Raw genomic sequence first — 96,768 nt, 5'->3', positions numbered from 1 at the left:
ATTTCAACCTGACCCTTGCCACCGTCGATCAACACGATAGTCGGCAGGATGCCGCCGGCCGCAGCCGGTTCCGCGGCATCCGCTGCGAGTAACGGATCCGCGGCTGCGTCGCTTTGCAATTCGGCGGCTTCGTCCGCGGCGTTCGCAGCCGCCTGCGCAACCATCTTCTCGTAGCGGCGCGTCAGCACCTGGCGCATCGCCGCGTAGTCGTCACCGGGCGTAATGCCGGTGATGTTGTAGCGCCGGTATTCGGACGACTGCATCTTGTGATGGTGATACACCACGCACGATGCCTGCGTCGCCTCGCCCATTGTGTGGCTGATGTCGAAGCACTCGATACGCAGATGCGCGAGATCGTCGTACTCCATGCCGAGCGTGTCCGTGAGCGCGCGCGTACGGGCCTGCTGCGAGCCTTGTTCCGAGAGCAGGCGTGCGAGCGCGAGCCGCGCGTTCTGCTCGGCCATCGCGAGCCATGCGCGCCGTTGACCTTGCGGCTGGCGCAGCACCGTCACTTTATGGCCGGCCTGCTCGATCAGCACGTCGACCAGCTCGCGTGTGGACGGCGCATGGCTGACCACGAGCACCGGCGGGACGCGATTGCCGATGTAGTGCTGCGCGATGAACGCCTCCAGCACTTCAGATTCGATGCCGCCGACGGTTGCACGGCCTTTGCGTGGCGCCGAAGGCTCGACTTCGGACTCGACCGCATCACCCTCTTCATCTTCGGCCTCGACAGCAGCATCTGCCTCGTCATCATCCTCTTCGGACGGCATCTCCCCGGCGATTGCGAGCGCGTCGGTTGCATCGGACGATGCGCTCACGCTGTTTGCAGCCTCGTCAGACACCAGACCCGCACCGCTCGCGACATCGACCAGCAGTTCATCGTCGCCGCCTTGTTCAAGCCCGCCCTCGCCGACCGTCAACGCACTTTCCACGTGCGACGGAAAATACGCCTTGTCGCCCAGATGACGTCCGCCGCGCACCATCGCGAGATTCACGCACACGCGCCCGCCGAGGGCAACCACCGCGAGAATATCCACATCGCTATCGCCGCCGACTTCGATCGCCTGCTGATGCAGCACCGTCGACAGCGAGCTCATCTGATTGCGCACCGCCGCGGCCTGCTCGAACTTCAGTTCGCTCGCGAACGCGTGCATTTTCTGCTCGAGCTCCTTCATCACTTCGCCCTGGCGGCCGAGCAGAAAGCGCGACGCGTTGGCGACATCGCGCGCGTAATCTTCTTCGCTAATCGCCGCGACGCACGGGGCCGTGCAACGGCCGATCTGATGCAGCAGACACGGCCGTGTGCGGTTGTTGAACACGGAATCCTCACACGTACGCAACTGGAAGACGCGTTGCAGGATCTGGATGCTTTCGCGCACCGCCCACGCACTCGGGAACGGCCCGAAGTACTGGTTCTTGCGATCCACCGAGCCGCGGTAGTACGCCATGCGCGGAAACTTGTGACCGGTCAGCTTGAGATAGGGATACGACTTGTCGTCGCGAAACAGGATGTTGTAACGCGGCGCCAGCGCCTTGATCAGGTTGTTTTCGAGCAGCAGCGCTTCGGCCTCGGAGCGCGTGACGGTCGTCTCGATGCGCGCAATGCGCGTCACCATCATCGCGATGCGCGGCGACAGTTGCGTCTTCGTGAAGTAGCTCGAGACGCGCTTCTTGAGATCGCGCGCCTTGCCCACGTAAAGCACCGTGCCCTGCGTATCATAATAGCGATAGACGCCGGGCAGATGCGGCAATTGGGCGAGCACTTTTTTCGGCTCAAAAAGGTCGGTTGCTTCAGGTTCGGTCATGCAGAATCGGTTGGCTGGGACAGTGTCGCGAAGCCTCTGCTCACGCGCTGCGCGCTGAATGTTCACTGAGGCGCGGAACCGCGGGCGAGTGCTTTAGAATCGCCAGTTTAGAGCATTCCGCGTGCGTTCGAACCCTGCTGCATCGAATGGCGTGATGCACCGGTAGAAGGCGGCGACCGAAGCCGATTGCGGCACCCGCCAGCAAGACCCTGCAGAACCCGACCACGCCACCTGTTCCACTCTGCGACCACGCCACCATGTCCTCCGCTTCCTCCGTTAGGCCCGTTTCCGAACAATCCGCGGCCGCGCCCACAGGGATTGCCTGCGACATCTTCTGCGCGGTGATCGACAATTTCGGCGACATCGGCGTGTGCTGGCGTCTCGCGCGCCAGTTGGCAAGCGAGCGCGGCTGGCAGGTGCGTGTGTTCGTCGACGATCTGCATGCGTTCCAGAAACTGTGCCCGTCGCTGGCGCTGGATCGCGCGCGCCAGGCAGTCGGTAGCATCATCGTCGAGCACTGGCACGAGCCGGCCCACGCGGGCGATACGCTCGAAGTGGCTGACGTCGTGATCGAAGCATTCGCCTGCGAGTTGCCGCCGATCTACGTCGCTGCAATGGCGCGGCGCGAGCGCGCGCCGGTCTGGTTCAACCTCGAATATCTGAGCGCCGAGGACTGGGTCGCGGATTTCCATCTGCGGCCGTCGCCGCATCCGCGCTACCCGCTGACCAAGACCTTCTTTTTCCCGGGACTCGGTCCCGGCACCGGCGGCGTACTGAAGGAACGGCCTCTAGACGCCGCACGCGCGGCCTTCGAGGCCTCGCAACCGGAGCGCGCAGCGTGGTGGCTAAAGACCACCGGCCGTGCGCCGCCACCGGCCACGGCCACGGTCGTCTCGCTGTTCGCCTACGAAAACCCCGCCGTCGACAGCCTGCTCGAACAATGGCGCGACAGCGTTGAACCGGTCGTGCTGCTGGTACCGGAAGGCCGTATTTCGGGCGCGGTCGCGCGCTTTTTCGGGCTGCCGGCGTTCGCTGCCGGTTCACACGCCGAGCGCGGCGGCCTCAGCGTTCACGCGCTCGCTTTCACCGAGCAACCGGGTTACGACACGCTGCTGTGGGCCAGCGACGTCAATTTCGTGCGCGGCGAAGATTCGTTCGTGCGCGCCCAATGGGCCGCCAAACCCTTCGTCTGGCACATCTACCCCCAGGCCGACGACGCCCATCTGCCAAAGCTCGATGCCGCGCTCGCCCACTACGCCCGCACCCTGCCCGCCGACGCGCGGGACGCCCTCGCACGCTTCTGGCACGCATGGAACGGCGCGGGCCGGCCGGACTGGGCGGAATTCCAGCGCCACCGCGCGGCGCTCAAGCAGCGCGCGGCCGAATGGGCCGGCGAACTGGCCCAGGTAGGCGACCTCGCCGGAAATCTGGCCTTGTTCGCAAAAAGTCAGCTAAAATAAGCGGTTATCCAACGGCCGACGACGCAAGCGCGGCCCGACCGTGGCGAGGTTTGGCAAACTCGTTTGACCAATTCATCTGGCAGACTCGTCTTGCAAATTCGTCTGGCAAATTCGCCCGGATAACGGGGCCAGACTCAGAGGGCAGACTCAGGGGCTAGACCCACGGGCCAGACCAATTCGCAAGGCAAACCCGGCAGGCCAATCCGCTTGCGCCGTATGCCGTTGAGCAAAAGTTGAAGCTACTAATTTCGTACAGGACAGTTTTATGAAGACCGCACAGGAACTCCGCACCGGCAACGTCGTAATGATCGGCAGCGACGCGATGGTCGTGCAGAAGGCCGAATACAACAAGTCGGGCCGTAACTCCGCCGTCGTGAAGATGAAGTTCAAGAATCTGCTGACCGGCGCAGGCATGGAAAGCGTGTACAAGGCAGACGACAAGTTCGACGTCGTCGTGCTGGAGCGCAAGGAAGTCACGTACTCGTACTTCGCTGACCCGATGTACGTGTTCATGGACGCCGACTACAACCAGTTCGAAGTCGAAGGCGAAATGATGGGCGACGCCCTCCATTACCTCGAAGACGGCATGGCTTGCGAAGTCGTGTTCTACAACGAGAAAGCCATTTCGGTCGAACTGCCGACCACGCTGGTCCGTGAAATCATCTACACGGAACCGGCAGTCAAGGGCGATACGTCGTCGGGCAAGGTGCTGAAAAACGCCAAGCTGACCACCGGTTTTGAACTGCAAGTGCCGCTCTTCTGCAACATCGGCGACAAGATCGAAATCGACACGCGTACGCACGAGTACCGCAGCCGCGCCTAAGCGCCTGCAGCCCGCGCTGGAGCAAGTCCGGCGCGGCGAAAAATAATTGGCAAAAAAAGCGCCCGCTTTGGGCGCTTTTTCTTTTTTGCGCCGCCGTGTATGGTTGTGGAAATCTTTACCGGCCCTTTCTCAAAAATGCCTGTCCGTTGCTCTTCTCTTCCTGCCTTGCGTCAAACAAACCATTGATAAGCTTAAGTAATTGGCCGTGGCACAGTCCATGCTTCTCTCCGATACAGGCTGGTTAGGCTTGATTTCCTCAACTCCGGAGATGCGACATGAATCACGACATCGCTGAAGGCAAGTGGAAGCAAATGGTCGGTAAGGCCAAAACAGCATGGGGTGAATTGACGGACGACGAACTGACCAAGGCAGAAGGCCGCGTCGACAAACTGACCGGGCTGATCCAGCAACGCTACGCCAAGACCCGCCAGCAGGCGGAGCTTGAGGTACGGCATTCGACCGGCAGTACCGGCCAGCCATCGCGCCCGTGTCGCGCGCCAGAGTACCGGCGCGGCGTATCGGGTATTCCGTCCATCTAAAAAATAGCGCTCGCCATGCCACACGCCCTGATTGTTGAAGACGATCCCAATAGCCTGTCAGGCCTGTCCGCCATCCTCGCCGCCGACGGCTTCTCCGTCGACACCGCGACCACCATCGCCGAGGCCCGGGCGGCACTGACGCGCTTCATCCCCGATGTCGTGCTGGTCGACCTGAATCTGCCGGACGGCAGCGGGCTCGACGTGTTGCAGCACCTGCCCGCGCATCCACCCGGCGGCGCCCTGCCCGTGATCGTGATGACCGGCAACGCGACTGTCGAGAGCGCGATCGAGGGTCTGCGGCACGGCATCTGGGACTATCTGCTCAAACCGGTCAATATCCCGCGTCTGCGCAGCCTGCTAGCCAGGATTCCGCGTCCGTACGAGCTGACCGAAGAAGTTCAGACGTTGCGCGCGTCGTTGCGCCGGCTCGGTCGTTTCGGCTCGTTACTCGGCCGCAGCGGTGCAATCCAGCATGTCTACGACACGATCGAACATATCGCGCCGACCGAAGCCGCCGTGCTGATTTCCGGTGAAGCCGGCACGGGCAAGCAGATTGCCGCACGCACGCTGCACGACATGAGCCGGCGCCGCAAAGGACCGTTCATCACATTCGACTGCCGGACGGCGGGCAGCGTCGCGGCGCACCGCTCGCTCGAGAGCCTGCTGTTCGGCCACGAGCGCGGTGCGTTCAGCGGTGCCGAGCAGCGCGAGCCGGGCCTGTTCGAGCAGGCCAGTGGCGGCACGCTGTTCATCGACGAAATCGCCGAACTGCCGCGCGCCCAGCAGGAAGCGCTGCTGCGCGCACTCGATTCGCAGACCTTCATGCGTGTCGGTGGCACGAATCAGGTGACGACCGACTTCCGGCTGATCGCCTCGACGCGCAAAAACCCGCGCGCGGCGGTCGCAGACGGCAGCCTGCACGAAGATCTCGCGCTGCGTCTCGAAGCGGCCGCGATATCACTGCCGCCGTTGCGCGAGCGCGGTGACGATCCAACGCTGATCGCGCAAGCTGTCGTCGACGAGTTAAATCACGAAGCGATCGCGCGCGGCACCTCGGAAACGGCCAAGCAGGTCGGACCGAACTTCCTGCGCGAGTGCCTCTCGTACGAGTGGCCAGGTAATGTGCGTGAGTTGCAGGATCGCGTGCGCCGCGCGTATCACGCATCGGGCGACGTCCTGGAAACGTTGCGCGCCGATGAAGCGGGTTCGGTAAACGGGCGCGATCTGAACGGTAGCCGCGTGCAGGTCACTGTCGGCACCCCCCTCGCGGACGTCGAGGAAATGCTGATTCGCGCAACGCTCGACGCGGTCGGCGGCACGCGCCATCGCGCCGCATCGCTGCTGGGGATCAGTCCGAAGACGCTATACAACAAGCTGCAGCGGATGCGCTTGAACTGACTCTCACGCAAATGCACTGCGCAATAAAGTTTGCGCTTGCAGATACTGTGGCTCGGCGACCAGCTTGCTCCACTTGAGCGCCTTGCCGCGCGGCCGCATGCGCTTGAGCCGCTGCTGCGACTCCTTCGACGGTGTGAAGTGCAGCGCGTCCAGCACCTTCTCCGCTTCGTCCGGCTGATTGCAGATCAGCACCATGTCGCAGCCGGCCTGCAACGCGGCGGCCGCGCCTTCCGTCAGCGTGCCTCCCTGGCGCGCGGCTTCCATCGAAAGATCGTCGCTGAAGACCGCGCCTTCGAAACGCAATTTCTTGCGCAGGATGTCCTGCAGCCAGACACGCGAGAAACCCGCCGGCTTCGAGTCGACCTGCGGATAAACCACATGGGCGGGCAGCACGGCCCCGAGCGACACATCGAGCCAGTCGTACGGCGCCGCGTCCTCGCGCAGGATCTCATCGAGCGAACGTTCGTCGACCGGCATCGCGACGTGCGAGTCCGCGTGCGCGAAGCCGTGTCCTGGAAAATGTTTGCCGCAATTGCTCATGCCGGCCAACGCAAGGCCGTGACTGAGGCTCTTCGCCAGCAAGGTCACGACGCGCGGATCGCGATGGAACGAGCGATCGCCGATCACCTGCGACTGACCGTAGTTCAGATCGAGTACCGGCGTAAAACTCATATCGATGCCGCACGCGCGCAACTCAGACGCGAGGATGTAGCCGACCGCAGTCGTCACCTTCGTGGCGTGCAGCACGTCGCTGTCCCACAGCGTGCCGAGCTTGCCCATGGCCGGCAGCACCGTGAAGCCGTCGGTGCGAAAGCGCTGCACGCGGCCGCCTTCGTGGTCGACGGCAATCAGCAGATCGTCTCGAATCGCGCGGATCGAATCGGTCAGCGCGATCAATTGTGCGCGGCTCTCGTAATGCCGGGTGAACAGGATCACGCCGCCGGTCATCGGATGGGCAAGGCGGCGTTTGTCGTCGTGGTTCAGCGTTGTGCCGACCACGTCGAGCATTACCGGTCCGGGAGTGAGTTTCATCGAATTCCGCTAGAAAAAGCTTGAAGCAAAGAGAGACACGGCCGACGTGCGCCGCGTTCAGAATATTTTTATTCGTCGCTGGCGGGTGCGTGCGGAGAGTCCGGCCCTCGCGCCACCTCCCCTGTTTCGGCAATCACGAACGACACGGCGTAATCGCGTTCGTCGCTGACCGTCACACGTGCTGTAATGCCGCGCGCGTCGAGCCATTCGGCCAGCTCACCTGATGCAACCACCATCGGCTCGCCGCTCGGCTTGTTGAGCGTTTGCAGCGCGCGCCAGGTCATCGGCCAGCGCATGCCGAGGCCGATCGCTTTCGAGAATGCTTCTTTGGCCGAGAACCGCGTGGCGAGAAATGCGATCCCACGCGCCGCCGAACGCGCGTGGCGCGCGTGATAAACGCGCAGCTCGTCCGGGCCGAGCACCTTATCGGCGAAGCGGCCGTTGGTGCGTGTCATCACCGCGGCCACGCGGCTGACCTGAACGATATCCGTGCCGATGCCGTAGATCGTCATGTTCGGCGCCGCGGCGTTAAGCGCTTGCGCCGAGACGGGCGGCGACCATGATCGCCTTCATCTCGCGCACGGCGTTTTCCCAGCCGGCGAAGATCGCGTGTGCGACGATCGCGTGGCCGATATTGAGCTCGACGATGCCTTCGATCGCGGCGATCTGCTGAACGTTGGTGTAGTGCAGGCCGTGACCCGCATTGACCTTGATGCCGAGCGTCGCGCCGAATTCGACGGCACGCACCACGCGCTCATATTCGCGCTGCTGTTCGGCGGGATCGTGTGCCTCGGCATAGCGACCCGTGTGCAGCTCGATCACCGGTGCGCCGGCTTCGTGCGCGGCGCGGATTTGCGTTTCGTCCGGATCGATGAAGAGCGACACGCGCGAGTTCGCTGCGGCGAGTTGCTTGCATGCGGCGCGCACTGCTTCGAACTGGCCGGCGACGTCGAGGCCGCCTTCAGTCGTCAATTCCTGACGCTTTTCCGGCACGAGGCAAACATCGTGCGGTTGCACTTCACAGGCGATGTCGAGCATCTCCTGCGTAACCGCGCATTCCAGATTCATGCGCGTTTTCAAGAGCGGCCGCAGCTTGCGCACGTCGGCGTCGACGATATGGCGGCGGTCTTCACGCAGATGCAGCGTGATCACATCGGCGCCCGCCTCTTCGGCCATCAACGCGGCGCGGATCGGATCGGGGTAAGACGTGCCGCGCGCGTTGCGCAGCGTGGCGACGTGATCGATGTTCACGCCCAGGTCAATCACATTCGGCGACGTAAGAAAGAAGCTCATAAGTTCTGCAAGTCGATCAGTATCTGGCGCGTCGCGAGCGGCGTGCCGCCAAGGTAGGTGTTGAGCAGAAAGCGCATCAGCGTTTTGCTTTGCGCCACCGTCTGCGCTCGATGGTAATCGTCCTTTTCCATATCGAGCAAGGTCTGTCCGGCGATCACCGGCCATTGCGCGGGTAGATCGTCGGACGCTTCGCGCACGCCGCGCTCCGGGTCGAACACGTAGCGGCCTTCGGCCTGCACCGCTTTGCGCGCGACGGTGCGATCGAGCGCCATCGCATAGCCGGTTTCGCGCAGCAGCACGCGTTCGAACGAACGCAGCACCTGCACGGGCGGCTCGTCATGCGCGAGGCGCGTCATCGTGACGACGTAGTGATGGAACAGTTGCGGATGCGGGTCTTCGCGTGCGCAGAACTTGACCAGCAGTTCGTTGACATAGAAACCGCAGAGCAGCGCGTCGCCCGCCAAAGGCAACATGCCGCCGACCCATTCGGCGCCGGTCAGCGTGCGCACTTCGGATTTGCCGGACCACGACAAGGCGAGCGGCTGGAACGTCTGCAGCACGCCGCGCAAAGCGGAGTGCGGACGTTTCGCGCCCTTTGCGACGAGCGCAAGACGGCCGTGATCGCGCGACAGTACGTCGATGATCAGACTGGTCTCACGATACGGATAGCTGTGCAGGACAAAAGCGGGTTGCTCAGCGATCCGGTAATCGGACGCGGAGGTGCGAGGCGCGCGGCGCGCCGGCGCTTTGCGCGGCTCGCCTTCGGCGCCTTGAGCACCGCTTTGAGCACCCTGAGCGCCTTTGGCACTCGATGAGGATTTTTTGGTACTGCGAGCCGGTTTGGACGGCTCGCGTGCCGGCGCGGCCGGCGCCGAGTCGTCCGGGTCAGCGTCGGAATTCAGTGTCATCCACGCGTCATTCGTACCCATACGCACGGAGTCCGGCTTCGTTATCGGCCCAGCCGCTCTTCACCTTGATGAAGGTTTCCAGATACACAGGGCCGTCGAACAGTTTCTCCATGTCAAGGCGCGCTTCGGTGCTGATCTGCTTCAGCTTGGCGCCCTTCTGGCCGATGATCATCGCTTTTTGCGTATCGCGCTCCACGAGGATGGTCGCGAAAATGCGGCGCAGACGCCCTTCGGTTTCGAACTTGTCGATCAGCACGGTGCTCGTGTACGGCAGTTCGTCGCCGGTCCAGCGGAACACTTTTTCGCGCAGGATTTCGGCGGCAAGAAAGCGCTCGCTACGATCGGTCAGATCGTCTTCGCCGTAGATCGGCGCGCCTTCGGGCAGGAACGGCTTGATCGTCGCCAGCAAACGCTTGATGTCGTCCGGATTTTTCGCCGACAGCGGCACGATCTCGTTGAACTGACGCAGCGCACTCACCTGCTGCATGAACGGATACAGCGAGTCCTTATCCGACACGCGATCGAGCTTGTTCGCGATCAGCAGCGTGGGCACCGACGGCGGAATCAGGTCAAGCACCTTCTGGTCGTCCGGGCCGAAGCGGCCGGCTTCGATCACGAACAGAATCGCGTCGACCGAACTCAGCGTGGACGTGACCGCGCGGTTGAGCGAACGGTTCAGCGCGCCGCTGTGTTTGGTCTGGAAACCCGGCGTGTCGACGAAGATGTACTGCGCGTCTTCAAACGTGTGAATGCCGGTGATGCGGTGGCGCGTGGTCTGCGCCTTGCGCGACGTGATACTGACTTTCTGGCCGACCAGCGCATTCATCAGCGTGGACTTGCCAACGTTCGGGCGGCCGACGATCGCGACCATGCCGCAGCGAAAACCAGTGGGAGTGGGAGCGTTCATATTCGGGCTACGGCAGGTTCAGATCGACGCGCGAGGAATGGCGCGCCGATGGCAATCAATGGCCCGCATCGGCGACGCGGGTTTGCACCGCGTCGGCTACGCCGGGTTCGTGTTCGATAGGTGCCGGCACGCCAGGCGCGGGCACGGCTGCGCCGGGTGTGGCTTCACGGCTGCGATGTTTGTCGGCGCTGCGGACGGCGGCTTCTGGCTTGGCTTCGGCGGGCTTTGCTTCAGCGGGCTTTGCTTCAGCAGCCTTCGCGTCTACGGGCTTCGCTTCTACCGGTTTTGGGTCCGCGGGCTTCGCGGCTTCCGATTTGATCTCAGCAGATTTGGCGTCCAGCTTGTCGGCCGGCTTATCCGTCGCTACTTTGTCAGCAGACCTGTCGGACCTCTCAGCGCGCTCCGACTTGTCCTGTCCGCTGTACTCCACGTGCGCGGCGCGAATCACAGCCAGCGGCGCGGACGTCGCCGTCAGGGTCGGCCGTTCGGCTGCCGACTCCGTCGCTGGCGGGGTGCGTGTTTCACCCCGCCCAGCCCCGCGTTCGCTCTTGCGATCCGGACTGCGCAAGTCGAGCGCGGCCTGTACACCCGTCACGCCGGGCACGATCTCCTGCTCGGCATTCTTCGCCGCACGGGCGCCCTTTGAACGCTTTGGCTTGGCGACCACGGCGGGCGCGGCGGCCATGACTTCGTCAAGCGCCTTCTTGGCCGCGGCCTGCTCGGCCGCACGGCGGCTTGCGCCGGAGCCGGACACCTTGACGTCCAGCTTCGGCACCGTGCATTCGACTTCAAACTGTTGATTGTGCGCCGCACCATGCGTCGCGACGACCGTGTAAGTAGGCAACGCGATCTTGTGGCCCTGCAGATACTCCTGCAGCAGCGTCTTGGCGTCCTTGCCGAGCGTGCGCGGGTCGATGTGATCGAGAATCGGCACGTAAAGGCGCTTGATGACCGTCTGGGCGGCATCGAACCCGCCGTCGAGGAACACCGCGCCCAGCACGGCTTCGAGCGTGTCGGCCAGGATCGACGGACGGCGGAAGCCGCCGCTGCGCAGTTCGCCCTCACCGAGACGCAGGCCTTCCGAGATATTGAGGGCCTGAGCGATTTCGTAAAGCGACTGCTGTTTGACCAGATTGGCACGGACGCGCGACAGGTCGCCTTCGTCCAATTTGCCGAAACGTTGGAACAAAAGCGCAGCCACCGCGCAATTTAGAACGGAATCGCCGAGAAACTCGAGCCGTTCGTTGTGCGTGGAGCTATGACTGCGGTGCGTTAAAGCCTGGCGCAACAATTCCGCATTGCGAAATTCGTAGCGCAGACGGCTTTCCAACGGAGATAGGGGCATGGGCAGAGTATAACGCGGGCGCCTGCCCCGGCGAAAACGCGGGACGGCCAGCGGAAAAAGCGTGGTGAAGCAACGTTACCGCGGATTCTTAAAGTAGCGTGATAACACGCCGCGACTGATGTGACCTACGTGTGGGCCACCCGCGCGGCGTGTTGTGCGATCAAGGCATGCGTGCTCAGTGGAATGAGCCGATGCGTTTCAGATCGCTGAAGTTCATCCAGATGAAAAACGCGCGGCCGACGATATTCTTATCCGGCGCGAAACCCCAATAACGGCTGTCCGCGCTGTTATCGCGGTTGTCGCCCATCATGAAGTAATTGCCAGGCGGCACTTTGCAGATCACGCCGCGTGCGTTGTACGTGCAGTTATCGCGATACGGATAATCTTCCGCGCCGACGATGAACGGAGGCACGGCCGGATTGTTCAGAATCGCGTTCTTGCGGCCACCGAGATTTTCTTCGAATTGCTTCGCGTAGCCGAGGCGCTCTTCGTCAAGGTAGTCAGGCAGCGGCGTTTCCGGCACGGGCTTGCCGTTGATCGTCAGTTGCTTGTCCTGATAAGCAACGGTGTCGCCCGGCAGACCGATCACGCGCTTGATGTAGTCGACCGATTCGTCTTTCGGGTAGCGGAACACCACCACGTCGCCGCGTTCGAGCGGACGGCCTTCGGTGACCTTCGTGTTGGTGATTGGCAGACGGATACCGTAGTCGAATTTGTTGACGAGGATGAAGTCGCCCACCAGCAACGTCGGCACCATCGAACCCGACGGAATCTTGAACGGCTCGACCACGAACGAGCGCACCACGAACACCACCAGAATCACCGGGAAAAAGCTCGCCGAATACTCGAGCCACCACGGTTGACGCAGCTTGTCGTCACGCAGACGGGCACGCGTTTGCGCCGCGTTTTCGTCGGCGAAACGCTCGCCGACGCGCGCCTGCTGGCGGTCGAACTCAGCGACCACGGCCTCCGCCGCGCGCCGCCGTTGCGGCATGAAAACCAGTTTGTCTGCGACCCATGCGACGCCCGTCAAAATGACGAGCACAAAAAGAATCAGCGCAAAATTCATAGGGTTCCGTTGTTCGTCTTATTTGTCTTCGACACGCAGAATTGCGAGGAAAGCCTCTTGCGGAATCTCGACGGACCCGACCTGCTTCATTCGCTTCTTGCCTGCCTTTTGTTTCTCGAGCAGTTTCTTCTTACGGGAAATGTCGCCGCCGTAGCATTTTGCCAGCACGTTCTTACGCAAGGCTTTAATGTTCTCGCGCGCAATAATGTTCGAACCGATGGTGGCCTGAATCGCCACGTCGTACATCTGACGCGGAATCAGTTCGCGCATTTTCGCCGCGACTTCACGGCCGCGATACTGGCTCTGCGAACGGTGCACGATCACAGACAAGGCATCCACCTTGTCGCCGTTGATCAGCATGTCGACCTTCACAACGTCTGCCGCGCGATATTCCTTGAACTCGTAATCCATCGATGCGTAGCCGCGCGAGATCGACTTCAGACGATCGAAGAAATCGAGCACGACTTCACCCATCGGGATTTCGTAGGTCAACTGCACCTGACGGCCGTGGTACTGCATGTTGATCTGGTTGCCGCGCTTTTGCGTGCACAGCGTGATCACCGCGCCGACATAGTCTTGCGGCATGTACAGGTTCACGGTGACGATCGGCTCGCGCACCTCTTCGATCTTCGAGGGCTCCGGCATCTTGGCCGGGTTTTCGACCATGAGGATCGTGCCGTCGCGCTGCAGAACTTCGTACACCACGGTCGGCGCCGTGGTGATCAGGTCCATGTCGAACTCGCGCTCCAGACGTTCCTGCACGATCTCCATGTGCAGCAGACCGAGGAAGCCGCAACGGAAACCGAAACCGAGTGCCTGCGACACTTCCGGCTCGTACATCAGCGAGGCGTCGTTCAGCTTCAGCTTTTCCAGCGAGTCGCGCAGCGCGTCGTACTGGTTCGCTTCGACCGGATAGAGACCGGCGAACACCTGCGGCTTCACTTCCTTGAAGCCCGGCAGCGGTTCGGCAGCAGGACGATTCACCAGCGTGACGGTGTCGCCCACTTTCGCGGCAGCCAGTTCCTTGATGCCGGCGATGATGAAGCCAACCTGCCCCGCGGACAGCGATTCGAGGTTCTTCGACTTCGGCGTGAACACGCCGATATGCTCGACCGGATACTGCGCGCCGGTCGCCATCATGCGGATCTTGTCTTTCGGACGCAGCGTGCCGTTGACGATACGCACCAGCATCACGACGCCAACGTAGTTGTCGAACCACGAGTCGATGATCAGCGCCTGCAGCGGTGCTTCCGGATCGCCCTTGGGCGGCGGCACTTTAGCGACCAGCGCTTCGAGCACATCTTCCACGCCGAGGCCGGTCTTCGCGCTGCAACGTGTCGCGTCGGTCGCGTCGATACCGATCACGTCTTCAATTTCTTCGATCGCGTTCTCGGGATTCGCGGCCGGCAGGTCAATCTTGTTGAGCACCGGAATGACGTCGACGCCAAGCTCGATCGCCGTGTAGCAATTGGCGACGGTTTGCGCTTCCACGCCCTGGCTTGCGTCGACGACCAGCAACGCGCCTTCACATGCGGACAGCGAGCGACTGACTTCGTACGAGAAGTCGACGTGGCCCGGCGTGTCGATCATGTTCAGGTTGTAGATCTGCCCGTCACGGGCCTTATACGTCAGTGCGGCGGTTTGTGCCTTGATGGTGATACCGCGCTCGCGCTCGAGATCCATCGAGTCGAGCACTTGGGATTCCATCTCGCGGTCGGACAAGCCACCGCAGATCTGGATGATGCGATCGGCGAGCGTCGACTTGCCATGGTCGATGTGCGCAATGATCGAAAAGTTACGAATATGATCCATTCAGTACCGATCAAGCGAAAAAGGCGCGCTCGGACAATAGCGGAGCACGCCTTGTAAGTAGGTGAAAAACCTATCTATTTTAGCCGAAAAGGCTATCGCCCGGCGCATCTTGCAAGGCTCGGGCGGAAAAGACGGCTCATGAGAGACGTGAAACGGGGTGTGAACAGCGCACGTTCGCGCCTGTTTCGAACCCTTAACTGGATCCCGAATGGGTCACTGCAACGCGTGCAGCAAGCGCGGCACGAACCCGCGCCACGTCAAGGTGATAGTGACACAGTTCGACGCCGTCACAGACCAGAACCGGAACCAGCTCGTTATAACGGGCTTCCAGCAAAGAATCCGTGTCGACGTCGATCACGACGACATGCGCAGCGAATTCGGCGAGCAACGGCTCCAGCGCGGCGCGCATGTCGTCGCATAAGTGGCACCACGCGCGCCCGTAGAGCGTGAGCGGCGCCGTTGACTTCATTTCTGCGCGCTGCGCGGGCGAATCGGCACGAACTGCGTGTTCTCGCCGCGACGGACCAGCAACGCAACCATCTTCTGCGAGTCGAGGTGCGCGGTCAGCTCGTCGAACTGCTTCGCGCTCGTGATATCCGTATCACCCACACGCAGGACGATGTCGCCCTTTTGCAATCCAACGCGCACGGCCGGTCCGTCTACCGCGTCGATCTGCACACCGTTGTGCAGCTTCAGCGCCTTCATCTGGTCGGCAGGGATATCGCTAACGGCAAGACCCAACACGTTCGTGGCGCGCTGCTTCGGCACCGGCGGCTTTTTATCATCCGCCTTGGTGGCCTTGTCCGGCTGCATCTCGGTAATCGTGACCGGCAGATCGCGCGTCTGACCCTTGCGCCAGATCGTGATGGTCGACTTGGTGCCCGGCTTCGTATCGCCAACCATACGCGGCAAGTCCGTTGCCGTGTCCACCGAATGGCCATTGAACTTCAGGATGATGTCACCCGGCTGCACGCCGGCTTTGTCTGCCGGGCCACCCGGTTCGACGCTGCTGACCAGCGCGCCCTGCGCCTTCGGCAGACCGAGCGAATCGGCAACATCTTTCGTCACTTCACCGATCGCCACCGCGATCCGGCCGCGCACGACCTTGCCCGATGCCTTCAACTGATCGGCCACGCGCATGGCCTCGTCGATCGGAATCGCGAACGAGATGCCCATGAAGCCGCCGGTACGGCTGTAAATCTGCGAATTGATACCGATCACTTCGCCCTGCATATTGATCAGCGGACCGCCCGAATTACCTGGATTGACGGCCACGTCGGTCTGGATGAACGGCAGATAATCGCCCGTATCGCGCCCCTTGGCGCTAACGATACCGGCCGTCACCGTGTTCTCGAGACCGAACGGCGAACCGATCGCGACCACCCACTCGCCCACCCGCACCTTGTTCGAGTCACCAATCGTGATGGTCGGCAAGTTGGCCGCACTGATCTTCACGACGGCAACATCGGTCCGATCGTCCACGCCAATGAGTTTGGCCTTGAACTCGCGTTTGTCGGTGAGGGTGACGTAAATGGTGTCCGCGTCGTCCACGACGTGTGCGTTGGTCATCACGTAGCCGTCCGCCGACAGAATGAAGCCTGAGCCGACGCCGCTGTTCTGTTCGGGATCGCTGTTATCCGGCGAGTCCTGGTTGCCGCCACTGCCGCTCCCACCGTTATCGCCACCGCGTGGCGAACCAGGCGATTGCGGCGACTGCGGCAACGGAATGCCGAAGAAGCGCCGGAAAAACTCCGACATGTCTCCGTCGTCCATGCCTGGCGGCAAGCCGCCGCGGGCACCGCTGCTCGACACGCGCGTGGTCGTGCGAATATTGACGACTGCCGGGCCGACCTTGTCGACGAGGTCAGTGAAGTCGGGCAGATTGGCTGCGGGAGCGGCCGATGCCGTGTGCGGCACGAGCGGCAAACACGCCGCTACCACCGCGGCCGCGAGGAATTTGCGCACCGAGAAAGTCGTCATATCGTAGCAAGCCGAGGGATTCGAGTGATTCGGAGGATTACTTCGGAGCTTTATATTCTATGGCAGACGCAAATTGCTGCAATGTGGTCTGGGGCACTTCACCAAGCAGAGTAATCCAGAAGTCGCCGCGCCGCTTGACCAGTACGTGCGTGGCGCCGCTACTGCCCGCGCCTTCCTTGCGGGTATTGTTCTCGACCGGCTCGACGAATACCGAAATGGCCGCAAGGCCATCGGAGAATACAGCCTGATCAACCGGAATGGTGGGCTGGCCCGCGTCACGCGCGGCCATGGGGCGGCGAAGCTCGCGAATCTTGCGGAAGCCCGGTACCGTCGGTGCGATCTGCCAGCCTTGCGCAGCCATATCGACCGGCTCGACCGGCGGACGCACTACCGTCCAACCTGTTGTATTACGAATGCCGTTGACGATAGCGGTCTTGTCGACCGGCACGCCGATGCGAATCTGCGAAAACGACAACTGCTCAAGCACCTGGCCATTCGGGTCAAGCGTCTGCGCACGCAGCAGCAGGCCAGTCTTCTTATCGGCCCACAGCTTGTAGGCAAAGCGATACGCGTCTTTCGGGTCGAGCTCGATCACCTGGCTGTCGATACCCGCGACGCGGTCGTCGCCGAGCAGCTTCGGCTCGTACACAGACAGCACCTGCTCGCCGCTTACAGCCAGCAGCGCAGGAAACGAATCTTTGTTCTGGCGCTTCTCGACCACGCACAGATGCCGCTCAGGCACGAACGTGTAGAGATCTTCGTTGTGGCGAAGCATTTTGCGCGGCTTGCCGTCGAGACTTTCGAGTTGCTCGAATTCGCCGTCAGTACGGGTCGCGTAGTGCGCGATCCGCGACGTCTGAACGAAATTACCGCGCTGATAGACGAACGCGCCCTCGTAGTTCTGCTGCTGGGCGGCCTGATGGATTCGATCGAGCAGCTCCGCGGCCGTGCGACGGGCGACGAGTGGATCGTCGGTTTGCGCAAAGACCTGCGGCGTGGCGGACAACAATACGGCTGCGCAGAACAGAAATACCGGCAGCCGCCCCCAGATAGTCGTTTTATTCAACCGCGGAGTCTGCATCAAACTATTGGCCTTGCGTAGAAACGGCGGCAGCGCGAATCAGCGGCATCGAGCCCGGTATGACCGGTTGTTGCGCGAATTGCTGGTGAGCTTCCAGGTACTGGTCGAGACTGGCGTCGCGAATGATGTTGGCGTCTTGCGCGACCGGCTGGAGCGTAGCGGCCGGCACCGATGCCATGGCCACCCGTTGCAGCGAATCGCCATGCGACTGGGTCGACGCGACTTGCGCCACACCCGGGCCGCCCGGCACGCCTTGCAGTTGCGGCACGACGATCCACGTCAGCGTGGCAGCGGCGGCGGCGACAGCAAAGGCCGGCACAACGCGGCGGCGCAGCGCCAACAAACGGCGCGCGACCGGCATTGCGGCAGGCGCGAGCACGTGCGGCTCATTGTCGAAACGCGCCGCAAAACCGTTCAGGAACGCGCTGCTCGCCGCCGGGCTGACCGCCAGATCGTCGGAACGCAGAGCGTCGCCGATCAGGTGATAGCACGACCAGGCGGCACGATCTTCGCCGTCCAGTTCGGAAACAAACGTGTTCAGATGCTCTTCGCCGAACAGCTCACCGTCGACAAAAGCGGACAGACGCTCGCCGCGCGAGCTGGCTTGCGATTGCATCGAGACCGACCCCATGATGCTCCCCATCTTACAAATACCCCGTAGTGACACCACTAATCCAGATATTGCACCCGCGCCCCGTCCGGCGGGCTGGTGTTTACCAGCGCTTGCCTTCAGGTGTGTCAAGCAACGGACGCAATTTTGCCGCAATGGCTTCGCGAGCGCGGAAAATTCGTGATCTGACTGTGCCAATTGGGCAACCCATCATCTCAGCGATTTCCTCGTAACTCAAACCTTCAATTTCACGAAGAGTAATGGCGGTACGCAACTCTTCCGGTAAAACCGCCATCGCAGCATTGACCGTCTCAGCGATCTGCTTGCTCATCAACATCGACTCAGGCGTGTTGATATCCCTTAGTTGGTCGGCGTCCGAGAAAGTTTCAGCTTCTTCAGCATCTGCTTCGGTCGAAGTCGGTGCGCGCCGCCCTTGGGTCGCAAGGTAGTTCTTTGCCGTATTGACCGCAATCCGGTACAACCACGTATAAAAGGCCGATTCGCCGCGAAATTGCGGCAACGCCCGGTACGCCTTGATAAAGGCGTCCTGAGCGACGTCTTCCACTTCGGCCGGGTCCCGCACGAGACGGGAGATCAGCCGGAGAATCTTGCGGTGGTATTTGGAGACCAGAAGCTCGAACGCGGCCTTGTCGCCCTTCTGGACGCGCTCGACCAGCACCTGATCAATTTCTTTTTCGCTCACCTGATAAATCCGTTAACTATAGGGCGCATGGCGGGGGACCATTGTAGCGTCCCCATCATCGCGGCACGTTACTCCGGTAACACGGTTACAGTCGTTACAGTCACGCACCGGCGCCACGCCGGCCCAGCACGGCCAGCTCCCGGAAAACGGACGCAGGAAGCGCGTCAGCAGCAAGAAGCAGCGTGCGGGAGCGTCCATGATCCGGCGCCAGCGCCAAAACGAGCGGGCGACCGCTCCATTGCGCACAGCCGGCAATGCGGCCTTGCGCCAGCAAATTGCCGGCCCGGTTCCAGGCGGACAATCCGTCCGGGCCGATTTTCAGCGCGACCGGCTGCGCATGCTCATGTTTTACCGCACAGAGCGTCAGCAGCGTCCACACGGCAAGCGTCAAGGGAACCGCCTGCCAGGCGCCCAGATGCGACGCGAAGCAGGTATAGACAGCGCCAGTCGCCATCAGGACGAACACCCCCAAAGCGGCGCACATGGCAACGGAGCGCCGCAACGTAATCCGCTGCGGCGCTCCGTCGGGCGTTGCCGATTCGAGGGAAACCGCCGGGCAAGCCGGCGTTTTCGACTGGTGTGTCACCAAACGATCGGGCGATCAGGCGCGCTTGAAGACCAGCGTGCCGTTTGTGCCGCCGAACCCGAACGAGTTCTTCAGCGCAACGTCGATCTTCATCTCCCGCGCAGTGTTGGCGCAGTAATCGAGATCGCAGGCCGGATCCTGATTGAAGATGTTGATCGTCGGCGGCGACACCTGATGATGCACGGCAAGCACGGTGAACACGGATTCCAGACCGCCGGCGCCGCCCAACAGGTGACCGGTCATCGACTTGGTCGAATTCACGACCATGTCTTTTGCGTGGTCGCCGAAAGCGCGTTTGATGCCGGTGGTTTCAGCCAGGTCGCCCAGCGGCGTGGACGTGCCGTGCGCGTTCAGGTAATTCACCTGATCCGAATTGATGCCCGCGTTCTTCAAGGCGGCCAGCATGCAGCGGCGCGCACCGTCACCATCTTCCAGCGGAGCGGTCATGTGATAGGCGTCGCCGCTCATCCCGTAGCCGCTGATTTCGGCGTAAATCTTCGCGCCGCGCGCCTTCGCGTGTTCGTACTCTTCGAGCACCATCACGCCAGCGCCTTCGCCCAGCACGAAACCGTCGCGATCCTTGTCCCACGGACGGCTCGCCGTTGCCGGATCGTCGTTGCGCTGCGACAGCGCCCGCGCCGCCGCAAAACCGCCGACGCCGAGCGGCGACACTGTCGATTCGGCACCGCCTGCGATCATCACGTCGGCGTCGCCGTATTCGATCAGGCGCGAAGCCTCGCCGATACAGTGCAGACCCGTCGTACACGCGGTAACGATGGCGAGATTCGGACCCTTGATGCCGAACTTGATCGACAGGTGGCCGGAGATCATGTTGATGATCGATGCCGGCACAAAGAACGGCGAAATACGGCGCGGGCCGCGATTGAGCAGCTCGGTTTGCGTCGCTTCGATCATCGGCAGGCCGCCGATGCCCGAACCGACCACCACGCCGATGCGCTCCGAATTCTCGTCGGTGACTTCGAGGCCGCTGTCCTGCATCGCCTGGATGCCGGCCGCGACGCCGTAATGGATGAACGTATCCATGTGGCGCGCTTCCTTACCGGGGATGTAGTCCTCGATATTGAAGCCCTTCACCTCGCCGGCGAAACGAGTCGAAAAGTTCGACGCATCGAACTTCGTGATATTGGCAATACCCGACTTGCCGGCGACCAGATTGGCCCAGCCGTCGGCAACATTATTGCCAACAGGCGAAATCAGCCCCAGGCCTGTAACAACAACACGACGGCGGCTCACGGTAACCCCTTTTTCATAGATGACAAAAGCACAAAAGCCACAGCGGCCACAGGAACCTGCCCTGTGTGCCCTGTGGCTGTTAGCCGCCCCTACCCCTGGCGCTTCGCACCAGGTGCCCCCGAGGGGGGCAATCCCCCAAGGGGACTTCCTTCGGGGCGGAAAACGCAGGGCGGCCCGGCGTTTTCTTGAAAGTCGGCAATCGCGCGAAAAGTTGCGCTGTCAACATCGCTGCCTCCTGCACGGCAAAAAGCGCCAGCCCTGCTGGCGTCGGAAACCGACACGGCAGGGCGTCATACGCCGCCAACGCAGGAACGCAGGCGCGGATGACTTTAGGCCTTGACGTTCGCGCGAGCGTAGTCGATCGCTTGCTGAACGGTAGTGATCTTCTCGGCTTCTTCATCCGGAATTTCCATGCCGAATTCGTCTTCGAGGGCCATCACGAGTTCAACGGTGTCGAGCGAGTCGGCACCGAGGTCGTTCACGAACGAAGCTTCGTTCTTGATCTCAGCTTCTGCAACGCCCAGTTGTTCTGCGACGATCTTCTTGACGCGCTGTTCGATATTGTCCATTACCCCTCCAAGGGAAAAGAAGTTCAAAAATACAGGTGCGCGCATTTTATCAGGTTTGACCCGGCAAAAAAGCGGCGCATCGGGTTCCTGTCAAGGCATGCGCCTTACGCTTTTGCAAACGCATCAAGGCGCGGATAGTAACCGAATTTGGTTACGACATGTACATTCCGCCGTTCACATGCAATGTCGTGCCGGTGATATAGCCCGCTTGCGGCGACGCGAGGAACGCCACGGCATGCGCGATATCGTCCGGGCTGCCAAGGCGGCCGAGCGGAATCTGCGTCTTCAGCGCGGTTTGCTGCTCTTCCGGCAGGGTCTTGGTCATGTCGGTGTCAATGAAGCCCGGCGCGACGCAATTCACCGTGATGCCGCGGCTGCCGATCTCGCGTGCCAGTGCGCGCGTCATGCCTGCTACGCCCGCTTTCGCGGCTGCATAGTTGACCTGCCCGGGGTTGCCTGCCGAGCCGACCACCGACGTGATGTTGATGATGCGGCCGCCCTTGGCCTTCATCATCGGACGCAGCACTGCGCGCGACAGGCGGAAGACCGACTTGAGATTGGTGTCGATCACCGCATCCCAGTCGTCGTCCTTCATGCGCATGGCGAGCTGATCCTGCGTGATGCCGGCGTTGTTCACCAGCACGTGCAGCGCGCCGAATTCCTTCACGGTGCCGTCGATCAGCGCTTCGGCTGCGGCGGCGTCGTTCACGTTGAGCACCGCGCCGCGGCCGCTCAAGCCAGCCGCGTTAAAGGCTTCGCTGATCGCTGCCGCGCCGCTTTCGCTGGTTGCCGTGCCGATCACTGTCGCGCCCTGGCGCGCCAGTTCCATCGCGATTGCACGGCCAATGCCGCGCGACGCGCCCGTCACGATTGCGATCTGCTTGTCGAGAGTCTTTTCCATCTGTCAGTCCGGATGCCCTTTCGGAGGGCTGATTGATTCTTGATGTCGAGCCTGGCGCCTTGCTTGCGCCCTATGAAGCGGCGTTCAGCCTGCCGTCACCAGCTTGAGCGTTTCTTCGAGCGAAGCCGGGTCGAACACCGAGGCGCCGACCAGATTGCCGTCGATACGCTTCGTCAAGCCCGCGAGGACCTTGCCGGGGCCGCATTCGATCACATGCGTGACGCCTTGCGCCGCCATTGCCTGCACGCTTTCGACCCAACGCACCGGGCCTGCTGCCTGACGCACCAGTGCGTCCTTGATCTTTGCCGGCTCGTTGACTACGGCGACGTCGACATTGTTGATCACCGGAATCGACGGCACCTGCACGTCGACGCTGGCCAGATACTCGCGCAATTGATCCGACGCGGGCTTGAGCAGCGACGAGTGGAACGGCGCAGACACCGGCAGCGGCAACGCGCGCTTTGCGCCCTTCGCCTTCGCGACTTCGCAGGCCTTTTCGACAGCGGCCTTGTGACCGGCGATCACGACTTGCGCCGGCGCGTTGAAATTCACTGCTTCGACGACACCCGCGACCGACGCTTCGGTGCAAACCGCGCGGACTGTGTCGTCATCGAGGCCGAGAATCGCGGCCATGCCGCCAACGCCGACCGGCACGGCCGTTTGCATAGCCTGCGCGCGAAACCGCACGAGCGGCACAGCATCGCGAAACGCGATCGCGCCCGCCGCGACCAGCGCGGTGTATTCGCCGAGGCTATGGCCGGCGACGATAGCCGGCTTCGGGCCGCCCGCCTGCTGCCACGCGCGATAAATCGCGTACGCGGCGGTCAGCATGACCGGCTGGGTATTGGTGGTGAGGTTCAGATCTTCGGCGGGGCCTTCGGCGATCAGCTTGCCGAGGTCCTGATTGAGCGCGTCGGACGCTTCCTGAACCGTCTCACGCACGACCGCGTGATCAGCGAATGCGTTGAGCATGCCGACCGACTGCGAACCTTGCCCAGGAAAAACGAACGCAAATTTCATATCGTCCCCAAAATCGGTGTTGTCAGATGTGGGTGGCGCGCCCGGTTGATGGCAAGCGCGCTCAAGCGTAGCCGAGCGCCGCAAGGAGCGCTCGCCATAACGTCGCCGCTATCAGTAGCGGATAACCGACGCGCCCCAGGTGAAGCCGCCGCCAACGCCTTCGATCAGCACGTTCTGGCCGCGCTTGATGCGGCCGTCGCGCACCGCGACGTCGAATGCGAGCGGAATGGACGCAGCCGACGTATTGCCGTGCTCGCCCACCGTGACGACCATGCGTTCCTGCGGCAAGCCAAGCTTGCGGCAGGTGCTTTGCATGATGCGGATATTGGCCTGATGCGGAATCAGCCAGTCGATCTGCTCGGCCGACAGATTCGCTTTTGCGAGTGCCTCGACTGCAACCTTTTCGAGCACATTGACCGCGAGCTTGAACACAGCCTGGCCGTCCATATGCAGGAACGCGCTGCCCTCGATCACGCCGCCGTTCACATTGCCCGGCGTGCAGAGAATGTTCGAATGGCTGCCGTCGGCATGCAAAGCGCTCGCCAGCACGCCCGGTTCTTCGGACGCCTGCAGGATCACCGCGCCGGCGCCGTCACCGAACAGCACGCAGGTGGTGCGATCCTTGAAATCGAGAATGCGCGAGAAGGTTTCCGCGCCGATTACGAGCGCCGTGCGATGCTGGCCGCCGCGAATCAGGCTATCCGCCATTGCCACCGCGTAAGCAAAGCCGGAACAAACGGCCTGCACGTCGAATGCCGCGCCGTGGTTCTTGATGCCGAGCTTGTTCTGCAACAGGCACGCCGTACTCGGAAACACGAAGTCAGGCGTGGAGGTTGCAACGATGATCAGATCGATGGATTGCGGATCGATATCGGCCGCTTCGATCGCGCGCTGCGAGGCGAAGAGCGCCAGATCGCTGGTGGTGACATCGGGTTCGGCGAAGTGGCGTGCATGGATGCCCGTGCGGGCAACGATCCACTCGTCGCTCGTCTCGACACCTTGCTTGGCGAGACGTTCGGCCAGATCCTGATTGGTGACGCGCCCGGGCGGCAGGTAGCTGCCGGTGCCCAGCACGCGGGAATAAATTGTCGATTGAGCCATTATGCCTTCGAGGATTGCGCAGCGTAGGGCTCGGCTGGCTGGCCTGCGATCGGGCTTGCGTGACCCGCACCGCTTGCATCGCGCGCTGCCTGTTCGAGAGAACCTGCATTCTCTTCCATTGCTCGCGCAAGGCGTTCCAGCACGCCGTTTTTGACGGCATCATACCCGCGTTTGATAGCCCACTCAAACGCGTAGGCATCCGCCGAACCGTGGCTTTTGATCACCAGCCCACGCAGGCCCAGCAACGCGGCGCCGTTGTATTGCCGATGATCGACGCGTTTCTTGAAACGCATCAATACCGGCAAGGCGAGCACCGCCATCACCTTGGTGAGCCACGAGCGGCCGAACTCTTCCTTGATGATGTTGGAGAGCATCTGCGCGAGGCCTTCCGACGTCTTCAGCGCGACATTGCCGACAAAACCGTCGCAGACGATCACGTCGACCGTGCCCTTGAAGATGTCGTTGCCTTCAACGTTACCGTGAAAGTTAAGTGTACTCGCGCGCAGCAGTTCGCCGGCACGTTTGATGGTGTCGTTGCCCTTGATGACTTCTTCGCCGATGTTGAGCAGGCCGATGGTGGGCCGCTCCTTGCCTTCGAGCGCGGACACGAGCGCGTGCCCCATCTCCGCGAACTGCAGCAGATGCTGCGGCTCGCAATCGACGTTGGCGCCCAGGTCGAGCATCATCGTGTAGCCATTGGGATTGGGCAGTGCTGACGCAATGGCCGGGCGCTCGATGCCCGACAGCGTTTTCAGCACATAGCGCGAGACCGCCATCAGCGCGCCGGTATTGCCGGCGGAAATGCAGGCTTGCGCCTCGCCTTCCTTGACGCGATTCAGCGCTACGCGCATGGATGAGTCTTTTTTCTTGCGCAGCGCGACTTCGACCGGATCGTCCATGGCGACGATTTCGGAAGCAGGTACGACGGTCAGCGCCGGCAGGTCTTGAGCCTTCAACTTCTTTAGCTGCGCACGAATCGCACTTTCAATGCCGACGAGCAGCAGCTCAGCATCGGGATGCGAACGAACGAAGTTGACGGCTGCGGGAACGGTCACGGACGGGCCGTGGTCGCCTCCCATGCAATCTATCGTGAGCTTTACTGTCATGGAGTGCGACGAATTTCAGGCGCCCTGCATGGGACCACAGTAAGCGCTACAGCGCCAACTGCGATCGACACAAAAAAGCGGCAGATGAATGCCGCCTTTTTGCCGAGCCGGGAAAATGTCAAGCGAGCCGATCGCCACGCGAAACGCCAAGGGGCGCAACGCAGTGAAACGATTAGTCGTTCTTCGTCTTGACGACTTTCTTGCCGCGATAGTAGCCGTTCGGGCTAACGTGGTGACGCAGATGCACTTCGCCCGTGCTCGGTTCCACGGCCAGCGGCGCTGCCGTCAGGAAATCGTGCGAACGGTGCATGCCGCGCTTCGACGGCGACTTCTTATTTTGTTGAACTGCCATGACTAACTCCTAAAAATTTTTCGAATTCTAACACAGCCCGACCCGGTGTCCGCCATTGACCGAATGGCCAATGCGCCCGCTTCGCGCTCCCATGCAACTGTTCAGTGCTTCTTGTCGCCCGGCTCACCGCGCTTGAGACTTTCGAGCGCCGCAAACGGATTAGGCCGTTCGGGCTCACCGCCCTCACCAGCTTCGTCCGGCGCAGCCTCGTCGCCCTCGCCTTCTGCTCCAGCCACACCAGAGACGAGGCTCTCGTGCACTTCGGGACACACCTCGTGCTTGGGCACGAGCGGCAAGGAAAGCAGCAACTCTTCTTCGATCAAGTCGATGAGATCGAACTGGCGCGAGCCCACGATCACTTCGACTTCATCCTCATCGAGCGGAAACTCTTCGGCTTCCGCCTCAGTGCTGACGATCCGGTAAGTTGCATCGACATTGAACGCCTGCAGATACGGTGTCATGCACCGCTGACATTCGAGCCATGCAGCACCGTGAATCGCCAGCCTCAGATAAGGCTGCGGACCCTCGGTGCCGTCGTCCTGCAATTCCGGCTGCGTCGCCCCTTCGGCTTGCCAGGTGAACGCGGTATCGCGGTCTGGCGCTTCAACCGGGACTTCGTTTAACATGCGCGGCAGTTGCGAGACGCGCACGACACCCGCGGCCTGACGCCCACTCCGCGCAAATTCGAACAGATCGATATCGTGCGGGTCGGACAGACCAGCAGGGTTGCCAGGATGTTGAGTCATGTGCGCTCCTGCGTCGGCAAGGATTTCGCCGGGGGTAAATCGGTTTGCAAAGCAGTCCGCGGAACTCATGCGCTGCCCGGCGTTGCTCAGTATGCCCAAGCGCGTTACCTAAGCAGCGGCCCGCCTGTGCAATAGCATACCGATGAAAAGCCCGAAATCATATCCGTTTTGTCTTTTCGAGTCAAACACTTAAGCCCGTACACGTGCGCTACCCGCACAACCCCGTACGACCCGCCTCTCTAGCCGTTGGTTGCACATGCCAGATTCCCTCAATCGCCCGCCACGCCTGATCCTGGCGTCGAGTTCACCCTATCGCCGCGAGCTGCTTGAGCGCCTGCGGATTCCGTTCGAAGTCGTCGTGCCGGCGATCGACGAAACGCCGCTCACCGGCGAAACGCCCGAAGTGACGGCCCTGCGCCTCGCCGAGGCAAAAGCCCGTGCGGTGGCAAACAACCTCGGCGCCGGTGAAGCCGCACTCGTCATCGGCTCGGATCAGGTCGCCACCTACGACGGCCTGCAGATCGGCAAGCCCGGCACGCACGACAAGGCACTCGCCCAACTGCAGGCAATGCGCGGCCGCGAAGTGCTGTTTCATAGTGCGCTGTGCCTGTTCGACAGCCGTTCGGGGGCGGCACAAGCCGTCGACGTCATCACTCGCGTGCAATTCCGCGACCTGCCGGACGCCGCGCTGGACGCCTATCTGCGTGCCGAAACGCCCTACGACGTGGCGGGCAGCGCCAAATCCGAGGGCCTCGGCATCGCCGTGCTCGAAGCAATTCACTCGGACGACCCGACCGCACTGGTCGGACTGCCGCTGATCGCACTGTCGCGCATGCTGCTCGCAGTGGGCTATCCACTCCTGGGGGCGCAATGAGCGGCACCTTATATCTGATCCCGAACACACTAGGCGAAGGCGATGCCGACGCGCTCGACGCCGTCCTGCCCGCGCCGGTGCGCGCCCGCGCGGCGTCGCTCAGCTATTACATCGGCGAAAACGCGAAAACCACTCGCGCCTTCCTGAAAAAAGTCGGCACCGAAAAGCCGATCCAGGAAATCGAGATTCGCGAACTGAACGTCAACACGCCGGCCGGCGAGATCGACAAACTGCTCGCGCCTTTGCTTGCGGGGACGGATGCGGGTCTCGTGTCCGAAGCCGGCTGTCCGGCGGTCGCCGATCCGGGCGCCCTGCTGGTGCGCCGTGCGCATGAGCGCGGCGTGAAGGTCGTGCCGTTTGTCGGACCGAGTTCGATTCTGCTGGCGTTGATGGCTTCCGGTCTGAATGGCCAGAGTTTTGCGTTCCACGGCTATCTGCCGGTCGACGCCACCGAACGGGCCAAGCGCTTGCGCGACCTGGAACAGCAGTCGCGCAAAGCCAAACAAACGCAGATCTTTATCGAGACGCCCTATCGGAATAAGCCACTGCTCGACACGTTGCTGGCGACGTGCGCGCCGTCCACGTTGGTCTGCGTCGCCGTCGATCTGACGCTGGAAACGGAAACCATCGCCAGCCGCACTGTGGCCGACTGGAAAAAGAAACCGGCTCTCGATCTCCACAAGCGGCCGGCAATTTTCCTGATCCTCGCCGTCTGACCGCTGCTGCGGCTCAAGCAGATCAGCTTGCCGATCGGTCGCGGTTTAACTAGCGGCAAAAACAAAAAAGCCCCGCGCGGTCGACACTCAACCGCACGGGGCTTTTTCCGCATTAGATCACCGCAAATTCATCTTCCCGCCAAGCGCCATCGCATGAACGGCGCCACTGCCGACTGCCGCACCGAACTTGCGCGCTACGCGGTCCGTAATGCTCTCCTTGACCGTGTAGTCGACGATATCCGGCGCCTTGAAAAGGTCGCGCGCGACGTAGTCCGCGTCGCCGAAACCATCTGCAAGCCCCAGTTCGACGCTCTTCTGCCCCGTCCAGAAAAGGCCCGAGAACATGTCCGGCGTTTCGTGCAGGCGCTTGCCGCGACCTTCACGCACGGCGTCGATGAACTGCGCGTGGATCTGATCGAGCATGTCCTGCGCATGTTCGTCCATCTTCGGGGTTTCCGGCGAGAACGGGTCGAAAAAGCCCTTGTTCTCACCCGAAGTGTGCAGGCGGCGCTGGATCCCCAGCTTATCCATCAAGCCCGTGAAGCCGAAGCTATCCATCAGCACGCCAATCGAACCAACGATGCTCGCCTTGTCCACGTAAATCTTGTCCGCCGCCGCGGCCGCGTAATAGCCACCCGACGCGCACATGTCGCCGACCACGACATACAACGGGATCGACGGATACTTGGCGCGTAGCCGGCGGATCTCGTTGTAGATAATGCCGGCCTGCACCGGGCTGCCGCCCGGGCTGTTACAGCGCAGGATCACGCCTGCCGTACCGGCGTCGCCGAACGCACTTTCAAGCGCAGTGTTGACATCTTCCGCGTTCGCGTTCGTATCAGCAGAGATTTCGCCGTCAAGCGTGATCATGGCCGTATGCCGGCCTGTGGCCGTCACCTTGTCGCCCGAGAATTCGAACGCGCCCCATACCGCCAGCAGCAGGACGATCAGGAACACAAATCGGAAGAAAATCTTCCAGCGGCGTGCCGCGCGCTGCTCGGTGATTGCCGCAAGCGCGATGCGCTCGAGCGCGGCGCGCTCCCACCCCGGCTCATCGGCAGGCGTGCGGGGACGGCCTGTCAGGGACGGTTCCTTCGGTTCGGGAGTCAAATTGTCGGACATGCGGTGCAGTGGAAAGGTCGAAGAGGAGAAAAATCAGGGCGTGGCCGGACGCAGTTCACCGTCCGGCAGCCAGAACACGGCACGGCCTTCAGGTGTGTCCCGCTCGTCAACCTGGACGGGACGCAACCGGCCGCCTCGGCACGGGCCGCCGACGCATTTGCCCGTATCTGGCGCGTAAATCGCGCCATGTGTGGCGCACATCAAGTATAAACCGGACGATTCGAAGAACTGCCCTTCGGCCCAGTCGAGTTCCATCGGCACGTGCGCGCAGCGATTCAAATAGCCGTATGCACGGCCATCATAGCGAACAAAAAATATCACGACGTCGCCACCGCCGAGCCTGGCCGCGCGCCGCACGCCGGCGCCGCCATCGACCAGTTCTTCGGACGCGCAAATGCGAACCGCTTCCGTCGCCGTCTCGGTCATACCCGTACTCACGCGTTCTCTCGCAGCCAGCCGGACAGGTCGGTCACGCTGGAGGCGACGAATTTCGGCGACAAAGCCGTCAACGAGCCGGCAGGATGCGCGCCGTATGTGACACCAATGCCCGCGACGCCCGCATTGATCGCCATTTGCAGATCGTGCGTCGTATCCCCCACCATCACCGTGCGCGCCGGATCCTGCCCCAGTTCACGCGTAAGCTCGTGCAGCATCGCGGGATGCGGCTTCGAGAAGGTTTCGTCCGCACAACGGGTGCCGTCGAACAGGCTCGTCAGACGCGACTGGTCGAGCGCGCGGTTCAGCCCGACGCGGCTCTTGCCGGTCGCCACCGCCAGCAGATAACCCTGATCGCGCAATTCCTGCAGCATCTCGCGCACGCCGACGAACAGCTCGGTGGTCTGGTCCTTCACTAAATAGTGGAAGCGATAGCGCTCCGCCAGACGCGGGTAGTCGGACGGAGCGAGCGTAGGCGCGGCGATTTGCAGCGCGTCGCGCAGGCCGAGGCCGATCACGTAGCTGGCGGCCTCATCGGCGGGAACCGGCAGACCGAGATCGCGGCATGCCGACTGGATGCTGCGCGTGATGTGCGCGGTCGAATCCATCAGCGTTCCGTCCCAGTCGAAGACGATCAGATCAAATTGCTCTCTAGCCATGCGGTGTCGTCTCCGGGTTTGACCCATTTCGTAATTCACGTAATTCATTGAGCTGCGCCACGAAACTGCGGCATTCGGCCGGCAGCGGCGCCTCGAACTGCACGGGCGCGCCGGTTGCCGGATGCGTCAGCTTAAGGCGGTATGCGTGCAGGAACATGCGTTTCAGGCTAGGCTTCGCATTGGCGCGGGCCAGCGCCTTGTTCAGCGCGAAGTCGCCGTATTTGGCATCGCCGACGATCGGCAGTTCCAGATGCTGCAAATGGACGCGAATCTGATGCGTGCGGCCGGTCTTCAGTTCCGCCTCGAGCAGCGCGTACTCCGGCCAGCGGTCAATCAGATTGAAAACCGTGTGCGACGCGAGGCCGTCGGCCTGGACGCGCACGCGCCTCTCGCCGTCCGCAGTCAAATACTTATGCAGCGGCTCCTTGACCGCGCGGCGGCGGCCCCAGTCACTCGCCCATTCGCCGTGGACGCACGCATAGTAGCGCTTATCCATCTTGTTCTCGCGAATCTGCTCGTGCAGATTGACGAGCGCGGAGCGCTTTTTGGCGAGCATCAGGATGCCGGACGTTTCACGGTCCAGCCGATGCACCAATTCGAGGAATTTCGCCTGGGGCCGGGCTTCGCGCATCTGTTCGATCACGCCGAACGCGACGCCGCTCCCACCGTGAACCGCCACACCGGCCGGTTTGTCGATCACGAGCATATGCTCGTCTTCAAAAATAATTTTAAAATCGGCGCTCGGCACCGGCGCCTGGGCGATCGCCTCGTTCGGTTGAGCGACGCGGATGGGCGGCACGCGCACCAGATCGCCCAGTTCGAGGCGGTACTGCGCGTCTATCCGACCCTTATTCACACGCACCTCGCCGCTACGCAGGATGCGGTAAATATGGCTTTTTGGCACGCCCTTACAGACGCGCAAAAGGAAGTTATCAATGCGCTGTCCGGCCGCACTGTCGTCGATCTCGATCATCGAGACCTGGTCGCTTGCGACCGATTTCTGGGATATTTTGCCTAACTCTTTCATTATGAATATAATTTGCCCAGCAGTCTGCGGCGGCCGGCGCAGTGTCCGGAATTCGGGCGGATTGCGCAGGCGCAAGCGATAAACCGTTATTTTACTTGCGCCGGGGTCTGGTTGCTCACCCTGAAAATGAGATGCAACATGTTGCACGCACGAAGTCAGTGCCCGGCAGGGACGGCGCCCACAGGCGCGTTCGGTCAAGGTCGGCTTCGACGGTAACGGAATTTTGGTAAAAAAGAATTTAACTTTCAGCTTCGGTATCGGGCGGTCTGACGCCTTGCTGTAGGAAGCTGCGAGTTGCGAAAATACGGCGTGCGCCCGAGGCGTCTTGTAGAAAATACAAGACATGGCGACGTCAAAATGAGGCGAGACACCCCCAGCGAGAAAAGACGCGCCGACTGCGCGAACTTCCCGCTGCGGCATGACCGCAGCCTCCGGCCCTCCGGTCACGCGCCCAGTTGGCGCACCGGCGCGAGTGGACGAAAGGCTTATGAAGGTCTGCTGGCAGAACCCGCGGCGTGTCGGGTCGTTATTTGAAGCCGTGTTCGCATGTGCCCTGCGGCACCGTGCCCATTTTTCAATGGGGCCGGGCCCTCTCAGGCAATTCTCCCGCCATTTTTCCCGCTCCAGCGTGCTTGTGAAAACACAATAAGGCGCGGCATGCCGCTGCCCTCGTGGCTCTCGCGACTGACAACCGCGCAGCTGAGGGCTAGCTAAGCCGCCTGGAGCCGTTCAATGAAACGAATGTTGTTCAACGCGACGCAGCAGGAAGAACTGCGCGTCGCCATCGTCGATGGGCAAAAACTCATCGATATCGACATCGAAACCGCCGGGCGCGAACAACGCAAAGGCAATATTTACAAGGGCATCATCACCCGCATCGAGCCGTCGCTCGAAGCCTGTTTCGTCAACTACGGCGAAGACCGCCACGGCTTTTTGCCGTTCAAGGAAGTCGCCCGCCAGTATTTCCGTGACGGCGTCGACATGCGCTCCGCGCGCATTCAGGACGCCCTCCGTGAAGGCCAGGAACTGATCGTTCAGGTCGAAAAGGAAGAACGCGGCAACAAGGGCGCGGCCCTCACCACCTTCATCTCGCTCGCCGGCCGGTATCTGGTTCTGATGCCGAACAACCCGCGCGGCGGTGGCGTATCGCGCCGGATCGAAGGCGACGACCGCCAGGAACTGCGCGAAACCATGGCGCAACTGCAATTGCCGGAAGGCATGAGCATCATCGCGCGCACGGCCGGGATTGGCCGCTCCGCCGAAGAACTGCAGTGGGACCTGAACTACCTGATGCAACTGTGGCGCGCCATCGAAGCTGCGTCGCAAAGCGGTTCGAGCGGCCAGCCGATGCTGATTTATCTCGAATCGAGCCTCGTTATTCGCGCGATTCGTGACTATTTCCAGCCGGATATCGGCGAAATCCTGATCGACACCACCGAAATCCATGACCAGGCTCGCGCCTTCATGGATATCGTGATGCCGGATAATGTCAGCAAGGTGAAGCGGTATCACGACGACGTGCCGCTTTTCTCGCGCTTCCAGATCGAACACCAGATCGAAACCGCGTACTCGCGCACGGTCCCACTGCCTTCGGGCGGCGCTATCGTGATCGACCACACGGAAGCGCTGGTCGCGATCGACGTGAACTCGGCACGCGCCACCAAGGGCGCCGACATCGAGGAAACGGCTGCACGCACCAACCTCGAAGCCGCCGACGAAGTGGCCCGCCAGTTGCGCCTGCGCGACCTGGGCGGCCTGATCGTGATCGACTTCATCGACATGGAATCGGCCAAGAGCCAGCGCGAAGTCGAGCAACGCCTGAAAGACGCGTTGAAGCACGACCGTGCACGCGTCCAGATGGGCAAGATCTCGCGCTTCGGCCTGATGGAACTGTCGCGTCAACGTCTGCGCCCGGCTCTGTCGGAAGGCAGCCATGTGACCTGCCCGCGCTGTAACGGCACGGGCCACATCCGCGATACCGAATCGTCCGCGCTGCAAGTGCTGCGGATCATTCAAGAAGAAGCGATGAAGGAAAACACCGCGGCGATCCATTGCCAGGTGCCGGTCGAAGTGACCGCCTTCCTGTTGAACGAAAAGCGCGCCGAAATCAACAAGATCGAATCGCGTTTCAAGGTCAACGTCGTTCTGATCCCGAACAAGCATCTCGACACGCCGCATTACAAGCTCGAGCGCCTGCGTCACGACGATGCACGCCTCGACGAGCCGCGCGCTTCGTGGAAGATGGCCGAAGAAGCAGCCCGCGAACTGGAATCGGAAACCGGTTACAGCAAGCGCGCCGAGGAAGTGAAGCCGAAGCAGGAAGCCGCGGTCAAGGGCATTACGCCCGAGAAGCCGGCCCCGAGCGCGCCGGTCCGTCCGGCGGTAACTCCGGCACCGGTGGCCGTCACTCCGGCCGGCGGCGGCTTTATCGGCTGGTTGAAGAATCTGTTCGGCATGCAGCCGGCCGCGCCAGCGCCTGTCGCACCGGCTACGACCGAAAAGCAGACGCGTCCGCAACGCGGCGAACGCACGGAGCGCGGTGAGCGCACCGGCGAACGCGGCGGCGATCGCAACCGCAACCGCCGTAGCGGCGCAGGCGGCCGCGATGCAGCAGGCCGTGGCGAAGGCACGACCGGCGGCCGTCAGGCTCAGGGGCCGCAGCCGTCGCAGCGTCGCGAGGAACGCGAACCGCGTGAAGCACGCGAAGGTCGTGAGCCGCGTGAAGCACGTGAATCGCGCGAGCCGCGTGCTAATCGTGAGCAGCGTGAACCGCGTGAGGCCCGTGAAGGCCGCGAACCGCGCGAGGCTCGTGAGCCGCGTGAAGGTCGCGAGGGCCGCGAAAACCGTGACCGCGACAATCGCGGCACCGATCGTGCGGAAACCGTCGAGGGCGCACCGCGCGCCGAACGTGGCGAGCGTCAGGAACGCGGTGAACGCCGTGAGCGTGGCGAGCGCGCTGAACGTGGCGAACGCCGCAAGCAGCAGCCGGAAGCCGCAGATGCATTGACGCAGAACGACACGCAAACGGCTGAAGAACTGGCGCAAAACCAGACCGCCTTGGGCGAAAACGGTATGCCGGTCGATCAGGAAGCGGTGGCGCGTGAAGGTGAAGAGCGTCGTCGTCGCCGTCGCGGCCGTCGTGGTGGTCGTCGTGAGCGTGAAGAAGACGTGAACGGCAACCTGGCTGCGGACGTTGCGGAAGGTGAAGGCGACAACACCAATGTGACCGATGACGCACCGGTGCGCACCGCGCATCAAGCGGTCGAGCACAAGGCTGAAGTCAACGAAGCGACTGCTGTCAAGCCGGTGGAAGTGGTTGTCGCTGCTGTCGCGACGGAAACCGTTGTCGTCAGCGAATTGCACGCTGTAACCGAAACGCCGGCTCCGGCCGTCGAGCAGGCTGCGAAGGCGGAAACGGTTGTGCCGGTCGCAGAAGCGCCGGTGGTGCCGGTTGCGTTCGAGCAGGCAGTGGAAGCGCCGGTGGCGCAAGCCGTTGCCGCGCCGGTCGAAGCCGCGCAAGTTGCGCCGGCCGTCAGCGAGACGGTTTCGTTCGCCGAACCGGTCGCTCGCTTTGAAGCTCAGGTTGAAGCCCCGGTTGAAGCTCGGGTCGAAACGCCGGCAGTTGCTCCGGTAGTTGAGGCGCAAGCCGCACCGGCTCCAGTGGAAACCGTCGCTCCGGCAGCAGTGGTCGAAGCACCGGCCGCCCAGCCGGCACGGCAAGCCGATATCTTCGAAGCACAACCGGTCGTTGCAGCGGTCGTTGAACCGGCAGCAGTCGAGACGGCGCCCGTTGCCATTGCTGTGCCGCAAGCGCCGCAAGCGCCGCAAGCGCCACGTTATACCGGTGTGTCGGCTGAAGCCCTGAAGCCGGCGCTGGAACAAGCCGGTCTCGTCTGGGTGAACACCGACGCCGACAAGCTGCGGGCCGCGCAGGAAGCTGCTGCGCAAGCGGCCAAGCCGGTTCGCGTGGGTCGCGAGCGTAAGGCATTGCCGCCGGTCGAAACTGCGCCGATGCAAATGGTGGAAACCGGTAAGCATCCGCAGTAAGCGAACCGCCACCATGCAAAAAGCCCGCCCTCACCGGCGGGCTTTTTGTTTTATGGGCGCCGCGCACCCGTCCGCTTGCGGGCTTTATTCCACTCCCCGTATACCCGGACGGCGTCTGGAGGCCGGCAGCCGCTGGATGCATTTCCGCTAGAATGAAGATCTAGGTTCCAATCGCAGCAGCACTTGAGCAGCCCGAAACGAAGCATCAAGCGAAGCAATTCATGTCCCGACGCATCATCCCTGTTGCCGATCTCAGTGCGGTGCCGGTCATTACCGGCCCCGTGCAGGCGCCTAGCGGCGCGCTGCACGACACGCTGGCGCGCCCGCTGCGCGATCTGCGCATCTCGGTGACGGACCGCTGCAATTTCCGCTGCGTCTACTGCATGCCGCGCGCGGTGTTCGACAAGGATTACGCGTTCTTGCCGCATAGCGCATTACTCAGCTTCGAAGAAATCGAACGGCTGGCGCGGCTCTTCGTCGCACATGGCGTCGAGAAAATCCGTCTTACGGGTGGCGAGCCGCTCCTGCGCAAAAATCTGGAATTCCTGATCGAACGGCTCGCGCAACTCGCCACGCCGGAAGGCCGCCCACTCGATCTGACGCTGACCACCAACGGCTCGCTGCTGGAGCGCAAGGCGCGCAGCCTGAAAGACGCCGGCCTGACCCGCGTGACGGTGAGTCTCGACGCGCTCGACGACACCCTGTTTCGCCGCATGAACGACGCCGACTTCGCGGTCGCCGACGTGCTGGACGGGATCGCCGCGGCGCAAGCGGTGGGGCTCGCGCCGGTGAAAGTCAACATGGTCGTCAAACGTGGCACCAACGACGGCGAAATCGTGCCAATGGCGCGTCATTTTAAGGACTCGGGCACGGTACTGCGCTTTATCGAGTACATGGACGTGGGCACGTCGAACGGCTGGAACATGACCGAGGTGCTGCCTTCCGCCGACGTCGTGACGCGCATCGCCGAGCATTTCCCGCTCATGCCGCTCGAAGCGCACAGTGCGGCAGAAACCGCCCAGCGCTGGGGTTACGTGGATGGCGGTGGCGAAATCGGCGTGATTTCGAGTGTGACACGCGCGTTTTGCGGGAGTTGTACGCGAGCGCGTCTGTCGACCGAGGGCAAGCTGTATCTGTGCCTGTTCGCCTCGTCCGGTCACGATCTGCGCGCGTTGCTTCGCAGCGGCGCGAGCGACGCCGATATCGCCACCGCCGTCGCCGAAATCTGGCAAGGCCGCAGCGACCGTTATTCGCAATTGCGCGGCAGCAATGCAGCCGCACCCCGCGCGCAGGACGCCCGCCGCGTGGAAATGTCGTACATCGGCGGCTAAGCGGCCGCGCCCATGAACCCGGCTCGCGAACACATCACCGGTCTGGTCCTGGCGGGCGGACGCGGCATGCGTATGGGCGGCGTCGATAAGGGACTGCAAACGCTGCACGGCGAGCCGCTCGCCGCTCACGTGCTGAAGCGACTCGCACCGCAAACCGGCGCCCTCCTGATCAGCGCCAATCGTCACCCTGAGGCCTACACGGCGCTGGGCGCGCCGTTCGGCGCCAGGGTGCTTGCCGATACCCTACCCGGCTTTCCTGGACCGTTGGCGGGCCTGCTCGCCGGGCTGCGCGCGGCCGGCACCGCGTACGTACTAAGCGCACCCTGCGACACGCCTGGACTGCCCGCCGAACTCGCCGCCCGCCTCACGCAAGCACTCGACTCGAATCAGGCCGACATCGCCACCGTCACGACCACCGACGCCGAAGGCCACGTCTCGCTCCATCCCGTGTTCGCGTTGCTGCGCACGAGCCTCGCCGACGACCTGGCGGCCTTTCTCGAAGCCGGCGAGCGTAAGGTTCGCGCGTGGTACGCGCGCCACAAGACGGTCGAAGTCGCCTTTACCGACGAGCGCGCGTTTTACAATATCAATTCGTTACAAGAACTCGCCGACCTCGAGCGTTGTTGAGGCCCCGGTTGAAATCCCGCTCCGGCCGCACGGCAACAGCCGCTTCCGCCGCCGATCGCGACGTCCAGCCCTTCATGACCACGCTTAACGAATTTTCCCGCTGCGTCGCGCAGTACGATCCTCATGCGCTACCTGTTTCGGCCGCCCAGGCGATCGTCCGTCAGTGGGCCACGCCCGTCACGGCGGTCGAACGCGTGCCCTTGCGCGATGCGCTCGGCCGCGTGCTGGCCGCCGATATCGTCTCGCCGATCGACGTCCCGTCGCACGACAATTCGGCCATGGACGGCTACGCGTTCAACGGCGCGGCATTGGCAACCAGTGAATCCACGATCGATTTGACGATCGTCGGCAAAGCGCTGGCCGGTCATCCGTTCCCGGGCCTCGTGGACACGACGCAATGCGTACGCGTCATGACGGGCGCCTCTATGCCGGCTGACTGCGACACCGTCGTGCCGCAGGAGCTTGTCGAGCGCAGCGCCGATTCCATCTCGATCCGTTTTGCGGCCAACGCCTTGCGGGGCGGCGCCAATCGGCGCCTCGCCGGCGAAGACCTCGCCCGCGGCCATGCCGCGCTACGCGCCGGCCGCATCATACGCGCGTCGGACCTCGGGTTGCTGGCTTCGCTCGGCATTGGCGAAGTCAACGTGCGGCGGCGCTTGCGCGTCGCGTTTTTCTCAACCGGCGACGAATTGCGCTCGCTCGGCGAGCCGCTCGACGCGGGTTCGGTGTACGACAGCAACCGCTACACGCTGTTTGCGATGCTTCGGCGCCTGAACATGGATACGCTCGATCTGGGCGTGGTGCGCGACGAACCCGCGGCGCTCGAGGCCGCATTGCGCAGCGCCGCAGCCAGCGCCGACGTGGTGTTGACGTCGGGCGGCGTCTCGGTGGGCGAGGCGGATTTCACCAAACAATTGCCCCAGACGTTCGGCGACGTCGCCTTCTGGAGTCTCGCGATGCGTCCGGGCCGGCCGCTCGCTTTTGGCCGCGTCTGGTCCGGCGAACATCCGGGTCTCGGGCTACCCGCGTTATTCTTCGGCTTGCCGGGCAACCCCGTGGCCGTGATGGTGACGTTCTACCAGATCGTGCGCGAAGCGTTGCTACTGATGTCCGGCGCGACGCCGCAGGCGCTGCCGGTTTTGCGCGCCGCCAGCCGCCAGGCCATCCGCAAGCGCGCCGGCCGCACCGAATACCAGCGCGGCGTCGCCGAGCAGGATGCGCAGGGCCAATGGCGTGTCACGCCGACCGGCTCGCAAAGCTCCGGCGTCTTGAGTTCTATGAGCGAAGCAAATTGTTTCATCGTTCTCGGGCACGATGAAGCCGATATTGGCGAGGGCGAGCACGTCGATATCATGTTGTTCGACGGCCTGATCTGACGCCTGACTGCACGCTTTCACGGCGGCGTTTTACGGCCGCGCCGGCAGCCTCATTTTCAGCCGCATTTGCAGCTTTACCCATTACCACTACGACACACGGGTTTGACTTACATGAAAAAACAGATCTCGTTCATTGCACCGGGACAGACGGCCAAAGCGCTTATCCTCGTGTACCTGACATTCTCGGTGCCGATCGTGCTGCTCGGCGTGCTGGTGGCGTTCATCCGCTATGGCTCGGTCGAACTGAGCACCGTGTTCAGCGCGCTGCTGCTGAACGCGATTCTCGGCTTCATCCTGCTGTGGATTGCGTGCCACGCCTACAACTGGGTGGCCTCGCGCTTTGGCGGCATCGAAATCCAGTTGACCGACGCGCCGGAAGAAGCGTAATGCCCGCGACGATCCGCACCGCGACACCCGCGGATACGAGCGCTATCTTCGCGCTGACGTACGAGCTGGCCGAATTCGAAAGCCTCACGCACGTATTTGTCGCGACCGAAGACGGATTGCGCGACGCCCTGTTCGGCGCGCGGCCCTCGATCGAAGCGCTCGTCGCGGAAAACGAAGGACGCATCGTCGGCTATGCGCTGTTCTTCCACAATTACTCGAGCTTCGCCGGCAAGCGCGGGCTGTATCTCGAAGATGTCTACGTGCAACCGAGTCAACGCGGCAGTGGTCTAGGCGCCGCGATGCTGGCTAGGCTGGCGGCACTGGCAGTAGAGCGACAGTGCGGACGCTTTGAATGGACCGTGCTCGACTGGAACAAGCAGGCCATTAGCTTCTACGAAAAATTGGGCGCGACAGTGATGCCGGATTGGCGCGTCGTGCGTCTGACGGGCGACGCGCTGGAACAGTTGGCCGCAGCAGCCGCCTCCTGAGTTTGAGTTTGGGCCAACCGTCAGACTCTACTGTTCGTCGGGATCCACGCCCGTCAGCGCATCGCCGAGCAACCCGCTCGCCTCTTCCCCCGGCAACGCCTCGACGTCACGCAGCTTACGGTTCATGACGCGGGTGCGCGTTTCCGCGGCTTCGATCGAACGCGTAACGGTTTCAAGCTGCGCCTTGGTCCTGGCCAGCACGTCACCGAATTTTCCGAACTCTGTTTTCACCGCGCCGAGCACTTGCCACACTTCGCTCGACCGCTTCTCGATCGCTAGCGTTCGGAAACCCATTTGCAGACTATTGAGCAAAGCGGTCAGCGTGGTCGGGCCGGCAATCGTCACGCGATAGTCGCGCTGCAGCAGGTCCGTCAGGCCCGGCCGACGCAGGACTTCTGCGTACAGGCCTTCGGTCGGCAGAAATAGCAGCGCGAAATCGGTGGTGTGCGGCGGCGACACGTACTTTTCTGCGATCGTGCGCGCCTCGGCGCGAATCCGCGCTTCAAGCGCGCGCGACGCCTCCTCCACCGCAACCGGATCGGCACGTTCCTGAGCCTCGATCAGCCGCTCGTAGTCTTCGCGCGGGAACTTGGCGTCGATCGGCAGCCAGACCGGCGTAGCTGGACCACCCACCTCCGCGCGGCCCGGCAGTTTGATTGCGAACTCGACGCGATCGGCGCTCTTCGGTACCGTCGCGACGTTCTTTGCGTATTGATCCGCCGTGAGCAGTTGTTCGAGCAATGCTTCGAGCTGCACTTCTCCCCACGTGCCACGCGTTTTGACGTTAGTGAGCACTTTCTTCAGATCGCCGACACCCGCAGCCAGCGTCTGCATTTCACCGAGACCGCGATGCACCTGTTCCAGCCGGTCCGACACCAGCTTGAACGATTCGCCCAGGCGTTGTTCGAGCGTGGCGTGCAATTTTTCGTCGACGGTGCGGCGCATCTCGTCGAGCTTGGTCGAGTTGTTGGCCTCGATGTCTTTCAGCCGCTGCTCGATCGTCGCACGCACTTCGGCGAAGCGGCGATCGTTCGCCTCGGTGAGTTGACCCAGTTGCAGGGTCAGCGTGTCGCCGAACTGCTTGAGCGTGCGCCCTTGCTCATCGCGTGCCTGCTGGGCCTGCTGCTGCAGGCTGTGGCGCACTGCGTCGAGTTGCTGCGCGAAGCCATCGATCTTGCCGCCCTGCACCGTCGTCATACTGCTGAATTGCGATGCCAGCGTTTGCTGAAAGTGTGCGAATCCGCTGCTCTGCTCGGTACGCGAGACGCGCGCCGTTTCGGTGATGTCATTGCGCAGTTGCCGCTCGAGCCGCTCATAAGCATGCGACTGCGCATCCGCCGCTGTGTCGATACGTTCGCTGAGATTCTCGAATTGCTCGCTTCCGTCAGCGCGACTAAGGCCGCGCATCAGCAATGCCAACGCGATGACCAAGGCGACCGCCAGCACGGCAACGGCCGCCACCAGAATCATTGTCATGAACGCGCCCTGCCGATGACCTCGGGGTTGATCGGATTCGGTGGCCGGCCGGCGCGCGGGCCTTCACCCAGCGCTGCGATCAGATTGTCCGCGGCGAGGTTTGCCATGGCGCGGCGCGTTGCCTCGGTCGCGCTGGCGATGTGCGGCGTCAGTACGACATTCGGCACGGTCAGCAGATCCGGATTCAGATTCGGCTCGCCTTCGTAGACATCGAGACCGGCGGCGGCGATCTGCTTCGTACGCAGTGCTTCGACCAGCGCCGCATCGTCAACGATGCCGCCGCGTGCGATGTTGGTAAGCGTTGCGGTCGGCTTCATCTGCGCGAGTTCGGCAGCGCCGATCGTATGGTGGTTTTCCTTCGTGTACGGCAAGACGAGCACCACGTGATCGGCGCGCTGCAGCAGGTCCTGTTTGGACGCGTATTCCGCGTTCAACTCCGCCTCGATCTCCGGCGCGACTCGCGAACGGTTGTGATAGATCACCTGCATGTTGAAACCCTTCGCGCGACGCGCCAGCGCCTGCCCAATCCGGCCCATGCCGATCACGCCGAGTGTCGAACCGTAAAGGTCGGTGCCGAGAAAACCGTCATAGGCCCACTTCTGCCATTTGCCGGCGCGCAGCCAGTGCTCCGATTCGGCAATGCGGCGCGCCGCGGCCATCATCAGCGCCCAGCCGAAATCGGCGGTCGATTCGTTCAGCACGTCCGGCGTGTTGGTGCCGAGTACGTTCGCCGCGTTGAACGCAGCCATGTCGAAGTTGTTGTAGCCCACTGCCATGTTCGACACCACGCGCAGACGCGGCGCCGCTGCGAGCGCCGCCGCGCCGACCGGATCGCCCGCGGTCAGCGCGCCGTCTTTATCCGCGAGACGTCGCGTCAACTCGTCTGCGGGCAACACATCGCCCTGGTGCCAGTCGACATCGAAATACTGTTTGAGCCGTTCGATCACATCGGGAAAGATCGGACGGGCGACGAGGATCTTCTGCATTGCAATTCTCCGGATAGCGCGTCGAGTCCAACGACCTCGGCGTCAGGATAAGCGTGAAATCAGGCGTCAAAAAAACAGCCAGCCGGTGACGAGAAACAGCGGCATGAGCACCACAACCGACCAGCCGAGATACGAAAAAAAGCTCGGCATGCGAATGCCGCGCGACTCCGCGATCGCTTTCACCATGAAGTTCGGTGCATTGCCGATATACGTGTTGGCGCCCATGAACACCGCGCCGGCCGAGATCGCCGCGAGCGTCGTGGCACCGGTGGTCATCAATGTCTGCGCGTCGCCGCCGGCCAGGTTGAAGAACACCAGGTAGGTCGGCGCATTGTCGAGAAACGACGATAGCAGGCCAGTCGCCCAAAAGTACATCAGGTCGTGGGGCTGACCGGACGGGTTGACCAGATGGACGATGCCGGCGAACGCGCCCGCCTCACCGGCACGCAGGATCGTGATGACCGGCGCGATCGTCACGAAGATGCCGGCAAACAGTTTGGCGACCTCTTCGATCGGTGCCCAGTTGAAGTCATTACCCGCGCGTGCCGCGCGCGGCGTCAGTGCCAGCGAGAGCAAGGTGACGCCGATCAGCGCGACATCGCGCACGGCATTTTGCAACGCGACGTGCGTACCGAAAACGTCGAACACGATGTCTGACTTCCAGAACCCACTCATCAGAACCAGCGCAATCACGGCAGCGAGAAGCACGAAGTTGATCCTGCCGTCGACGCCTAGCGGCGGCGAATCCGGCGTCGGGTCGAGAAAGCGCGAACGCTCTTCTTCACGCCGATGAAAATAGTACGAATCCAATGCATAGAACGCGGCCAGCAGCACGACGCAGACAAACAGCATCGGCAACGCCAGATGCGTGGTGGTCCAGAAGAAACTGACGCCTTGCAGGAAGCCGAGAAAGAGCGGCGGGTCGCCGAGCGGCGACAACGAGCCGCCCGCGTTCGCGACCAGAAAGATGAAGAACACCACCACATGAACGACGTGCTTGCGATTGTCGTTAGCGCGCAGCAATGGGCGGATCAGCAGCATCGCCGCACCGGTCGTGCCCATGATGCTGGCCAATAGTGTGCCGAGCGCGAGAATCGCGGTATTCAGACGCGGCGTGCCATGCAGATTGCCGCGCACGCAGATGCCTCCCGCGACCGTATAAAGCGCCGTCAGTAACACGATGAACGGAATGTATTCTTCGAGCACCGCGTGCACCAGCGTTCCGAATGCGGCGCCCGTGCCGAAAGCAAGCGCAAACGGTACCAGGAAGAGCAACGCCCACGCTGCCGCGATCTTGCCGAAATGGTGATGCCAGAATGCCGGCGCGACCAACGGAAACACCGCGATAGACAACAGCACGCCCGCAAAGGGCAAGCCCCACAATGCCGACAAGCTCGCGCCGTCGATCGTAGCCGCCGATGCCAGTTGAGGCCACCCTGCCAGCGTCAATGCAGCGGCGAGCACCATGCTCGCCCCTACGGCATGTCGTTTCATATTCTTGAAGTCCTTGTAACTGCGGGCAGCCGTGCGCGCCGCAAGGAGACAGCGACGCGTGCCGCGCTCAGGCGCCACGTACGACGATCACATGCACCCGATACGGCCCATGTGCGCCAAGCACGATAGTCTGTTCGATATCGCCGGTGCGCGATGGCCCGGAGACAAAATTGACGGCGCGCGGAAGTTCACCGCGTTCGCTACGGATCAGCCCGAACGCCTCTTCATGTCCCGAGACGATGCGCGAAGCCGGCACGATTGCAATATGCGTTTCCGGCAACAGACCTGCCGATGCGTAGGTTTCCGGTCCGGACAACAGAACGAGCGTGCCCGTCTCGGCGGTCGCACAGAAGCAGCCAGTGAGCCCGACCACGTCGCCGTCTTCAGGTTTGCGGAATTCGACGTTGAGGCCGGCTTCGGCCCATTGCAGATCTTGCAGGGTTTGCCATGCGATAGCCTGCAGCGGCAAAGCGTGTTCAGTGAGGTAGCGATGCGCGGCGGAAGGCACGTCGCCCAGCGATTCGACGGTATCGACGGTGGTCGCCATTCTCTGCGCTTCTTCGATGAAGCGCGTGGTCAGATCGGCCGGCATCTCCGGACGCGGACCCTCGGGATGGCGCGCCAGATAATCCGCAGCCGCCTCGCGCTCGGGAGCGGACGGTTCAGGCTCACGCCCCTGCGCTGCGCGGATGCGCGCCAGGATGTTGCGGCGGGCAATCGATGTGTCCATATGCGAAATCCTCGTGTCGACAGCCGTGCGATATGGCGGGAATTATACCGGCCACCCTGGGCGCGAACACCCTGGCCGAACGGCCTGGGGCAACGTATCGACCACGCGGCGAACACGATCTCAGCAAGATATCGACACAAGACAGCGGCGCATAAGTCGCACACGCGCCGCGCAGACGCCACGTTACTTCGCAGCGTCTTCCTCGGGCTGCGCAATGCCGAACACCTGACGCAGATACGCGAGATAGGCCTTGTCTTCGCACATGTTCTTGCCCGGCGAATCCGACAGCTTCGCCACCGGCTGACCGTTGCAGCGAACCATTTTGATGACGATCTGCAAGGGGTTGTAGCCCAGGTCGTTTGTCAGATTGGTTCCTACGCCGAATGCCAGCTTGCAGCGGCCGCGGAAACGCTCGTACAGTTGCAGCACTTTGGGAATGTCGAGCGCGTCGGAGAACACGAGGATCTTGGTGCGCGGGTCGCAGCGGTTCGCCTCGTAGTGCTTGAGCAGGCGCTCGCCCCAGTCGAACGGGTCGCCGGAATCGTGGCGCGCACCGTCGAACAGCTTGCAGAAGTACATGTCGAAGTCGCGCAGGAACGCCTCCATGCCGTACACATCCGACAGGGCGATACCCAGGTCGCCGCGATACTCCTTCGCCCACATCTCGAAGCCGAAGATCTGCGAATCGCGCAACCGCGGACCGAGCGCCTGACACGCCTGCAGGTATTCATGCGCCATCGTGCCGAGCGGCGTGAGGCTGTGCTTCATCGCGTAGAAGACGTTGCTGGTGCCGGCGAATTGTTCGCCGAGGCCGTCTTTCAGCGTGAGGATCACTTCTTCGTGCCATTGCTTCGAGAAGCGGCGGCGCGTGCCGTAGTCGGCGATCTTGCAGTCGGCGAATTCCGGGCGCGCGCCGAGCAGCTTGATCTTCTCGACGAGACGGCCGCGCCCTTCGCTGTAGTCAGGTTTCTGCTGGGTGTTGCGGAAGTAGACTTCGTTGACGATCGCAAGCATCGGGATCTCGAACAGGATCGTGTGCAGCCACGGCCCCTTGATCTCGATGTCGATTTCACCATTGCCCTTCGGCGAGGGCGAAATCGAAATGTATTTCTCGTTCAAATGGAACAGCGCGAGAAACTCGATGAAGTCGCCCTTGATGAAGCGCATGCGCCGCAGGTAGTCGAGTTCGTCGTCGGTGAAGCGCAGATCGCAGAGCTTGCGCACTTCGTCGCGAATCTCGCCGATATACGGCACGAGGTCGACATTCGGCGTGCGGCAGCGAAACCGGTACTCGACGTTCGCCGCGGGAAAGTGATGCAACACCACTTGCATCATCGTGAACTTGTACAGATCGGTGTCGAGCAGCGAAGTAATAATCATGATGGTGCGAACTGGACTGCAGGAAAAACGGAAGGCTTGGCTCGACCAACCGCGTCAACCCATGCGCGTGCGGCGCGCCCCGTGCGCGCCAACCTGACGCATGTTACCCGAATGCATCCGGATTCAGCACGCCGGCGGGCGGCGCTCGCCGGACGCCATAAACTAATCACAAAAACGTATAAAAGCCGTTGCCCGATGCTGCATGCGGCTCTTGACGTTACGTTACAATAGCGCTTTTGGCGTTTCGCCTCCCCTGATTCCGCATGCAGGAGCTGCCTGAATGACTCACGTTGTGACCGAAAGCTGCATCAAGTGCCGCTATACCGACTGCGTCGATGTGTGCCCGGTGGACTGCTTTCGCGAAGGTCCCAACTTCCTCGCGATCGACCCCGACGAATGCATCGACTGCGCCGTGTGCGTGGCCGAATGCCCGGTGAACGCCATTTATGCCGAAGAAGACGTGCCGGGCGACCAGCAGCACTTCACCGAGCTGAATGCCGATCTCGCGAAGAACTGGCCGAGCATCACCAAGACCAAAGCGCCGCTGCCGGAAGCCGACGAATTCAAGGACGTGAAGGAAAAGCTGGCCCTGCTCGTACGCTGAGCGGCGCGGCCTGCACCCCGCTGTTGCATTCGGACCAAATCGAGATGAATGCAGGGTATTGACAGGCGCCTAGTCACCTCCTACAATTTCGCTTCTCTGCTGTTTGTTGTTCTGTTCCTCGATAGCTCAGTCGGTAGAGCGCCGGACTGTTAATCCGTAGGTCCCTGGTTCGAGCCCAGGTCGAGGAGCCAAGAATTGCAAAAGCCCGTTAACCAATACGGGCTTTTTTATGTAGATCAAGTTGTACTGCTGTTCCTCGATAGCTCAGTCGGTAGAGCGCCGGACTGTTAATCCGTAGGTCCCTGGTTCGAGCCCAGGTCGAGGAGCCAAAATTTTGAAAGGCCCGCATTCGTGCGGGCCTTTTTGTTTTGGTCTGGCCTATTTGAATGCCGGATCCGGTGGCTTGAATCGGGGGGCGACGGTCCGTTCCGGCCGGAAGATTGCGCATGCCCCAGAGCATTTGCACTGACCCTCTGGCGGACACGCCGTTATACGATGGCGCTTTATCGACGCCGATCTCTCGCGCCCAACCCAAGCACTCATTCCCGGCCCTCCCATGAATCCCACCGTGTTGCGCATCGCACTTGCAGTCACTACCGCCCTGCTCCTGTCCTCGGTCCACAGCGAAGAAGTCGGCAGCGTCAATACCAACTTCCGCATTACCGGTTCCGATCGCGTGGTCGTCGAGGCCTATGACGATCCGCTCGTCCAGGGCGTGACCTGCTACGTGTCGCGGGCGCGCACGGGTGGCGTCAAGGGGACACTGGGCATCGCCGAAGATCCGACCGAGGCGTCGATCGCTTGTCGGCAAGTGGGCGCGATTCATTTCACCGGCCCCGTGAAGCAGCAATCCGATGTGTTCTCGGTCAGCATGTCGCTGATCTTCAAATCGCTGCATGTGGTGCGGGTGGTCGACGCGAAGCGCAACACGCTGGTGTACATGACTTACAGCGACCGCATCGTCAGCGGCAGTGCGAAGAACAGCGTGAGCGCCGTGCCGATGCCGGCCGGCACGACAATTCCGGTCAAGTAACCGCCGCCCCGCGGCAAAGCTCACAGCGCAAAGACATACACGCGTGAGTCACCGCAAAGGCCACGGCGCGCTACACTGACTGGTCATGCCGGATCGCCGGTACTACCGGACCGCAGGATCGCCAGACTTTCACCATGACCGCCCATCGTTTCCAGGATTCCGCCCGCTACTGGCGTACGCCGCTTTTGCCCGGCGCGGATCTGCTCACAGCGGAATATCACGATCACGAGTTCTCGCCGCATTGGCACGATGCGTACACGATTCCGGTGATCGTCGCCGGCGCCGAGGGCTATCGGTATCTCGGCTCGGACTATGTCGCCGAAGCGGGCAGCGTGCCGATCATCAATCCGGGAGAACTGCACACGGGCTCCAAGGCTGTCGAGGCAGGCTGGCGCTATCGCGTGATGTATGCGCCGGTGGATTTCATTCACGAGCTTGCCAACGACGTTGCCGGCAAGCCGCAAGCATTGCCGTGGTTCGCGCCGGGCGTCATCCGCGATCCCGATCTGGCGCAGCGGCTGGCGCGCGCGCACTGTCTGCTGGAGGCCGGCGACGATCCGCTCGCCGCCGAGGCCGCGATGCTTGACGCGCTGTCCACCTTGCTGGTCCGCTACTCGCAAACGCAGCCGGAAGCGTGGCGCCTCGCCGCCGACGACGCCCGCGTCGCGACGATGCAGGAGCGCCTGACCGGCGACCTCGCCGAAGCTGTCACGCTGGCCGAGGTCGCGCAGGCAGCGGGACTCTCGCCCTTCCACGCCGCGCGCCTTTTCACGCAGACCACCGGATTGCCGCCGCACGCGTGGCGCAATCAGGTGCGCTTGCAGCGCGCGCTCGCGCCATTGCGAGCGGGCGTTTCGGTGACCGATGTCGCCGCGGCAAGCGGTTTCACGGATCAAAGCCATTTCACGCGCCATTTCAGGCGCATGTTCGGCGTGCCGCCGGGGCGCTGGCAAGGCAGTTGACGCACGCTTCGCCCCCATCCACCGCAAGAACGTACAAGCCCCCGCCCAGCCTTGCCCGCTATCCTTTGCGCATCAAGGAGGCAAGATTGACCCATTCCAACCCAGGCCAGCCCTCAAGCACAGGCCACTTAAAAGAATTCACCGCCGGCGCGCGCGACATCATCCCGATGATGGTCGGCGCGGCGCCCTTCGGCGTGATCTTCGGCACCCTGGTCGCGTCCGGCCCGCTGCATCTGTGGCATGGACAACTGATGTCGCTCGTCGTGTTCGCCGGTTCCGCGCAATTCATCGCATTGGGCCTGATCGCCGGCCACGCGAGTTTTGCGGTGATCTGGGCGACCACGCTCGTCGTCAACCTGCGTCACGTGCTGTATAGCGCGACGCTCGCGCCGCACGTCGCGCACCTGCCCTCGCGCTGGCGCTGGGCGCTCGGCGCGCTGCTCACCGACGAAGTCTTCGCGGTCGCGTGGGAACATTACCGGCATCGGGAGCCCGGCACGGTCGGCCCGCACTACTTCTTTGGCGCGGGTCTGGCCATGTACCAGAACTGGCAGATCTGGACCGTCGCCGGCCTGCTGTTCGGCGCGGCCTTTCCGGGCCTGCAGTCGCTCGGGCTCGATTTCGCGATGGTCGCCACTTTCATCGCGATCGTCGTGCCGCAGCTCGTCGCGCTGCGCTATATCGCTGCGGCCGCGACCGCGGGCACGCTGGCTTTCTTCTGGCAGGCGTGGCCGTACAAGCTCGGCCTGCTCGGCGCCGTGTTCGCGGGTGTGGCAATCGGTGTCTTGCTGTCGGCGCCGCGATTTGGGCGAGGCGCGCGGGGAAATCGCGAATCCTCGCGAGCAACTTCGCGCGAAACCTCACAGGGCCCCCACCGGGAAGCCCCGCGGAAAACCTCAAAGGAAACCATGGAGGCGTCGCGATGAACTACGTCGTTCTGATCCTCGGCATGGCCGCCATTACGTGGGTGATCCGCGCCGCCGTCTTCGTGCTCGGCGACCGGCTGGTGTTTCCGCCGCTCGTGCGCACCGCGCTCGGCTTCGTGCCCGTTACCGTGCTGACGGCGATCATCGTCCCGATGGCGGTCTCGCCGCACGGCGCCGGCGCCGAACTGACCTGGCGCAATCCGCAACTGGTCGGGGCGCTGGCCGCCATCGTAGTCAGCGCGCTGACGCGACGACCGCTCCTGACCATCGCGGTCGGCCTGACAGTCTTTTTTGTCTGGCAAGGCGTTGTGCTTAAATAGGCGCTGTTCGACGCCTACATCGCGTGCAAACGGCGCCCAGATTGCCATAGGCGCCAGGCGCGGCGGGCTCGGGATTGGGGTGGCGCCCGCCATGCGCTGCCCTCGCAGGCGACGCATTCCTCTAAAGCCGCCGCCGGCGCCGCGCGCACCCTTAAGTTTTCCCTGAATCCGCCGATAAGATGTCGAGGTCCGCTCGTCGGGATACGTCCCGCTGGTTACGCGGCAACAGGCAGCAATCAACCGCGCCGGCATAGGCGTCGCGTCTCACGGGGTCCGTGCGCGAACGCCGACATGACGAAGCAGCGCGGCAGGACCAAACGGGATAACACATGGGTCAGATCACCCTCACACTCAAAGACGAGACCATTGCGACGCTACGCAAGGACTTCGACGCATTTCTGCGGGTTTCGCTGAAGCTCGATCCGCAGTTCGCGACGCCGTCGTTTGAGGACTTTTTGCGCGCCAAGCTGCTCGACAACATGGTGCCGCTAACCGAACACGCGGTTCAGCGGATGTTGCAGGGCGGCCAGTACGCATGGGCGAAACGCACGCTGGACAAGGAATTCCCGGACGTCGTCGCGATCCTGATGAGGCAGGCGGGGGAATTCGGTTTCGGCTTTGCAGCCCGTTCGGAATGGACGCCGGAAGAGCTCGCCAAGCAGTGCCGCGACTGGGCGGCGGCCATCGTCAAGGAAGCGGAAGGCGACGCGGCGCTGATCGATCCGCTCGCGGCGCAGATCAAGAGCGCCGCGCAGGACATCCAGGCGCTCGAGGAAGTCATGCAGACGCCGGCCTGGCGTCTGGTGGAATCGCTGCGTCAGCGCGTCTACGAAGCCAAAGTAGCGTGCGAAACGAGCGTGGGCAGCACTGCGCGCGAAAAGCTCGGCGAACTGCGTGGCCTGTTGCGCCTGGGCATTTCGCACGGCTCGTTCCAGAAGCAGGAAGCGCAGCAGATCATGGAGTACCTGCGCTTGCTGAAGCCGGAAATTTTCGTCGAAGAACCGTATGACGTGTTCTCACGCCTCGCCGCCTGGCTGCGCAATTTCTTTGTGCCGCCACGGCCGGTGCCGCAACAGCAACAACAACGGCAGTCACGGTAAAAGCAGGTTCAATCCCACATTTTTCTGAGCTTCGCCCCAATTTCGATCTTCGCTTGCGCCGCCGCGGCCAGTCCCGCCGCTGTCGGCGCGCTCGGCACCGGCACGCGCGGCCAGGCATAAGCGTCGAACAAGGGCATCAGATGCGCCGGAATGAACCGCGTGCGCGACGCCCACACGTGACGGTCGCCCATATGGGTCTGGTTGTGCACGTAAAAGCGCTGCGGCACGACGATATGCAGGTCTTCCTTCGCGCGCGTCATCGCCACGTATAACAGGCGGCGTTCTTCGTCGATTTCCTCTTCGCTGCCGGTGCCGAGATCGGATGGAATGCAACCGTCGACGCCATTCAGCACGAACACGTTGCGCCACTCCTGCCCTTTCGCCGAATGAATCGTGGACAGGATCAGGTAGTCCTCGTCGATCAGCGGCACGCCGGATTCGTCGCTGGTCGCGTCGGGTGGATCGAGTGTCAGCTCAGTCAGGAAGCGTTCGCGCGACGCATAGGTGCCCGCGATGCTTTCCATCTGCAGCACGTCCGCATGACGGATCGCCGCGTCCTCATGGTTGCGCTCGAGATGAGGCTCGTACCAGCGCCGCACCATTTCGAACTCCGCCGGCCACGGCGTCTGCCGGCCGTACACGCTCGACATCAGCTTGACGAACGGATGCCAGTCCTCCTGCGCGCGAGCGGGCGGCGCAAAGGCGGCCAGCGCGCCACCGGCGCTATGGGTGAAATCGGCCGGATTGCCGGCGCCCACCCGGGCCACGACCTCGTCCAGCACCTTAGCAGCGGTGGCGGGGCCGACGCCCGGGAGCAATTGCACGACGCGAAAACCCGCGACACGGTCGCGCGGATTCTCCGCCCAGCGCAGCACGGCGAGCACATCCTTGACGTGCACCGAATCGAGAAACTTCAGGCCGCCGAACTTCACGAACGGAATGTTGCGCCGGGTCAGTTCGATCTCGAGCGCGGCGCTGTGATGCGCGGCGCGGAACAGCACCGCCTGTGACTTGAGCTTCATGCCCTGCTCGCGCGCTTCGAGCACCTGTTCGACGATATAGCGCGCCTGATCCGCTTCGTCGGCGACCGTCACCAGACGCGGGCGCTGCGCCGATGCTTTGTCAGTCCACAGATGCTTCGTATACCGCTCGCTGGCGAGCTCGATCACCGCATTCGACGCCGCCAGAATCGGCCCGGTCGAGCGGTAGTTGCGCTCGAGCGTGATCTGCCGCGCGAGCGGATTGAAGTGCGCCGGGAAGTCGAGGATGTTGCGCACGGTCGCGCCGCGAAACGAATAGATCGACTGGGCGTCGTCGCCGACCACGGTCAAGCCGCGGCCGTCGGGTTTCAGCGCGAGCAGGATCGACGCCTGCAGGCGGTTGGTGTCCTGATACTCGTCGACCAGAACGTGATCGAAGCGCGCCGACAGATCAGCCGCGATCGCCGGCTCCGCGGCCATATGCGACCAGTAGAGCAGCAGGTCGTCGTAGTCGAGCACGCTCTGCTTCTGCTTGGCTTCGACGTACGCGGCGAACAGCATGCGCAGATCGGCTTCCCACTCGCGGCACCACGGAAACGCGCTGTTGAGCACGTCGGCAAGCGACGCGCCGGTGTTCACCACGCGCGAATAGATCGCAAAGCAGGTCCCCTTGGCTGGGAAGCGCCGCTCTTTCGCCGACAAACCGAGCTCGTGGCGCACGAGATTCATCAGGTCGGCGGAATCCTCGCGGTCGTTGATCGTGAAGGCGGGCGCGAGGCCGATCAGGTCGGCGTATTCGCGCAAAAGCCGCGCGCCGACGCTATGGAAGGTCCCTGACCAGGTCAGCCCTTGCGCCAGCGCAGCCCGCGTACCGAGCGCCGCACCAGCGATGCGCGTGACGCGGCGGGTCATTTCGAGCGCGGCGCGGCGTGAGAAAGTGAGCAGCAGAATACGGCGCGGATCGGCGCCCTTCACCACCAGATTGGCGACCCGGTGCGCCAGCGTGTTGGTCTTGCCGGAGCCGGCCCCCGCGATCACCAGCAGCGCGCCCGGCGGCGCGTTGGGGCTGTCGGCGCCGTATTCGACGGCTTCGCGTTGCGCGTCGTTGAGCTTTGCGAGCCAGGAGGCGGTATCGGTATCGTTATCGGTACCGGAAGCAGACGGTGGCGAAGATTCAGCGACGGAGAGCACAGTGGATTCGGGCCTGAGGTGGAATTGACGCGGCGACGCATACTGTATATCCATACAAGTATCAGAGACAAGCGGCCCTTTTTTCCCTGCCGCCCCCAAAAGAAATGACCCGGGCGCTTACGCGCTCCGGGCCATTTCTTCGCGAGGGCACTGCGAGACTTTGACGAAGCCCCGCAGCAAGGTTGGCTGAGGCAACGGCTAAGCTTGTTGTCGAAGCGCCTTGTGTTTCAGAAGAACTCTGGCTTAGTGCTTCACGTCGGCGCCGTTGTCCTGATCGGAAGCCTGACCCTGCATATTTATCTTCATTTCGTTGTTGGCTGCCTGCTTGTCAGCCTTCTGGTTGACCTTGGCGTCGCGCACCTGCTCCTTGTACTGCGACTTGGCAGCCTTTTGCTGCTGCGCCAATTCCGCCTTGGACGCCTTCTTCGACGCCTTGTACTCGGCGTTAGCCTGTGCGTTGGCGTCGCGCTTCTGGACCAGCGGATCGGTCGAACCCGATGCCGTCAGACGCGTCGGCGCCGGCGTCACCGGCTGCACACCTTGCGCGGCCGGTGCTGCGGGTGCGACATCGGCGCCTTGGGCCTGGACCTGTGCCTGGCCGTTCACACCGGCGGCCGGTTGCGCGGTCTGCGCGAACGCCGCGGTAGCGGCAAAAGCAGTCAGGGCGGTACCAATCAGGAGCGTACGAATCTGAGTCATGGCTAAATCCTCTCTAAGGTTGTTGTGACGCGGGCGCCGTATCCGGCGCGGCACATTGACGTGCGCTTCATCCAATGCGCACCTCGCCCGGTCTATTCGTCGCTGGAAAAATCCAGCAAGCTTTCCTACAGACCCGCACTTTACGAGTGAAGTTCGTGATATGCGACCCGTGTTACGGAACGTTTCATTTTCTGACAACTACATAACATCTGCTTGCAATCGCCCGAATCCGGTCCGGGAGCACGGGGGACTATTCATTCAGGGCAAGCTTCTGGCTTATCATGCGAACCCTTTGCTTCAAGGCGCAAACGCCATGCCCAACCTCGATTTCACACTGACCGGCGACTACGTCGAACTGCACAATCTCCTGAAGATAACGGGGCTTGCGGACAGCGGCGGACAGGCAAAAATGATGGTCGCGGACGGCGCGGTGACCGTCGACGGCCGGGTCGAAACGCGTAAAACCTGCAAAATCCGCGCGGGCCAGGTCGTGCTGCTGGGCGATACGCGCATCGCGGTGCACGAGGCTTGACGCGCCAAGTCCGAAAACTCGGGGGATCGCGCGCACCAAAATCGTGCCTCTTCCATCGACATCCCCGCGCCTAAGCAATAAGCTGTCAGTTTCGACAGACAAACAATCGGCTGACAGCCGCCCTACGCTCCGGTGAGCCACCGCATTTCGCCGCCTCACCGGCAGCACGCAAGCCCCGCGAATCGGCCGGGCTGCGCCCTCCGCCACGCTGTCGCCCCTTCCGCTTCCAAGCGCTCCATGACTCAATCCGGCTTCACCCGGGTGGCCGCCCGGCCGCCGACCTTGACCCGCCACGCCGCCGACACCGCCCGGCTCGCCGCGCCGCTCGCCATCGCGCAACTTTCGCAAATGGCGATGGGCGTCACCGACACGATCCTGCTCGGCTCGCTCGGCCCCGACGCGCTGGCCGCCGGCGGCCTCGGCGCCAACCTGTTCTTCGTCGTGGTCACGCTGCTGCAGGGCGTGCTCACCTCCGTCAGCGTGAGCGTCTCGCATGCGCGCGGCGCGCAGGACGAAGGGCGCGTGCCGCATATCTACTGGACCGGTCTCGTGTTGTCGGTGCTGCTGTCGGTGCCCGCGTTCTTCCTGCTGTCGTTCGCCACGCCGATCCTGCTGGCCTTCGGCGAACCCGCGCTGCTCGCGCACAACGTCGGCGAATACGCGGCGGTGCTGCGCTGGGGCTCGCTCGGCAGTCTGATCGGCGTCGGCCTGATGCGCTCGTTCCTGCCAGCCATCGGCGCGGCCAAGCGGCTCCTGTGGGTGTCGCTCGTCAGCGTGTTCGTCAACGGCTTTCTCAACTACGGGCTGATTCACGGCGTCCACGGACTGCCTCGCTTGGGCTTTCTCGGTTCGGCGGCGGCCACCTCGATCACCGTCTGGCTAAGCGCGCTCGTGCTGATGGCCTTGTTGCATCTGCGGCCACGCTATAAGCATTTCGTCGTCGCGACGCGGCCGAACGTGCCGCTAATGGGCGAGTTGTTCGGCATCGGCTGGCCGGTCGCGATCACCTATGGCGTCGAATCGACGCTGTTCCTCGCCACCGGCCTGATGGTCGGCCTGCTCGGCGAATCGCAACTGGCCGCGCATCAGATCGCCTTGAACGTCGCCTCGGTGGCCTTCATGGTGCCGCTCGCGATCGGTCAGGCAGCCAATGTGCGGATCGGCTACTGGTCCGGCGCCGGCCAGCCGCTTGCCGCACGCCACGCGGGTTTCGTCGCGCTCGCGCTCGGCGTCGGCTTCATGACGCTGTCGGGCATCGTGCTGATCGCCGCGCCGCACTGGATCGTCGGCCTGTATCTGCATCTCGACGACCCAGCCAACGCCGCCACGGTGACGTTGGCAAGTTCGCTGCTCGGCGTGGCCGCGATCTTCCAGATCGTCGACGGCATGCAGACGGTTGGCTCAGGCTGCCTGCGCGGCCTGAAGGACACGCGCGTGCCGATGATCGCGGCGACGTTCGGGTACTGGGTCATCGGCTTTCCGACTGGTTATGTGATGGCATTTCACTTCGGGCTGGGGGCGCGCGGTTTGTGGTGGGGACTCGCGGCCGGCCTTGCCAGCGTTGCGCTTCTGATGACGCTGCGCTTTCACAAACTGAGCTTGCGGCGCGTGCCAGTTATGCCCGGCACGCCGCCGGCCCCTTCGGCCTGAAGTCACCTGAGGTCGGCCTAAGGTCGGCCTGCGGTCGACCTTAACCCGCCATTTCGCGGATGGTTGCGGGCGCAACCATCGTTTCCCGGCAAACACACCGCGAACGATAAAATGCACCCTCTGGCAAAACCGCGCGCACCCGCGCGATGCACGTCGCAGTCACACGGAAGATCGAAAGCCCACACGCCTGATTCCCCTTAGAATGCATTTCTCGACAGCGTGAGCACGCTACGCGCGCTGCCGCCATGAGAAGCGTGCAATCAAGGGAGAGCCGGCGTGTCGTGGCATCAAAATCAGGATCAGACTGCACCGCACCGCACGTGCGCGTTCAGCACGGCCCGCAGGAAGACCCCTTGGGAGACGACGAGACATTTCTTCCTGCTGTGCTGCGCAACGGCATTTCTGACCGCTTGCGCGACCAAGCCGCCCGCCACCGCATTCGACCGTCCGGTCACCCACGCACTGTCCGCCACTCAACCAACGCCGCTTCACACGGCCCTCGCGCCGCTCGAAGCCGCGCATCCGAATCAGTCCGGTTTCCGGATACTGTCGAGCGGCACCGACGCCTTGCAGATGCGCATTGCGCTCGCACGTGCGGCGACGAAAACCCTCGACATGCAGTACTACATCGCCAACGAGGACACCACCGGCAAGCTGCTGCTCGGCGCCGCCCTCTACGCAGCCGATCGCGGCGTGAGAGTGCGCATGCTGGTCGACGATCTGAACTTCAAGGACATCGACCAAACGATGGCGGGGCTGAACTCGCACGACAACATCGAGATCCGCGTTTTCAATCCATTCGGCAGCGCGCAGGAAGGCGTATTCGAACGCACTACGAACGTGTTCACGCAGATCGGCCACTTCACGCGCCGCATGCACAACAAGTCGATGATCGCCGACAACCAGTTGGCCATTGTCGGCGGCCGCAATCTCGGCGACGAATATTTCAGTGCGAGCGAAACGCTGCAGTTCCGCGACCTCGACGTGCTGGCCGCCGGCCCGGTAGTCGCCGACGTCTCCGCCAGTTTCGACGACTACTGGAACAGCAGCATCGCCTATCCGCTGCGGGCGCTGAACAAGCAGAAGTTCGATGCGAAAGAACTCGACCAGACGCGCGACGATTTACGCCAGCACTGGCGCACCAACGCCGACCCGTACAACGCGAAACCGCTGAACGCTTCGCCGCTCGCCACGCAGATTGCCCAGGATCAACTTGGCTTGACGTGGGCGCCGGCCGAATTCAAAGCGGACTTGCCGGAGAAAATCGAACATCCCTCGCCGGACTACGTCAGTCCGCCAATGCAGCGACTGGGCGAGCTGATGCACGACGCGCAGAAAGATTTTCTGATTATTTCGCCCTACTTCGTACCGCACGAGAGCGGCGTCAAGGCAGCCGGCGAACTGACGCATCGTGGCGTACGCATCGCCGTGCTGACCAACTCGCTCGCGGCGACCGACGCGGTAGCGGTACAAGCCGGCTATAGCCCCTTCCGCGTGCCGCTGCTGCAACAGGGCGTGGAATTGTATGAATTCAAACCGCAGCAGAAGGCGCGGCGTGTCGGTTTCGCCGGATCCAGCTCGCGAGCCAGCCTGCACGCAAAGACTTATGTCATCGACCGCAAGATTCTGGTGATCGGCTCGATGAATCTCGATCCGCGCTCGGCCAATCTGAACACCGAGCAGACGCTGGTCATCCATAGCCCGGCGCTCGCCGAGCAGGTTGCACAGATCTTCGAACGTGCCATCGCGCCCGAAGCAAGCTACCAGGTCACGCTCGCCGACGCGGCGCAACTCGCCTATCTGCGCTCGATCGGCGCGCCCCTCTCGCCGCTCGTCTGGACCGACGTCGAAGACGGCGCGCGCCGCACCTATATCTTCGACCCCCAAGCGGGTTTTTACCGGAACGCGCTAACGGGTCTATTCTCCTTATTGCCTGTCAACGCAGAACTTTGAAAAGCGGAGTTGAACCATGACTGAAGACGTACGAATGGAGCGCGACACGTTCGGTGAAATCGCTGTGCCGAACGCTCGTCTATGGGGCGCGCAGACCCAGCGCTCGCTGCAGAATTTCCGCATTTCGTCTGAAAAACAATCGCCCGAACTGATCACCGCGCTGGCCGTCATCAAGCGCGCCGCCGCCGAGGTCAACCAGGGTCTGGGCGTGCTCGACGAGAACAAGGCCAAGGCGATCATGCAGGCGGCCGACGAGATCATCGACGGCAAGCACCCTGAAGAATTTCCGCTCGCGGTCTGGCAAACCGGCTCCGGCACGCAGACCAACATGAACCTCAACGAGGTGATCGCGAATCGCGCGAGCGAGCTGCTCGGCGGCGAGCGCGGTGAAGCGCGCAAGGTGCATCCGAACGACGATGTGAATCGCGGCCAGTCGTCGAACGACGTGTTTCCGACGGCGATGCACGTGGCCGCCGCCTACGCGATCGTCAAGCATCTGCTGCCCGCGCTGAAGACGCTGCGCGAGACGCTCGACGGCAAGGCGAAGGCCTTCGCGGACGTCGTCAAGATCGGCCGCACGCATCTGCAGGACGCCACGCCGCTGACGCTCGGCCAGGAGTTTTCAGGCTATGTCGCGCAACTCGATCACGGCATCCGTCACGTGGAATCGGCGCTGCCGCATCTGTACGAACTCGCCCAGGGCGGTACGGCAGTCGGCACCGGTTTGAACGCGCATCCGCAGTTCGCCGACAAGGTGGCGGCGGCAATCGGCAAACTGACCGGCTTGCCGTTCGTCTCCGCGCCCAACAAATTCGAAGTGATGGCCGCGGCCGATGCGCTGGTGTTCGCGCATGGCGCGTTGAAGACGGTGGCGGCGAGCCTGAACAAGATCGCAAACGACATCCGTTGGCTCGCGAGCGGCCCGCGTTGCGGCCTCGGCGAACTGTCGATTCCGGAGAACGAACCAGGCAGTTCGATCATGCCGGGCAAGGTCAATCCGACCCAGTCCGAAGCCTTGACGATGCTGTGCGCGCAAGTGTTCGGCAACGACGTCGCGGTGAATATCGGCGGTGCGAGCGGCAACTTCGAGTTGAATGTGTTTCGGCCGATGATTGCGCACAACGTGCTGCAATCGGTCCGTTTGCTCGCCGACGGCGCGCACAGTTTCAACGACAACTGTGCTGTGGGCATCGAACCGAATCGCGAGCGCATCGATACGTTGCTCAACGAATCGCTGATGCTGGTAACGGCGCTCAATCCGCACATCGGTTACGACAAGGCCGCGCAGATTGCGAAGAAGGCGCACAAGGAAGGTACGACGCTGAAGGCGTCGGCGCTCAAGCTCGGCTATGTCACCGAGCAGCAGTTCGACGAATGGGTGCAGCCGAAGGATATGGTCGGGCATTCGGCGGGGTGATCGCCGATGGGATCGGCCGGAGCTTGGCCGATCCGGCAGATTGGCTGACGTGAATGCAAACAGCAGGCCGCGCGGACGCAATGTTCGCGCGTCCTGTTGTGCATGCCCCTGGCAAGCGGCGGCACGTCCCCGCAAGGCGTGCCGATGCCGACCGAGGCGCCCCTTAAACCTTCCCCTGCGCCACTTCTTCCGGCTTCAGTTCGACGATCGCGTCGAGCGCTTCCTTCACGTCCATCGCGTACCTGGCAAGGCGCTTCTGTTCATCTGTTTCCGGTACGAACGCCGGCACCGGCACGGGGTGGCCGTTCTCGTTGACCGCGACCATCACCACCAGGCAGTCCGTGGTTTGCAGCAGCTCGCCGCCCTTCGGATCGCCTGCCTGCACCGACACGTGGATGTGCATGCTGGTACGCCCCGTCGCCACGACGCGCGCGCGCAGCTCAACCAGGTTGCCGACGAGAATCGGTCGACGGAATCGGATATTGCCCACGCTGACCGTCACGCAGTAGCGCCCCGACCACACCGCCGAGCACGCGTACGCGGTCTCGTCGATCCACTTCATCAACGCGCCGCCATGCACCTTGCCGCCGAAGTTGACCGAGCTGGGCTCGGCGAGAAAGCGGAAGGTGGTTTCGGAACGGTCCAGGGGCGCTAAGGCAGGGGTGCTCATCTTGACTCCGGTCAATCGGACGCATTTAAAGGAGGCGATTATACGAGCGCAATATTGACCCCGTCGCGGATTGGGTGGGGTTATGTAGCCGAATGTCGGCCTGGACGAGCGCAATGCTTTCGTCGAGCTTTCGTTTAGGAACCCGCTTAACCCGCCGCCACAACCGCAGAAACCGCCGCGCGCTGCGGCACGACCGCCGACTCGAAACGCTCCCGATACTCCAGCGGCAATACGCCGAAGCGCCCCACAAAGGCGCGCCTCAAATTCTGCTCGCTGCCGAAGCCACAATCGAGCGCAATCCGCTTCAGCGGCCGGCGCGACTCCGCCAACGCCCGCGCGGCCGCCTCCAGCCGCAGTGCTGACACCGTTTTAGCCGGCGTGCGGCCAACCTCGTCGACGTAGCGTCGGGCGAAAGTCCGCGGACTCATCTGCGCGCGCTCGGCCAGCCGCTCGACCGACAGGTCGTCGCGCAAATGGCCCGCCATCCAGCTATGCAACGCCTCGAATGGTCCGCCTGCCGAGGCCTGCGCTGCCAACGCCGCGCTGAATTGCGACTGGCCGCCGGGCCGCTTCATGAACACCACCAGCCGCCGCGCCGCCTGCATCGCGACCGCGTGGCCGACATCTTCTTCGATCAGCGCCAATGCCAGATCGATTCCCGCCGTCACGCCCGCCGATGTCCAGACGACGCGCCTTTCTTCGCCATGGCCCACGTCGCGGATAAAGATCGGATCAGCGTCGACCTGTACGTTGGGAAAGCGGCGCGCGAGATGCGGCGCTTCCCGCCAATGGGTGGTCGCCCGGCGGCCGTCGAGCAGGCCCGCCGCAGCCAGATAGAAGGCGCCCGTGCAGACCGAGCAGACGCGCCGCGCCTCCGGCGCACGACGCCTGATCCACGCGACGAGTTCCGGCTGTAATGTGCAGTGGTCGTCGATCGGGACGCCGGGGACGATCAGCGTGTCGATCGGCTGGTCGTCGAGCGAATCGAGCCGTTGCGTGACGACCGGCAGGCCAGGAAAGGTTTGCAGCACGCCGCCGTCGATCGACGCGACCGTCGTGCGATAGGCGACCGGCTCGGCAGCGTTGCCAGACTTACCCGCCGCAGCCACCATCGTCAACTCTGCGCGCCAGAACGCCTCAAGCGGCCCGCACGCATCGAGCAGCACGAGTTCAGGAGCGACCGCGATAACAATATGACGTGCAGTCATCAGGACACCCCCGCAGCAAGTTGACGCTTCCTCGACCACGCATACGCCACCGTAGCCAACGCCGCCAACCCCAACAGCGGAAAAATCGCGGCATTGATCGTCGCCCAGCCGAAGCGCGCCAGCAATTGTCCGGCGAACAGCGAGCCCAGCGCGGAAAACGCAAACGTCGTGAATTCGCTGGTTGCCTGCGTCTTGGCCCGCTCGGACGGCCGGTACGATTGTGCGAGCAGCGTCGAGCCGCCGACGAACATGAAATTCCACCCCACGCCCAGACATGCGAGCGCCGCGTAGAAGTGCGGCAGATCGGTCGAGCGCAGCGCCAACACACCGCACAGCGCCGACAGCACGATCCCCGCACCGATCACCGGCAACACGCCGAAGCGCCGGATCAGCCGCGCGGAAAACAGCGACGGCGCGAACATGCCGACGAGGTGCCATTGAATGATCGCCGCGCCGTCGCCGATCGTGTGGCCGCACGCGACCGCAGCAATCGGCGTCGCGGTCATCACGAACATCATCACGGCGTAGCCGAGCGCGTTATTGGCGAGCGCCGCGGCAAAGATCGGCTGCCGTACGATTTCGCCGAGCGGCCGCGCCGGTTCGTGCGTCACGGCCGCACTCGCGGACGGTGCGGCGTCGCGATACAGCAGCGCCAGCATGGCGATCGATACGAGCCCGAAGCCGGTGACAAGCGCATAGGAGCCGGCGAACGCCACCGGCGCGAGCCAGTCCTTGCTCCATGCGGCAAGAAGCGGTCCGCAGACGGCTGCTACCACGCCGCCGGTGAGCACCGTCGAAACTGCGCGGCTTTTCCCTTCGATTCCGACGGCGTCCGCGGCCGCCAGCCGGTAGTACTGCGCGAACGCCTGGAACACACCGACGGTCGCCGTGCCGGCGCAGAACGCCCAAAAGCTGTGATGAAAGATCGCCCACACCGAGACGGCCCCGCCCAGCGCGCCGACACCCGCGCCGAGCATGAAGCCCGCGCGCCGTCCGATGCGCGCCATCAGGAACGACGCGAAGATGGTGGTGAGTGCGGCGGCGACGGTAATCAGCGAAAACGGCAGCGTCGCGAGCGCCTTGTCGTCGGCAAGCGTGTAGCCGACCAGACCGGTCAAGGTCAGATCGATCGAGACCGATGAGGTGTAGAGGGCCTGGCAGACCGCCAGCACGCGCGCGGCGCGCCGGCTATGAGGGTCGGCGTGGCCGGAGCCGGTTTGAGTGGCGGCAAAGGAAGAAACGGTGGAGGGAGCAGTGGGTGGCGGCATCGGTAGGCCTCGGACGGCGAAAGTGGCGATGCCTGGATCGTCACATGACCGGAGGTGGCAGGAATGACAATGATGCATCAATTCCAGCCAGTCGCCGCACTCGTCCACCTGAAAATGGGGCCGCACGCGCCTCGCACTTACTTGCGGACCGTAACGCCTTCGTCGATCGTGCCGTACATCGTGATGCTGCCTGTGCCCGGACCCGAACTCGAGCCGGAACCGCCCTGCACGCACGCGCTGAGCAGCAGAACTGCGGCAGCGGCGGCAAGAAGAAATTTCATGACAGCGTGTTCCTGCAAGGACAGGGTTCGATTCTAGCCTGGCAGGCTAACGCGACGCCAAAGCGGCATCGCTGTACTGGAACGCAGAAGCAACGCCCCGCCGAAGCACGCACTAGCCCGCCCTGCCCGCCGGATTTTCGTAGCCACTGCATTCGACCATTCACGCTAAGCTGAAACATCGAATACGGCAGCCAGATACAGTGGACTGCATGGCGCCCTGCCCGCGCCGCCAACCGGAGACGCCTGATGCCCACCACCCTCACCGACGAACAGAATCACTTCCCCGGCTTAAGCCGCATCGGTGCGCTGCTCGCCGACCCTGGCCGCGCCGCCATGCTGTGGTCGTTGATGGACGGCAGCGCCCGCCCGGCCGGTGAACTGACGATGATCGCCGGGCTCTCGCCGTCGGCGGCCAGCGCTCATCTGGCGCGTCTGACCGACGGCGGCCTGCTCGCGCTCGAAGTGCGCGGCCGGCATCGCTATTTCCGGATCGCCTCGCCGGATATCGCTGCCTCCATCGAAGCGCTCGCCAATGTTGCGCAGGTCAGCGCCCCGCAACGGGCCGTGCCGCGACCGGTGCGCACCGTGCCGGTCGACATGCGCTACGCCCGCACCTGCTACGACCATATGGCAGGCGAACTGTCGGTACGGGTGTTCGAGCGGCTGGTCGAGCGCGGCCTGCTGACGCTGCACGGCTCGTCGCTCGAAGCCACTACCGACGGCGCCGCCTGCTTCGCCGAGTGGGGCATCGACATGTCCGCCCAGAAGAGCCGCCGGCGCCGCTTCGCCTGCACCTGTCCCGACTGGAGCGAACGGCGTCCGCACCTGGGCGGCGCGCTCGGCGCAGCGCTGCTCGATTCGTGGTCGGCGCATGGCTGGGTCGAACGCACTGAGCGGCCACGGATCTTGCGCATCACCCCGGCAGGCCACCGCCATTTCGACGCGTTCCTGGCCGCTTGAAACACGCTTAACTGATTGACGTGATTACAAAATTTGCGCATTCAGCTTACGAAACGCCCCATCGAGACCTTTTGTTACAGGCTCGTGAGGGAGCCTTACAAAAGTGGGGGCCTTGAAACAATCCGTACGGGTAGAGTGGTTCTCACGGATGCTGCACAATGCGCGTCCGTCGGAGCCAAATCATGAGAACAGTGACCACACCCCAACAATCGAAACGCCGGATCACCGGCTACACGCTGATCGCCGCCGCGGCGTTCCTGTTCGCGGCGCAAGCCACCTTCGCGCAGGAAGCCGAACAGGCGCCGCCAGGGGCTGCTTCACAGAACACCGATCCGCCTGGGCGTGTTGCGCGTCTGAACTACACCGCCGGCGCCGTAACCACCGAACCGGCCGGCGCAACCGACTGGTCATACGCACAGATCAATCGCCCGCTCACCACCGGCGATCAATTGTGGAACGATCAGAATGCGCGCTCCGAACTGCACATCGGCTCGACCGCGGTACGCCTCGGCCAGTCCACCAGCCTCGACATCCTCAATCTCGATGACAACAGCGCGCAGTTGAAGGTCGCTCAGGGTACGTTGTCGGCGCGGGTGCGCGGACTGGCGCCCGGCTCCTCCTATGAAATCGACACGCCGAATCTGGCGCTCGGCCTGAACGGCCCTGGCGACTATCGCGTCGACGTAGCGCCGGACGGCAGCAGCACCACCGTCACCGTGCGCAGCGGCAGCGCGACCGTGTACGGCGACAGCGGCCAGGTGCCGGTCGCGGCCGGCCAGCAGATCCGCTTTGCCGGCACCAACCTGCAACAGGTCGGCGACAACGGCGCGCCCGGCCTCGACGGCTTCGATCAATGGGCGGCGAGCCGCGACGCTGCGGAAGACCGCTCAGTATCGGCGCGCTACGTGTCGCGCGACATCCCCGGCTATCAGGATCTCGACGCCAACGGCACGTGGCGCAGCAGCCCGCAGTACGGTGAAGTGTGGGTGCCGCGTGAGACACCCGCCGGCTGGGCGCCTTATCACGACGGCCATTGGGTATGGCAAGCACCGTGGGGCTGGACCTGGGTCGACGACGCACCGTGGGGCTTCGCGCCCTACCACTACGGCCGCTGGGCCTACGATGACGACTCGTGGGCATGGGTGCCGGGACCGGTGGTGGAAAGCGAACCGCCCGTCTACGCACCGGCGCTGGTCGCCTTCGTGGGCGGCGGTGGCGACGGAGTCAACTGGGGCGTGAGTCTCGCGATTGGCGGCGCCGTCGCGGCCGGCGTCGCGTGGTTCCCGCTGGGCCCAGGCGAACCGTGGCATCCGCACTGGGGCGATCACGATCATTGGAGCCCGGGTTACTACAACCGCGTCAACAACACCACGGTCGTCAACAACTACAACCGCAACGTGACGAACGTGAATGTGACCAACATTCACAACACGTACATCAACTATCGCGCGCCGGGCGGCGTGACCGCGGTGCCGGCGACAGCCTTCGTGCACGGTCAATCGGTTGGCCGCTTCGCGCAGAAGGTCGATCCGCAACAGTGGCGCAACGCGCAGATCAATCCGGGCGGTCCGGGGATCGCGCCGGTGAAGGAAAGCTTTGGACCGGGCCTGCGTAACGCGAATTACCGTCCGCCGGCCGGCGTGACGGCGCGTCCGGTCGTCGCGACGCGCAGTCCGGCCGTGCCGGCGGCGTACCACGACAGTCTCGCGCAACGTTTTGCGCAGAGCGGCGGACGTGTGCCGGGCGCGGGCGAGCCGATCGTGCGAACCTCGGTGCCGGCTCACATGGCAGGCGGTCCGGGGGTCATGCCGGCGCAGAACGTGCGGGTCGTGCAGTCGCATATGGCCGGACGGACGCCGGGCGCAGCGCCGGGTGCACCGGGTGCGCCGGGTGCGCCTAATGGCATGCAACAGGCAGGTCAGCGGCCGGGCGAAGCGCCGCTCAACGGTCAACCGCAACGTGGCGGCGAACCGCAGGCGCGGCCAGGCATGCCGCCGCAAATGGCCAACGTGCATCAGCAACCTGGCGAGGCAGCTCGTCCGTCCAATGGCGTGCCCCGTCCGCCGCAAGCGAACGGCGCCAACCCGAACGCTTTCGCGCAACAGCACGGCGCACCGGCGCAAGCCGGTCAGCAACCCAGTGCGGAAGGACGGCACGAGCCTGCATGGACGCAACCGCATACGCCGATGGCCCAGCAGGCGCAGCAGCATGGTGCCCCGCAGGAACAGGCTCGCCAGCCGGAGGCACGTCCTGGGCCGCAGCAACAGGTTCAGCGCCAGCCAGAAGCGCAGCCGCCGCGCGCACCTGAAGTGCGCGCCCAGCCGCAGGCGCCCCAGCCGCAACAGATGCAGCAGGCGCAGCAGCAACCGCGCCAGGAATATCGTCCGCAGCCGCAACAGGTACAGCAGCCGCGTCCTGAACCGCAACCGCAGCAAGTGCAGCAGCCACGTCCGGAGCCGCGCCCGCAACCGCAGCAGGTACAGCAGCCGCGCCCTGAGCCGCGCCCGCAACCGCAGCAGGTACAGCAGCCGCGCCCTGAGCCGCGCCCGCAACCGCAACAGGTGCAGCAGCCACGCCCTCAACCGCAACCGCAACAGGTGCAGCAGCCGCGCCCTCAACCGCAACCGCAACAGGTACAGCAGCCGCGCCCTCAACCGCAACCGCAACAGGTGCAGCAGCCGCGCCCTGAACCGCGTCCGCAGCAGGCGCAGCAGCCGCGCCCCCAGCCGCAACCGCAGCACGCCGACCAGCATTCGAGCGGCGGCAATCGTGACGAGCATCACAAAGGTTAAAGGTTACGCGCGCAGCTAGATGCGCTGACAACCCGATAGCCGGAAAGCGGCAAGAAAAAACCCCCGCGATTCGCATCGCGGGGGTTTTTCTTTGAGCGGGCTGCGAGCAGACGCTCAGAGCGCGTTCAGACCGCCATCGGCGCCGTGAGCGGCTCGTGATGCCGGTAGCCGACCAGCGAGAAGTCCGACGGCTCGATCTTCTCGAGCCATTCCGGCTCATACACACCGGTTTTCGCGTAGTCCGGCACACGGTCCGAGATCGCGAAAGCCGGGCTTTCATACGGCTCGCGCGTGAGCTGTTGCTGCAGCATGTCGAGCTGATTCTCGTAGATGTGCGCGTCGCCGATGAAGTAGGTGAACCAGCGCGGCGTATAACCCGTCAGCCGGCCAACCAGATGCAACAACGCCGCGCCTTCGGTCAGATTGAACGGCGTGCCGAGGCCGACATCGTTGCTGCGAATGTACAAACACAGCGAAATTTCGCGCCGCGCAACATTCGGCAGGAACTGATAAAGCAGGTGGCAAGCCGGCAGCGCGATCTGGTCCAGCACGGCGGGGTTCCAGGCATGAAACAAAATTCGCCGGTCGGCCGGGTTCTGCATGATCGTGTCGAGACACTGCCGCAACTGGTCGATCGCCTTGTACAGCAGCACCTTGGGGCTGCCGTCTTCCTCGAATTCCGTCACCACCTGGAAGCCGCGCGCCGTGGCGTCGGCCAACTGCGCGCTCGCGCCTGCGTCCAGCACCTTGTAGGCCGGCCACTGGCGCCACTGCACGCCATACACGTCGCCGAGATCATCCGGGCCCTGGCGATACGGATTGGCGAGCCATTGCGGATTCTGGTTGGCGTTCGCGTCCCACACCTTACAGCCGAGGTCGCGAAAATCCGCGGCGCTGCGCGAGGCGCGCAGAAAGCCGACCAGCTCGCCCACCGCCGATTTGAACGCCAGTTTTTTCGTGGTGACGGCGGGAAAGCCCTGCTGGAGGTCGAAGCGCAACATGGCGCCCGGCATGCTGATGGTGCGGATGCCGGTGCGGTTCTCCTGCCACGTGCCGGTGTCGAGAATCGTGCGGACGAGGTCGAGGTATTGTTTCATGCGGGTTCCTTCGACGAAGCGCGCCCTTGGGTCAGGTGCATGCGCCACGGAGATTGAGCGGAAAACCCGATTTTAACAAGCGCAGCCGGGCGGCGCCCGGTCAAGGTGCGTCGCCGAGAAAATATCGGTGGCTAAGTGGGCAACTAAGTGGGCGACCAAGCCCGTCAGAGATGCGGTACCGAGGCCGGCAATTCGCCGTGCGGCGTGACCAGCGGTTCGCCTTCCATATGGCGCATGCCGTGCGAGCACAGCAGGCGATACAGCGTCACGCGCGAAATGCCGAGTTCCTGCGCGGCGTCGCCAAGACGACCGCGATGACGCAGCAGCGCGAGTTCGATGGCCTGGCGTTCGGCCGCTTCGCGCGCTTGCGCGAGCGAGACGGGCACGATCTCCACATACTCGGCCAACTCGAGATCGCGGGCCGTGATCGCGCGCCCTTCCGACATCACGATGGCGCGCCGCACGCGATTGATCAACTCGCGCACGTTACCCGGCCAGCCGTAGTTATGCAGCGCCGCGATAGCGTCGGGCGCGAAACCGCGCAGACGGCGGCTTGCATCTTTCTTGAAACGTTCCAGCATGTGCCGCGCAAGCAGTTCGATATCCTTACCACGTGCACGTAACGGTGGTTCGTCGATTTGCAGCACGCACAAACGGTGATAAAGGTCGGAGCGGAACCGCCCTTCGATCATCGCGGCCGTCATATCTACGTGGGTCGCCGAGATGATACGCACATCGACGTCGATTGAACCGTGGCCGCCGAGCCGCTCCACCTTGCGTTCCTGCAGGAAGCGCAGCAGGCTCGCCTGGCTTTCGAGCGGCAGATCGCCAATTTCGTCGAGAAACAGTGTGCCGCCGTTGGCCGCTTCCACGCGGCCGATCTTGCGCTGATTGGCGCCGGTGAACGCGCCGCGCTCATAGCCGAATAGTTCGGATTGCAACAGATGCGGTGGAATCGCGCCGCAGTTGATCGGCACAAAAGGCGCATTGCGGCGCGCCGAGCGTTCGTGGATCGCGACCGCGGTCAACTCCTTGCCTGTGCCCGATTCGCCCGAGATAAACACCGGCGCGTCGGTCATGGCCACTTTGCGGATCGAGCGGAACAGCGCGAGCATCGCGTCGCACGAACCGACCATTTCGCCTTCCGCGCCTTGCGACCCATCGTTCGATGCCGGCTCGCCGAGCGAGATCATGCCGTATGCATGGCCGACCGAATCGACGATCCTGTCGCCCGAGTAAGGCACCGTTACATAGTCGAAACAATAGTCCCGCACGAGCCGGCGCAAGGCCGCGTCCTGCAATTGTCCGGGGGTGGTCGCCGCAACCCAGCCGACGTTCGGCATGGTAAGGCAGGACTCGAAGGCGGCAATCTCGTGTGGCTGAAAATCGCTAGACAGATCGAGCAGGCCGCCCGCCGCCATTCCGGCGCGAACAGCACGGCGCACATCGCGCGCCGACCCAACGACTTCGACATGCCAGCCGCGCTGATGGAAGCGAGTATTCAGTTCCGCGCTCGGATCGCGTGAAACGTAAATCAGTTGCCGCGTTGCGGGTTCCATTATTCAGATCCTCTCGTCAACGAACGTTAAGGATGACGCACGCACCTGAACTTCAGTTCAGACACGCTGACTCGTTCGGGATTCGCGATATAGCAAAAACCGAACGGCCATTCCATTCCGTGCGGACAGCTGATCCCCAAGAAAGCGGCGTGTGTGTTTGAGACGGCCCGTTAGCGGGCTTTTTTAAATCTGAAGCTGTTTTCGAGAGCTTACTATACACGCGCCGCTTGGAAAACAATTATGCGAATTTAATCGGAGACTCCTTGTCCAGCAAGGCCAAGCGGCCGATGAATAGTTATTCAGCTTATGAATAAAAGCATTGTGGAAGCGCTTTTCCTGGCGTTCACCCCAAGGTACTTCATACCTTCGGATTTAACGAATTACAGGTATTTTCTGCCTGCCGTTTCAGCGCTGAAACGTTTTTGTCCGATTTCTTCCCTGTTACTCCGCGGTATGCGGGTCACATCCAGACGCACCAATGGATTGCGACTCATGGCACATGTTTCGCTAAATGCTGTGCACCAAGGAGACACATCATGCGACTCGCTTTCCGCATCGACCTGAGCAGCATTGCACCTTGCGCCGCACTATGCGCCGCCGCGGTGACCTTGACCGTGCTGTCCGCTGGCGTCAATGCACAGGAATCCGCACAACCTCAATCCGCCACGATGGCCGAAACCGCCGATGCCGGTTCCGCCACCCTCGCGAGCACGACGCTCGCAGCGGTGGCCTCGCCGAACCCGACGGCCACGGATGTCACGAATACGGCGAGCGTCGCCGCGGTGGACAACACCGTGGCCGCCACGAACGACAGCGCCGCGCCCCGCAACGATCTGGCCGGCAACGCGCTGAGCATTCCCGCCGACGCCGCGTCCGTGACCGATCTCGTGCTGGACGACCAGGCGCTGTCCCACCAACGCGGCGGCTTCGGCGGCATGTTGATGGTCTCCGCGACGCCGCAACTGATGCGCGGCTTTAACACCGGTGGCAACGGCGTGACGCTGTGGGACGAAATCGCCCCGCCGTCGCAGTTGCCGGTTCCCGTCGACGTCGCCCGCTCCGCACAAGGCAACATCACGAGCTACCAGAGAAATTAGCGCAACGACCCGCTCGCTGCCGAAGACCGCACCGACCGATCGTCCGCCCGCAAGGAACTGACATGAACGCTTCAACCCAGAAGGCGGGCAGCCGCCACCGCTGCGCAGCCTTGCTGTCCGCGCTGCTCGGCGTGCTCGCTGCCGGCGCCGTGACGAGTGCCACCGCGCAGCAGGTGAGCCAGCCGGGCAACCTCGTCATCGAGCGCGACATCACGCCACGCGATGCGTTCGTGCCGGTGCCGAAGAGCCAGGACCCGATCGCAGTCCAGGTTCAAACCTTCCCGAGGGCGACCTTCGATCGCGCGATCGGCACGATGGCGAGCGACCTCGACCTGAACGGCGCGCACGGCACCGCCGGCATCTCCGGCAACGGCTATATGCCTGCGCTAGTCGGCGCCAACGGTATTACACACATGCTGGCGGGCAACGGCAACAACGTTCCGGTCGGCGCAGGCGCCAGCTTCGGCGGCGCAGGTGGAATCGGCAGCTCGATTGCCCAGTCGGTCAACGGTGCACTCGCCCCCCTGGGCGCCGCTCTAGGAGCCATGAAATGACAACCTCACGCGCGCCGGCCAAGCGCCTTCCGTCACGCAAACAGTCGCGCTGGCCCCTGCTCGCCTGGGCATTGCTTGGCTGTGCGAGCTTCGCGGCCCATGCCCAAACGGTGCCGGCCCAGATCGACGCGCAGTCGCTGATCGGCAACGGCGCGGTCATCGGCGCCACCGGGGTTATCGCCATCAACGAGGCATCAGGCCTCGATAACGTACAAGCGAACCAGGGCGTGCTCACCAACGGCAAAGTCCCTCTCAACCTGATCGGAAGCTCGCAGAGCGCGTCCACGAACGCCAGGACGACGGCCGCCAGGAGCACGATCGGTAGTAATGCATTTTCAAACACCTCTGGCCTTATCGAAGTGAATCAGTCGGCGGGTGTAGGGAATCTTCAGCGGAACAGCGCCGTTATCGGAACTGGGCCGATTGAAGGGGAGATCGTAGCGGATGGGGTGCTATCCGCTACGACCGCCAAAGGCGGTGGCCTGGGAAGGTCCGGCGAAAACCACGACGCACGCGAGGTATCCATCGGTGCGGACGCGCTCAAAAACGTCAGTGGGATCGTCCAGATCAACCAGACAGCCGGCTCAGGTAACGTCAGTTCAAATAGTTTTGTGCTCCGTCCCCCGGCGGGCACCTTTTTCTAACGAGCCACACTCTTTATCGGAGCGTCATCATGAAGCGCACAATCATTGCAGCGGCTGTTCTGTCGACGATGGCAGCAAGTTCGGCTTATGCAGAAGGATGCACGGCCGGCTGCGACCCGGCTGAGCTTTTTACGGCCACGAACGTCTACACCGAAATCGGCGAATTCGGCTTCATTACGCTGCACGGCAAGGTTAACGTGTCGAGCAGTTCCGGCGCCACGGTCAACAACACGCAAAGCGTGAACATCGGCGGCGTCGACATGAAAACGCCTCCGCAGAGCTATGTCTCCGGCAACGTGACCACAACCGTCAACACGACGGATAGCTGGAATCATGCGAGCGGCAGTGGCAGCGGCTGGGGTGTGAGCCAGTCGTATAGCGACCACGCCTGGGCCTATAACAAGACCAACACGCAAACCAGCACGGCCTCGTCGAGCTCCTCGTTTAGCCAGGGCGGCGGCTCCGCTGCGGGTATCGCGTCGTCGTATAAGGGCTACGACTACGTGAACACACATGCCTCCGCGAACGGCTTCATCGCAGCAGGCTTTATCGCTGGTCTCGGCGGCGGCCCCGGCGTCATCTTCGGCGGCGTCGCAGCGGGCTTCGCCGCCGCCCTGAACACGCACGCCTCGGACAACTACGGCGGCGGCTTCGCTGGCCAGGCAGCCGGCTACAGCGTGGAGTGGGGCAGCACCGCAGCAGCCAGCGCGAGCACGGCGACGGAAAGCAGCAGCGGCCATGGCGAAAAGGTCAGCGCCAGCTACTCGTCAAACAGCCACGCCTACGGATGGACCCATAACTACGACGACAGCAAGGGCTCCGTCACGGTCACGGGCAGTGTGACCCAGCACATCAACACCGAAACGCCGACGACGATGTCCGCCGGCATCGGCGATCACGCGCTGGATACCGCGAGCGGCAACATTGGCGTCAACATCGCCACCGGCGTAGACAACGCCCAGTCCAACGACGCCGCCCTGTCGAACATGGATGTCGGCCCTGTGTTCGGCACTGCACAGATCTACTCGACTCAATCGTCGAGCGGCAAGGCGAAAGTGGGAGACTTCAACTTCGTTGCTTCCGTCGGCGCAGGCGCGCTGGCAAATGCGACGGGCAATATCGGGGTGAACGTGGCCTCGGGCGCGGGCAACGTGCAAAACAACAGCCTGGCAGCATCGGCTACGACAGACAGCAGCAGCAGCGGGATGGGCTGGGAGCATAACAAGGGCGGCAAGCAAGGTGGCGAAGTCATCGCAAGCGACCAGAACTGCCAGACCGCGGAAGCAGGTGTCAAAGGCCAGTTCACCGGCTCGTCGATGCTTGGCGCGGGTGCTCTCGCCAATGCTACCGGCAACATCGGTGTGAACATCGCGTCGGGTGTAGGCAACCTGCAACACAACGGCCTTGCAGTCGCCAGCGTGTCGCATCAGTAAGTAGAGCTGCATCGCAGGAAGACGCCGGTCAGCCTTCGTACTGACCGGCTGTCTCCCCAGGGGGGAATAGACCATGTTCGGGGTGAGCAGGGTAACGCCTGGCTTTTTTCTGGCACTCTTCGCTGGACTCGTGCTGTCGCAAACGGGTCACGCGCAGAGTGCCCTTTCCATGAACGCAGCAGCGGGCGTGCCGTTCGACGTGAACGTGCGCTCGATCCGCGAGATCCGCTACAACCACATCGTTTCGCAGCGTTACGACTACAGTTGCGGCTCGGCCGCTCTGGCCACGTTGCTGAAGTACGGCTACGGGATCGATATTCCCGAACCCGAAATGATCCAACGCATGATGGTGTTTTCGACACCAGAGGTGGTGGTCAAGAACGGCTTCTCGATGCTTGACATGAAGAAGTTCGTCGAAACGATCGGCCTGCGTGGCCGCGGTTTCCGCGTCACCCCTGAAGCGCTCTACCACCTGCAGATTCCTGTGCTCGTGCTGATGAACAGCGACGGCTACGAGCACTTCGTGATCGTCAAGCACGCGGAAGACGGCCGCGTCTTCATTGCCGACCCGGCGCTCGGCAACCGCATCGTCATGGAAGACGACTTCGTCAAGAAATGGAACGGCCTCGTGTTCGCGGTCGTCGGCAAGCCATTTATGGAGGATTCTCCGCTCTTGCAAGGCAACGAGTCGCTCGCGCTAAAGCTGCGCGAACGTGCGCTGGAAAACGGTACGGCAGCGACTCCCTTTGTTGAATACGGTTTGATCAAGGCAGAGTTGTTCTGACTCATCATGGACCGAAACTTACTCACCATAGGCTGTGCGTTGTGTTTCACAACGTGCGGCCTCGCATCAGTCGCACACGCTGCCGAGCAGACATCTACGGTGTTTGAAGACGTCGGCGCCCTCAAGCTGCAACCTGTCGACGACGCCATCCTTGCCAACCAGACCGGAAAAGGCATTGATGGGGACATCATTTCGGGTGTCGTTATCACCCTGCTGTCGCAATGGCAGTTGCCGAACGGCGGCACCGCTGTCGCCTCGGGCTCGCTCGCGATCGGTACAAACACGTCCAACCAGCCGAACGTCAAGTTCAATTCAGCGGCCTCGGTGACCGGCCCGAACGTGCGCGAGGGCAGCGGCGCCAACCGCAACGCCAGCGCGACCGGCGGGCAGAACGTCAACGTCAACGGCGTCTCGCAGATTACCCAGGTGGCAGGCAACGGCAACCTCGGGACGAACCAGGCGCTGATCGATTTCGACGCCTCGCCAGGCAGCCTCGCGGGCGGGTCCTATAACAATGCAACGTCGGCCGCAGCAAGCAATGCGAACGGCTCGGTGAAAGCCTCCGTCAGTCTCGCCAACGGCGGCATTTCGATTTCGTTGCGGACGCCGGGCGGTATCGCCACCCAAACCATCGCGCCGTCCAGCGCGCAACAGGCCGGCATGATTGCCCAACTCTTGCAGATCGCAGGCAATAACCAGCAAGTCGCCAACCAGTTGCAACTGCATTTGCAGACGCAGCAGATGTCGGCCCCGATGCTGCGCCAGATTGGCGTACTACAAGCCCTGCAAAACACCGTAAGGAGATAACACGGGCCGCCGCCCGACCAGGTAGGAGACCGAAGTACCAAACGACCGCGTGATGCACAAGGAGACATGCGACGCGCAGTCAGAATACCGGGGGAACAAAAATGATCAGATTTTCAAAGACTGGGGCGCCGCGCATGGCGTTGGCGGCTATTCCAGCCGCCGTCATGCTTTTCGCGCTATCGCAGGGGGCCGGCGCGCAGGCGCTCGCCGATCAATCGATCGAAGAACGGCTGAACACGCTCATGCGTGTCGTCAGCGAGCAGCAAAAGCAGATCATCTCACTCGAACGGCAGGTCACGAACCTCGAAATGTCGCAGCGCGGCCGCGGCGCACCGGGTTACGGTGAGCCGGCCGGCAACGGCGCGGTCGCCGAGCAACCCGGCGCAGACGGCCTGCCTGTGCCGCTGCCGCCGCTTGCCCAGGTGAACCCGGGCACCCCCGCGCCGGGGGGCGCCACGGGTACCGCGACAGGCGTGCCGGTCACTCCGCCGGTGCCGGAAGGCAGCAGTGGCGGCGGCCTGCCGGCAGCGACCGACGGCAGCGGTGCGATCGGCCAGACGCAGAAGGCCGCGCAACCGGTGCGCACCCAATCGGAAGACGCAGTGGTGCAAAGCCAGCAGCACACGCCGCTGTTCGAGCACAAGCTGACCCTCGACTGGGGTATCAACGATACCTACTACGACCGCCGCCAGTTGCAACTGTCCGGCTTCCTCGCGCTCGATGCGATTTTCCTCGGCAACATCAACCTCGGCGAGACCAAGTCGCACCAGGTGATGGCCGACCTCGACACGCGCTACGGTCTGACCGACCGCATCAGCGTCGACGTCGACGTGCCCTATATCTACCGGCATAGCAACTTCATCGTCGGCGGAGCCGGCGGTGCGGCAAATTCGGTCTCGGACGCCTCGGCAAATTCGAGCGATATTGGCGACGTCAACTTCGGGATCTACTACCAGTTCCTGAAGGAAACCAACAATCTGCCGGACCTGGTCGGCAGCCTGCGCATCAAGGCGCCGACCGGTTCGTCGCCGTTCGGCATCAAGCTGGCGCAGGTCGATGCCAACAACACCAACCTCGTCGCCCCCACGAAGCTGCCCACCGGCACCGGCTTCTGGAACATCACGGCGGGCCTGTCGGTGTTGAAGACCTACGACCCGGTCGTGCTGTTCGGCAGCGTTTCGTACACCTACAACATTGCCCGCTCGTTCTCGGACATCTCGTCGGTGATCGGCCAGACCGAACCGGCGACGGTCAAGATCGGCGACGTCGTGCAGTTCGGCGGCGGCGTGGCGCTGGCGTTCTCGGACAAGGACTCAGCGAGCATTTCGTACACCATGGCGCTGGAACCCGAGTCGCAGACCAAGGCGCCAGGCGGAACCTATTCGAAAGTGCCGGGCAGCGAGACCACCGCTGCCGCACTGACCTTCGGCTTGAATCACGTAGTGAACAAGCACTTGACGATCAACGGTTCGGTATCTGTCGGCCTCACGCCCGACACGCCGAACTTCGTGATCGGCTTGCGCTTTCCCTACACTTTTTGACGTGCCAACGATACGAGGTTGATCGTGCGCGAATCACCCCATCTGAGCAGCGTTACACCGCCCTCCGGCGCTCATCTGTCGATTGCCCGAGCGTCAGACGTTTCTGCGACACGAGCAGCCGAAGTCCTCGTGGGGCGGCCGTCGGAAGTCTCTTTGGCGCGACCTCACGAGGCCGCTCCGGAATGCTTGCACGAGGCCTCCGTCGCAGCGAATGGGAGCGGTCTGCTGCACGCGCGGACCGATCGGGCGCTGCTGTACGTCGCACGCTCGCCGGACGAGGCGCTAAGCGCCCATCTGAAGAGCCGCGGCTGGCACGTGATGGTAGCCCGCTCGGCGCATGAGGTCTCGCGCCTGCTCAAGCCCGACGTGATATGCGCCGGCATCGTCGACCTGGCCAGCTTTGCGCCGCGCGACCTTGGCGGGTTCGAAACGAGCCTGCGTCAACAGCAGATCGGCTGGATTGCGCTCGCCACTGCGGAACGCCTCACCGACGTCAACGTGCGGCGTCTGATCCGCCACTACTGCTTCGACTACGTCAAGACACCGGTGGCCAACGCCACGATCGACTACCTCGCCAGTCACGCATTCGGCATGGTGACGTTGTGCGATGCCGACGAGATCCCGCCTGCCGCGCCCGCCGCCGACGACGAAGAAGAGATGGTCGGGACCTGCGAAGCGATGCAGCAACTCTTCCGCACGATTCGCAAAGTCGCCAACACCGACGCCAGCGTGTTCATCTCGGGTGAATCCGGCACCGGCAAGGAACTCACGGCGTTGGCGATCCACGAACGCTCGCCGCGCCGCAAGGCGCCTTTCATCCCCATCAATTGCGGCGCGATTCCACACCATCTGTTGCAATCCGAACTATTCGGTTACGAACGCGGTGCGTTCACCGGCGCGAACCAGCGCAAGATCGGCCGGGTCGAGGCCGCGGACGGCGGCACCTTGCTGCTCGACGAAATCGGCGACCTGCCGATGGAAAGCCAGGCAAGCCTGCTGCGCTTTTTGCAGGAAGGCAAGATCGACCGGCTCGGCGGCCGCGAATCGATCCCGGTGGATGTGCGAATCATTTCGGCGACCCACGTGGATCTCGAGATCGCGATGCGCGACGGACGGTTCCGCGCCGACCTGTTCCACCGCCTGTGCGTGCTGCGTGTCGACGAGCCGCCGCTGCGCGCCCGCGGCAAGGACATCGAGATTCTTGCGCATCACATCATGCACAAGTTCAAGACCGACAGCGCGCGCAAGATCCGTGGCTTTACGCCGTCGGCGATCGAGGCAATGTACAACTACGGCTGGCCCGGCAATGTCCGCGAACTGATCAACCGGGTGCGCCGCGCGATCGTGATGGCGGAAAACAAGCTGATTTCCGCTGAAGACCTCGACCTCGCGCAGTTCACCGAGCAGGAGACCATGAGCCTCTCGCAGGCGCGCGAGGCCGCCGAGAAGCGCGCGATCGAAGCAGCGCTGCTACGGCATCGCCACCGACTAAACGAGGCGGCGATCGATCTGAATATTTCGCGCGTCACGCTGTACCGGCTGATGGGTCACCACGGCTTGCGGGAGCTGAGCGCCGTTGACGAGAAGGCGTCGTTTGAACCGAGCGCCGCCGACGAGGCTGCCCATGAATGATGGGGCGCCTCGCGCGGCACCGTGTTGCACCTCAGGTAGAATCATCCTGGTTACGTTCCCCTTTCCATTCGATGACGACGCTCACCCTGATCGTCGCTCGCGCCAATAACGGCGTGATCGGCCGCGACAACCAGTTGCCATGGCGACTTCCCGAAGACCTCGCGTTCTTCAAGCGCACCACGATGGGCGCGCCCATCATCATGGGCCGCAAGACGCATGAATCGATCGGCCGGCCGTTGCCGGGACGCCGCAACATTGTCGTGACACGGGATGCCGCACGGCGCTTTCAGGGCTGCGACGCGGCCACCACGCTCGAAGACGCGCTGAAGCTCGCCGCCCAGGATCAGGCGCCGGAAGCGTTTCTGATCGGCGGCGCGCAGTTGTATGCGGAAGGTTTGCGTCAGGCGGACAAGCTGATCATCACCGAGATCTCCGCCGACTTCGAAGGCGACGCCACGTTCCCCGAGCTCGATGAAGGCGAGTGGGAAGAAGTCGCACATGAAACGCATCGCGCGGACGCGCCGAATGACTTCGATTACGCGTTTGTGACGTATAAGCGTAAGGGCACTTGAGGGTGTTGCAGCGCGCCTGAATGACGGTCTGCGCTTCGCGCATTCGTCATTCACCGTCACCCAACACGCACGCATAAAAAAACGCCACGCGGTTGCTCGCGTGGCGTTTCTGTTTGCAGCGCCGTTGTGCAGCCCTGCTGCGCAGCCGGTCGGCGCTTGATCGAACCGCCTACTGCCCGGCGATCGTCATCCGTTCGATCAGCACCGAGCCCGTTTCCTTGGTGCCGCGCGTGATCGTATCCGCGCCGATCGCGACGATATGGCGGAACATCTCCTGCAAGGTGCTCGCCACCGTGATTTCCTCGACCGGATACTGGATCTTGCCGTTCTCGACCCAGAAGCCCGACGCGCCGCGCGAATAGTCGCCCGTCACGTAGTTCACGCCCTGCCCCATCAGTTCGGTCAGCAACAGGCCCGTGCCGAGCTTCTTCAGCATTTCTTCGAAGTCGTCTCCCGGGCGCGTCTTCGAGCTGCGCAGCGACAGATTGTGCGAACCGCCGGCGTTGCCGGTTGTCTGCATGCCGAGCTTGCGCGCCGAATAGGTGGACAGGAAGTAGCCTTCCACCACGCCGTCCTTCACCACCGAACGCTGTTTCGTACGCACGCCCTCTTCGTCGAACGGTGCGCTGCCCATCGCACGCGCGACGTGCGGATCTTCGACCACCTGGACGTGCGGCGCGAACACCGGCTTGCCGAGGCTATCGACGAGGAACGAGGTCTTACGGTACAGCGCGCCGCCGCTCGTGGCCTGGACGAACGCGCCGAGAATGCCGGCGGCGAGCGGCGCTTCGAACAGCACCGGCACCTTGCGCGTGTCGAGCCCGCGCGCGCCGATGCGCGACAGCGCCCGTTGCGCGGCGTAGCGGCCCACCGCTTCCGGATCGGCGAGGTCGGCCGCGCTGCGGGTCGACGTGTACCAGTCGTCGCGCTGCATGTTGCGCGCGCTGCCGGCGATCGGCGCGCAGGCGATGTAGTGGCGCGAGTACGGATAGCCCGCAAGGAAGCCGCGCGAAGTGGCCAGCACGAATTGCGAATGCTGCGCCGAGACGCTCGCGCCTTCCGAATTCTTGATCTGCGGATCGGTGGCGAAGGCGGCGTCTTCCGAGCGACGGGCGATTTCCACCGCTTCGTCGGCCGTCAGATTCCACGGGTGATACAGATCGAGATCGCGCGGCGCGGTTTCGAGCAGGTCTGCTTCGGCAAGACCCGCGCAGTCGTCTTCCGCGGTGAAGCGGGCGATGTTGTACGCCGCCGCGACCGTGTCCTTCAAAGCCTGCGACGAAAAGTCCGAGGTGCTCGCGTTGCCGCGCTTGTTACCGATGAACACCGTCACGCCGACCATCTTGTCGCGGTTGTGTTCGATCGTCTCGACTTCGCCGCGCCGCACGGAGACGGACAGGCCGTCGCCTTCGGATATCTCGGTCGCCGCGTCGGTGCCGCCGAGCGACTTCGCGTGACGAAGGATGTCCGAGGCGATTTCCTTCAGTTCATCCTGGGTGTGCGGAAAAAAGCGCTGCTTGACGTCCATGTCTGCTGCCATTGTCGTTGCCGTCCTGTTCGGGGCCGAGCGGCCCTGTGTGTTCGCCCATGCCACGCACGTGCGTGCGCATTTGCAAGTGCATTTGCGTGCGCGTTTGCGTAGTCACGCATCCCGCGATCATAGCAAGGGTTGCGAAGCCGTACCTGGCATTCGCCGCGTCCGCCGGAGCCGGCGAGCGCACTTGTGCACAGCAGCACGGCGGGCCCGGCGTGCGCGGCAAGCTACAATATCGGTATGACACGCAAAACCCGCATTCAACCCATCGAATCCGCCGAGCCGGAAGTCGACGAGAACGGCTACGACCGTCCCAGCAAGTCCCAGCTCAAGCGCGAAATGCACGAGCTGCAGGAACTGGGCTCGGCGCTGATCGCCCTGCCGAAAGACGCGCTCAAGCGCATGCCGATGCCCGAAAAGCTCGACGACGCCGTGCGCGAAGCGCGCCGCATCACCGATCACGAAGGCAAGCGCCGCCAGGTGCAGTACGTCGGGCGCGTGATGCGCTCGCTGCTGGACGGGGAAACCGCCGCCCTGCGCACCGCGCTCGACACCTATAACGGCGTCAACAAGGCGGAAACGGCCAAGCTGCACTGGATCGAGCGCACCCGCGAGAAACTGCTCGCCGACGACGCCGCGCTGACCGAATTCATCCGCCAGCACCCGAACGCCGATCCGCAGCAGGGCCGCACGCTGATCCGCAACGCCCGCAAGGAGGCGCAGCAAAGCAAGCCGCCGCGCTACTTCCGCGAGCTGTTCCAGTGGATCAAGAACGCCGACGGCCCGTCTGCCGACACCGATTCCGATGCAGAAGACGTGCTGGAAGACGACGATGACGACCGCGACGCGTAAGGCTACACGTAATCATCCGGACGAAATCGTGATCGGCCTCGTGTCGATCAGCGACCGGGCGTCCATCGGCGTGTATGAGGACAAAGGCATACCGGCGCTGCAGGAATGGCTCGGCGCCACCCTGACCTCGCCGTTCCAGGTGGTCACCCGCCTGATTCAGGACGATGCGCCCACCATTTCCGCCACGCTGATCGAACTGGTCGACGAAGTGGGTTGCGATCTGGTGCTGACCACCGGCGGCACCGGCCCGTCGCGCCGCGACGTGACGCCGGAAGCGACTTTGGCGGTGGCGACCAAGGAAATGCCGGGTTTCGGCGAGCAAATGCGGCAAATCAGCCTGAATTTCGTGCCGACCGCGATTCTGTCGCGCCAGGTGGCGGTGATCCGCGAAACCGCGGATCACGCGGCGCTGATCATCAACCTGCCGGGGCAGCCGAAGTCGATCAAGGAAACGCTGGAAGGTTTGCGTGACGCAGACGCTGGCCGCGCCGTGAAGGTGCCGGGGATTTTCGCCGCGGTGCCTTACTGCATCGACCTGATCGGCGGCCCGTATGTGGAAACGAACGCCGACGTGGTGAAAGCGTTCCGGCCGAAGAACGCGGTGCGCGCGCCCCGGCAGGGTTGAAGCTGAAACGACGGCTGATGGATTATTCCGCGGCCGGCGTTTCCGGCACCTGCGAGGCCGCCGGAATCAGGAAGTGCTCGCGGTAGTACTTCAGTTCGTCGATCGATTCATGGATGTCGGCCAGCGCCGTATGCATGGCGCGTTTCTGGAAACCCTTGTAGATCGCCGGCTGCCAGCGGCGGCACAGTTCCTTCAGCGTGCTGACGTCCAGATTGCGGTAATGGAAGAAGCGCTCCAGATCCGGCATCCAGCGCGCCATGAAGCGGCGGTCCTGGCAGATCGAGTTGCCACACATCGGCGATTTGCCGGGCGGTACATAAGCGCTAAGAAAGTCGCGAATCTGTTCCGTGGCGTCCGCTTCGCTCACCGTCGACGCCTTCACGCGGTCGATCAGCCCCGAGCGGCCATGCGTGTTCTGATTCCACTGATCCATTTTGGCGAGCGTTTCGTCGCTCTGATGAATCGCCAGCACCGGCCCTTCGACCAGGCGGTCGAGCGTCGAATTCGTCACGACCACCGCGATTTCGATGATGCGGTCGGTGTCCGGTTCGAGCCCGGTCATTTCCATGTCCAGCCAGACGAGATTCATGTCGCTGCGCACGAGCGGCGGCTGTTCGGTGGAGTCGAGGATGTCAGTCATGAAGGCAACCCTGATGGCCGGGCAGACGGCTTCTCCGGAAGCGCGCTTGCCGCGGCGATTGTTCGTATGAGATTGGTTTGAGCCGGCTTGGGCCTGCATGGGCCGGGTTTGAGCCGGGTTTGATCTTATCCCCCCGCCGCCGGGCGGGAAGAAACATATAATTCTCGCATAGATACCACGGAATCCCCGGATGCCTACCCTGTACTTCACTGTTCTGTTCGTCGTCGCCGTCGTGGCGATGGTCGGCACCAAGCTGTGGCTCGCGTCGCGGCAGATCCGCTTCGTCGCCGGCCATCGCGAGCAGGTGCCGAGCCAGTTTGCCGGTACCATCGCGCTCACCGCGCACCAGCGCGCCGCCGACTACACCGTCGAACGCACGCGCCTCACCATGATCGAGATCGTCGTCGGCGCGGCCGTGCTGATCGGGCTGACGCTGCTGGGCGGCGTGCAGGCGCTCGATCTCGCGATCTCCGACTGGCTGGGCCGCGGCTACGCCGGCCAGATCGCGCTGGTCGCGGCGGTGATCGCGATTACCAGCGTGATCGGTCTGCCGTTCGAGTACTACCGGCAATTCGTGGTCGAGCAACGCTTCGGCTTCAACCGCATGAGCAAGGGCATTTTCTTCCTCGACCGCCTCAAAGGCGTCCTGCTCGGTGCGGCGTTCGGCCTGCCGCTGCTGTTCGTCGTGCTGTGGCTGATGAACCAGGCGGGCAGCCTGTGGTGGCTGTGGACGTGGATCGTGTGGGTCGCGTTCCAGTTGCTCGTGCTGGTGCTGTATCCGTCGTTTATCGCGCCGCTCTTCAACAAGTTCGAGCCGCTCAAGGACGAAGCGCTGAAAAGCCGCATCGAAGCCCTGATGCAGCGCTGCGGTTTCGCCGCCAAGGGTCTGTTCGTGATGGACGGCAGCCGCCGTTCGGCGCACGGCAATGCGTATTTCACCGGCTTCGGCGCGGCCAAGCGGATCGTGTTCTTCGACACGCTGCTCGCGCGCCTGTCGGGCAACGAGATCGAAGCGGTGCTCGCGCACGAACTCGGCCACTTCAAGCGCCGTCACGTGATCAAGCGGATGGTCGTCATGTTCGCGATCAGCCTCGTGATGCTCGCCCTGCTCGGCTGGCTGACGCAATGCGTGTGGTTCTATGAAGGACTGGGCGTGCGGCCGTCGCTGATCGGCGGCAATAGCGGCCTCGCGCTGGTGCTGTTCTTCCTCGCGCTGCCGGTGTTCCTGTTCTTCGTCACGCCGCTCGGCAGCCTCAGCTCGCGCAAGCACGAGTTCGAGGCCGATGCCTTCGCCGCGACGCAAACCGATGCGCAAGACCTCGTCAACGCGCTCGTCAAGCTGTATGAGGACAACGCATCGACCCTGACGCCCGATCCGCTCTACACCGCGTTCTATTACTCGCATCCGCCTGCGTCGCAGCGGATCGACCGCCTGCTGCGGCACGCATGAGCGGCCGCTCCCCGAAAGCGCCGCGCGCGCCGTCCAGCACGCGCGTAGGCGGTCTGGTGATTGCCGCTCATGGGCGGCACTACCTGGTCGCGCCGGAAGACGGCAGCCCGATGCTCCAGTGCTTCCCGCGTGGCAAGCGTAGCGAAGTGGCGGTCGGCGATCGCGTGATTTACGAACCGACTTCGGCGGATCAGGGTGTGATCGTCGAGATCGGCGAGCGGCGCAATCTGCTGTATCGCTCGGATCAGTACAAGTCGAAACTCTTTGCCGCGAATCTCGACCAGTTGCTGATCGTGCTCGCAACCGAGCCGCATTTCAGCGAGGACCTGCTCGGCCGCGCGCTTGTCGCCGCCGAGGCAAACGAGTTGAAGCCGTTGATCGTGTTGAACAAGATCGACGTGACCGGCGCGCTGGAGGGCGCGCGCAGGCGGCTCGAACCGTACCGCGCGCTCGGCTACACCGTGGTCGAAGTGTCGATCAAGACGCAGCCTGATGCCGCGCGCCCCGCGTTGCTCGAGCATCTGCAAGGTCATTCGACGCTGCTGCTCGGCCAGTCGGGCATGGGCAAGTCGACGTTGGTAAATCTGCTGATTCCCGATGCCGAAGTCGCGACGCGCGAGATCTCGACCGCGTTGAACAGCGGCCGACACACCACCACGTTTACGCGGCTCTACCCTTTGCCTGGATCCGATGGCGGGGCGTTGATCGATTCGCCGGGCTTCCAGGAATTCGGCCTGCATCATCTGACCGAAGGCCGGCTCGAACGCGCGTTTCCCGAGTTCCGGCCGCTGCTGCCGAACTGCCGCTTCTACAACTGCCATCACCTGCAGGAGCCGGGCTGCGCGATTCTCGAAGCTGTCGCCGATGGCGGGATCCGACGCGAACGGCATGCCCTGTACGCGCAACTGGTGCACGAAGCCAGCCAGATCGTGCGCTAACGCGCGCCGCTGTCAAACCATGGATTCACGATGAAATTGATGCGCGCGCCGAATCTGATCATCGGACAGCATTGGGTCAATGTGCTGGAGACGGCGGGTATCGCTTGCGAGTTGCATAACCGTTATCTGAACGGCGCGCTCGGCGATATTCCGGCGGATCAGTGCGCACCGGAGCTGTGGCTTGTGGATGAGCGCGATGAGGTGATGGCGCGGCGGTTGATCGATGCGGCTTCACATGGCCCGGCGGCGGGGTCGCCTTCGTGGCGATGCCGTCAGTGCGGGGAGACGCTCGAGGCGCAGTTCACGGTGTGCTGGCAGTGTGGGACGGCGCGTGATCCGCTGGATGGATGAAGCGGTTGGAGCGCATCAGGCAAGCCACACCGCGATCGTCAGCATCAGCAGCAAAATCATCCACAGCACCACCGCACGCCACACCAGACCCACCGCCGATTGCAGCGTGCGCGGCGTGCAGTCGTCGCCGACTGACATCGGGCCACCGTCGCCGGTGGTCAGCGCATCGAGGCTCGAGGGTTCGGCAAGCGGCCCGCTCAATCGAGCGCCCAACGCGCCGCTACCCGCGGCCAGCAACACGCCGTCGTTCGCATCCGGCCACTGACGCGCGTGGTTGCGCCATGCATAAATCGCGTCTTCGAAATTGCCGACAATCGCAAAGCCCAGCGACGTGAGCCGCGCCGGCACCCAGTCAATCACGAAGAAAGCACGTTGCGCGAAGCTCGAAAACGCCGCCGTGCGATCGTCGGCCGGCCGTGCCCATGCACGCGCCAGATATTCGGCGATGCGATACAGCACCGCGCCCGCCGGCCCGACCGGAATCAGGAACCAGAAGAACACGCCGAACACATGCCGATGCGAGGCGACCACCGCGTGAATCAGCGTATGACGCACGATCTCGCTAACGGGCATATCCACGGTATCGAGCCCGGTCCATTCATTCAGGATTTCACGGGCGCGCGGCACGTCGTCGTTATTCAACGCGAGGTGGATATCCGTGAAGTAATGGCTGAACTGCCGGAAACCGAGCGTGAAGTACAGCACCGCGACGTTCCACAGGAACGCCAGCGCGAAGTGAATGTGATACAGCACGTAGTAGATAAGCGCGACGGCCAGCGTCCAGGGCACCACCACCACCAGCCACGCGAGCAGGCCATGCTTGGGCTTGCCGGCATCGAATCCGTGCGCCGCCGACTCCGCATGGTATTGAAGCAATGCCGCCACCGGATTGTTCAGCGACAGCGCGCGGACCTGTTCAATAATCAGAGCCAGCAATACGGAGAAAAAAGTCATGCGATGCGCCGTGCTTTTCGAGTTTTTACGATTGTTTTATAACGATAGCACAGGGTCGGATGCCACTGAGCACGGACGTTGACAAACACCCAACAAGTGCACAACCCGCGGCGATTCAAGCCGCGAGAAAGCGATAGAAGTTGCGCAGCATCGCCGCCGTCGCGCCCCAGATGAAATAGTGGCCGCCCACCTGCCCCTCGCGATCCGCCGCTTCCGCCGACGCGGGCCGCGGATAGGGCATGGCGAAAAAGCGACGCTGGCCACCTTCGTAACGAAACACGCGCTCTTCGTGATGCGCGGGGTTCATCAGAAAAGCGAGCGGCACTTCAAAGACTTCGGCCACTTCGAACGCATCCGCTTTCAACGTGAAGGGTGGATGCACCAGACCGATTACGGGCGTCACACGAAAACCGGTGCCCGTCAGATAGTCGGGCAACGCACCGAGAATTTCAACGCGCGACGGATCGAGACCGACCTCTTCCTGCGCCTCGCGCAACGCCGTGGCGGTTGCATCCGCGTCGAACGGTTCATGACGGCCGCCGGGAAAGCTCACCTGGCCGGCGTGGTCGTTCAGATGGTCGGCACGTTGAGTCAGGAGCACGGTGAGGCCGTTGTCGCGTACGACCAGCGGCACCAGCACGGCGGCAACGCGCGGATCGACGTGCTGATCGCGCCACGGTGCTTCGATAATCGGCTCAGGCGTCCAGCTCAGGCGCTGCTCGAAGCGCGCACGCAGACCGTCGGGCGTCAGGCGCCCGGCAACCACCGGTGGCAGATCGGCACCCGTCGCTTCGACAGGTAGAGTTTCAGGCTCAAAGGCGGGGCGGATCAACGGGTCTCTCGGAATGAGCGGATAGGGGACATTCCGCTATTTTGACCTGGCAAACAAAAAAGCACCCGCGAGGGGTGCTTTTTCTTACAGCTTTTACGCTTCCGGAGCAGCGCGGTCTTTCTTTGCGACCAGCTTTTCCTTGATCCGAGCCGACTTGCCCGAACGGTCGCGCAGGTAGTACAGCTTCGCACGACGCACATCGCCACGACGCTTCACGACGATGCTTGCCAGCAGCGGCGAGTACGTCTGGAACGTACGCTCGACGCCTTCGCCCGACGAAATCTTGCGGACGATGAACGACGAATTCAGACCACGGTTACGCTTGGCGATCACGACGCCTTCGTAAGCCTGAACACGCTTACGCGTACCTTCAACCACGTTCACGCTGACGATCACCGTATCGCCGGGGGCGAATTCGGGGATGGTCTTCTCGCCGAGGGCGCGGCCGATTTCTTCCTGCTCGAGTATTGCAATCAGATTCATCACTGACTCCTATGTCCATCTTGTCGGCGTTCGTACCTGCCTTACAGAAACTGCTTGGCTACGGCCCCGATAGAGGATGGGTTCACATCTGGTGCCGTACACGCATGTGCGGCACCGCCTATGTCCGCTCGAAAGCCCAAGGCTTTATGCCTTCGACACTTCCTTCGCGAGACTCGTAAGCCATGCCTCATCGGCACGGCTCAACATCTTGTTCTTTCTGGCCTTCACGATCAGATCGGGCCGTTTGTTCAACGTGTTGCGCAAGGCTTCACGCCGACGCCACGCTTCGATTTCCGCATGATGGCCGCCAAGCAGCACATCAGGCACACGCACGCCGTCGTATTCCTCCGGACGCGTGTAATGCGGACAATCCAGCAGCACGTCGACGAAACTATCCTGCACCGCCGATTGCGAGTCGTTCAGCACGCCGGGCAACTGCCGCACCACGGCATCCATCAACGCCATGGCCGGCAATTCGCCGCCGGACAGCACGAAGTCGCCGAGGCTGACCTCTTCGTCGACGACACGGTCGAGCAAACGCTGATCGATCGCTTCATAGCGCCCGCACAACAGGATCAGACCGGGCTCGGCCGCGAACTGCATGACACGATCGTGATTCAGCGTGGCGCCTTGCGGCGACATCATCACGACGCGCGACGCGCCGATGCCCTGCTCCGCCTGCGCCGCCTTCGCTGCGCCGATCGCGTCTTCCAGCGGCTTGGCCAGCATGACCATGCCGGGGCCGCCGCCGTAGGGGCGATCGTCGATTGTGCGGTAGTTGTCCGTAGTGAAATCGCGTGGATTCCACGTGCGCAACCCGTAGCGCTCCTGCTTCGCCGCACGGCTGGTGATACCCCAGTCGGTCAGCGCACGAAACATGTCAGGAAAGAGCGTCACGACATCGAACTGCATCGCTCTCTCCAGTCAGCGAGTTATTTAGTAATCGGCTTCCCAGTCGACGATGATCTGCTTCGCCGCCTGATCCACCGTTTTGACAAAGACGCCGACGAACGGGATCAAACGCTCGCCGGTGACCGGCTTACCGCTTTTGTCGGTATCCGGATATTCGATGCGCAACACCGAGTGCGCACCGTTGTCGATCATGTCTGCAACTTTGCCGAGGTGGACCCCGGCAACGTTCACCACGTCCAGGCCGAGCAGGTCGACCCAGTAGAATTCGTCGGCCCCGAGGGCCGGAAATTCGCTGCGGCTGATATAGACGCGCGTGCCGCGCAGTGCCAGTGCCACATCGCGGTCAGCTACGCCGCCCAGATGGGCAACGATACTGTCGCTATGCGTTTTTGCCTGTAATGACGGCGCCGACTTGCGCTCGTGGTCTTTTAGCAACCACCAGCGCTTCGCGCTCAGCAATGCGTCGCCGCCGTGCCCGGCATCCGCATGCGCGGCTACCTTGACCCAGCCTTTGAGGCCGTAAGCGTCGACGATTGCACCGACCTCGACCGCATCGGCCGGCCAGCTTTCCACCGTTTCCGCTCGCATTTCTGCTGCGCTGGAAGCGGCGTTTGCAACTTTGGCTTTCGCCTGCCCTTCGGCCGCTTCGACCGGCTTGCGGACGAATGCACCGAACGGCGCCTGACCAGACGTCTTCGCGCGCGGGGCTGCCGCCTTTGCCTTTACGCGACCTGAATTGCCGGAATCACGTTCAGACATAAGAGAACCTCGCTGCCAACTTCGACGTCTGCTTCAGCAAAACTCGCGCATCGGACTGCTCACGCAAGCTGCGCGAGCCGCCGGCCGAACCGACGACGATACGCATGCTAGCTACCATTAAGCAGCCGGCTGCGCCTTTTGCGCTTCTTTCACGAGACGCTGAACGGTCGGCGACAGTTGTGCGCCAACACCTTGCCAGTACGTCAGGCGGTCTTGAGCGATACGCAGCGACTCACCCTTCGTAGCGACCGGGTTGTAGAAGCCAACGCGTTCGATGAAGCGGCCGTCACGACGGTTACGCGAATCGGTTGCGACGATGTTGTAGAACGGGCGCTTCTTGGAGCCGCCACGAGCCAAGCGGATGATGACCATACTAGAATCCTTGAAAACCGGGGTTCGGAACGACTGAAACACGCGATTATAGCGGGAAACCGACGCCATAACAAACACTTACCGGGATAAACTGCACGACGGGGTTGTGCCGTCCATACAGGCACAGGCCTCGAATCGCGCCGAGACGCCCGAATTACCTGACGGAGCGCCCGTGAAACGCCTGCCGCCATCTGCGTTTTTTCTCGCTTCATTCGCCGTCTTTCGGCGAGTTGCCCGCTTTTCGCTGATTACAGGCTTTTCGCGTGCCGCCCGCATTCAGGCCCTGCGAGCAGGCGCTGCCTTGTTGCTCGCCGCCACGGCCCTGCCGGTGCTGGCCGCGCTACCGGTCGAGCGCATCAAACTGCCGCCCGGCTTCCACATCGAGGTCCTCTCGGACGCCGTACCGAGCGCGCGGGCCATGGCGCTCTCACCGAAGGGCATTCTTTATATAGGCAGCCTTGACGGCCACGTCTACGCGCTCGAATTGCAGAGTGGACGCGTCACGGCTCGCCACGTGGTCGCCTCCGGCCTGGAAACGCCGGCGGGCGTGGCGTGGCGGGATGGCACGCTGTACGTCTCCGCAGTGTCGAAAATTCTACGCTTTGACGCGATTGACGCTCATCTGAATGATCCGCCCAAGCCGGTCGTGGTCACCGACACACTGCCGACAGAGACCCATCATGGCTGGAAATTCATCGCTTTCGGGCCGGATGGCAAGCTGTACGTGCCGCAAGGCGCGCCCTGCAACGTCTGCCTGAAAGACCGCGACCGCTTTGGGATGATCGGCCGCATGGACCCGGACGGCAGCCATTATGAAATCGTGGCGCGTGGCGTTCGCAACTCCGTCGGCTTCGCGTGGCATCCGGTGACACATGAGTTGTGGTTCACCGACAACGGCCGCGACCTGATGGGCGACGACGTACCGGACGACAAACTCAACCGCGCGCCGCGTGCAGGCATGGATTTCGGCTTTCCGTACTGCCATGGCGGCGACACGCCCGACCCCGAATTCGGCAAGGACCATCCATGCAGCGCCTTCACACCGCCGGTTGTCAAACTCGGCGCGCACGTCGCCTCGCTCGGCATGCGCTTTTACAGTGGCTCGATGTTCCCGGCCGCATATCGCGACAATATTTTTATCGCCGAGCACGGCTCGTGGAATCGCAGCAAGAAGGTCGGCTACCGCGTCGTGCGGGTGATTACCAACCCGGACGGCAGCAACGCGCACCAGGAGGTCTTTGCCGAAGGCTGGCTCCAGCCGGGCGAAGCGGTATGGGGCCGCCCCGCCGACGTGCAGCCGATGCCCGACGGCTCACTCCTGATCAGCGACGACTACGCCGGCGCGGTCTATCGCGTGACCTATTCCGCGCCTCAGCCTTAGCCGTAAGCGCGCAGCGGGCGTAGAATGCGCGTCGGCCCACGCCCACCGACGCCCCGCTCCTTTTCGACAGCCTGTCACTCTGCCCTCGCCTACATGTCCACCCTTGCTTCGACTTCCTCGTATTTCAGATCCAAGACGATTACCGCCGCGCTGGCCTTCTTCTTCGGCAGCCTCGGCGCCCACCGCTTCTATCTGTACGGCTTGCGCGACATCTACGGCTGGGCGCACTTGCTCGGCACGTTGATCGGGATTCCGGGCGCCATGCTGGTGGTGGCGAGCGAACGGGCCTCGATGCTCGGCTGGGTGCTCGCGTTTTTCGGCGCCGTCTCGCTGCTCTCAGCCTTTCTGGCCGCGATCGTCTATGGCCTGCGCCCGGATGAAAAATGGGACGCGCAGTTCAACGTGCAAACCCAGCGCAAAAGCCGCTCTGGCTGGACCGTCATTTTCATCGTGATCTTTTCGCTGCTGATCGGCGCGTTCCTCCTCATGACGGGCCTCGCGATCTCGTTCCAGACTTACTTCGAAGGTCAGGTGCAAGCCGCCAAAGCGCTGTCGCAATGACCCACCGCGCGCCGCGCTAAAAGAGCCTCAATTGTGGATTGTCGCGCGGCGGCAGTTCAGTGTGCACCGGCTCAACCCGGCGAAAATGCGACATATCGAGAATGCCGCGGTCGCGCCGGTTTAGCCCGAGCCGGCGCACAGCATTGTGGAAGCGCTGCTTCAGCAGGTCCGCCCACAAGCCTTCCCCCTTCATTCGAGTGGCGAAGTTCGAGTCGTAGTCCTTCCCGCCCCGCATATCGTGCACGCGACTCATCACCCGATCAGCCCGATCGGGAAAATGCGCCGCGAGCCAATCCTTGAATAGCGGCGCAACTTCCCAAGGCAAACGCAGCACGATGTAGCTCGCATTGCTTGCGCCGGCCTCTGCACAGGCTTCCAGCACACGCTCCATGTCCGGCTCGGTGACGAAGGGAATCACCGGCGCGATGCTGACGCCAACCGGAATGCCCGCCTCGCTCAACGTACGGATCGTGCGCAATCGACGCGACGGCGTGGCGGCACGCGGCTCAAGCGTGCGCGCGATCTCGGCGTCCAGCGTGGTGATCGTGATAGCCGCCATGAACTGCCCGCGCGCCGCCATAGGTGCGAGCAGATCGATATCCCGCTCGATCAGCGACGATTTGGTGATCGCCGCGAACGGATGGCCGCGCTCGCTGAGCACTTCGATCACTCGCCGGGTGAGGCGCAAATCGCGCTCGACGGGTTGCCAGGCGTCGGTATTGACGCCGAGCGCGATCGGCTCCGGGACATAGGACTTCTTCGATAACTCGCGCTCGAGCAACTCCGGCGCATTGATCTTCGCGTAGATGCGGCTTTCGAAGTCGAGCCCCGGCGACAGCCCTAGATAACTATGTGTGGGCCGCGCGAAGCAGTAGATGCAGCCATGTTCGCAGCCCCGATACGGATTGAGCGACACGCTGAACGGAATATCCGGCGACGCGTTGCGCGTGAGAATGGTTTTGGCCCGCTCTTCGAAAACCTGCGTGCGTAAAACCTTGGGCTCGCCGTCTTCCTCCGGCGACGAAAGCCAGCCGTCGTCCACCACTTCACGCTGGTCGACTTCGTAACGGCCTTGCAGGTTCGTCACCGCACCGCGCCCCTTGCGAGGCGTGGGCGGAGCAATCGGAAATTCGTTGGCGGAGTGGGTGTCGGAATCGGTCACGGCTGGAGCACGCAAAATGCAAAACGGCGCAAAACACCTGTATAAATATACAGTGTTTACGCCGTTTGTCGAGTCCAGCTGCGCAACTCCCGCGCGAGCTAATCGCCAACCGCAATCGTCAGCGTTTCCTTGATCTCTTCCATCACCACGTAGCTCTTCGACTGCACCGCGCCGGGCAGTTGCAGCAGGATGTCGCCCAGCAGTTTGCGGTAGTCGGCCATTTCGCCGATGCGCGCCTTGATCAGATAGTCGAAGTCGCCCGAGACGAGGTGGCACTCCAGCACCTCGGGGATCTTCTGCACCTCGCGGCGGAACTGGTCGAACATGTTGCCGCTTTTGTGATCGAGCGTGATCTCGACGAACACCAGCAGCGCCGCACCCAGTTCAGCCGGGTTCACGCGCGCGTGGTAGCCGGTGATCACGCCGTCGCGCTCCATTCGCTTGACACGTTCGATGCACGGCGTGACGGACAGCCCGACCTGCTCGGCGAGGTCTTTCATCGCCATCCGGCCGTCCTGCTGGAGGAGCCGCAGGATCTTGTGATCGAGTTTGTCGAGAGCCCGGATCGGTTGGCGCTGTGTACGCATGGTGTTTTTGCTGAAAATCTTGAAAATACAATAACAAAACCTACCTGACTGTTAATAGTATAGCGGTTATCACTGGGCGATCCGCGTTACACCTCGTTAATCGAACGAATTCAAACGAATCGACAAGCGCACCGCCCTCAGACCTCTTATTGAACATCCTGGAGCAGCTATGCGAGTCGTCGTTTTGGGCAGTGGCGTTGTCGGAGTGACGAGTGCTTATTACCTCGCGCGCGCCGGTCATGAAGTGACCGTCATCGATCGCGAGGCCGGCCCGGCGCTCGAAACCAGCTTTGCCAATGCCGGCCAGATCTCGCCGGGCTACGCGTCGCCGTGGGCCGCGCCGGGCGTGCCGCTGAAGGCCGTCAAGTGGATGTTCCAGAAACATGCGCCGCTCGCGATCCGTCTCGACGGCACACAATTCCAGTTGCAATGGATGTGGCAGATGCTGCAGAACTGCACGTCGGCGCGTTATGCGGTGAACAAGGGCCGCATGGTCCGCCTCGCCGAATACAGCCGCGATTGTTTGCAGGCGCTGCGCGCCGAAACGGGCATCCAGTACGAAGGCCGCACCGGCGGCACGCTGCAGGTGTTCCGCACGCAACAGCAGTTCGACGGCGCCGCGAAAGACATCGCCGTGCTGCGGGACGCCAACGTGCCGTATGAACTGCTGTCGCCGGCCGAACTCGCGCAAGCCGAACCGGCGCTCGCCGCGGTCTCGCACAAGCTGACGGGCGGCCTGCGCCTGCCGGGCGACGAAACCGGCGACTGCCAGATGTTCACCACGCGCCTCGCCGCGATGGCAGAGCAACTGGGCGTCAAATTCCGCTACAACACGCCGATCGACTCCCTCGCCATGGCGGGCGACCGCATCGCCGGCGTGCAGTGCGGCGACGAACTGGTGCGCGCGGATTCGTTTGTCGTAGCGCTCGGTTCATACTCGACCAAATTCCTGTCCGGTCTCGTGAAGATTCCGGTCTACCCGCTCAAGGGTTATTCGATCACCGCGCCGATCGTCAACGAAGCATCCGCGCCGATTTCGACCGTGCTCGACGAAACGTACAAGATCGCGATCACACGCTTCGACGACCGGATTCGCGTCGGCGGCATGGCGGAGATCGTCGGCTTCGACAAGTCGCTGCGCCAGGCGCGCCGCGAAACGTTGGAACTGTGCGTGAACGATCTGTTCCCGGGCGGCGGCGATACGTCGAAGGCTACGTTCTGGACCGGCCTGCGTCCGATGACGCCGGACGGCACGCCGATCGTCGGCCGCACCCCCGTGCCGAACCTGTTCCTGAACACGGGTCACGGCACGCTGGGCTGGACGATGTCGTGCGGCTCGGGTCAACTGCTGGCCGATGTGATGTCGAGCAAGCAGCCGGCTATCAAGGCGGATGATCTGTCGGTGCATCGCTATCTCGGCGAGATCGGCGGTGCGCATCGTCCGGCTTATGCCTAAGGTTTAATGTTTTAACGCTTCGCGAGCGGTTATGCCGGTTTGTCATCGTAGACGGACCGGCCTGACAAAGAAAAACGGCGCCTCGAAAAGGGCGCCGTTTTTCTTTTTACACACGAGTTTTTGCTACATCGCTCAATAGAAGCAGCGCAACATCAGAACTGATCTTCCGACAACGCCAGCACACTCTCCCCACCCTTCGCGCTGACGATCGAAGCTTCCAACGCCGAAGCCAGCGGCAGCACATGCTCAGCATAGAACTGCGCGGTGGCGATCTTCGCGCCATAGAACGACGGATCTTCAGCGCGCTTTTCAGCCGCCACGAGCAACGCACGCGCCATCTGCCAGCCGCCCAGGACAACGCCCGCCAGCTTCAGATACGGCACGCTGCCGGCGAACACCGCGTTCGGATCGCTCTTCGTGTTAGTGACTACAAAATCGACCGCAGCGCTCAGCGAACGATGCCCTTGGCCCAGATACTTCTTCATCGATTCGAACGCAGCGCCTTGCTGCGCGCCGAGTGCTTCGATCGTTTCAGCCACGTCGGCCAGCAGCGCCTTCGCCACCTTGCCACCGTCGCGCACGGTCTTGCGGCCGATCAGGTCATTGGCCTGGATCGCGGTCGTCCCTTCGTAGATCGGCAGAATGCGCGCGTCGCGGTAGTACTGCGCGGCGCCGGTTTCTTCGATGAAGCCCATGCCGCCATGTACCTGCACGCCAAGGCTCGTCACATCGATCGACAGCTCCGTGCTCCAGCCCTTCACGATCGGCACGAGGTATTCGTAAATCGCCTGATGCTCGGCGCTCTTCGCTTCGTCGGGATGACGATGTGCGATATCGCAGTGAGCCGCGGCGACATACGCCAATGCGCGCGATGCTTCGGTGAGACCACGCATCGTGGCGAGCATGCGGCGCACGTCCGGGTGCTGAATGATCGCCACGGATTGCTTCGCGGAGCCATCCACCGGCCGGCTTTGCACGCGATCCTTCGCATACGCCACAGCCTTTTGATACGCACGATCCGACACGGCAACACCTTGCATGCCCACCGCGAAACGCGCCGCGTTCATCATGATGAACATGTACTCGAGGCCGCGATTTTCTTCGCCGATCAGATGGCCGATCGCGCCGCCGTGATCGCCGAATTGCAGCACCGCGGTCGGGCTCGCCTTGATGCCGAGCTTGTGCTCGATCGACACGCAATGGACGTCGTTACGCTCCCCGAGCGAGCCGTCTTCGTTGATAAGAAACTTCGGCACGATGAAAAGCGAAATACCCTTCACGCCTTCCGGTGCATCAGGCGTGCGCGCCAGCACGAGATGGGCGATGTTCTTCGCCATGTCGTGCTCGCCCCACGTGATGAAAATCTTCGTGCCGAACAGCTTGAACGAACCATCGCCCTGCGGCTCGGCGCGCGTGCGCACCAGCGCGAGATCGGAGCCGGCTTGCGGCTCGGTCAGGTTCATCGTGCCGGTCCACTCGCCGGAAATCAGCTTGGGCACGTAGGTTTGCTTCTGCTCTTCGCTGCCCGCCGTGAGCAGCGCCTCGATGGCGCCATCCGTGAGCAGCGGACACAGCGCGAACGACAGGTTCGACGCGTTCAGCATCTCGATACAGGCGGTGGCGATCAGCTTGGGCAGACCCTGGCCTTCGTAGTCGACCGGATGTTGCACGCCTTGCCAGCCGCCTTCGCCGAACTGGCGGAATGCGTCCTTGAAACCGGGCGTGGCGGTGACCACGCCGTCTTTCCAGCTACTCGGATTGCGATCACCTTCGACGTTCAGCGGCGCCAGCACTTCGCCGCATAGTTTCGCCGATTCTTCGAGCACGGCCTGAGCCGTGTCGAGGTTTGCATCTTCGAAGCCCGGCAGCGTCGCGATATCTTCGAGACCGGCCAGTTCTTTCATCACGAACAGCATGTCCTTGATGGGCGCCGTATAGCTCATTTCAGTTCTCCTCCTGCCTGTCGATAAAAAAAGGGCGCCGGACTTGATAGGTCCTGCGCCCTCTCGTGTGCTGCCAGACGCCTTTTAACCGGCGCTGAGGCGCTTAGCCGAGCTCGCTAACGAGTTCCGGCACGAGCGTAAACAGGTCACCCACCAGACCATAATCAGCGACGCTGAAAATCGGCGCTTCCGCGTCCTTGTTGATCGCCACGATGACCTTCGAGTCCTTCATGCCGGCCAGATGCTGGATCGCGCCCGAGATGCCGACAGCGATGTACAGTTGCGGCGCGACGATCTTGCCGGTTTGACCGACCTGATAGTCGTTCGGCACGAAGCCCGCATCGACAGCTGCACGCGAGGCGCCCAGCGCTGCGTTCAGCTTGTCCGCCAGCGGCTCGAGGACCTTCGTGTAGTTCTCGCCGTTGCCCAGACCACGGCCACCCGAGACAATGATCTTCGCCGAGGTCAGCTCCGGACGGTCCAGCTTTGTCACTTCACGGCTCACGAACTGCGAGAGGCCCGTATCAGCTGCCGCGTCGATCTTCTCGACCGTTGCGCTGCCGCCTTCTGCTGCCACCGGGTCGAAGCCGGTCGTGCGAACCGTGATGACCTTGATCGGATCTTGAGATTGAACCGTGGCGATCGCGTTGCCTGCGTAGATCGGGCGCTCGAACGTGTCGGCGCTGTCCACTGCGGTGATGTCGCTGATCTGCGCGACGTCGAGCTTCGCGGCGATGCGCGGTGCGATGTTCTTGCCGTAGGCGGTCGCCGGCGTCAGGATGTGCGTGTAGTCCTTCGCGATGTTCATCACGGTTGCCTGGACGTTTTCCGCCAGACCCGCTTCGAGTTGCGCCGCGTCGGCCAGCAGGACCTTCGAAACACCTGCAATCTTCGCTGCCGCATCCGCCGCGGCTTGTGCGTTGTGCCCTGCGACCAGCACGTGGATATCGCCACCAATCTTCTGCGCGGCTGCAATCGTGTTCAGCGTCGCGGCCTTAATCGACGCGTTGTCGTGTTCTGCAATAACCAGATTCGTCATTTCGTCCGTCTCCTCACAGCACCTTGGCTTCGGTCTTCAGCTTCTCGACCAGCGTCTTCACATCCGGCACCTTCACACCGGCGGAGCGCTTCGGCGGCTCAACGACTTTCAGC

At 63.0% G+C, this 96,768-nt stretch carries 91 protein-coding genes, 2 tRNA genes and 3 pseudogenes; 43 read left to right on the top strand and 53 right to left on the bottom strand.

Features of this window, described 5'->3' with window-relative positions:
- Window positions 1–1,808: excinuclease ABC subunit UvrC (gene uvrC, locus FSO04_RS16345; protein ID WP_154560663.1), on the bottom strand; the 1,808-nt coding region annotated here is incomplete at its 3' end.
- Between the two features lie 257 nt (window positions 1,809–2,065).
- Here uvrC and earP point away from each other — a divergent pair.
- The 4 genes and pseudogenes from earP to FSO04_RS16325 all read left to right on the top strand — a co-directional run bounded on the left by earP (window position 2,066) and on the right by FSO04_RS16325 (window position 6,028).
- Complete coding sequence (gene earP, locus FSO04_RS16340; protein ID WP_154560662.1) at window positions 2,066–3,268, top strand: elongation factor P maturation arginine rhamnosyltransferase EarP; 1,203 nt, start codon at window positions 2,066–2,068, stop codon at window positions 3,266–3,268.
- 265 nt (window positions 3,269–3,533) lie between these two features.
- Window positions 3,534–4,091, top strand: coding sequence for an elongation factor P (gene efp / locus FSO04_RS16335; RefSeq protein ID WP_054036233.1), 558 nt, complete (start codon window positions 3,534–3,536; stop codon window positions 4,089–4,091).
- A 275-nt stretch (window positions 4,092–4,366) separates the two neighbouring features.
- Window positions 4,367–4,543, top strand: a pseudogene (locus FSO04_RS16330) (CsbD family protein); the annotation flags it as partial.
- Window positions 4,544–4,645: 102 nt separating this feature from the next.
- Entirely contained in the window at window positions 4,646–6,028 is a 1,383-nt protein-coding gene (locus tag FSO04_RS16325) for a sigma-54-dependent transcriptional regulator (protein WP_154560660.1), read from the top strand.
- 3 nt (window positions 6,029–6,031) lie between these two features.
- Here FSO04_RS16325 and nagZ read toward each other — a convergent pair whose 3' ends face one another.
- The 22 genes from nagZ to FSO04_RS16215 all read right to left on the bottom strand — a co-directional run bounded on the left by nagZ (window position 6,032) and on the right by FSO04_RS16215 (window position 26,403).
- Window positions 6,032–7,060: a beta-N-acetylhexosaminidase gene (nagZ, locus tag FSO04_RS16320; RefSeq protein WP_154560659.1), complete on the bottom strand. Its 1,029-nt coding sequence runs from the start codon at window positions 7,058–7,060 to the stop codon at window positions 6,032–6,034.
- Window positions 7,061–7,128: 68 nt separating this feature from the next.
- Entirely contained in the window at window positions 7,129–7,572 is a 444-nt protein-coding gene (gene acpS, locus FSO04_RS16315) for a holo-ACP synthase (RefSeq protein ID WP_154560658.1), read from the bottom strand.
- Between the two features lie 16 nt (window positions 7,573–7,588).
- On the bottom strand, window positions 7,589–8,353 hold the full coding sequence (pdxJ, locus tag FSO04_RS16310) for a pyridoxine 5'-phosphate synthase (protein WP_154560657.1): 765 nt from the start codon (window positions 8,351–8,353) through the stop codon (window positions 7,589–7,591).
- Window positions 8,350–9,282 carry a DNA repair protein RecO gene (recO, locus tag FSO04_RS16305; protein WP_154560656.1) on the bottom strand — a complete coding sequence of 311 codons (933 nt, stop codon included), beginning with the start codon at window positions 9,280–9,282 and terminating at the stop codon, window positions 8,350–8,352. The genes pdxJ and recO overlap by 4 nt, the downstream gene beginning before the upstream one ends.
- Entirely contained in the window at window positions 9,269–10,168 is a 900-nt protein-coding gene (era, locus tag FSO04_RS16300) for a GTPase Era (protein ID WP_154560655.1), read from the bottom strand. Before era ends, recO begins: the two co-directional genes overlap by 14 nt.
- Before the next feature lie 55 nt (window positions 10,169–10,223).
- On the bottom strand, window positions 10,224–11,513 hold the full coding sequence (gene rnc, locus FSO04_RS16295) for a ribonuclease III (RefSeq protein ID WP_154560654.1): 1,290 nt from the start codon (window positions 11,511–11,513) through the stop codon (window positions 10,224–10,226).
- Window positions 11,514–11,688: 175 nt separating this feature from the next.
- Complete coding sequence (gene lepB, locus FSO04_RS16290) at window positions 11,689–12,582, bottom strand: signal peptidase I (RefSeq protein WP_154560653.1); 894 nt, start codon at window positions 12,580–12,582, stop codon at window positions 11,689–11,691.
- An 18-nt stretch (window positions 12,583–12,600) separates the two neighbouring features.
- On the bottom strand, window positions 12,601–14,394 hold the full coding sequence (lepA, locus tag FSO04_RS16285) for a translation elongation factor 4 (RefSeq protein ID WP_154560652.1): 1,794 nt from the start codon (window positions 14,392–14,394) through the stop codon (window positions 12,601–12,603).
- Window positions 14,395–14,587: 193 nt separating this feature from the next.
- Complete coding sequence (locus tag FSO04_RS16280; RefSeq protein WP_154560651.1) at window positions 14,588–14,863, bottom strand: glutaredoxin family protein; 276 nt, start codon at window positions 14,861–14,863, stop codon at window positions 14,588–14,590.
- A complete protein-coding gene (locus FSO04_RS16275) occupies window positions 14,860–16,374 on the bottom strand; it encodes a DegQ family serine endoprotease (RefSeq protein ID WP_154560650.1) in 1,515 nt (504 codons plus the stop codon). Before FSO04_RS16275 ends, FSO04_RS16280 begins: the two co-directional genes overlap by 4 nt.
- A 37-nt stretch (window positions 16,375–16,411) precedes the next feature.
- A complete protein-coding gene (locus tag FSO04_RS16270) occupies window positions 16,412–17,455 on the bottom strand; it encodes a MucB/RseB C-terminal domain-containing protein (RefSeq protein ID WP_154560649.1) in 1,044 nt (347 codons plus the stop codon).
- 4 nt (window positions 17,456–17,459) lie between these two features.
- Complete coding sequence (locus FSO04_RS16265) at window positions 17,460–18,086, bottom strand: sigma-E factor negative regulatory protein (protein WP_154560648.1); 627 nt, start codon at window positions 18,084–18,086, stop codon at window positions 17,460–17,462.
- An 82-nt stretch (window positions 18,087–18,168) separates the two neighbouring features.
- The gene (gene rpoE, locus FSO04_RS16260) at window positions 18,169–18,768 is read right to left on the bottom strand and encodes an RNA polymerase sigma factor RpoE (protein ID WP_006051939.1); all 600 of its coding nucleotides are present in this window, start codon (window positions 18,766–18,768) and stop codon (window positions 18,169–18,171) included.
- 100 nt (window positions 18,769–18,868) lie between these two features.
- Window positions 18,869–19,354, bottom strand: coding sequence for a hypothetical protein (locus FSO04_RS16255; RefSeq protein WP_414693432.1), 486 nt, complete (start codon window positions 19,352–19,354; stop codon window positions 18,869–18,871).
- Between the two features lie 15 nt (window positions 19,355–19,369).
- Complete coding sequence (gene fabF, locus FSO04_RS16250; protein WP_093640472.1) at window positions 19,370–20,608, bottom strand: beta-ketoacyl-ACP synthase II; 1,239 nt, start codon at window positions 20,606–20,608, stop codon at window positions 19,370–19,372.
- Between the two features lie 329 nt (window positions 20,609–20,937).
- Window positions 20,938–21,177, bottom strand: a complete 240-nt coding sequence (gene acpP, locus FSO04_RS16245; RefSeq protein ID WP_004197638.1) for an acyl carrier protein — start codon at window positions 21,175–21,177, stop codon at window positions 20,938–20,940.
- Between the two features lie 151 nt (window positions 21,178–21,328).
- Window positions 21,329–22,078 carry a 3-oxoacyl-ACP reductase FabG gene (gene fabG, locus FSO04_RS16240; RefSeq protein WP_154560647.1) on the bottom strand — a complete coding sequence of 250 codons (750 nt, stop codon included), beginning with the start codon at window positions 22,076–22,078 and terminating at the stop codon, window positions 21,329–21,331.
- An 84-nt stretch (window positions 22,079–22,162) separates the two neighbouring features.
- Entirely contained in the window at window positions 22,163–23,098 is a 936-nt protein-coding gene (gene fabD / locus FSO04_RS16235; RefSeq protein ID WP_154560646.1) for an ACP S-malonyltransferase, read from the bottom strand.
- Window positions 23,099–23,209: 111 nt separating this feature from the next.
- Window positions 23,210–24,199, bottom strand: a complete 990-nt coding sequence (locus FSO04_RS16230; RefSeq protein ID WP_154560645.1) for a beta-ketoacyl-ACP synthase III — start codon at window positions 24,197–24,199, stop codon at window positions 23,210–23,212.
- Window positions 24,199–25,305, bottom strand: a complete 1,107-nt coding sequence (gene plsX / locus FSO04_RS16225; protein ID WP_097390021.1) for a phosphate acyltransferase PlsX — start codon at window positions 25,303–25,305, stop codon at window positions 24,199–24,201. Before plsX ends, FSO04_RS16230 begins: the two co-directional genes overlap by 1 nt.
- A gap of 172 nt (window positions 25,306–25,477) precedes the next feature.
- Complete coding sequence (gene rpmF / locus FSO04_RS16220) at window positions 25,478–25,657, bottom strand: 50S ribosomal protein L32 (RefSeq protein WP_006051932.1); 180 nt, start codon at window positions 25,655–25,657, stop codon at window positions 25,478–25,480.
- Between the two features lie 101 nt (window positions 25,658–25,758).
- Window positions 25,759–26,403, bottom strand: coding sequence for a DUF177 domain-containing protein (locus FSO04_RS16215; protein WP_154560644.1), 645 nt, complete (start codon window positions 26,401–26,403; stop codon window positions 25,759–25,761).
- A 256-nt stretch (window positions 26,404–26,659) separates the two neighbouring features.
- Between FSO04_RS16215 and FSO04_RS16210 the strand changes: the two genes are divergently transcribed.
- Both FSO04_RS16210 and FSO04_RS16205 read left to right on the top strand, forming a co-directional pair.
- Window positions 26,660–27,277 carry a Maf-like protein gene (locus FSO04_RS16210; RefSeq protein ID WP_154560643.1) on the top strand — a complete coding sequence of 206 codons (618 nt, stop codon included), beginning with the start codon at window positions 26,660–26,662 and terminating at the stop codon, window positions 27,275–27,277.
- Window positions 27,274–27,993 carry an SAM-dependent methyltransferase gene (locus FSO04_RS16205; RefSeq protein ID WP_154560642.1) on the top strand — a complete coding sequence of 240 codons (720 nt, stop codon included), beginning with the start codon at window positions 27,274–27,276 and terminating at the stop codon, window positions 27,991–27,993. Before FSO04_RS16210 ends, FSO04_RS16205 begins: the two co-directional genes overlap by 4 nt.
- A gap of 117 nt (window positions 27,994–28,110) precedes the next feature.
- Here the strand turns inward: FSO04_RS16205 and FSO04_RS16200 are convergent, their stop codons facing one another.
- Genes FSO04_RS16200 through FSO04_RS16185 form a run of 4 tightly spaced genes read right to left on the bottom strand, consistent with a single transcriptional unit; the run spans window position 28,111 to window position 31,236 of the window.
- Window positions 28,111–29,115: a S49 family peptidase gene (locus tag FSO04_RS16200; protein ID WP_154560641.1), complete on the bottom strand. Its 1,005-nt coding sequence runs from the start codon at window positions 29,113–29,115 to the stop codon at window positions 28,111–28,113.
- Window positions 29,116–29,148: 33 nt separating this feature from the next.
- Entirely contained in the window at window positions 29,149–29,541 is a 393-nt protein-coding gene (locus FSO04_RS16195; RefSeq protein ID WP_154560670.1) for a Rieske (2Fe-2S) protein, read from the bottom strand.
- An 8-nt stretch (window positions 29,542–29,549) separates the two neighbouring features.
- Window positions 29,550–30,209 (bottom strand): HAD-IIIA family hydrolase, encoded by a 660-nt coding sequence (locus FSO04_RS16190; RefSeq protein WP_154560640.1) that lies wholly within the window; start codon window positions 30,207–30,209, stop codon window positions 29,550–29,552.
- On the bottom strand, window positions 30,202–31,236 hold the full coding sequence (locus tag FSO04_RS16185) for an RluA family pseudouridine synthase (RefSeq protein WP_154560669.1): 1,035 nt from the start codon (window positions 31,234–31,236) through the stop codon (window positions 30,202–30,204). Before FSO04_RS16185 ends, FSO04_RS16190 begins: the two co-directional genes overlap by 8 nt.
- Window positions 31,237–31,968: 732 nt before the next feature.
- Between FSO04_RS16185 and FSO04_RS16180 the strand changes: the two genes are divergently transcribed.
- The 6 genes from FSO04_RS16180 (at window position 31,969) to FSO04_RS16155 (ending at window position 39,492) form a co-directional block, all read left to right on the top strand.
- The gene (locus FSO04_RS16180) at window positions 31,969–35,283 is read left to right on the top strand and encodes an Rne/Rng family ribonuclease (protein WP_154560639.1); all 3,315 of its coding nucleotides are present in this window, start codon (window positions 31,969–31,971) and stop codon (window positions 35,281–35,283) included.
- Between the two features lie 221 nt (window positions 35,284–35,504).
- Window positions 35,505–36,614 (top strand): GTP 3',8-cyclase MoaA, encoded by a 1,110-nt coding sequence (moaA, locus tag FSO04_RS16175; protein ID WP_154560638.1) that lies wholly within the window; start codon window positions 35,505–35,507, stop codon window positions 36,612–36,614.
- Between the two features lie 12 nt (window positions 36,615–36,626).
- Window positions 36,627–37,241 carry a molybdenum cofactor guanylyltransferase MobA gene (gene mobA / locus FSO04_RS16170; protein WP_154560637.1) on the top strand — a complete coding sequence of 205 codons (615 nt, stop codon included), beginning with the start codon at window positions 36,627–36,629 and terminating at the stop codon, window positions 37,239–37,241.
- Between the two features lie 74 nt (window positions 37,242–37,315).
- Entirely contained in the window at window positions 37,316–38,617 is a 1,302-nt protein-coding gene (gene moeA, locus FSO04_RS16165; protein ID WP_154560668.1) for a molybdopterin molybdotransferase MoeA, read from the top strand.
- Between the two features lie 111 nt (window positions 38,618–38,728).
- On the top strand, window positions 38,729–39,004 hold the full coding sequence (locus FSO04_RS16160; RefSeq protein WP_054036190.1) for a hypothetical protein: 276 nt from the start codon (window positions 38,729–38,731) through the stop codon (window positions 39,002–39,004).
- Window positions 39,004–39,492, top strand: a complete 489-nt coding sequence (locus FSO04_RS16155; protein WP_154560636.1) for a GNAT family N-acetyltransferase — start codon at window positions 39,004–39,006, stop codon at window positions 39,490–39,492. Before FSO04_RS16160 ends, FSO04_RS16155 begins: the two co-directional genes overlap by 1 nt.
- Window positions 39,493–39,519: 27 nt before the next feature.
- On the opposite strand, the gene FSO04_RS16150 is transcribed toward FSO04_RS16155, so the two are convergent.
- The 5 genes from FSO04_RS16150 to pncB form a co-directional block, all read right to left on the bottom strand.
- Window positions 39,520–40,968, bottom strand: a complete 1,449-nt coding sequence (locus FSO04_RS16150; protein WP_154560635.1) for a DNA recombination protein RmuC — start codon at window positions 40,966–40,968, stop codon at window positions 39,520–39,522.
- Window positions 40,965–41,954 carry a 2-hydroxyacid dehydrogenase gene (locus FSO04_RS16145; RefSeq protein ID WP_154560634.1) on the bottom strand — a complete coding sequence of 330 codons (990 nt, stop codon included), beginning with the start codon at window positions 41,952–41,954 and terminating at the stop codon, window positions 40,965–40,967. The genes FSO04_RS16150 and FSO04_RS16145 overlap by 4 nt, the downstream gene beginning before the upstream one ends.
- A 66-nt stretch (window positions 41,955–42,020) precedes the next feature.
- Entirely contained in the window at window positions 42,021–43,448 is a 1,428-nt protein-coding gene (locus FSO04_RS16140; protein ID WP_154560633.1) for a sodium:proton antiporter, read from the bottom strand.
- Window positions 43,449–43,515: 67 nt separating this feature from the next.
- Window positions 43,516–44,178, bottom strand: coding sequence for a LutC/YkgG family protein (locus FSO04_RS16135; protein ID WP_154560632.1), 663 nt, complete (start codon window positions 44,176–44,178; stop codon window positions 43,516–43,518).
- Window positions 44,179–44,361: 183 nt separating this feature from the next.
- Window positions 44,362–45,558 (bottom strand): nicotinate phosphoribosyltransferase, encoded by a 1,197-nt coding sequence (pncB, locus tag FSO04_RS16130; RefSeq protein ID WP_154560631.1) that lies wholly within the window; start codon window positions 45,556–45,558, stop codon window positions 44,362–44,364.
- Between the two features lie 280 nt (window positions 45,559–45,838).
- Here pncB and fdxA point away from each other — a divergent pair, with 280 nt between their 5' ends.
- The 8 genes and pseudogenes from fdxA to FSO04_RS16090 all read left to right on the top strand — a co-directional run bounded on the left by fdxA (window position 45,839) and on the right by FSO04_RS16090 (window position 50,503).
- Window positions 45,839–46,162: a ferredoxin FdxA gene (gene fdxA / locus FSO04_RS16125; RefSeq protein ID WP_054036179.1), complete on the top strand. Its 324-nt coding sequence runs from the start codon at window positions 45,839–45,841 to the stop codon at window positions 46,160–46,162.
- 115 nt (window positions 46,163–46,277) lie between these two features.
- Window positions 46,278–46,353, top strand: a tRNA-Asn gene (locus tag FSO04_RS16120).
- 62 nt (window positions 46,354–46,415) lie between these two features.
- Window positions 46,416–46,491, top strand: a tRNA-Asn gene (locus FSO04_RS16115).
- A 227-nt stretch (window positions 46,492–46,718) separates the two neighbouring features.
- Complete coding sequence (locus FSO04_RS16110) at window positions 46,719–47,195, top strand: CreA family protein (protein ID WP_154560630.1); 477 nt, start codon at window positions 46,719–46,721, stop codon at window positions 47,193–47,195.
- Window positions 47,196–47,329: 134 nt separating this feature from the next.
- Complete coding sequence (locus FSO04_RS16105) at window positions 47,330–48,157, top strand: helix-turn-helix transcriptional regulator (RefSeq protein ID WP_154560629.1); 828 nt, start codon at window positions 47,330–47,332, stop codon at window positions 48,155–48,157.
- 86 nt (window positions 48,158–48,243) lie between these two features.
- Window positions 48,244–48,999: pseudogene (locus tag FSO04_RS16100) on the top strand (AzlC family ABC transporter permease); the annotation flags it as partial.
- Window positions 49,000–49,079: 80 nt separating this feature from the next.
- Window positions 49,080–49,403 carry an AzlD domain-containing protein gene (locus FSO04_RS16095; RefSeq protein ID WP_154560628.1) on the top strand — a complete coding sequence of 108 codons (324 nt, stop codon included), beginning with the start codon at window positions 49,080–49,082 and terminating at the stop codon, window positions 49,401–49,403.
- Between the two features lie 329 nt (window positions 49,404–49,732).
- A complete protein-coding gene (locus FSO04_RS16090) occupies window positions 49,733–50,503 on the top strand; it encodes a DUF4088 family protein (protein ID WP_154560627.1) in 771 nt (256 codons plus the stop codon).
- A gap of 8 nt (window positions 50,504–50,511) precedes the next feature.
- On the opposite strand, the gene FSO04_RS16085 is transcribed toward FSO04_RS16090, so the two are convergent.
- Window positions 50,512–52,728 carry an ATP-dependent helicase gene (locus FSO04_RS16085; protein ID WP_154560626.1) on the bottom strand — a complete coding sequence of 739 codons (2,217 nt, stop codon included), beginning with the start codon at window positions 52,726–52,728 and terminating at the stop codon, window positions 50,512–50,514.
- Window positions 52,729–52,917: 189 nt separating this feature from the next.
- Complete coding sequence (locus FSO04_RS16080) at window positions 52,918–53,373, bottom strand: hypothetical protein (RefSeq protein ID WP_154560625.1); 456 nt, start codon at window positions 53,371–53,373, stop codon at window positions 52,918–52,920.
- A 313-nt stretch (window positions 53,374–53,686) separates the two neighbouring features.
- On the opposite strand from FSO04_RS16080, the gene FSO04_RS16075 reads away from it, so the two are divergent.
- The 4 genes from FSO04_RS16075 to fumC all read left to right on the top strand — a co-directional run bounded on the left by FSO04_RS16075 (window position 53,687) and on the right by fumC (window position 58,925).
- Window positions 53,687–53,905 (top strand): RNA-binding S4 domain-containing protein, encoded by a 219-nt coding sequence (locus FSO04_RS16075; RefSeq protein WP_054036168.1) that lies wholly within the window; start codon window positions 53,687–53,689, stop codon window positions 53,903–53,905.
- A gap of 237 nt (window positions 53,906–54,142) precedes the next feature.
- Window positions 54,143–55,555 (top strand): MATE family efflux transporter, encoded by a 1,413-nt coding sequence (locus FSO04_RS16070; RefSeq protein ID WP_154560624.1) that lies wholly within the window; start codon window positions 54,143–54,145, stop codon window positions 55,553–55,555.
- A gap of 276 nt (window positions 55,556–55,831) precedes the next feature.
- Window positions 55,832–57,508: a phospholipase D family protein gene (locus FSO04_RS16065; RefSeq protein WP_168435706.1), complete on the top strand. Its 1,677-nt coding sequence runs from the start codon at window positions 55,832–55,834 to the stop codon at window positions 57,506–57,508.
- A gap of 16 nt (window positions 57,509–57,524) precedes the next feature.
- Window positions 57,525–58,925, top strand: coding sequence for a class II fumarate hydratase (gene fumC, locus FSO04_RS16060; protein ID WP_154560623.1), 1,401 nt, complete (start codon window positions 57,525–57,527; stop codon window positions 58,923–58,925).
- Between the two features lie 163 nt (window positions 58,926–59,088).
- On the opposite strand, the gene FSO04_RS16055 is transcribed toward fumC, so the two are convergent.
- The 4 genes from FSO04_RS16055 to FSO04_RS46385 form a co-directional block, all read right to left on the bottom strand.
- Entirely contained in the window at window positions 59,089–59,595 is a 507-nt protein-coding gene (locus FSO04_RS16055; RefSeq protein ID WP_154560622.1) for an acyl-CoA thioesterase, read from the bottom strand.
- A gap of 146 nt (window positions 59,596–59,741) precedes the next feature.
- Entirely contained in the window at window positions 59,742–60,803 is a 1,062-nt protein-coding gene (locus tag FSO04_RS16050; protein WP_154560621.1) for a GlxA family transcriptional regulator, read from the bottom strand.
- Complete coding sequence (locus FSO04_RS16045) at window positions 60,803–62,071, bottom strand: MFS transporter (protein ID WP_154560620.1); 1,269 nt, start codon at window positions 62,069–62,071, stop codon at window positions 60,803–60,805. The genes FSO04_RS16050 and FSO04_RS16045 overlap by 1 nt, the downstream gene beginning before the upstream one ends.
- 137 nt (window positions 62,072–62,208) lie before the next feature.
- Window positions 62,209–62,352, bottom strand: coding sequence for a hypothetical protein (locus tag FSO04_RS46385; RefSeq protein ID WP_166618192.1), 144 nt, complete (start codon window positions 62,350–62,352; stop codon window positions 62,209–62,211).
- Between the two features lie 246 nt (window positions 62,353–62,598).
- Between FSO04_RS46385 and FSO04_RS16040 the strand changes: the two genes are divergently transcribed.
- Entirely contained in the window at window positions 62,599–63,312 is a 714-nt protein-coding gene (locus FSO04_RS16040; RefSeq protein WP_154560619.1) for an ArsR/SmtB family transcription factor, read from the top strand.
- A 182-nt stretch (window positions 63,313–63,494) separates the two neighbouring features.
- Window positions 63,495–66,104: a DUF6600 domain-containing protein gene (locus FSO04_RS16035; RefSeq protein WP_154560618.1), complete on the top strand. Its 2,610-nt coding sequence runs from the start codon at window positions 63,495–63,497 to the stop codon at window positions 66,102–66,104.
- A 125-nt stretch (window positions 66,105–66,229) separates the two neighbouring features.
- Here FSO04_RS16035 and FSO04_RS16030 read toward each other — a convergent pair whose 3' ends face one another.
- Complete coding sequence (locus FSO04_RS16030) at window positions 66,230–67,201, bottom strand: thymidylate synthase (RefSeq protein WP_154560617.1); 972 nt, start codon at window positions 67,199–67,201, stop codon at window positions 66,230–66,232.
- Window positions 67,202–67,365: 164 nt separating this feature from the next.
- Window positions 67,366–68,760: a sigma-54 dependent transcriptional regulator gene (locus tag FSO04_RS16025; RefSeq protein WP_097390052.1), complete on the bottom strand. Its 1,395-nt coding sequence runs from the start codon at window positions 68,758–68,760 to the stop codon at window positions 67,366–67,368.
- Between the two features lie 536 nt (window positions 68,761–69,296).
- Here FSO04_RS16025 and FSO04_RS16020 point away from each other — a divergent pair.
- The 9 genes from FSO04_RS16020 to FSO04_RS15980 all read left to right on the top strand — a co-directional run bounded on the left by FSO04_RS16020 (window position 69,297) and on the right by FSO04_RS15980 (window position 77,824).
- On the top strand, window positions 69,297–69,857 hold the full coding sequence (locus tag FSO04_RS16020; RefSeq protein WP_154560616.1) for a RodZ family helix-turn-helix domain-containing protein: 561 nt from the start codon (window positions 69,297–69,299) through the stop codon (window positions 69,855–69,857).
- A gap of 62 nt (window positions 69,858–69,919) precedes the next feature.
- The gene (locus FSO04_RS16015; RefSeq protein WP_154560615.1) at window positions 69,920–70,411 is read left to right on the top strand and encodes a hypothetical protein; all 492 of its coding nucleotides are present in this window, start codon (window positions 69,920–69,922) and stop codon (window positions 70,409–70,411) included.
- A complete protein-coding gene (locus FSO04_RS16010) occupies window positions 70,408–71,055 on the top strand; it encodes a hypothetical protein (protein ID WP_154560614.1) in 648 nt (215 codons plus the stop codon). Before FSO04_RS16015 ends, FSO04_RS16010 begins: the two co-directional genes overlap by 4 nt.
- 29 nt (window positions 71,056–71,084) lie before the next feature.
- Complete coding sequence (locus tag FSO04_RS16005; RefSeq protein WP_154560613.1) at window positions 71,085–72,488, top strand: hypothetical protein; 1,404 nt, start codon at window positions 71,085–71,087, stop codon at window positions 72,486–72,488.
- A 73-nt stretch (window positions 72,489–72,561) separates the two neighbouring features.
- On the top strand, window positions 72,562–73,272 hold the full coding sequence (locus FSO04_RS16000) for a C39 family peptidase (protein WP_154560612.1): 711 nt from the start codon (window positions 72,562–72,564) through the stop codon (window positions 73,270–73,272).
- Between the two features lie 6 nt (window positions 73,273–73,278).
- Window positions 73,279–74,079 carry a peptidase C39 gene (locus FSO04_RS15995; RefSeq protein ID WP_154560611.1) on the top strand — a complete coding sequence of 267 codons (801 nt, stop codon included), beginning with the start codon at window positions 73,279–73,281 and terminating at the stop codon, window positions 74,077–74,079.
- Window positions 74,080–74,213: 134 nt separating this feature from the next.
- On the top strand, window positions 74,214–75,620 hold the full coding sequence (locus FSO04_RS15990; protein WP_154560666.1) for a hypothetical protein: 1,407 nt from the start codon (window positions 74,214–74,216) through the stop codon (window positions 75,618–75,620).
- A gap of 24 nt (window positions 75,621–75,644) precedes the next feature.
- Window positions 75,645–77,252 carry a sigma-54 dependent transcriptional regulator gene (locus tag FSO04_RS15985; RefSeq protein ID WP_168435705.1) on the top strand — a complete coding sequence of 536 codons (1,608 nt, stop codon included), beginning with the start codon at window positions 75,645–75,647 and terminating at the stop codon, window positions 77,250–77,252.
- A 71-nt stretch (window positions 77,253–77,323) separates the two neighbouring features.
- Window positions 77,324–77,824, top strand: a complete 501-nt coding sequence (locus FSO04_RS15980) for a dihydrofolate reductase (protein ID WP_154560610.1) — start codon at window positions 77,324–77,326, stop codon at window positions 77,822–77,824.
- A 169-nt stretch (window positions 77,825–77,993) separates the two neighbouring features.
- On the opposite strand, the gene pmbA is transcribed toward FSO04_RS15980, so the two are convergent.
- On the bottom strand, window positions 77,994–79,364 hold the full coding sequence (gene pmbA / locus FSO04_RS15975) for a metalloprotease PmbA (protein WP_054036131.1): 1,371 nt from the start codon (window positions 79,362–79,364) through the stop codon (window positions 77,994–77,996).
- Between the two features lie 234 nt (window positions 79,365–79,598).
- Here pmbA and yjgA point away from each other — a divergent pair, with 234 nt between their 5' ends.
- Complete coding sequence (yjgA, locus tag FSO04_RS15970; protein WP_154560609.1) at window positions 79,599–80,210, top strand: ribosome biogenesis factor YjgA; 612 nt, start codon at window positions 79,599–79,601, stop codon at window positions 80,208–80,210.
- The gene (mog, locus tag FSO04_RS15965) at window positions 80,191–80,835 is read left to right on the top strand and encodes a molybdopterin adenylyltransferase (protein ID WP_154560608.1); all 645 of its coding nucleotides are present in this window, start codon (window positions 80,191–80,193) and stop codon (window positions 80,833–80,835) included. Before yjgA ends, mog begins: the two co-directional genes overlap by 20 nt.
- A 22-nt stretch (window positions 80,836–80,857) precedes the next feature.
- Here mog and orn read toward each other — a convergent pair whose 3' ends face one another.
- Window positions 80,858–81,475 carry an oligoribonuclease gene (gene orn / locus FSO04_RS15960; RefSeq protein ID WP_154560607.1) on the bottom strand — a complete coding sequence of 206 codons (618 nt, stop codon included), beginning with the start codon at window positions 81,473–81,475 and terminating at the stop codon, window positions 80,858–80,860.
- 190 nt (window positions 81,476–81,665) lie between these two features.
- Here orn and FSO04_RS15955 point away from each other — a divergent pair, with 190 nt between their 5' ends.
- From FSO04_RS15955 to FSO04_RS15945, 3 genes are read left to right on the top strand one after another with little or no spacing between them, the layout of a single operon-like run.
- Window positions 81,666–82,925 (top strand): M48 family metallopeptidase, encoded by a 1,260-nt coding sequence (locus FSO04_RS15955; RefSeq protein ID WP_154560606.1) that lies wholly within the window; start codon window positions 81,666–81,668, stop codon window positions 82,923–82,925.
- A complete protein-coding gene (gene rsgA / locus FSO04_RS15950) occupies window positions 82,922–83,863 on the top strand; it encodes a ribosome small subunit-dependent GTPase A (RefSeq protein WP_154560605.1) in 942 nt (313 codons plus the stop codon). Before FSO04_RS15955 ends, rsgA begins: the two co-directional genes overlap by 4 nt.
- A 30-nt stretch (window positions 83,864–83,893) precedes the next feature.
- A complete protein-coding gene (locus FSO04_RS15945) occupies window positions 83,894–84,214 on the top strand; it encodes a putative signal transducing protein (RefSeq protein ID WP_093640613.1) in 321 nt (106 codons plus the stop codon).
- Window positions 84,215–84,229: 15 nt separating this feature from the next.
- Here FSO04_RS15945 and FSO04_RS15940 read toward each other — a convergent pair whose 3' ends face one another.
- The 6 genes from FSO04_RS15940 to rpsP all read right to left on the bottom strand — a co-directional run bounded on the left by FSO04_RS15940 (window position 84,230) and on the right by rpsP (window position 88,526).
- A complete protein-coding gene (locus FSO04_RS15940) occupies window positions 84,230–85,168 on the bottom strand; it encodes a CobD/CbiB family protein (RefSeq protein WP_154560604.1) in 939 nt (312 codons plus the stop codon).
- Window positions 85,169–85,283: 115 nt separating this feature from the next.
- Entirely contained in the window at window positions 85,284–86,000 is a 717-nt protein-coding gene (locus FSO04_RS15935; RefSeq protein WP_154560603.1) for a CoA pyrophosphatase, read from the bottom strand.
- Window positions 86,001–86,093: 93 nt separating this feature from the next.
- On the bottom strand, window positions 86,094–86,483 hold the full coding sequence (rplS, locus tag FSO04_RS15930) for a 50S ribosomal protein L19 (RefSeq protein WP_012433948.1): 390 nt from the start codon (window positions 86,481–86,483) through the stop codon (window positions 86,094–86,096).
- Between the two features lie 144 nt (window positions 86,484–86,627).
- A complete protein-coding gene (gene trmD, locus FSO04_RS15925) occupies window positions 86,628–87,395 on the bottom strand; it encodes a tRNA (guanosine(37)-N1)-methyltransferase TrmD (protein WP_054036120.1) in 768 nt (255 codons plus the stop codon).
- A gap of 24 nt (window positions 87,396–87,419) precedes the next feature.
- Window positions 87,420–88,154: a ribosome maturation factor RimM gene (gene rimM / locus FSO04_RS15920; RefSeq protein WP_154560602.1), complete on the bottom strand. Its 735-nt coding sequence runs from the start codon at window positions 88,152–88,154 to the stop codon at window positions 87,420–87,422.
- Between the two features lie 117 nt (window positions 88,155–88,271).
- Window positions 88,272–88,526 carry a 30S ribosomal protein S16 gene (gene rpsP, locus FSO04_RS15915; RefSeq protein WP_006476550.1) on the bottom strand — a complete coding sequence of 85 codons (255 nt, stop codon included), beginning with the start codon at window positions 88,524–88,526 and terminating at the stop codon, window positions 88,272–88,274.
- 172 nt (window positions 88,527–88,698) lie between these two features.
- On the opposite strand from rpsP, the gene FSO04_RS15910 reads away from it, so the two are divergent.
- On the top strand, window positions 88,699–89,907 hold the full coding sequence (locus tag FSO04_RS15910; protein ID WP_168435704.1) for a PQQ-dependent sugar dehydrogenase: 1,209 nt from the start codon (window positions 88,699–88,701) through the stop codon (window positions 89,905–89,907).
- A gap of 93 nt (window positions 89,908–90,000) precedes the next feature.
- Window positions 90,001–90,468, top strand: coding sequence for an NINE protein (locus FSO04_RS15905; RefSeq protein ID WP_154560601.1), 468 nt, complete (start codon window positions 90,001–90,003; stop codon window positions 90,466–90,468).
- 16 nt (window positions 90,469–90,484) lie between these two features.
- Here the strand turns inward: FSO04_RS15905 and FSO04_RS15900 are convergent, their stop codons facing one another.
- Window positions 90,485–91,630, bottom strand: coding sequence for a PA0069 family radical SAM protein (locus tag FSO04_RS15900; RefSeq protein WP_168435703.1), 1,146 nt, complete (start codon window positions 91,628–91,630; stop codon window positions 90,485–90,487).
- 98 nt (window positions 91,631–91,728) lie between these two features.
- Window positions 91,729–92,217 carry an Lrp/AsnC ligand binding domain-containing protein gene (locus tag FSO04_RS15895; protein ID WP_054036112.1) on the bottom strand — a complete coding sequence of 163 codons (489 nt, stop codon included), beginning with the start codon at window positions 92,215–92,217 and terminating at the stop codon, window positions 91,729–91,731.
- A gap of 169 nt (window positions 92,218–92,386) precedes the next feature.
- Here FSO04_RS15895 and FSO04_RS15890 point away from each other — a divergent pair, with 169 nt between their 5' ends.
- On the top strand, window positions 92,387–93,673 hold the full coding sequence (locus tag FSO04_RS15890) for a D-amino acid dehydrogenase (RefSeq protein WP_154560599.1): 1,287 nt from the start codon (window positions 92,387–92,389) through the stop codon (window positions 93,671–93,673).
- Window positions 93,674–93,825: 152 nt separating this feature from the next.
- On the opposite strand, the gene FSO04_RS15885 is transcribed toward FSO04_RS15890, so the two are convergent.
- The 3 genes and pseudogenes from FSO04_RS15885 to FSO04_RS15875 all read right to left on the bottom strand — a co-directional run.
- Window positions 93,826–95,616: an acyl-CoA dehydrogenase gene (locus FSO04_RS15885; protein ID WP_154560598.1), complete on the bottom strand. Its 1,791-nt coding sequence runs from the start codon at window positions 95,614–95,616 to the stop codon at window positions 93,826–93,828.
- A 103-nt stretch (window positions 95,617–95,719) separates the two neighbouring features.
- The gene (locus tag FSO04_RS15880; protein ID WP_154560597.1) at window positions 95,720–96,655 is read right to left on the bottom strand and encodes an electron transfer flavoprotein subunit alpha/FixB family protein; all 936 of its coding nucleotides are present in this window, start codon (window positions 96,653–96,655) and stop codon (window positions 95,720–95,722) included.
- Window positions 96,656–96,668: 13 nt separating this feature from the next.
- Window positions 96,669–96,768 (bottom strand): annotated as a pseudogene (locus FSO04_RS15875) (electron transfer flavoprotein subunit beta/FixA family protein); the annotation flags it as partial.

Origin of the sequence: Paraburkholderia madseniana, from assembly GCF_009690905.1 — a bacterium.
Classification (GTDB): Bacteria; Pseudomonadota; Gammaproteobacteria; order Burkholderiales; family Burkholderiaceae; genus Paraburkholderia; species Paraburkholderia madseniana.
Note: the sequence above shows the minus strand (reverse complement) of the source record. Positions and strands in the feature narration are given on the sequence as shown.

Bases quoted from the DNA above. Each gene is read 5' to 3' on its own strand.
- FSO04_RS16185 (WP_154560669.1), bottom strand. From the start codon at position 31,236: ATGAAAGAGTTAGGCAAAATATCCCAGAAATCGGTCGCAAGCGACCAG.
- FSO04_RS16275 (WP_154560650.1), bottom strand. From the start codon at position 16,374: ATGACGACTTTCTCGGTGCGCAAATTCCTCGCGGCCGCGGTGGTAGCG.
- FSO04_RS16135 (WP_154560632.1), bottom strand. From the start codon at position 44,178: ATGGACACATCGATTGCCCGCCGCAACATCCTGGCGCGCATCCGCGCA.
- FSO04_RS16180 (WP_154560639.1), top strand. From the start codon at position 31,969: ATGAAACGAATGTTGTTCAACGCGACGCAGCAGGAAGAACTGCGCGTC.
- nagZ (WP_154560659.1), bottom strand. From the start codon at position 7,060: ATGAAACTCACTCCCGGACCGGTAATGCTCGACGTGGTCGGCACAACG.
- FSO04_RS16025 (WP_097390052.1), bottom strand. From the start codon at position 68,760: ATGGAACCCGCAACGCGGCAACTGATTTACGTTTCACGCGATCCGAGC.
- era (WP_154560655.1), bottom strand. From the start codon at position 10,168: ATGAACGCTCCCACTCCCACTGGTTTTCGCTGCGGCATGGTCGCGATC.
- mobA (WP_154560637.1), top strand. From the start codon at position 36,627: ATGAACCCGGCTCGCGAACACATCACCGGTCTGGTCCTGGCGGGCGGA.
- efp (WP_054036233.1), top strand. From the start codon at position 3,534: ATGAAGACCGCACAGGAACTCCGCACCGGCAACGTCGTAATGATCGGC.
- trmD (WP_054036120.1), bottom strand. From the start codon at position 87,395: ATGCAGTTCGATGTCGTGACGCTCTTTCCTGACATGTTTCGTGCGCTG.
- FSO04_RS16040 (WP_154560619.1), top strand. From the start codon at position 62,599: ATGCCCACCACCCTCACCGACGAACAGAATCACTTCCCCGGCTTAAGC.
- FSO04_RS16145 (WP_154560634.1), bottom strand. From the start codon at position 41,954: ATGCAGAAGATCCTCGTCGCCCGTCCGATCTTTCCCGATGTGATCGAA.
- rpsP (WP_006476550.1), bottom strand. From the start codon at position 88,526: ATGGTCATCATCCGCTTGGCTCGTGGCGGCTCCAAGAAGCGCCCGTTC.
- FSO04_RS15990 (WP_154560666.1), top strand. From the start codon at position 74,214: ATGGCGTTGGCGGCTATTCCAGCCGCCGTCATGCTTTTCGCGCTATCG.
- FSO04_RS16085 (WP_154560626.1), bottom strand. From the start codon at position 52,728: ATGGATATACAGTATGCGTCGCCGCGTCAATTCCACCTCAGGCCCGAA.
- pncB (WP_154560631.1), bottom strand. From the start codon at position 45,558: ATGATTATTACTTCGCTGCTCGACACCGATCTGTACAAGTTCACGATG.
- pmbA (WP_054036131.1), bottom strand. From the start codon at position 79,364: ATGGCAGCAGACATGGACGTCAAGCAGCGCTTTTTTCCGCACACCCAG.
- recO (WP_154560656.1), bottom strand. From the start codon at position 9,282: ATGGGTACGAATGACGCGTGGATGACACTGAATTCCGACGCTGACCCG.
- orn (WP_154560607.1), bottom strand. From the start codon at position 81,475: ATGACTGACATCCTCGACTCCACCGAACAGCCGCCGCTCGTGCGCAGC.
- FSO04_RS15940 (WP_154560604.1), bottom strand. From the start codon at position 85,168: ATGACTTTTTTCTCCGTATTGCTGGCTCTGATTATTGAACAGGTCCGC.
- FSO04_RS15885 (WP_154560598.1), bottom strand. From the start codon at position 95,616: ATGAGCTATACGGCGCCCATCAAGGACATGCTGTTCGTGATGAAAGAA.
- fdxA (WP_054036179.1), top strand. From the start codon at position 45,839: ATGACTCACGTTGTGACCGAAAGCTGCATCAAGTGCCGCTATACCGAC.
- FSO04_RS15995 (WP_154560611.1), top strand. From the start codon at position 73,279: ATGGACCGAAACTTACTCACCATAGGCTGTGCGTTGTGTTTCACAACG.
- earP (WP_154560662.1), top strand. From the start codon at position 2,066: ATGTCCTCCGCTTCCTCCGTTAGGCCCGTTTCCGAACAATCCGCGGCC.
- FSO04_RS16155 (WP_154560636.1), top strand. From the start codon at position 39,004: ATGCCCGCGACGATCCGCACCGCGACACCCGCGGATACGAGCGCTATC.
- FSO04_RS16075 (WP_054036168.1), top strand. From the start codon at position 53,687: ATGCCCAACCTCGATTTCACACTGACCGGCGACTACGTCGAACTGCAC.
- FSO04_RS16265 (WP_154560648.1), bottom strand. From the start codon at position 18,086: ATGGGGTCGGTCTCGATGCAATCGCAAGCCAGCTCGCGCGGCGAGCGT.
- FSO04_RS16110 (WP_154560630.1), top strand. From the start codon at position 46,719: ATGAATCCCACCGTGTTGCGCATCGCACTTGCAGTCACTACCGCCCTG.
- FSO04_RS16090 (WP_154560627.1), top strand. From the start codon at position 49,733: ATGGGTCAGATCACCCTCACACTCAAAGACGAGACCATTGCGACGCTA.
- yjgA (WP_154560609.1), top strand. From the start codon at position 79,599: ATGACACGCAAAACCCGCATTCAACCCATCGAATCCGCCGAGCCGGAA.
- FSO04_RS16215 (WP_154560644.1), bottom strand. From the start codon at position 26,403: ATGACTCAACATCCTGGCAACCCTGCTGGTCTGTCCGACCCGCACGAT.
- FSO04_RS16055 (WP_154560622.1), bottom strand. From the start codon at position 59,595: ATGAGCACCCCTGCCTTAGCGCCCCTGGACCGTTCCGAAACCACCTTC.
- fumC (WP_154560623.1), top strand. From the start codon at position 57,525: ATGACTGAAGACGTACGAATGGAGCGCGACACGTTCGGTGAAATCGCT.
- FSO04_RS16050 (WP_154560621.1), bottom strand. From the start codon at position 60,803: ATGACTGCACGTCATATTGTTATCGCGGTCGCTCCTGAACTCGTGCTG.
- FSO04_RS16045 (WP_154560620.1), bottom strand. From the start codon at position 62,071: ATGCCGCCACCCACTGCTCCCTCCACCGTTTCTTCCTTTGCCGCCACT.
- FSO04_RS16035 (WP_154560618.1), top strand. From the start codon at position 63,495: ATGAGAACAGTGACCACACCCCAACAATCGAAACGCCGGATCACCGGC.
- FSO04_RS16105 (WP_154560629.1), top strand. From the start codon at position 47,330: ATGACCGCCCATCGTTTCCAGGATTCCGCCCGCTACTGGCGTACGCCG.
- FSO04_RS16150 (WP_154560635.1), bottom strand. From the start codon at position 40,968: ATGACAATGATTCTGGTGGCGGCCGTTGCCGTGCTGGCGGTCGCCTTG.
- FSO04_RS15955 (WP_154560606.1), top strand. From the start codon at position 81,666: ATGCCTACCCTGTACTTCACTGTTCTGTTCGTCGTCGCCGTCGTGGCG.
- FSO04_RS15880 (WP_154560597.1), bottom strand. From the start codon at position 96,655: ATGACGAATCTGGTTATTGCAGAACACGACAACGCGTCGATTAAGGCC.
- rnc (WP_154560654.1), bottom strand. From the start codon at position 11,513: ATGCCCCTATCTCCGTTGGAAAGCCGTCTGCGCTACGAATTTCGCAAT.
- FSO04_RS16210 (WP_154560643.1), top strand. From the start codon at position 26,660: ATGCCAGATTCCCTCAATCGCCCGCCACGCCTGATCCTGGCGTCGAGT.
- FSO04_RS16230 (WP_154560645.1), bottom strand. From the start codon at position 24,199: ATGGCTCAATCGACAATTTATTCCCGCGTGCTGGGCACCGGCAGCTAC.
- acpS (WP_154560658.1), bottom strand. From the start codon at position 7,572: ATGACGATCTACGGCATCGGCACGGATATCGTTCAGGTCAGCCGCGTG.
- FSO04_RS16095 (WP_154560628.1), top strand. From the start codon at position 49,080: ATGAACTACGTCGTTCTGATCCTCGGCATGGCCGCCATTACGTGGGTG.
- FSO04_RS15905 (WP_154560601.1), top strand. From the start codon at position 90,001: ATGTCCACCCTTGCTTCGACTTCCTCGTATTTCAGATCCAAGACGATT.
- FSO04_RS46385 (WP_166618192.1), bottom strand. From the start codon at position 62,352: ATGAAATTTCTTCTTGCCGCCGCTGCCGCAGTTCTGCTGCTCAGCGCG.
- FSO04_RS16020 (WP_154560616.1), top strand. From the start codon at position 69,297: ATGCGACTCGCTTTCCGCATCGACCTGAGCAGCATTGCACCTTGCGCC.
- pdxJ (WP_154560657.1), bottom strand. From the start codon at position 8,353: ATGAGCTTCTTTCTTACGTCGCCGAATGTGATTGACCTGGGCGTGAAC.
- FSO04_RS15890 (WP_154560599.1), top strand. From the start codon at position 92,387: ATGCGAGTCGTCGTTTTGGGCAGTGGCGTTGTCGGAGTGACGAGTGCT.
- mog (WP_154560608.1), top strand. From the start codon at position 80,191: ATGACGACCGCGACGCGTAAGGCTACACGTAATCATCCGGACGAAATC.
- FSO04_RS16015 (WP_154560615.1), top strand. From the start codon at position 69,920: ATGAACGCTTCAACCCAGAAGGCGGGCAGCCGCCACCGCTGCGCAGCC.
- fabG (WP_154560647.1), bottom strand. From the start codon at position 22,078: ATGGAAAAGACTCTCGACAAGCAGATCGCAATCGTGACGGGCGCGTCG.
- rimM (WP_154560602.1), bottom strand. From the start codon at position 88,154: ATGTCTGAACGTGATTCCGGCAATTCAGGTCGCGTAAAGGCAAAGGCG.
- lepA (WP_154560652.1), bottom strand. From the start codon at position 14,394: ATGGATCATATTCGTAACTTTTCGATCATTGCGCACATCGACCATGGC.
- FSO04_RS16270 (WP_154560649.1), bottom strand. From the start codon at position 17,455: ATGCAGACTCCGCGGTTGAATAAAACGACTATCTGGGGGCGGCTGCCG.
- moaA (WP_154560638.1), top strand. From the start codon at position 35,505: ATGTCCCGACGCATCATCCCTGTTGCCGATCTCAGTGCGGTGCCGGTC.
- FSO04_RS16000 (WP_154560612.1), top strand. From the start codon at position 72,562: ATGTTCGGGGTGAGCAGGGTAACGCCTGGCTTTTTTCTGGCACTCTTC.
- FSO04_RS16005 (WP_154560613.1), top strand. From the start codon at position 71,085: ATGAAGCGCACAATCATTGCAGCGGCTGTTCTGTCGACGATGGCAGCA.
- FSO04_RS15980 (WP_154560610.1), top strand. From the start codon at position 77,324: ATGACGACGCTCACCCTGATCGTCGCTCGCGCCAATAACGGCGTGATC.
- FSO04_RS16205 (WP_154560642.1), top strand. From the start codon at position 27,274: ATGAGCGGCACCTTATATCTGATCCCGAACACACTAGGCGAAGGCGAT.
- FSO04_RS16190 (WP_154560640.1), bottom strand. From the start codon at position 30,209: ATGGCTAGAGAGCAATTTGATCTGATCGTCTTCGACTGGGACGGAACG.
- FSO04_RS16070 (WP_154560624.1), top strand. From the start codon at position 54,143: ATGACTCAATCCGGCTTCACCCGGGTGGCCGCCCGGCCGCCGACCTTG.
- moeA (WP_154560668.1), top strand. From the start codon at position 37,316: ATGACCACGCTTAACGAATTTTCCCGCTGCGTCGCGCAGTACGATCCT.
- rplS (WP_012433948.1), bottom strand. From the start codon at position 86,483: ATGAATCTGATTGCAATACTCGAGCAGGAAGAAATCGGCCGCGCCCTC.
- FSO04_RS15895 (WP_054036112.1), bottom strand. From the start codon at position 92,217: ATGCGTACACAGCGCCAACCGATCCGGGCTCTCGACAAACTCGATCAC.
- rsgA (WP_154560605.1), top strand. From the start codon at position 82,922: ATGAGCGGCCGCTCCCCGAAAGCGCCGCGCGCGCCGTCCAGCACGCGC.
- FSO04_RS15945 (WP_093640613.1), top strand. From the start codon at position 83,894: ATGAAATTGATGCGCGCGCCGAATCTGATCATCGGACAGCATTGGGTC.
- FSO04_RS16160 (WP_054036190.1), top strand. From the start codon at position 38,729: ATGAAAAAACAGATCTCGTTCATTGCACCGGGACAGACGGCCAAAGCG.
- fabD (WP_154560646.1), bottom strand. From the start codon at position 23,098: ATGAAATTTGCGTTCGTTTTTCCTGGGCAAGGTTCGCAGTCGGTCGGC.
- FSO04_RS16010 (WP_154560614.1), top strand. From the start codon at position 70,408: ATGACAACCTCACGCGCGCCGGCCAAGCGCCTTCCGTCACGCAAACAG.
- FSO04_RS16195 (WP_154560670.1), bottom strand. From the start codon at position 29,541: ATGACCGAGACGGCGACGGAAGCGGTTCGCATTTGCGCGTCCGAAGAA.
- FSO04_RS16080 (WP_154560625.1), bottom strand. From the start codon at position 53,373: ATGACTCAGATTCGTACGCTCCTGATTGGTACCGCCCTGACTGCTTTT.
- lepB (WP_154560653.1), bottom strand. From the start codon at position 12,582: ATGAATTTTGCGCTGATTCTTTTTGTGCTCGTCATTTTGACGGGCGTC.
- FSO04_RS16280 (WP_154560651.1), bottom strand. From the start codon at position 14,863: ATGAAGTCAACGGCGCCGCTCACGCTCTACGGGCGCGCGTGGTGCCAC.
- plsX (WP_097390021.1), bottom strand. From the start codon at position 25,305: ATGACAGTAAAGCTCACGATAGATTGCATGGGAGGCGACCACGGCCCG.
- FSO04_RS16030 (WP_154560617.1), bottom strand. From the start codon at position 67,201: ATGAAACAATACCTCGACCTCGTCCGCACGATTCTCGACACCGGCACG.
- FSO04_RS16140 (WP_154560633.1), bottom strand. From the start codon at position 43,448: ATGAAACGACATGCCGTAGGGGCGAGCATGGTGCTCGCCGCTGCATTG.
- FSO04_RS16325 (WP_154560660.1), top strand. From the start codon at position 4,646: ATGCCACACGCCCTGATTGTTGAAGACGATCCCAATAGCCTGTCAGGC.
- FSO04_RS16200 (WP_154560641.1), bottom strand. From the start codon at position 29,115: ATGTCCGACAATTTGACTCCCGAACCGAAGGAACCGTCCCTGACAGGC.
- rpmF (WP_006051932.1), bottom strand. From the start codon at position 25,657: ATGGCAGTTCAACAAAATAAGAAGTCGCCGTCGAAGCGCGGCATGCAC.
- acpP (WP_004197638.1), bottom strand. From the start codon at position 21,177: ATGGACAATATCGAACAGCGCGTCAAGAAGATCGTCGCAGAACAACTG.